Source organism: Saccharopolyspora dendranthemae, assembly GCF_007829955.1.
In the GTDB taxonomy this organism is placed as follows: domain Bacteria; phylum Actinomycetota; class Actinomycetes; order Mycobacteriales; family Pseudonocardiaceae; genus Saccharopolyspora; species Saccharopolyspora dendranthemae.
On the sequence record NZ_VIWX01000002.1, the window covers coordinates 1,194,485 to 1,309,100 of the forward strand.

The following is a 114,616-nucleotide window of genomic DNA, read 5'->3' on the forward strand; positions in this document are numbered from 1 at the left end:
GGAACGTCGCGAACTCCCGGACGTGGTTCATGTGGTCTTCGGCGTCGTGGGCGTAGGAGACGAACACCCGGGGCCCTCGGGAGCCGTGGGATTCCGATGACATCACTGGCCTTTCACCGGCGGAGCGGATCTTCCAGTCTCATCCGGGCCGCGCCCGGTGTCATGCGCCCGTGGTTGCAACCATCACCCTCTCGCGGGGCGGAAGTACGGGACCACCTCGTGCTCCGGTTCCGGTCCCGAGGGCTCGAACGCGACCTGGACGCGCATGTCGGTGAGGTCGGCCTCGCCATCGACCTCGTCGAGACGGGTCCACCACCAGGGACCTTCGTCGAGTTCGACGATCCCGACCACCAGGCGGAACGATCCGCCGTCGGGGAGCTTGTGGTGCACCGCGGACCAGGAGACGACGCGCCCGGCCCCGCTCGCCGCGACCTGCTCCACGTCGTCGTCCGGCGCGATGGGGGTGTGCGGGCTCAGGTACTCGCCGGTGTCGCGGCGTCGCGGGAGGCGGAGTTCGCCGAGGCGGGTTCCGTCGAAGAACGCCGCGCTGGCGCGGTCTCTGGCGACCGGGACGAGGGCCATCGAGCCTCCTTCAGGCGGACAGCACGAGCGTGCTGTGGTGGGAGAAGATCCCGCCGTTGCCCGACACCAGCAGCAGCTCGTGGTCGGGCACCTGGCGGTCGCCGGCGTGGCCGCGTGCCTGGATGATCGCTTCCGACAGCGGCGTCATGCCCCACATGTAGTAGGACGACAGCTGCCCGCCCCCGGTGTTGACCGGCAGTGATCCGCCGGGGCCGAGAACCCCGGGCGTCGCGACGAACTCGCCGCCCTCGCCCTTGGCGCAGAAACCGTAGTCCTCCAGCGTCAGCAGCACGGTGAAGGTGTAGCAGTCGTAGAGCTGGGCGAGGTCGATGTCGCCCAGCGACACGCCTGCCATCCGCAGCGCCTCCGGTCCCGCCTGTGCCGCACCGCTGACCAGGCCGAGGTCGTCGTCGCGCCGCATCGACCGGCCCGGGTGCGCCTGCGCCCACCCCAGCACCGACACCGGCGGCTGTGCCAGCGCGGCCGCCCGGTCTCCCCTGGTGACGATGACGGCGATCCCGCCGTTGGAGACCATGCAGCAGTCGAACAGCCGGAAGGGCTCGGCGACCAGCCGGGACTCCTGGTGGTCGGCGATGTCCATCGGCTCCCGGAAGCGCGCCAGCGGGTTCAGCGCGGCCCAGTCGCGCTGGGCGACGGCGATCTGACCGAGCTGCTTGCTGGTCGTGCCGTAGGTCTGCATGTGGCGTCGGGCGGCCAGCGCGTAGAAGGAGTTGGGGCCGGTGAAACCGCTGCTGGCGATCAGCCCGCCCCAGCCCTTCGGCGAGTAGCGGTCGGCCGCGTAGGCCGCTCCGCTGGAGGTTCCCTCGCGCAGCGGCGCGTCGGCGAACACGCAGACCACGGTGTCGGCCATGCCGTTCTCGACCGCCATCGCGGCGTGCTGGACCATCGCCCCGGCCGTGGAGCCGAACGACTGCATCTGGCTGAGCAGCCGCAGATCTTCCAGCCCGAGGTCGTCCTGCAGGCTCAGGTCCACACCGCCGTTCAGCCCGGCCGACACGAGCAGGCCGTCGACGTCGTTCAGCCGCAACCCGGCGTCGTCCACGGCCCGGCGCACCGCCTCTGCGGCGAACTGCTGCGCGGAGCGGCCGTAGACCTTGCCCATCTCGGTCATGCCGAGACCGGCGATCGCGGCCCTCCGGTGCGCAGGCAGGTCACTGCGACTGCTCATCTGCCCCCCTTACGGAACGAACTCGATCCGAAAGTAGGCGAGGGCCTCCTCTTTGTAAACGCCCGCCGGCTCAGCCGAAGTACCGGCGCGGGTTGTCCACCAGCATCGTCGTCAGCTGCTGCTCGGTCACACCCGCCTCGCGCAGCGCCGGCAGCACGGCGTCGTGGATGTGCGTGAAGTGCCAGTTCGGCAGCGACTCCTCGACCAGCCCGTGCGGGAACCAGGAGTTGTGGCAGGAGGCGTCGTGGGCCAGGACCATCCGATCCGCCAGCCCGGCGTCGGCGAGCTCGGCGATGGTGGCCACCCGCTCGTCGGTGGGCAGCAGCAGTTCCAGGCCGAACCGGTCCATCCCGAGGTAGGAACCGTTGTCGACGAGCTCCCGCAGGTAGTCGGTGTCGGTCGTGTCGCCGCTGTGGCCGATGACGACCTGCCCGAGGTCGACACCGCTGCGCCGCAACACCTCCTGGGCCACCAGGCCGGTGCGGTGCCCGGGGCTGGTGTGCACGGTGATGGGCGCACCGGTCCGCTGGTGCGCCTCGGCCACGGCGTTGAGCACCCGCTCCACCCCCGGAGTGAGCTCCTCCTCGATGGCGCACTTGAGGAACGCGGCCTTGATACCGGTGCCCGCGATGCCCTCGGTGATGTCCTTGACGAACATCCCCACCAACGGGTCCTCCCCGCCGAGCAGCGTTCCGGGACCGAGCATCCGCAGCGACAGGGGCACGGCGTCGTAGGTGTAGAGACCGGTGGCGACGATGATGTTGAGGTCGACCTCGGCGTTGATGCGCGCGACCCGCTCGACGTCGCGGCCGAGTCCGATCACCGTCGGGTCGACGATCGTGCTGACCCCGCGCGAGACCATCTCCCGGAGCCGCCGGATCGCATCGGCGACCCGCTCCTCCTCGTCCCAGAACTCGGGGTAGTTGCGGCGAATCTCCTCGTCCAGCACGAAGACGTGCTCGTGCATGAGAACCGTGCCCAGCTGATCGGCCGGGACCTGCCCGCGAACGGTGTCCACCATTGTGCTCGTCCTCCTCGACCCACGGCGGCGTGCTCGGCACCCTAGACGTCCGATCGCCTTGCGCGAACCCGTGCGCGGTGGGCATGTTGGAGCGATGACCGTGGTGAGCACGTTGGGGGAAGCGACCTTCCGCGACGCCGAATTCCCGGACGATCCCTACCCGGGCGCCCGTCCCGGTCACTCCTTCCACCACCTCGACGGCGCCGGGTGGCGCCTGTCGCCCGACGCCGCCGCACCGTCGGGCTGGCGCGCCGGTGCGGCGGATCTCGACGACGTCCTCGCCGAGGCCGGGACCGAACCGCTCTCGGCCCGGTGGCCCGTGCTCGCCTACGGGTCGAACGCCTGCCCGAGCAAGATCACCTGGTTGCGCGAGGAGCTCGGCCTGGAAGGCCCGGTCGTGGCGCTGACGGCGCGGTGCACCGGCCTGTCGGCGGTGTGGGCCTCCGGGGTGCGCGCCCGCGACGGGCAGCGACCCGCCGTGCTCGTCTCGGCGCCCGGCGTCGTCGAGCACCACGCGGTGTGGCTCGCGACAGCCGCGCAGCGGCAGGTCCTCGACGTGTGCGAGGGGCGCGGCGAGCGCTACCGGCTCGTCCGGCTGCACGGCCCTGAGCGCATCGAGCTCGAGACCGGACGCGCCGCGGATGTGCTGGCCTACGGCGCGCTGGGCGCGATCCGCAGACCTCTGCTGGTGGACGGCCGGTTCGTGCCCTGCAGCGCGCTCGGCCAGCAGGACGCTCGCGACCTCACCGGAACACCGGCTGATTCCGACGGCCTGACCTGCACCGAGATCCCAGGCGAGCCCTCTCCCCCCGCCGCTCCGCCGGTGGTCTGAGCGCCCCGGTAGGTTTGCCCAGGGGAGGAATTCACATGTTGCCGACTGCGGAACTGCACATTCACATCGAGGGAACCCTCGAACCGGAGATGCTGGTCGAGCTGGTCGGGCGCAACGGCGTCGAGCTGCCGACCAGCGACCTCGACGAACTCCGGGCGAAGTACGACTTCAGCGATTTGCAGTCGTTCCTGGACCTCTACTACGCGAACCTGCCGGTGCTGCGCACCGATCAGGACTTCTACGACCTGACCAGCGCCTACCTCGCGCGCGCCGAGCGGGCCGGGGTCCGCCGGGCGGAGATCTTCTTCGACCCGCAGGTGCACCTGGCCAACGACGTGCCGCTGGGCGCGGTGTTCGAGGGCATCACCGGCGCGCTGAGCGATTCCCAGGTGTCCACCGATCTCATCCTGTGCTTCCTGCGCGACAAGGGACCCGAGGCCGCGGCCGAGATGCTCCGGCATGCGCTGCCCTACCGGGAGCGCTTCATCGGGGTGGGCCTGGATTCCGCCGAGGTCGGGCACCCGCCCGCACCGTTCGTGGAGGTCTTCCAGCGGGCGGCCGCCGAGGGCCTGCACCGCGTCGCCCACGCGGGCGAGGAGGGCGGGCCGGACTACGTGCGCGACGCCCTCGACGTGCTGGGAGTCGAGCGCATCGACCACGGCATCCGTGCGATGGAGGACCCGGAGCTGGTGGCCCGGCTCCGCGACGAGCAGATCCCGCTGACCGTCTGCCCACTGTCCAATGTGGCCCTCCGGGCGGTGGACAAGCTCTCCGACCACGTGCTGCCGGCGATGCTCGACGCAGGCCTGCTGGTGTGCGTCAACAGCGACGACCCCGCCTACTTCGGGGGTTACGTGGACGACAACTTCGCCGCGCTGCGCAGCGATCTCGGCCTCACCGACGATCAGCTGAAAACCTTGGCACGCAACTCCTTCGACGCCAGCTTCGCCACCGATGCGCAGAAGTCGGCTTGGAAGGCCGAGATCGGCGGCTGACCCCGTCCCCAGTGGACGCGGTTTGGGACACCTCCCCCGCGGGTACCTGTGCGAGCGGATACCCGCGAGAGGAGGTTCCACCATGGCTGAGGAGCTCAGCGGCCGGAAGGTCGCCGTGCTGGCCACCCACGGCGTCGAGCAGGTCGAGCTGACCGGGCCGCGCGAGGCCATCGAACAGGCGGGCGGTCAGGTCGAGCTCGTGTCGCTGCAGGCCGGGCAGATCCAGGCGATGAACGGCGACATCGACAAGGGCGAGACGTTCCCGGTCGACCGCGAGGTCGACCAGGTCTCGGTGCGCGACTACGACGCGCTGGTGCTGCCGGGCGGCACCATCAACCCCGATCAGCTGCGCCGCAACGGCACCGCGGTCTCGTTCGTCCGCGATTTCGTCAGCGCGGGCAAACCGGTCGGGGCGGTCTGCCACGGACCCTGGACGCTGGTCGAGGCCGACGTGGTCCGGGGGCGGCAGCTGACGTCGTTCCCCAGCATCCGCACCGACATCCGCAACGCGGGCGGCGAGGTCACCGACCAGCAGGTCGTCATCGACGACAACCTGGTCACCAGCCGCAACCCGGACGACCTGCCCGCCTTCCAGGACGCGGTGATCAAGGCGATCGCCTCCAGCTGAGTCAGGCGCGCTTGCCCGCGGCGAGGCGTTCGATGAGCCCGAGCTTGAAGCGCTCGGACTCGGTCACCTCGAAGCCCGCTGCGGGGAGGCGCTGCGAAGGGCGGCGGCGGAAGTGCTCGCCGCCCTTCGGCACCGTCACCAGCTCCGCGAGACGCTGCACCACCCGCACCGGCCACGCGGTGCTCACCACGTGGTCGGCCAGCAGCAGCACGCCGTCGGGACGCAGCACCCGGTGCATCTCGGCGATCGCCTGCTCGTGGTCGGGGATCGCGCACAGCGAGAACGTGCAGACCACGGTGTCGAACGCCCCGTCGGGGAACTGCAGCGAGCGCGCGTCGCCCTCCCGCAGCTCGGCCTCGACGCCGAGCTCGGCTCGGCGCTGCTGCGCGAGCCGGAGCATGCCCGGACTCCACTCGATCGCGGTCAGGCGGGTGCCCGCCGGGTAGAGCGGCAGGTTGAGGCCCGTGCCGACCGCGACCTCGAGCACGTCGCCCCAGGCTCGGGAGCAGACCCACTGCCTACTGTCGCGCGCCAGGTAGCGGTCGAATCGCGCCATGACGCCGTCATAGGACGCCGCGGAGTTGTCCCAGTACCGTCGCAGCTTCTCGGAGCGCTGACCGTCCACGCCGGAGAACCTACCGGACCGGGCAACCGCACGACGGCCGCTTCAGCGCCGCGGCGGCCGCCGGCGACCGGGGATCATCCGCTGCCGTGCCGCGCGGTTGTCACCGACGTGCGCGGGGAAGGCACCGGTCTGCGCTGCCACCGGCGGCGGGGTGGTGCCGGTCGCGGGAGGCAGGTTCGTCCCCGTGCTCACGGGGCGCATGTTCGTGCCCGTGCCGGTCACCGGGCGCATGTTCGTCGCGGTCGCGGGCCCGGCACCAGCCGGAACCGGGCGCATGTTCGTCCCCGTGGCGGGCCCGGCACCCGCCGACACCGGACGCATGTTCGTCCCCGTCGCGGTCACCGGGCGCATGTTCGTGCCGGTGCTGCGGGTGATGTTGCGGATGCTGGAGGACACCATGACCAGGAACGCGAGAACGCCCGCTTCGTCGTACCCGGGCATGCCGGGGGCCGGCGGGTTGAACACGGCGTTGAGGACATCGTTGGGCGTGAGGTCGTCCATGCCGCGCAAGGTCGCCTGAACCCGGTCCATGAACGCGTCGACCTCGGCCTTGTCCAGCGCGGAGCTCTGCGAGGTCGCCGGCTGCAAGCCCCGGAACCGCTCGGGCGCCACCTCGCGGGGTGCGGCGGCCTCGACGATCTGCGCCGGTTCGCGGACCGGCCGCTGGGGCAGCCGCTCCCCCGCCACTTCCTCGGGCTTCTTCGCGGTCTCGCCGGAACCGCGGGCCGGTTCCTCGGCCGGACGCGACTTGCGGCGCTCGTCGGCGCGCACCTCGAGCTTCATCAGGGTCAGCGCGACCTTGTCCAGGAACTCGTCCACCTGGACCTTCTTGTAAGCGCGCCCACCTCGAGCGCGAGGACTGAACTTGGTCGTGAGCACGTCGCGAGCGGTCACCAGTTGCTTGCCGCGCAGCGTCGCCTCGACCCTCCCCAGGAAGTGGTCGACCTCCGCCTCGTCGTATCCGCGCTCTTTGCGCCAAGCCCGGCCGAAGACGACATTCCGCACGTCATCAGGGGTGAGCATTACTCGGGCCTCCACAGGGCGTCCGCATCATTCCTCTCGGACGCATACCCGGCTGTCCCGCCGAGCCCCCGACCGCCCGTTCTGCGCGCTCCAGCTTGCCCAAACCCGGCCGCCAGATCAAGGCCCGAGCCAGCCCATTCACGTTGAGCCAACCGCGGTAACCGCGGGTGCCGGGTTGTCGTCGCGTCCACGGCGAGTTCTTTCCAGTCACACCACCCGTTCACCGCCGGCTGCTTGGGTGACTGCGGTCGCCGGAGCAGGTCGATGGAGGGGACGTGGACATGGGGGCGAGCGGGGTGGCGCGGATCGGCGCGCTGGGTGCCGCGGTGGCGTTGGTCGCACTGGTCTCACCGGTCGAGGCGGCCGAGGCGCAGGACTCCGAGGTCGTGATCGGACCGGGAGCGAGCCATCGACCGCTCTCGCTGTCCACTGCGCACGGTCCCGTTCAGGGCCACCTGGTGACGGTGGACCTGACCGACCCGAGGGCGAATCTGGGCCTGCTGCAGGCGGGTTCGGTGGCGGCGAAGGACGAGATCGCCGATCAGACCAACGCCGCCGGCGCCCTGGCGGGCGTCAACGGCGACTTCTTCAACATCAGCGAGGAGCACCCGGGCGTGGTGCCGACGAGCTCCTCGGTCGGGCCGGAGATCGCCGGCGGGGATCCGCTCAAGGGCGCGGTTCCCGACGGCCAGCGCTTCGGGCCGGCACTGCCCGGGGGAACCTCCAACGCGGACGTCTTCGCGCTGGGTGCCGACCGCAAGGCGGGGATCTCGACGCTGTCGGTGGCGGGAAAGGCCTTCGGGCCGCACGGGATCGTCGACGTCGAGGGCCTCAACCAGTACGCGCTGCCGGTCGACGGCGTCGGTGCCTTCACCCATGACTGGGGCGAGGTGTCGCGCGCACGCTCGGTCTGCGGCACCGACGCGGACCGCTCCGCGCCCTGCAGCGCCGACACCGAGGAGGTCGTCATCACCGATGGCGTCGTGCGCTCCGAAGCCGACCTGCCCGGTGCGGGCCCGATCCCCGCGGACACCGTCGTGCTGACGGGTCGCGAGCGAGGCGCTGCGGAACTCGAAGCGCTCGACCCGGGTGATCTGGTGGGCGTGCGCACCACCCTGCTCCCGGCCGACGGGATGCCGCTGAGCTTCGCCGTCGGCGCCACGCCCATCATGCGCGACGGCGCCCCCGCGCCCGACCTCGACACCGCGGAGCTCGCACCCCGCACCGCGGCCGGGATCAGCGAGGACGGACGGCGCGTCTACCTCCTGGTCGCCGACGGCCGCTCCCCCGCCAGCACCGGGCTGAACCTCCGGGAGACCGCCGGTCTGCTGGCCGACCTGGGGGCCGCTGACGCGGTCAACCTCGACGGAGGCGGTTCCTCCACCATGGCCGTCCGGACGCCCGACAGCCCCCAGGCCACCGTCCGCAACGTTCCGTCGGACGGCCGGCAGCGCCAGGTTCCCAACGGGATCGGCGTGTTCACGAACTGAGGGGCTTCCGGTAGGTCTCGGCGGCCCTGCTCATCGACCACGCCGCCACCAGGGCCCCGGCCGCGACGAGAACCGCCACGCTCCAGGAGTTCCCGCCGGACCACAGGATGAGGCTGGTGGCCAGCAGCGGGGTGAACCCGCCCAGCAGCACGCTGCCCATCTGGTAGCCGATGGACAGCCCGCTGTAGCGCAGCTGCGGCTCGAACAGCTCCACGTAGAACGCGGCGATCGGTGCGAACACCGCCGCGTGCGGAACCGCCAGGGCGATCACCAGCGCCAGCGCGATCAGCACCGGCGAACGGGTGTCGACCAGCCAGAAGAACGGCCACGCGTAGAGCGCCATGAACACCGCTCCGGCGATGAACACGGGCTTGCGCCCCACCCGATCCGACAGCGCGCCCCACATCGGCAGCGCGACGATGTTGATCGCCGCTGCGAGCATCACCCCGGTCAGTCCGGCCTGCTTCGGCAGCCCGAGGTGCTCCGTCACGTACGTGAGGATGAAAACCGTGAACACGTAGTAGTTCCCGCCCTCGGCGAAGCGCACCCCCACGGCGATCAGGATCTCGCGCGGGTGCGTGCGCAGCACTTCCACCAGGGGACGCTTCGCGGGACGGCTGTCGGTGAAGGAATCGGGCTCGCTGATCCGGAATCGGATGTAGAGCCCGACCAGCGCCAGCAGGACGCTCAGCAGGAACGGGACCCGCCATCCCCACGCCATCAGCTGCTGCTCGGGGAGCAGCGAGACCACGCTGAACGCACCGGTGCCCAGCAGCAGCCCCGCCGACACCCCGGTTTGCGGCCAGGCTCCGTACCGGCCCCGGCGACCCGCCGGAGCGTGCTCGACCGCCATCAGCACCGCGCCGCCCCACTCGCCGCCGACCGCGAACCCCTGCACCAGCCGCAGCAGGACGAGCAACGCGGGCGCCGCGAGGCCGACCTGCTGGTAGGTGGGCAGCAAGCCGATCAGGGTCGTGGCGCCGCCCATCAGGGTGAGCGTCACGACCAGCGTCGACTTGCGGCCGAGCCGGTCGCCGTAGTGCCCCGCGACGAACCCGCCCAGCGGGCGGGCGATGAATCCCGCGGCGAACGTCCCGAACGCCGCCAGCGTTCCCGCCGCCGGGGAGAGCTCGGTGAAGAACAGCCGGTTGAAGATGAGCGCGGCAGCGGTTCCGTAGATGGTGAAGTCGTACCACTCGATGACGCTGCCGATGGTGCTGGAGATGAGCGTGCGCGACGCGGATCTGTTCGGAGTTCGCGTCGTAGCGTTGACCGACATCGCCGGTGTGCCTTTCGGTTTCGTTGTCAGGGCCGGGTCAGGGCGTCCGGAGCCCATGGCAGGTCGGCGGTTCCGTGCTTGGCGGCCCGCACGTCACCGGAGCGCGCGTGGCCTTCGAAGAGCTCGACTCGCGCGGCCCGTCCGCAGATCTCGCCCAGCTCGGCGCTGGCGGCCGGGTCGGTGACCTCCTGGTAGGTGACGGTCTTGAGGTACTTGCCGACCCAGAGACCACCGGTGTAGCGAGCGGCACCTCGGGTGGGCAGCACGTGGTTGGTGCCGATCACCTTGTCCCCGTACGAGACGCAGGTCCCCTCGCCCAGGAAGAGCGCGCCGTAGTTGCGCATCTTCTCCAGCGCTTCGCGGGGTCGTTCGGTCAGGATCTGCACGTGCTCGCTGGCGTAGGTGTCGGCCAGCCGGTAGGCCTCGTCGAGGTCGTCGACGACGTGGACCTCGCCGTGGTCGCGCCACGCGGGTTCGGCGTTGTCGCGGGTGGGCATCTCCGGCAGCAGCGCGTCGATGTGCTCGATCGCCTTGCGCCCCAACTCCTCCGAGGTCGTGATGAGCACGGCCGGCGAGTCGGGGCCGTGCTCGGCCTGGCTGAGCAGGTCGACCGCGACCACGAACGGGTCGGCGCTGTCGTCGGCGACGACGAGGACCTCGGTCGGGCCGGCGAACAGGTCGATGCCGATCTCGCCGAACAGCTGGCGCTTGGCCTCGGCGACGAAGGCGTTGCCGGGTCCGGCGAGCATGTCGACGGGATCGATGGTCTCGGTGCCCAGCGCCATGCTCACCACCGCCTGCACCCCGCCCAGCAGGTAGATCTCGTCGGCGCCCGCCAGGTGCATCGCGGCGACGGTGGCGTCGGGGATCTCGCCGCGGATCGGCGGCGTGCTCGCGATGACGCGTGGGACCCCGGCCGCCTTGGCGGTCAGGATGGTCATGTGCGCCGAGGCCAGCAGCGGGTAGCGCCCGCCCGGCACGTACGCGCCCGCCGCGGCGACCGGGATGTGCTTCTGGCCCAGGTGCACGCCCGGCAGCGTCTCGACCTCGATCTCCCGCATCGACTCCAGCTGCTTCTCGGCGAACCCGCGCACCTGCTGCTGGACGAATCGGATGTCGGCGATGACCTGCTCGGGAACGCGCGCCATGATCTCGTCGATCTGCGCCTGCGAGAGCCGGAACGACTCCGGCTCCCACTTGTCGAACCGGGCGGAGTGCTCCCGCACCGCCTCGTCTCCGCGCGCCCGGATGTCGGCGATGATCGCGGCGACCTTCTCCTGCACGTCGGGCAGCGACGTCGTGGTGGCAGCCGAGGTCTGCTGGGCCCGCTTCAGCGCGAACGTCATGGTTCCCTCCCGAGATGTTTACGTACACATGAACCCTAGAGGGCGCGGATGTTTACGTAAACCCCGTAGGATGGGCTTCCTCGATGCAGACGCGAAGGAGGTGCCGGGTGGTCACCAGCCGGGACGTGGCACGGCTGGCCGGCGTGTCCCAGATGACCGTGTCCCGAGTCCTGCAGGACAACGGGAAGGTCGCGCCGCAGACGCGGGAGCGCGTGCTGGCCGCGATGCGGGAGGCCGGCTACCGGCCGCACGCCGCCGCGCGCACCATGCGCACCCGCCGCACCTCGACGGTCGGCGTCGTCGTCGCCGACATCACCAACCCCTTCTACCCGCAGCTGCTCGAAGCCGTCGCCGAAGCGCTCGACGCGGCCGGGCAGCGCGTGGTGCTGTGGAACGGCCCCGACGGTTCGGGCGCGCTGGAGTCCCTCGACGAAGGAACCGTGGACGGACTGATCTTCACCACGGTCACCGAGGCGACGCCGCAGCTCACCGACGCGGTGACCCGGGCCGAGCCGATCGTGCTGCTGCACCGCGGACTCGACGAGCTCGACTGCGACCAGGTCACCACCGACAACGCCGCGGGCGGCCGCGCGGTGGCCGACTACCTGGTGGACACCGGCCACACCCGGATCGGATTCTTGCGCGGGCCCGAACTCCCGAGCACCGCGCGTCATCGCGAGGACGGGTTCCGCCGACGTCTCGCCGATCTCGGCCACCCGCTGGCCGAAGACCTCAGCGTTGCAGGCGGTTTCGCCCACGACCTCGCCCGCTCGGCGATGCGCGAGCTGCTTCAGAGGCCCGAACCGCCGACCGCGGTGTTCTGCGCCAACGACCTCACCGCCCTGGGCGCGGTCGACGGCGCGGTCTCGCTCGGGCGCGGCGTCCCGGAGGACGTGTGGGTGATCGGCTACGACGACATCGCGATGACCGCGTGGGATTCCTACGACATCACCACCGTGCGCCAGCCGATCGCCGAGATGGCCCGCGCAGCGGTCCGGCGGTTGCTGGAGCGGATCGACGACCGCGACCTGCCGGCCCGCCGGGACCGCTTCCCGAGCGAACTCGTCGTGCGCGGCTCCACCGCGCGCACCGCGCGTCCAGCGAGTTGACCCGACGTCTGCCAGACTCGGATGGCGTTGTGCGGCCGGAACATCGAGAGGCTCGCGATGGCTTCTTTCCCGACGGCGCTGGGCCTGTCAGCGGAACGGACCCGGCAGCTGATGGGCTCCGCCGGGCTCGCGCCGTCGCTGCACAACCGGCAGCCGTGGCGATTCCGGCTCACCGAACAGGTCATCGAGGTGCACGCCGACCCGCAGCGGCGGCTGCCCGCGGCCGACCCCGATGATCGCGAGCTGCGCCTGGCCTGCGGTGCGGCGATCATGAACTTGCGGCTCGCGCTGGCCGACGCGGGGGTCCGCCCGCTCGTGGACCCGCCGCCGCCCGCTGGTTCGCCGACGACACTCGCCGAGATCCGCGGCGGCGGGCGGGCTGTGCCGACGCCCGCCGAACGCGCGCTCCACGACGCGATCGCCCGCAGGCGCAGCAACCGACGCCCGTTCCGCGAGATCCCGGTACCGGTGGCCGACCGCAACGCGCTCATCGACGCCGCGCAGCAGGAGCAGGGGTGGTTGCACGTGCTCACCCGCACCGAGCTGGACCCGTTCGCGGAACTGGTGCACCGCGCCCACCGGACGCAGGTCGACGACGAGGAGTTCCGCGCGGAGTTCGACCGCTGGACCGGACGCCGTCGCGATGAGCCCGAGGGCGTGCCGACCTCGTCGTCGGGCCCTCGACCCGAACCTCAGGACCTGTGGGTGGTCCGGGACTTCTCCGCGGGCCAAGCCCCCGAGCGGGTCGCCGGCAAGGACTTCGAGCGCGAGCCCCTGCTTGCGGTGCTGTGCTCGCACCACGACAGCAGGGCCGACGAGCTCCGAGCCGGGCAGGCCATGCAACGCGTCCTGCTGACCGCCTGCGCCCACGGCCTCTCCTCGTCCGTGCTCTCGGTGGTTACCGAAGTCGCCGAGACCCGCGATCAGCTGCGCTCGATGCTGGGCGGCTCGCTGCACCCCCAGACCGTGCTGCGCTTCGGTTACGGACCGCCCGTGCCGGAAACACCCCGGCGTGACCCCGCGGATCTGCTGATGGACTAGGTGGCGCTGCCGGGCGGGTGGGCAGCTGGGTGGAGTTCGGGCAGGATGGGACTTCGGCTGCACGAGGAGGTGCGCATGGCGAAGCTGATCTACTCCGCGATCGGTTCGCTCGACGGTTATCTGAACGACTCCGAGGGGCGCTACGACTGGGCGGTTCCCAGCGACGAGGTGTTCGCCTTCATCAACGACCGCGAGCGCAGCGCGGGCACCTACCTCTACGGGCGGCGGATGTACGAGGAGATGATCGCCTGGGAGACAGGCGATTTCACCGCGGAGGGCCCGCTGATGGAGGACTTCGCGCACCTGTGGCGCAAGGCGGAGAAGGTCGTGTTCTCCCGGACGCTGGCCGGTGTCTCCACTAGCCGGACGCGGTTGATGCGGGAATTCGAGCCGGAGTCCATCCGTCGGCTCAAGGAGTCCTGCGACGACGACCTGCTCATCGGCGGAGCCGTGCTGGGCGGTCAGGCGCTGGAGGCGGGCCTGGTCGACGAGGTCCAGGTGTACTTCGCGCCGATCCTGATCGGCGGCGGCACCCGGGTCTTCCCGTCGAACGCCCGGGTGCCGCTGAACCTCGTGGAGCACAAGCGCTTCGACAACGGCATGACGTTCCACCGCTACGCTTGCGCGGGACACGGCCAGCCGTGAGCCTCCCGGGAGTGGTGGGAGTCCAGGAGGCTCACGGCTGGTTGCTCAGTAGCGGTAGTGCTCGGGCTTGTAGGGCCCGTTGACGTCGACGCCGATGTACTCGGCCTGCGCCTTGGTCAGCTTGGTCAGCTTGACCCCGAGCGCGTCCAGGTGCAGACGCGCGACCTTCTCGTCGAGGTGCTTGGGCAGCACGTACACGTCCTTGGCGTACTCACCCGGCTTCGTGAACAGCTCGATCTGCGCGATCGTCTGGTTGGTGAAGCTGTTGGACATCACGAACGACGGGTGACCCGTCGCGTTGCCCAGGTTCAGCAAACGACCCTCCGACAACACGATGATGCTGTGCCCATCGGTGAACGTGTACTCGTGAACCTGCGGCTTGATCTCCAACTTCTGGACACCCGGAGTCTTCTCCAACCCCGCCATGTCGATCTCGTTGTCGAAGTGACCGATGTTGCCCACGATCGCCTGGTGCTTCATCTTCGCCATGTGATCAGCGGTGATGATGTCGTAATTACCCGTCGTGGTGATGAAGATGTCCGCGTACTCAACAACCTCATCCAGGGTCTTGACCTCGTAACCCTCCATCGCCGCCTGCAACGCGCAGATCGGGTCGATCTCGGTCACGATCACCCGGGCACCCTGACCCCGCAACGACTCCGCGGAACCCTTACCCACATCACCGAAACCGGCCACCACAGCGACCTTGCCACCGATGAGCACATCCGTGGCACGGTTGATGCCATCCACCAACGAGTGCCGGCACCCGTACTTGTTGTCGAACTTCGACTTCGTCACCGAGTCATTCACGTTGATCGCCGGGAACAACAGCTCCCCGGACTTCACCAACTCCACCAGCTTGTGCACACCAGTGGTGGTCTCCTCGGTCACACCCTTGATCTCACCCGCCAGCTTCGTGAACCGCTTACCATCCGCGGCCACCGACTTGCGCAACGTCTCCAGAACGACCTTGAACTCATCCGGGTCATCAGCCGCCGGCTGCGGCACCGCACCCGCAGCCTCGAACTCCACACCCTTGTGCACCAGCAGCGTCGCGTCGCCACCATCATCCAGGATCATGTTGGCGACCTTGCCGTCACCGAAATCCCACAGCTGGTCGGTGCACCACCAGTAGTCCTCCAGCGTCTCGCCCTTCCAGGCGAACACCGGAACACCCGCCGGAGCCTCCGGGGTGCCCTGACCCACCGCCACCGCCGCGGCAGCCTCGTCCTGGGTGGAGAAGATGTTGCACGACACCCACCGCACGTCCGCGCCCAGAGCGACCAGCGTCTCGATCAACACCGCCGTCTGCACCGTCATGTGCAACGAACCCGCAATCCGCGCACCCTTCAACGGCTGACTAGCAGCGAACTCCTTCCGCGTAGCCATCAGACCCGGCATCTCGTGCTCGGCCAAACGGATCTGATGCCGACCAGACTCAGCCAACCCCAGGTCCTTCACGGCGAACTCCAGGCCGTTGACCTTCTGCAACTTGACGCTCATGACTTTCCTTCCAGTGCAAGATCAGTTGACATACCCGTCCTACGTGGACGGTTGCGGCGAATGCCCGGACGCGATCACGCGGAGTCGGCGGAAATCCGGCTCAACGCGGCTTTCGCTCGTGGGGCAGCGGGCCGCGATCCCCCTCGCGACATCAAAATGGGCACCTCCGTCAGGAGGCGCCCTTACCGTGCTGTCCCTTTACCCCGCCGGCCGAGCGTGGCGGACCTGATGTCCGTTGCAGCGCCTCTCAGCCAGCGGTCGCGCTCCGGATCGGAGCGCATCGAGTCGGTCGAACCCGGCGTGACCAAAATTTTGGTGACGCTCGCGCGCTTTGTCAAGCGGGTCGATCACCGCGGCCGCCGCGAGCCCAACCCCACAAAGCGTCTCCCGTCCATCACCAGAACAGGTGATATCCGGCGTCCGGACCCTCGTGGCTTCTGAGCAATCGCGCGCGATCGCGCAGACTACTGGCGTCAATCCATTTAGGTCACAGCTAAAGAATGCGGCGCTCATGACACTTGTTGGCGGATTTCGTGAAGTGGACGAGAACGCGGCGCTCCCGGCCCACCGGCAGGAGGCGCTCCGCGAGGAGGACCCCGGTACGGCCATAGCCATGCGAACGTTCTTCACTCCGCCGTTCGCCGACCTGCCCGTCGATCTCTACGCCAAGATCGAGGACGGCGCCGCCACCCGGCATCGCACGGCCGTCACGGTCCACCCGCACAGCACGCTGTCGACCTCGACCTACTTCGGGCGCTTCCCCGCCAGCTACTGGCAGCGGTGGACCGCCGTCACCCGAGTGATCATCCGCGCGACGGTCAGCGGGGCCGGGATCGTGCGCGTCATGGCTTCCGATGCCAAGGGGGCCGGCCGAACCCTGCACACCGAGCGCGTCTCGGGCACCACCGAGTCCCAGGTGCAGTGGACCGCCGACATCGGCAAGTTCGCCGACGGCGGGGCGATCTGGCTGGACCTGATCACCGAAGCGGACCCGCTGCAGGTCGCCGACGTCGAGTGGCTGGTGCCGCACCCGCCGCGCAGCCGCCCCACTTCCGCGGTCATGTGCACCCACAACCGCCCGGACGACTGCCTCAACACGCTGCGCGCGCTGGCCGCCGACCCGGCCGCGATGCGCGCGCTCTCCGCCGTCTACGTGGTCGACCAGGGGGACGACACCCTCGAGTCGCGGGAGTCCTTCGACGCCGTCCGGGGAATGCTGGGCGGTCTGCTGCAGTACCGGCGGCAGCGCAACCTCGGTGGCGCGGGCGGGTTCACCCGCGGTCTGCACGAAACGCTGGCCGACGAGGACGCCGTGGTCAACGCGCTGTTCATGGACGACGACATCCTGCTGGAACCGGACACGCTGGTGCGGATGACGACCTTCGCCGACTCGGCCGTCGAGCCGGTCGTGGTCGGCTCCCAGATGCTCCAGCTGCTGCACCCGTACCGGATCCACGTCTCGGCCGAGCACGCCCGCTTCACGACCATCGAGCCGGGTTTGGCCGTCGACGGCGGCCTGGACCGCGCCGACCTCACCGAGGACCTGCAGGACCTCCGGGTCGACGCCGATTACAACGCCTGGTGGTGCTGCCTGCTGCCGTCGGAGATCGTGCGCGACGCCGGCTACCCCATCCCGATGTTCTTCCAGTGGGACGACGTGGAGTTCGGCTACCGCATCCGGGGCCGGGGGCACGCGACGATCACGCTGCCCGGCGCGGCGGTGTGGCACGCCGACTTCGACTGGAAGGACGAGGAGAGCTGGGTCCGCTACTTCACCCTCCGCAACGCGCTGATCATCGACGCGCTGCACGGCGACTTCAACCCGACGGCGAGCGCGAAGGTCTTCCTCCGCTGGACGGCCGAGTGCCTGGTGTCGATGCGGTACGCGCAGGCGGAGGTGCTCATCGCGGCGGTGCAGGACTTCCTGCGCGGTCCGGGCGTGCTGCGCGACGGCGACGCCGGAACCCTCCGGCGGATCGCCGCGATCCGCGCTCCTCACGCCGAGACCGCCCGGTACTCGCCCTCGCAGGTGCCCGGTCTGGGCGGCTCGTCCCGGCCCCTCGCCAAGGCCGGACCGGACCCGGCCCGACGTCGGCTGGTCCTGGCCAAGCGCCTGGTGTGGCACCTGCTCGGCAAGGTCGGCGGTTCCGCCTCCATCTCCTCCGGTGACGCTCACTGGTGGCACGTCGGCCTGTTCGAGACCGCGGTCGTCACCGACGCCTCCCAGGAATCGGTCTCGATCCGCCGGGTCGATCGCGACGAACTGCGCCGAGTCGGGAGGAAGGCGCTGCGCGCGGCATTGCGGCTGCGCCGGGAAGGAGAACGGGCGCGCGGCGCGTGGCGCGACGGCCACGGCGCGCTCACCGACAGGAAGAACTGGACGCGCCTGTTCCAGCTCGACGAAACCGACTCTTCCAAGGAGTAGATCGTGAACCTGCTGTCCCGCGCCCTCAAGCCCGTGCGAGTCGCCGCCCGGGAGAAGCTGCAGCGAGCGGTGTCCGACGCCGTCGCAGGCGTCGTCCGCCCGGAGGTCGACCGCGCCATCACCGCCACCCGCGACTTCGAGATGCGGTCCCGCCGCGACCTGTTCGCCGCCGGAGAACGCGACGCCGCCATCTCCACGGCACGCCTGGTGCACCAGGAGATGGCCTCGGCGCGGATGCTGCCGGACCCCATCGCCACCCTCAAGCACGCGCTGTCGCTGGCACCCGCCGACGGGATGGCGCTGGAGTTCGGCGTGTACTCCGGCACGACGCTGACCGAGATCGCGCGGTCCCGCAAGGGCGTCGACGTCTACGGCTTCGACTCGTTCGAGGGCCTGCCCGAGCACTGGCGCGCGGGCTTCCCGGAGGGCACCTTCGGCGGCGAGATGCTGCCCGACGGCCCGCCGAGGGTGAAGGGCGCCGAGCTGGTCGTCGGGTGGTTCGACGACACGCTGCCGAAGTTCCTGGAAGCCCACCGGGGCCCGGTATCGTTCCTGCACGTCGACTGCGACATCTACTCCTCCACCAAGACCGTTCTCGAGCTCGTCGGCCCTCGCCTGCGGCCGGGTAGCGTCGTGGTGTTCGACGAGTTCTTCAACTACCCGGGCTGGCAGTTCGGCGAGTACCGGGCTTGGGGCGAGCACGTCGACGCCACCGGTTGGAAGTTCTCCTACGAAGCGTTCACCATCGACAACGAGCAGGTGGCCGTCCGGCTGACCGACGTCGGTTCCCACGTTGACATCGAGCGGTTCGCCCCGGCTCCCCGCGCCGCGGTTCAGCACCGCTGATCCGTCGCCCCGCCCGCCTGGTGCCGGGCGGGCGGGGGCCGGGATTCACGAGCACGGGACCGGAGGAGAGTGGTCGTCGGCGTCCGCCTCGGAAGCGGAGGGCAATGACTGACAGCGACCGGCTGCACCGTGCCTACGGGCTGGACGAGGAGCTCCGCGACCTGGCGTGCGAGGTCAACCGCGCTGCGGCCTGGAGCTACCGGCTGTCCGACGGCGAGCTGCGCTGGTCGACGGGCATGGACGAGCTGCTGGAGGTCGGTGACGGCGGCGAGGACGAGCTCCGCGGCCGGCTGCGGGAGCTGATCGCACCTCTGTTGCACTCCGCGGAGACGCTGCAGGCTCCCGGCTCGCAATCGCTCGAGGAACCGTTCTCGACGTCCTCGGGCGAGCTGCGCGCGATCTTCCTGCGCTGCCGCACGGCGTTCGACCGCGGCGACCGCTGCCTGGTCGGGATCGCGGTGGACGTGGCGTCCCCGCTGAACGAGGACCGCCTCGACACCGACATCGCCGATCGCTACCGGCGGCTGGTCGAGATGAACCCGGACGCGGTGTGCGTGCACCAGGACGGCACGACCGTCTACGTCAACCCGGCCGGTGTCCGGATGATGCGCGCCACCTCCCCGGACGAGATCGTCGGCCACCCCATCACCGAATTCGTCGCCAAGCACGCGCAGGCGGAGCTGTTCTCGCGGTTGTCGGTGGCCAACGACCCCGGGACGACCACCGAGCCGGCCGAAGCCGAGATGATCCGGGTCGACGGCTCGCGGATGCTGGTCGAGTCGGTGGCGGTGCGCACGAGCTGGCACGGACGACCGGCCTTCCAGGTCATCCTGCGCGACGTGACCGCCCAGCGGGCGGCCGATGCGGCGCTGCGCTACCAGGCGGCGCTGGTCGAGCACGTCAACAACGCCATCATCGCCACCACCTGGCACGGCGTGGTGACCAGCTGGAACCCGGCCGCCGAAATGATCTACGGGTTCTCCGCCGATCAGGCTCGCGGACGCCCGACCAGCGATCTCGTGGGCGCGGACATCAACCCCGCGGCTTTGCTCGCCGTCGGCGGCACCACGGAGGCCAAGCACCGCCACGCCGACGGCTCGCCGGTGATGGTGCGGATCTCGGCTGCGGAGATGAGCAACGGGTACGTGCTGGTGTGCGCCGACGAGACGGCGCGGCGCACGGCCGAGAAGCGCTACGCGACCGTGGTCAGCCTCCTCGACGAGGGCGTGCTGATCATCGATTCGAACGGCCGGATCGTGATGGCCAACCCGGCGGCGACGGCCATCCTGGGCACCGCGGAGGACGATCTGGTGGGCACGGACCCGCAGTCCTGGGTGGCCTTCGACGAGGAGGACAACCGGCTGCCGCAGGCGCCGTCCTTGCAGACGCGCTTCACCGGCGAGCCGGAGAACCGCCGGGTGGCGCGCTTCGTCCGCCCGGACGGGACCAGCGCGTGGCTGGCGATCTCGGCGCGCTCGCTGACCCCGGACGACTCCCCACCGCACCGGACGATGGTGTCGTTCACCGACATCACCGAGCCGCGCGCGTTCCGCAAGCAGCTGGAGCGGGAGGCCACCCACGATCCGCTGACCGGGCTGGCGAACCGGACGATGGTGCTGCGCCGGCTGCAGAACGCGATGCGCGAGCACGACCGCACCACGCCGACCGGCGTGATGTTCATCGACCTGGACAAGTTCAAGATCATCAACGACTCGCTCGGGCACGTCGTCGGCGACGAGGTCCTGCGGGTGGCCGGTGAGCGGTTGCGGTCGGTGATGGACTCCGACGAGCACGTCGGCAGGCACGGCGGTGACGAGTTCGTGGTGCTGGTGCACGACGAGGAGGACCCGGCGCGGTTGCACGCGCTGGCCGACCGGATCCGGCGGCGCCTGACCGAACCGATCATGGTCGAGGGCAGGCACCTGCACGTCGACGCCAGCATCGGGATCGTGCTCGTCCCTCCCGACGACTCCCGCACCGCGGAGGACGTGCTGCGCGACGCGGACGTGGCCATGTACGAGGCCAAGACGCGCGGCCGCGGGCGGGTGGCGTTCTTCGACGTCCAGCTGCGCGAGCGCCTGCAGCGCTTCCTGGAGCTGGAGCAGGACCTGCGCTCGGCGGTCGAGAACGGCGAGCTGTGGCTCGCCTACCAGCCCATCGTCAACCTGCACGCCAACCGGGTGAGCGGGGTCGAAGCGCTGCTGCGCTGGACGCACCCGGTGCACGGAACGGTCTCGCCGGAGGAGTTCATCCCGATGGCGGAGGAGAGCGACCTGATCCACCACATCGGCGCGTGGGCGCTGTCCACGGCGGTGGAGGAGATCGCCCGGTTCCGGACGCGCTACGACCTCGACCTGCAGGTGAAGGCCAACCTGTCGGTGCGGCAGCTCGAAGATCCCGCTCTTCCCGAATCCGTGGACGAGGCCCTGCGCAAGACCGGGTTGTCGGCGAAGTCGCTGTCGCTGGAGATCACCGAGAGCGCGCTCATGCACGATCCGGCCACGGCGACGCGGATGCTGCAGGAACTGCGCCGCTACGGCGTGCAACTGGCCATCGACGACTTCGGCACGGGCTACTCCTCGCTGGCGCAGCTGCTCCGGCTGCCGCTGGACTCGTTGAAGATCGACCGGTCGTTCATCGTCGGCATCGCCCACTCCCACGACGCGGCGGCGCTGGTCAACAGCATCATGGCGATGGCGCACGCGGTCGATCTCGCGGTGATCGCCGAAGGCGTGGAGACCGCCGAGCAGCTGGAGGTGCTGCGGCGGTCGGGCTGCGACCAGGCGCAGGGGTACTACATGAGCCGACCTGTACCGGTCGGCGACCTGGCCGAGGCGATCGAGCGCGCCGACCGCCGCACCAGGCGGGAATGAGGCGGGTTGCGTCACGCAACCCGTATCCTGCGAGTCATGCGGCGGACGTCTCTGGCTCACTGGCCCTGTTCGATCGCGCGCGCCCTCGACCTGCTGGGCGACCAGTGGACTCCGCTGGTGCTCCGGGAGGCGTTCTACGGCATCCGGCGCTTCGACGACTTCCAGCAATCGCTGGGCATCGCGCGCAACACGCTCGCCGAACGACTGCGCCGACTCGTCGACGAAGGGTTGTTCGACAAGAACGCCTACCAGGACGAGCCCCCGCGGTACGACTACGTGCTCACCGAGAAGGGCCTCGACTTCTACGGCGTGCTGGCCGTCATGTCCCGCTGGGGCGACCGCTGGCTCTCCGAGGACGCGGGCGCACCCGTGGTGCTGCACCACCGGACGTGCGGCCACGACACGCACGCCGAGGTGGTCTGCGCGGCCTGCGGCGAGCCGTTGCGCGCCGAGGAGACCGCGGCCCACCTCGGGCCCGGGTACCCCGCCCGGCTCGCCGAGCGGCCCGACGTGCGGGCGCGGTTCGGCTGAGCCCTCACAGCTCCCGGACCAGGTCCAGCGCCCGCCCCAGTGTGGTGAGCCGCTCGTCGAGGGTGTCTCCCGCCGGGTAGAACCGGACGGCCTTCACCCCTGCGTCCCGCCAGACGCGCAGCCGTTCCCGCACCCTCTCCTCGGTGCCGATCAGGGTCGTGCCCAGCACCATCTCGTCGGTGACCAGCTCTGCGGCACCCTCGCGGTCGCCCGCCTGCCAGCGCTCGCGCACGGCCTCGGCGACCGCGTGCCAGCCCTGCCGGGCGTAGGCGCGGTGGTAGAAGTTGGTCTTGGCCGAGCCCATGCCGCCGAGCGAGAAGGCCAGTTCCCTCTTGCGCGGCGCCAGCACGTCGCTCAGCTCGCCGGGATCGGCGACGAAGGCGACCTCGGCGCCCTGGCTGATGTCGAGCTCGTCGCGGCTGCGGCCGGCCTTGGCCAGCCCCGCGTCGAGGTGTTCGAAGTAGGCCGAGGCACCTTCCGGCACGAAGCTGGTGCCCAGCCAGCCGTCGGCGATCTCGCCGGTGAGCTCCAGCATCTTCGGCGACAGGGTGGCCAGGTGCACGGGCACGTCCACCGGCGGGATCGACACCCGCATCGGCCTGGACTCCCCTGCGCGCGGGATGGTGAAGTGCTCGCCGCTGTGCGTGATCTTCTCCCCGGCGAACACCTGCCGCACGACCTGCACGGTCTCGCGCATCCGCCCGAGCGGGCGGGCGAAGTCGACGCCGTGCAGCCCTTCGATCACCTGCGGCCCCGAGGCGCCCAGGCCGAGGTGGAACCTCCCGTCCGACAGGTGCGCGAGGGTCATCGCGGCCTGCGCGATGGCGACCGGTGTGCGCGTGCCCAGCTGCACGATGCCCGAGCCGAGGTGGAGGGTTTCGGTGCGCGCGGCCAGGTACCCGAGCGCGGAGGGCGCGTCGGAGCCCCAGGCTTCGGCCACCCAGCACATGTCCAGGCCGAGCTTCTCGGCTTCGCGGACGAACTCGACCGTCTCGCGCCAGTCACCACCGGAGGCCTCGATCGTGGTGGCGGTGCGCATCAGGCGGCCGTTTCCGCGAGCTGCTTGATGCCGGCGAGGTTGGTGGTCAGGCTCCGCTCGAAGTCGCGCAGCCGGACGAAGACGATCTTCTGCTCCTTCTCCGGCATCCGCTCGATCGCCAGGGACAGCCCTGAGGGAGCCGGGCCTATCTGCGCCCACTGGCTCAGGTGCGTGCCTCCGTCCTCGGGCCGGAGCGCGAACCTCCAGGACGCCATCGGGTTCTCGGGGTCCTTGACCGCCCACCCGAAGGCCCGCTCGGGTTCGAACACGACGACGTGCGAGGTCGTGGTCCACTCCCCCAGCGCGTCGTTGCGGTTGCGCCCGGTGAACCTGGCTCCCAGCGACGGCCCCTCGGCGCCGTCGAGCCAGTGGATCTCCTGCAGCTCCTCGCTCATCCGGGCGATCAGCTGCATGTCGGTGATCAGTTCCCACACCCGTCGCGGCGGGGAGTCGATCCAGGTCTCGACCTCGACCGAAGGCCCGTCCGCGTAGCGCGCGCCAGTCCACTCCATGCCCGTCGGCCTCCTCAACGTACGGCGTTGACCAGTAGGGTTTCGTGATGCAACCCGCATTGTCAACTACCGCACGATGAGGACGCCGTTCAGCTCAAGCGCGACGGAGAAGGCGAGACCGGTATCGGCACCGACACCTGCGGGAGCACGACCTCGCGGCCGGCCTCCAGCGCCTCCTTGACCTCGGCGACCACTTCCCGGCTGGACGTCGAACAGGCGAACGCAGCGCGTGCGTGCTCGCTGATCACGGCGTGATCGCACACCTCGATCTCCACGTGCCGGAACACGTGCGTCATGCCTTCGACCTCGGAGAAGCTGTAGGTGATGGTCACCGAGGACGCGCGATCGTCGGCCCGGGACCGGACGATCCACCGCCTCCCCGGTTCGGCCTCCAACACCGACCAGTCGTCACCTCGGACTCCCCGCCAGACCGTGCCCTCGGGCTGCCTGCCCGGCGGGACGAGTGTCCACCCTGGATCGGTCACCAGCCGGCTCTCCTCCCAATTGGCCGGATTGGTGATGTAGCTGTAGACGTCCGCGGCCGAACATTCGATGTCGGTCTCGGCCATCGTCGAATAGAAGGGCATGGCTCAAGCGTCCTTCCACTCAATTTTCGCTCCGGACGCGCCGCGACCGGATTACCCCCACCGGGACCATTGTTGGGCCCGAAAGGGAATCAGCAACTCGATCGGAGCGCGCAGTCGATGTCCCAGGCACGCCACCGGGCGGCCCCAGTGGTGCGGAACACATCTGCCGGCGCCCTCGAAAAGCGCTGGAGCGTAGCCGGTTTCAAGACGCTCCGGCCCGCACGTCCGACGGCGGCCGGACGCCGTCGCGAAGATCCGCGCGAGCCTACCGAACGAGGCGTCTCCGGCAAGACGGCGAGTTCGCTTCACATCGCCTCCGAGAAGTCCGTGACCCGCACATTCGTTGCGTCGGCAACATCAGGACTTCTCCGCGTCGACGTCACCCGGTGGGGTGTGTTTCCAGATCGATTCCGAAGTCCGCGACGGGGTCCGTCACGGACGCGCTCACGAGCCGGAACGGACGTGAAGCCCGACCGCGCGAAGGCCTGCGACCAGCACATGTACCGTGACTGGCGAACCCACCGGCCCGGCCCGCCGGGCGGTGATCCGCAGGAGCGTCCACAGGAGACTCACCACCGATGCAACCGAGTAACGAGCAGGACCGGGCGAAGTGGGCCGCGGGTACGGCCGTCATCGACGCCTACATCCGTGACGGCATGAAGCTCGGCCTGGGCTCGGGCACCACCTCGCACTGGTTCGTCCGCGCGTTGGGCGAAGCGGTGTCGAACGGCCTCACCGTGGTGGGCGTGCCCACCTCGACCGGCACCCGTGATCTGGCGCTCGAGGTCGGCGTGCCGCTGACGACGCTCGCCGAGGTCGGCAGGCTCGACCTCACGGTCGACGGCGCCGACGAGATCGACCCCGCGGGCCACATGATCAAGGGCGGCGGCGCCTGCCTCCTCTGGGAGCGCATCATCGCCGACACCTCCGAGAAGATGGTCTGCGTCGTCGACGAGGGCAAGGTCGTCGATCAGCTCGGCAAGTTCCCGCTGCCCATCGAGGTCGTGCAGTACGAGTGGCAGGCCACCGAGCGCGCCATCGGCGCGCTGCTGGAGAAGGTCGGCCAGCCCGGGGTCGAGCTGACCCGTCGCGAGAAGGACGGCGGCCCGCTGGTCACCGACAGCGGCAACTTCATCCTCGACGCGCACCTCGAGGCGATCAAGGACCCGATCGCGCTGGACTCGCAGCTCAACTGGATCCCCGGTGTGGTGGAGAACGGCCTGTTCACCGGCATCGCGGCCGAGGTCGTGATCGGCCGCGGCGACGGCAGCCACGAGATCCGCGACGTCTCCGCGACGCCGTCGGCCCGCCCGTCGACGCGCGGTCGCTGAATCGCCGACTCGTGAGAGGGGCCGTGAGCATCGCTCACGGCCCCTCTTCGCGTCTGCGTCACCTCGCGTGGCAGTAGGAGTCCGATGAGGCGTCGCCGCCCTGGAGGCGGACCTGGTGAGCGCGGCGCCCTCGGAAGTCATCGCCGCGCGGGAAGAACCCCTCGTCGACGGTCAGGCCGCCGCGCTGCGGATCGGTGACGACCTTGGCCATCCACGCCCCGACGCCGTCCGGGTAGAACTGGTCGTCCCACGACCCGTAGAGCGAGTTGGTCAGGTAGATTCGCTCGCCGTCCCGGCTGACCTCGACCATCTGCGGTCCTCCCGACAGCGGCCGGTCGGGTTCGGCCGGGTGCGCGACCCGGCCGACGATCCCCCCGAGACGGACCGACCCCGTCTCACGCGGCTGGGCGGGATCGCTGACGTCGTACTGCTTGAGCTCCCCGGTCCCCCAGCAGGAGACGTAGAGGAACCGATCGTCGACGGAGAGGTTGATGTCGGTGACCAGCGGCGGTACCGCGCCGAAGGGCTTCAGCGCGGGCGGCAGCCGATCCGCGTCGGCGGGTGCCGCGGGAACCGTGATGACCTTGTCCGCCCTCCAGCGATCGCCCTCGCGGGACCAGCGCCAGACCGAGGCCGACAGGTCGTCGGTGTTGGTCACGACGCCGGCGAAGCCCCAGGTGGCGTTCGGGTCGTGGGAGGGCCGGAGCTCCAGCACCATCTGGTTCTCGGCGCCCAGATCCACCCGCTGCACGTGCCTGCCCTCGGCCAGGTCCCAGAAGTGCAGGGCATGGCCGTACTCCTTGCCCAGCAGCAGCTCGGGAACCAGGCCGTCCTCGACCATCGACGGCGTGCCCCACTCGCTGCTGATCAACGTGTTCTGGTTGAGGTGCCACCAGGCGTCGTAGGCCAGCTGCTGCGGTCCCCGGTCGGCCTCCCAGGCGCGCACCACCTCGAAGGTGTCGTGGTCGAGCACCGCGATGCCGCCTGGGCCTCCGTCCCCGCGGGCCGTGCCGAGGCAGGAGAGGTAGATCCCGTCCGGACCGCAGTGCAGGGTGTGCGGGCGCGAGTACCCGGCCTTGTCGGCCAGCTCCTCGGCGCTGATCGTGCGCACCAGGCGGGGCTGCTTCGGGTCCGGGTGCGTGTCGAACACGTGCACCGTCGATGAGCGCAGGCCGGGCAGCAGCAGGTACCGCCGCTGCAGACCGTCGGTGTGGTGGCCGGCGTGGGCGAACGCGCTGCTGCAGGCGTTCCACCCGAAGTGGTGCAGCTCGTCGCCCTTGGTCGGCAGCTCCACCCACCCCACGACCCGGCCGTGCTCGGGAGAGTCGCGAGCCGTGTCGATGACCGCGAGCGCATCGGGCTGCTGGGCCTGGCGATCGAAGGTGACCACGTAGGCCAGCTCTTCCGGTGGCGCGGCGATCGCTTCGGCGGGACTGCGGTAGAAGGTCGGATCGACCGCGGGTGTGCTCATCTCTTCCTCCTCGGGAGATGGCGTTCGGTCGGTCCAGCATGGTCCCGCAGCCCCACCGCAGCGACCTTGCCCGCGAACAGCGGCGGCAGGGGTGGTGCTCTACAGGTGGGCGCAGCGCAGCTCCGGGCTGAGCCGGTAGGTGGTGTCCAGGACGACGTCCTGGCCGCTCAGCCACGTCAGGTCCTCCCCGGGGTGCGGGGTGTGGACGATGACGAGGTCCCAGTCCTCGGATGCCACGTCCGTCCCGGAGAGCAGCGTGGATTCACCCACCCGGACGGCGGGCACGAGCGGGTCGGCGTAGGCCACCCGGGCGCCGAGCGAGGTCAGCCCGGCCATGATCTCCAGCGCCGGGGACTCGCGGACGTCGGCGACCCCTGGCTTGTAGGCCACTCCCAGCACCAGCACGCGCGCGCCCGCGAACGCCTTGCCGCGATCGGCGAGCAGGTACCGGGCGCGGTCCACCACCCTCTGCGGGCGCGCCGCGATCGCACCCATCGCCGCGTTCATCAGCGGCGCGGGCAGGCGCTGGGCGCGCAGCTGCCAGAGCAGGTAGTGGGTGTCGCAGGGGATGCAATGCCCTCCGACCCCGGGACCGGGGTGGAACGGCATGAACCCGTAGGGCTTGGTGGCCGCCGCTTCGATGACCTCGATCGGGTCGACATCGAAGGCGTGGCAGCTGTCGGCGAATTCGTTGATCATCGCGATGTTGACCGCGCGGAAGCTGTTCTCCAGCAGCTTGGTCAGCTCGGCCGACTCCGGGGACGAGACGGTGTGCACCGCGGCGGTCGTGCCCTGCAGCGCTTCCTGCGCCCGGCGACCGCACTCGGCGGTCACCCCGCCGACGATGCGCGGTGTCGCGCGCCGGTCGTGGCGGGTGACCCCGGGGTCGATGCGTTCGGGGCTGAAGGCGACGTAGACGTCCTCGCCCGCGGTCCAGCCGTTGCGGTGCCGCAGCGGTTCGGCGATCAGGTCCCGGGTGCACCCCACGTACGTCGTGGACGTCAGCACGATCGTCTGTCCCGCGCGGGCGTTGGCGACCACCGATGCGCAGGCGGCGGTCAGCGCGCGCATGTCGGGAACCAGGTGGCTGTCCACCGGGGTCGGCACCGAGATCAGCACGAGATCGGCCTCGGCGACCGCGGCCGCGTTGGTGGTCACCACCAATTCACCGCCGGCGAGGCAGCGATCGAGCCGTTCGTGATCGGCCTCCGACAGATCGACCTGGTCCGCCTTGATCGCCAGCAGCCGTGCTTCGTCGATGTCGACACCGGTCACCGCGACACCGGAATCGGCGAGCGACAACGCCGTCGGCAGGCCGACGTACCCCAGCCCTACCACCACGGCGTTGGTGGGTTTGGGCGGGGACGGAGCCAGCAGACGCGCAGGCGTTGGTGAGTTCGGCCCTGCCCCATGAATGTTCACTGTGCTCATCACCGGGGACTCCTCGATGCGCTCGCTTCGCGTTCCACAAGAGGCGCTCCGCGCGGTCGGATTCACCGCCCGGTCGAAGCGTTTTCCGGCGTCGCCACCGGATGTCGTACCGCCGACGTGCATTTCGCGCCGACCTGAGGTGTTGACCACCGTGCACCAGCGTGGTGCGGCACCCCAGAGGAGAAAGACCCGGAACAATCAAGTTCAGGACTTATGCCTCGGCTTTCGCACGCGGGCCCGACGCACAATCGAGGCGTCACGCCGGTGGGACGCTGACGCCCGCCCGCCACGACCGGTCCCGCGCGAGGAGGTCCTCATGGACCGACAGCAGTGGGATCGTCACGACATCGCCGCATACCTCGGGATTCAGGTCGGTTCGGTCAACGCCTGGCTCTCCCGGCACGGCATCGCGCCGGTCGCGAGACGGCCCGCGGGTCGCGGTGCGCTGGCGAACCTCTACGACGCCGAGGAGATCACACGCGTCCGTGAGGCCGGTCGCGGGTGGCGGGACTGACCCCTGCCCGCCGCTTCCCGGGACGATGCCGCCACGTGGTGGTGGCGAGCGCCGGCGCGAGCAGCAGGCCGGCGACCAGCAGCACGTTGAGCACCCCCGTCAGCGCCAGCCCCACCACGGCGATCACCGGCAGCACCGCAGCGGCGTCCAGCAGCACGACCCGCCGGGTCCTCGCGTTTGAGTCCCCGGCCGGTGCGGGCTCGGGAGCGGGCCCGGCGGCCGACTCGGCACCGGGAGTCCCCTCGGAGACCGTCGCCGGGTCCGGCGAGCCGGATTCCGGCCCAGCGGCCTGGGCCAGCCGGCGGGGGCTGGTCCAGATCCCGCTCGACTGGGCGCGCCACAGCCGGTACAGCGTCCACATCGTGGCTGCGGCCTCCACCACCCGCACCAGCAGGAACCCCACGCCGTAGACGAGCAGGCTCGGGCGCCTGCGCAACGCGGCCACCACGCAGGTGATCAGGTAGTCCGGCAGGAACAGGAACAGCACCAGGTTGAACGGGGTCATCAGCGGTGCCAAGAACGAGTGGACCTCCCGGTACACCGGCCAATCGAGCACCCAGCCCGCAGTCAGCGGCACCAGCGCCATCAGCACGCCGCAGCAGGCCAGCGCGAGGATGATCAGGCTGGACGTGACGATCTCCAGCATGAAGAACGCCGTGGCGAACCAGAACCGGCCGAACCACGCGCCGTGCCTGCGCAGGGTCTGCCACAGCCCCAGAGCCCAGCGCCGCACCTGCCGGTAGTAGTCCCTGAGGTTGTCCGGATCATCCGTCGTCGCGTGCACCGCCGGCGAGAAGGCGATCTTGCCGAGCCGCTTGTGGTGCAGCTCGAAGGTCATGTTGAAGTCCTCGATGATCAGACCCGGCGGGTTGAGGTCCATGTGCGGCAGGGCCGACGTCCGGTACATGCTGGCGAATCCGGGAACGATGGGTGTCACGTTGATGTAGCGCCAGGACTGCCCGTAGCGCATCCACTGCATGATGGTCCACAACCGCGCGCGGTAGGAGATCAGCAGACGTCCGAGGAAGGTGTGCTCCTGCGGGTCCCACGGGGTGTGGACGCAGCCGGCGACGGCGGCGTAGCGCGGATCGTCCAGCAGCGGCAGCCCGTGGGTGAGGTAGTCGGAGTCGATCTCGGTGTCCGCGTCGATGATCAGCAGCGCCGCGAACCGGCCGGTGATGTCGAAGTGACCGATCGCCGCCTCGATCGCCCCCGCCTTGCCGCGGCCCGGGGTGATCTCCAGGACCCGGACCCCGTGAGCGGCGGCGACTTCCGGCGTGCGATCGCTGCACCCGTCGGCGAGGACGTGGACGTTGGCCGCTGGGACGATCCGCAGCGCCGAGGTGATGGACTTGGCGATGCCGCCCTCCTCGTCGTGGGCCGGGATGACGACCGCGACCTGATCAGGACGCATCCTCGTCGGAGGCGCTTCCGCGTCTTGGCGGGCCGACCTGCGGTTGTCGTCGAAGCGGCGGAGGAACGCGATCATCGTCCACGCCGGAACGTTGATCCCGAACACGAGGAACAGCAGGGCCCATTCCACCGCGCTCACCTCATTCCCGTTGAATTCCCACGAATCACTCCCGCCATGCGACAACGACGCGCCCCGCCTCGACAAGTGCTTTTCACCCGTTCGGGTAGTCATTCTTTTCGACCCTGATTTCAGTGCCACATCGTGGTGCACAGTTGTTTCATCGGGCCGATCGGAGACCCTCGGGAGTCGAGACTCCCGCACCGTGCGGGAACGCGGCAGGAATCGCTTCTTCGCAGTTCAACGCCATACAGGTTCACCCTGACCAGGAGGGTCAACACCTCCAGAACCCCTCGATGACGCGGGGATGCCATGCGTTTCTTGATTACCGGCGGCGCCGGATTCATCGGTTCCCATCTCACCCGTTTCCTGATTTCAGAAGGGCACAAAGTCCTGGTTCTCGACAATTTCAGCACCGGCAGTCCGGGGAATCTGAATTCGGAACCGGGAACTCCGGCACCGGAGGTCGTCGACGGTTCCGCGTGCGACCGGAAGCTGGTCGACGAGTGCACCGGACGGGTCGACGCGGTGTTCCACCTCGCCGCTGCCGTCGGGACCTTCACCATCGCCCGGCGGACCATCGAGAGCCTCCGCACCAACCTGCTGGGGACCGAAGCCGTGGTGGAAGCCGCCTGCGAGCACCGGATCCCGCTGCTGCTGTCGTCGACCAGCGAGGTCTACGGCCTCAACCCCAAGCCCGGCCTCACCGAGGAGGACGACCGGATCCTCGGCTCTCCCCCGCACAGCCGGTGGTCCTACGCCGAGGCCAAATCGGTCGACGAGACCATCGCCCGCGCCCACGCCGTCGAGCACGGCCTGGACGTGGTGATCGCACGGCTGTTCAACACGGTCGGCCCCGGCCAGAGCGGCGAGTACGGAATGGTGATCCCCCGCTTCGCTCGGCAGGCGCTGGCGGGCGAACCGCTCACGGTCTTCGGCGACGGCAGCCAGATCCGCTGCTTCTGCCACGTGCTCGACGTCGTGCCCGCGCTGGTCGCGCTGCTGCGCGACCGCGAGGCGCGCGGTCAGGTGTTCAACGTGGGCGGGTCCGAGCCCGTGCGGATCGAGCAGCTCGCCAGGCGCGTCGTCGAGATCACCGGTTCTCCGGGCGGCATCGTGCACGTGCCCTACGACGCGTTCTTCGAGCCCGGCTACCGGGACACGCCGAGCCGGATCCCGGACTGCTCGAAAGCACGAGCGCGCATCGGTTTTCGGCCCTCCCGGGATCTCGACGAGATCATCCGCTCGGTCGTCGCCGACCAGCGCGCGCACGTGGTGAGCGGGAGTTGAGCGGTGGGACGGGCGTCGGTTCTGCGCAGCGCGGGGGCCTGCGCGGTGCTGGCGCTGCTCGCGGTCGGCTGCACCGCCCCGGGGACCGCGCAGTGCGATCCGCCGCGCAGCGCGGCGATCTCGGTGCCCTACTGGAACCTCGCCCGGGGGGCCGAGACGGTGCGCGAGCACGCCTCCGTGCTGGATTCGGTCTCGCCGTGGGTCTACGGGCTCGCGCCGGACGGGCAGATCACCGCTCAGTCCTCGGGCAGGCCCGGGGAGGCCGCGAACCTCCACGACCTGCTCACCGCGGGGCCGGCGATGGTGCCCTCGATCACCAACCACTTCGACGGGGATTGGCAGCGCGAACCGCTGGCCGGGATCTTGCACGATCCCGGCCGCACCCGCGAGCACGTCGACGCGCTGGCGCAGTTCGCCCGCGACGGGGGCTATTCCGCCATCGACATCGATTACGAGGACCTCCGCGCGGTCGACGGACCGGTGTTCAGCAGGTTCGTCAGCGAGCTCGCCGAACGCCTGCACGCCGACGACCGCCGCCTGTCGGTCACCCTGGCGCCCAAGACCGACGACGAGGGCAACAGCGAAGCCACCCGCGCGCAGGACTACCGGGCTGTCGCCGAAGCGGCGGACTCGGTGCGGATCATGGCCTACGACTACCACTGGGCCACCTCCGATCCCGGCCCGGCGGCGCCCGAGACCTGGGTTCGGGACGTCCTGAGCTACACGCTCACCCGCGCCCCCGCGGACAAGGTGGTGCTGGGCGTTCCGGAATACGGATACGACTGGAGCGGCGGGTACGGCACGTCGGTGTCCTCGGCGGGTGCCCTGGACCTGGCGCGGCGGCACGGAGTCGAACCGCAGTGGGACGCCGCGGGCGGCTCCTCCTGGTTCACCTACCGCGAGAACGGCATCGACCACGCCGTCTGGTTCGAGGACGCGCGCAGCACCGCCATCAAGCTCCGCCTGGCTCGGGAGTACGGGCTCAACGCGGTGCACCTGTGGAGCTACGGGCCGGAAGCGCCCGGGCTGTGGGAAGAACTCGACACGGGCTGGAAGCAGGCCTGTCCGTGACACCGACGGGCCAAGGGAGGAGACACGACATGGACTGCCTCAACGGGGACGATTTCCTCGCCCACCAACGGGTCCTGGTGATCGCCCCGCACGCGGACGACGAAACCTACGGCTGCGCAGGCTCGATCGCCAGGATCAAATCGCTCGGCGGCGAGGTCTACGTCGTCGTCGGCTCCGTGGCCTCCATCGAGCAGTACGGCGGGGAGCAGACCTCCGGCCTGCGGACGGTCACGGCTGACACGCGCATCTCGGAGTTCCAATCCGTCGCCGAACTGCTCAAGGTCGACGACTGGGAGGTGCTCTTCAGCGGCCCGGACCAGCACATGGCGCTGGACACCGTGCCGCGCCGCGAGCTCGCCCGGCTGCTGGAGCGGGACGCCCGGCTGTCGCTCGACAACGTCCGGCCGAGCATGGTCATGATTCCCGCGATCAGCTACAACCAGGACCACGAGGCGTTGTTCCGGGCGTGCGTCACCGCCACCAGACCGTGCTCACCCGGCGACCGGCACTTCGTCCCGCACGTGCTCTGCTACGACAACACGAGCCTGTTCTGGACGCCGGAGCGCGAGCGGTTCGCCCCGTCCCTCTTCGTCGACATCAGCGAGTTCCTGCAGATCAAGCTGCAGGCCTTGGCGCTGCACACCTCGCAGGTCAAGGATCCGCTCTACCACGGCAGCCCCGAAGGGATGGAGCTGCAATCGCGGTGGCGCGGCAGGGAGATCTCGGCCGAGGCCGCCGAGGGCTACGCGGCGATGCGGGTGGTGCTGTAGATGACCGCCGTCTCGATCCACCAGCCCAACTTCCTGCCGTGGACGAAGCTGATGGCCAAGATCGCCCTGAGCGACGTCCACATCGTCTACGACACCGCCCAGTACACCCGCAGCGAGTACCACGCGCGTCAGCGGATGAAGAACCAATCCGGCGGGACCTCCTGGCTCAGCGTGCCCGTGGCGCACACGGGCGACCGCCAGTGGCTCTGCGACGTGCGCATCGACCAGCGGCAGAACTGGCGTCGCGGCCACCTCAAGCACCTCAAGGTGCACTACCGCCGCACGCCCCACTTCGACGAGCTCTACGACCTGGTTCGGGAGGTCTACCGGCGCGACCACGACCGACTCGTCGACCACAACCTGGACCTGACCACCGAGCTGTGCCGCTACCTAGGCGTCGAGACGCGGATCCTGCGGGCCAGCGAGCTCGACGTCCCGGTTCCCGAAGACCGCCAGGAGCGCCTGCTGGAACTCGTCCGCGGCGTGGGCGGTGACGCGCACCTGACCAGCAGCGGCACCACGTACTCGGTCGACTGGTCGCCGTTCCACCGCGCCGGCGTACCGGTGCTCGACCAACACTTCGAGCATCCGGTGTACGCGCAGCCGCACGGCGATTTCGTCCCCGGGCTCGGAGCGCTGGACCTGCTGTTCGTCCAAGGGCCCGCGGCCGCGAGGACGATCCGCGCCTCGTCTCGCTTCGAGCCATCGCTCGACGCCGCTCCTGTCGCCAATCCACAGAGGAGTGTTCTCTGACCCTTCCCTAACTCTGCGTGCACAGCGCGGTAGCACAGTCCCGTGACACCGGCCTTGCTCGTCAACACAACGGCTGCCCAACCGAGACGTCCGTCGGTTACCCGCGGTCAACCCGACGCCGAAACTTCCTCGGCAGGGTGTCTTCGCGGAGAACGGCGCATCTTTCGTCCGGTTGTAGGCAACCCTAGGCGAGCGTGCGACGTGAGAAGGGTGTCGCGATGCCAAGACCCGATCTCTCGGGTCGCTGGGGGGCTTCAACACCAACCCACGGGACACACCTGTGCTAGCGCACGGGTGTGCGCACTGGAAACTGGGAGGAACGATGTCGACGACGACATTCCGCAGCAAGGGCTTCAAAGCCGCCATCGCGGTGGCCGGGGGTCTGATGCTCGCCGGGTCGAGCATGGGTCTGGCCTCGGCGGAGACCGATCAGGAAGCCACGCACCGCGCCATGGCAGAAGCCTGCGGCGACGGTTACCTCTGCGTCTGGCCCGAGGCCAACGGGCACGGCGAGATGGTGAAGTACTTCGAGTGCGGTGTTGACGACACGCCCTGGCCGGTCGGGTCGTGGATCAACAACCAGTACACCGGTCAGGTCGCCGGCTTCATCGGTCCTGACCCGGCGAACCCGGAAGCTCCGTGGATCGTCCAGTACACCTCGACCGCACCCGAGTTCAGCGACAACAACAGGGGATTCGACACCCGCCAGGTGCACCCCTGCTGATGTCGAGGAATGAGAACCCGGCCACCGCTGAGAACGCGGCGGTGGCCGGACCACAAGGAAACTGGGGGAAATGATGTACGCATCGAAGATCAGCAAGATCGCCGCGGCGGGCGCGGGATCCCTGCTCCTGCTGGGAGCCGGCTCCGGCATCGCCGTCGGGGAGAACCAGGACGAGGCGGTCCAGCGCGCCAAGGCGGTGTGCGACGAGGGAACGCTCTGCGTCTGGGACGGACCGGACTTCACCGGTAACGTCAACGAATTCACGCAGTGCCCGGATGGCCCGCTGCCCTTCACCGACTTCGCGGACGGACGTGCAGGCTCGTGGCTGAACACGCAGTACGAGCCCGGCGAGGCGGTGTTCTTCGGTCCTGACCCGGCGAACCCGGAGGGACCGTGGATCGAGAAGTACCGCTCGCCCGTCAACGAGGCGATCTCCGAAGGAGAGGCCTTCGACCTCACCGGGGTTGACAACTGCTGACGTGAGAACCGTGCCCGGCCACCGCTGCCCGTCAGGGGTGGCCGGGCCCGCACCAACTGGGGGACATCATGTACGCAACGCTTCGCAAGGCCGCTGCGGTCGGCGCGGGCTGCTTCCTGATCATGGGCGCAGGAGCCGGGCTGGCATCCGGAGAAACACCCGAAGAAGCCAGCCAAAGAGCTCTCGCGGAGTGCGGAGACGGCCATCTCTGCGTGTGGGACGACGCCAACTACACCGGGAACATGGTCGCCTACTACTACTGCGACCCACCCGACCTGTTCGACGAATTCCCCGATGGCCAGGCCGGTTCATGGCTCAACCATCAAACTCCGGGCACAGCAGCCGTCTTCTTCGGTCCTGATCCGAACAATCCGCAGCCACCGTGGCCCGAGCGCTACCGGTCGATCGCGCCCGAGGACAGCCCCGACAACAAGGGTCTGGATCTCCGCTCGGTCGATCCCTGCTGATGTGAGATTGGGCGCGCCGGCCACCTCGGCTAGCGCCGCGGTGGCCGGTCCGCACTGGACTGGACTGGGGGACTGAACGATGAACGCAACACCGATTCGCAAGGCCGCTGCGGTCGGCGCGGGCTGCTTCCTGATCATGGGAGCAGGAGCCGGCCTGGCATCCGGAGAAACACCCGAGGAGGCGAACCAGCGCGCGCTGGCCGAATGCGGCGAGGGCAACCTGTGCGTCTGGGACGATCCTGGCTACCAAGGTCGGATGGTCTCGTACTACGAGTGCATTGAGGTTGATCCCTTCGACGAGTTCGTTGATGGTCAGGCCGGTTCGTTCCTGAACCACCAAACTCCTGGCACCGTGGCCGTCTTCTTCGGTCCCGATCCGAACAACCCGGAGGGCCCGTGGGTCGAGCGCTACCACTCGGCGGCACCGGAGGAGATGGGGGATGCGACTCCGCTCGACGCACGCGGTGTCGATCCCTGCTGACCGGGGGATGTCGATGGCCACGTCCGCCTCGCGCGGTCGTGGTCATCGGCTTGTCGCAGCATCGATGGCACGATGTGGGCATGACGCGATGGAGCAGCGACCAGCTACCGGACCTGGCCGGCAAGACGGCCGTCATCACCGGCGCCAACAGCGGCCTCGGACTGGAGGCCGCGCAAGCGCTCGGACGCGCGGGCGCCCACGTGGTGCTCGCCGTGCGCGACCTGGCCAAGGGTGAGCAGGCCGCGGGCAGCGTGCCCGGCTCGGCCGAGGTTCGCCGGCTCGACCTCGGTGATCTCGCCTCGGTGCGCGAGTTCGCCGGGACCTGGGACGACGACCTCGCGATCCTCATCAACAACGCCGGGGTGATGTTCCCGCCGGAGGGGCAGACCAAGGACGGCTTCGAGATCCAGTTCGGCACCAATCACCTCGGTCACTTCGCGCTGACCAACCTGCTGCTGCCGCACGTCACCGACCGCGTGGTCACGGTGTCCTCCAGCTTGCACCGGGCGGCCAAGGGCATCCGCTGGGAGGACCCGAACTTCACCGGCGCCTACGACCCGCAGAAGGCCTACGCGCAGTCGAAGCTCGCGAACCTGCTGTTCACCCTGGAACTCCAGCGACGGCTCCTCGAGTCGGGTTCGAAGGTGCGGGCCACGTCCGCGCACCCGGGGTACTCGGCGACGAACCTGCAGAGCCACGCCGGCAACTCGCTGCTGCGCCGGTTCATGGCGATCGGCAACATGGTCATCGCTCAGTCGGCCGAATCCGGTGCGCTGCCCACGCTCTTCGCCGCGACGCAGGACATCCCGGGCGCCAGCTACGTGGGCCCCGACGGTCCGATGGAGCTGCGCGGCGGTCCCACGCTGGTCGGGCGCAGCAAGGCGGCCAGCGACACCGAAGCCGCCCTGCGCCTCTGGACCCTCTCCGAACATCTGACGGGGGTCGCCTTCCCGCTGGCCGAGAAGTCCTGACCGTCCACACCGGAGTCAGGTCAGGCAATCACCCCTCTCAGGATCATCGGGTGGTGATGGTCAGCGGAACCCCGTGCGGGTCGATGAGCAGCGGTTCGGGGCCGGGGCGCAGGACCGCGCCCGCACCGGCCGCGGTCATCGCACCCACCGCGCCGGGCGCTTCGGCCACGCCGAGCCCGATCGCGCGAAGCCCGTGCCGCGACTGGCCCGCCGACCACGGGCTGGGGCTGGTCTCCCGGCGGAAGCTGAAGAGCTCCAGCACGACGTCACCGAGCCGGAGGTTGGTGATGACGAACCCGCGCGGGTCGTCGGAGCGGATCAGCTTGCCGATCACCTGCGCGCCGAGGGTGCGGACGTAGAAGTCGAGGGCTTCCTGCAGGTCCGGGACCGTGACGGCGATGTGGTCGAAGACCGGTGCGGCATCGCGTGCGCGGAGCTGGTGCGCGGCCAGGTCTTCCGCGGCGATCTCGGGCGAGTAGGTCTCGTCGTGCCGGACGGCGCCTTCGACGAATTCCAGCAGCGTTCCGTCCGGGTCGGTGAAGAAGGTGATGCGGACGTTGCCGTGCGCGTCCTTGGGCTGCTGGGTGAAGGCGACGCCGGCGTCGCCCAGCCGAGCCGCTTGGGCGTCGACATCGCCGACTTTCATCCCGAAGTGCCGCATCCCGCACTGCAGGTCGTCGGAGGTCCAGCCGCCGAGGTCGCCCTCTCCGACCTCCACGAGCTTGATCCGCGCAGGCCCGGCGTCGAGCCAGCACACTCCGGATTCCGCGGCCGTCTCGGTGAATCCCAGCAGGCCGGCGTAGAACTCCTGGGACCGCGCCAGGTTCCGGCAGCCGATCTCGACGTGCCGGAGCTTGGCGGTGGCCGCGCTCGGGTCGGCGGAATGGTTCGCGGTCATCGCCCCTCCGGCGAGTCGTTCCGGACGCTGCTGGTGGTCGCGACCCGGTGATCATGAGCGATCACGATGCTGCCACCGCGCAGGACGTGGCGGCAACGGAATGTCCAGGACACGAACCGCACTCTGTCCGGTTCGTGTCCTGCGGACGAAGAGGTGCCCGCCTCACCGAGGGGGCGGTAGTGAGACGGGCAGCCGAGAGACTACGCCGTTCGGCGCAATCTCAGAGCCCACCCGAGGCGGTCCGCGATGATCTCACCGCATCCGGTGAGGGCATTTCGTTCAGGGCGTTCACCAATCGGCGGCCCCACCGACGCACCTGATCGAATCCCGCTGCGAGAACCTTCTAAATCTCCGGGTCTTGTCCTCGATGGCGCCGGGCATTAGTTTGGCCTCCGTACTTATTGGGAGGTGCGCGTGACCGAACGCGGAACCGCCGACCCCGCGCTGCCCGGCTCGACGGCGGGTGTCGACCAGAGCGCCATCCGACGGGCCAACCTGGCGCTGGTGCTCGACGAGGTCCGGCGCGGCGAGGTCGTCTCGCGCGCCGACATCGCTGCTCGCAGCGGGCTCACCAAGGCGACCGTGTCCAGCCTCGCCGCCGAGCTCATCGCCCGCGGCCTCGTCCGCGAGACCGGCTTGCGCCGCGACGGCGCGGTCGGCCGCCCAGGACGCTCGCTGGAACTCGACGGCAAGCGCGTCACCGCCCTCGGTCTGGAGATCAACTCCCAGTACCTGGCCGCGCTCGGCACCGATCTGGCCGGACGGGTCGTCGTCGAGCGGCGGGTCGGATTCGACGCCACCCGCGCCGAACCGGCGACGACGCTCGACCGGCTGGCGGCTCTGGCCGAAGAGGCGCTGAGCGAACTGGCCGCCGCAGCGGCGTCCTCCCCGGCCGGAATCGCCGTCGCCGTGCCCGGATTGGTGGATGCCGATTCCGGCCACGTGCACTACGCGCCCAACCTCGAGTGGCGGTCCACCTCGATCACCGAGGCCCTGCGCGACCGGCTCGGCGTCGACGTCCCGATCGCGGTGGACAACGAGGCCAACCTCTCCGCGCTCGCCGAGCTGCACTCCGCACCTGAGCCCGCCGCGGACCTCATCTACCTGACCGGTGAGGTCGGCGTCGGTGCCGGGATCGTCACCGGAGGCCGGTTGCTGCGCGGCGCCGGCGGGTTCACCGGCGAGATCGGCCACGTGCCGGTCGATCTCGGCGGAACCGAATGCGGGTGCGGAAGGCGCGGTTGCCTGGAGACCAAGATCGGCCTGCCGGCCGTGCTGCGCGCCGCGGCCCCCGACCTCGCCGAGAAGGACGCGGACCCGCAGGACCAGGCCCGCGCGCTCCGGGAGCGCGCCGAAGCCGGTGGCCCGCAGGCCATGGCGGGCTTCGACGAGGTCGGCAAGTGGCTGGGCATCGGCGTGTCGATGCTGGTCAACCTGCTCAACCCGGAGGTCGTCGTCCTGGGCGGCTACCTCGGCACCGTCGCCCCCTACCTCGTTCCCGCCGCGATGCGGGAACTGCGCGACCGGTCGGTGGCCGGCGACGCCGCGGCCTGCCGCATCACCGCGTCCACCTTCGGCTTCTCGGCGGCGGTGCGCGGTGCTAGCAGCACCGTCATCGAGGAGGTCTTCCAGAACCCGCTGCGCGTCCCGGCGGTCGAGAGGGCCGCCGGCTGAACAGGATCCGGCCCGACAGCAGTCACGACGAAGTGAGGAGCACCTGATCATGACCGACTTCACCCCGAAGCGCGAGGACAAGTTCTCGTTCGGCCTGTGGACCGTGGGATGGCTCGGACGGGACCCGTTCGGCGAGGCCACTCGCAGCCCGCTGGACCCGGTCGAGGCGGTGCACAGGCTCTCCGACCTGGGGGCGCACGGCATCACCTTCCACGACGACGACCTGGTGCCGTTCGGCTCGAGCGCCGAGGAGCGCTCCGCCGTGGTGTCGCGCTTCCGGGGCGCGCTGGACCAGACCGGGCTGGCCGTGCCCATGGTGACGACCAACCTGTTCAGCCACCCGGTGTTCAAGGACGGCGGATTCACCGCCAACGACCGCGACGTGCGCCGCTTCGCGTTGCGCAAGGTGCTGCGCAACGTCGAGCTGGCCGCCGAGCTCGGCGCCCGGACGTTCGTCGCCTGGGGTGGGCGCGAAGGCGCCGAATCCGGCGCTGCCAAGGACGTTCGCGCCGCGCTCGACCGCTACCGCGAGGCCGTGGACACCGTGTGCGCGTTCATCAAGGAGCGCGGTTACGACCTCCGGCTCGCCCTGGAGCCGAAGCCCAACGAACCTCGCGGCGACATCCTGCTGCCGACCGTCGGCCACGCGCTGGCGTTCATCAACGAGCTGGAGCACGGCGACATCGTCGGCGTGAACCCCGAGGTCGGGCACGAGCAGATGGCGGGCTTGAACTTCGCGCACGGCATCGCGCAGGCGCTGTGGGCGGGCAAGCTGTTCCACATCGACCTCAACGGGCAGAACGGCATCAAGTACGACCAGGACCTGCGCTTCGGCGCCGGGGACGTGCGCAACGCGTTCTTCCTGGTCGACCTGCTGGAGAACGGCGGCTACGAGGGTCCGCGGCACTTCGACTTCAAGCCGCCGCGCACCGAGGACTACGACGGCGTCTGGGCTTCGGCGGCCGGCTGCATGCGCAACTACCTGATCCTCAAGGAGCGCGCGGCGGCCTTCCGCGCGGACCCCCAGGTCGTCGAGGCGTGGGAGGCGGCCCGCGTCGGCGAGCTGTCCACCCCGACCCTCGGAGCCGGGGAATCGGTGTCCGACCTGCTGTCGGAAGAGTTGGACGTCGATGCGGCGGCCGCTCGCGGGATGCACTTCGAACGGCTCGACCAGCTCGCGATGGACCACCTGCTCGGCGTCCGCTGACGCACCGGGTTTCCACTCGCTGGTCGAGCAGGTCCGCGCGGGGGCGCGAGGCCATCGCACCCCCGCGCACCCGTCACGCACAATTGTGCGGTCACAACCGACTCCGGCGTTCCGGCGCCGCGAGGACCGGACCGGGAGGGCGCGTCGCTTCCCGGTCCGCGCGAGCATGAAGGATGATCCGCAATGCTGGTGCTAGGCATCGACTCGTCGACCCAGTCCACCAAGGCGCTCGTGGTCGACGCCGACGACGGATCGGTCGTCACCGAGGCCAAGGCCTCGCACCCCGACGGGACCGAGGTCGACCCGGCGGCCTGGTGGGAGGCCGCCCAGAACGCCATCGGTGAGGTCGTGGCCTCCGCACCGGGCCGCATCGAGGCGGTGTCGGTCGGCGGCCAGCAGCACGGCATGGTCGCGCTGGACTCCGACGGCGAGCCCGTCCGGGATGCCCTGCTGTGGAACGACACCCGCTCCGCCCCGCAGGCCGAGCAGCTCATCGAGCGCCACGGAGCCGACTCTCTCTCCCGCCGAACCGGTTCGGTCCCGGTCGCGAGCTTCACCATCACCAAGCTCGCGTGGCTGGCGCAGAACGAGCCGGACAACGCCGACCGGGTCGCGCAGGTGCTCCTGCCGCACGACTGGGTCGGCTGGCAGCTGGCAGGACGACCCGAGCAGACGTGGACCGACCACGGCGACGCCTCGGGCACCGGCTACTACTCCCCCACCACCGGCGAGTGGCTGCCCGACCTGCTCACCGAGGCGATGGGCGGACGCACCCCGGCGTTGCCGGCACTGCTGCCGTCCCACGCCGAGGCCGCCCGCGCGACGCTGCCGGGCATCGAGGGCGCGACGATCGGCGCAGGCACCGGGGACAACATGGCTGCCGCGCTCGGACTCGGGCTCACACCGGGTGATGTGGCGGTCTCGCTGGGCACCTCGGGTGCGGTGTTCGCCCCCGCCGAGCACGCCGGCGCGGATCCGTCCGGCACCGTCGCGGGCTTCTGCGACGCGACCGGCCGCTACCTCCCGCTGGTGTGCACGCTCAACGCTGCCCGCGTGCTGAGCTCCACCGCGCACATGCTCGACACCGACCTGGAAGGCCTGTCGCGGCTGGCGCTCGCGGCCGAGCCGGGTGCGGGTGGGCTGAGCCTGCTCCCGTACCTCGAGGGCGAGCGAACGCCGAACCTCCCGGAGGCGACCGGCACTCTGGCCGGCCTGACCGGCTCGAACATGACTCCGCAGAACCTCGCCCGCGCTGCCGTCGAGGGGATGCTGTGCGGCATGGCCGACGCGATCGACGCGCTGCGCGATGCCGGCGGTGAGGTCCGCCGCGTGCTGCTCATTGGCGGCGCCGGCCGCTCCGAGGCCGTGCAGGCCATCGCTCCCGGCCTGTTCGGGGTCGACGTGGACGTCCCGGAACCGGCCGAGTACGTGGCCATCGGTGCCGCGAAGCAAGCGGCCTGGGCCCGCTCCGGCGGTGCCACTCCGCCGGACTGGGAGGTCGCGGGTACCCGCAGGACCGTCGGCGACGACACGAGCGGCGAGGCGGTGCGAGCCGCCTACGCGGCGGCCCGCAAGCAGGTCCACGGCATCTGAGCGGATCGCTCAGGCTGCGACGGCCTCACCGACCGCAGCGGTCCAGAGGTCGTTCGCCGCACGCCGCAGGAGCTCGCGAGCGCGCGGATCTGGTGCCCAGCCCTCGGTTTCGCTGAACCAGTCGTCGTAGAGGAAGGCTGCGGGCAGCACCTCTCCGCCGCCCAGTCCACCGCCCAGGCCGATGGACTGACTGCGCACGGTCCCCAAACCGAGTGGCAGGACGGGTTTCCCGGCGAGGACGTCACGCCGGAGGAGCCCCAGCAGCGCTCGCAGCGGAACGCTGCCGTGCGGTTCGTAGCGGGGGATCACGACGGCCACCGCGTCGGCGGTCGACAGCGCTCGCTGGACCGAGCGCACCTCGGGATGGCGGTCATCCCCGGCCATCAGCACCGAGTGGGGCAGCTCGCCCACCTCGATCTCGACGACGGCACCACCCGCGGCGCGCAGCTGGGCACCGACGGTCCGGATGATGGCTCCGGGCCGGGACTTCGACGAGAGGTGGCCGGTGAGCAGGGCGAACTCAGCCATCCCGCCACTCCTCGACTTGCCGGGGACGGGACGTGAGCGAACGCGGGCACACCATGCGGGACTCCTCACAAGCGGAATGGGGAGGACCGGCGCGTCAGCCGTTTCGGCGCGCGCAGCGGTCACCGGCGAAAACCGGTGGGGAAAGGGAGAGTCCGGAGCCGATCGGCGTCCGGTGGAGAGAACAGCCTCAGATCAACAGATCGCGCTGCACACGCGCAGCAGGTCGATGTGGCACCGCACCACGAGACCAACGAGGGCTGTCATGCCGGTCATCCTCGTTCCCCGGCGGTCGCGCTGTAAAGCGCGGCCGCCCGCATCCCACATCCCGGGCGCCGTCGGCCCGGAGCGCGTTCGTGCTCCGGGCCGACGGCGCTCAGGCGGGTCACCGCTTCGACACGAACGTGACCGACACCAGACCGATCACCGCGACCGCGGCGAACGCGTAGAAGCCCCACGGGTAGGCCATCCCGGCGCTGAGCAGCGCACCGCCCAGCAGCGGACCGGAGATCGCTCCGAGCCGCCCGACGCCGCTGGCGGCTCCGAGCGCAGTGGCTCGCCCGATCGCCGGGTAGTGGTGGCTGATGTAGGCGTAGACGAGCACCGTGGTGCTGAAGACGAACACCCCGGCCAGCAGCACGCTGAGGTAGATGCCGATGCCCGGCAGCGGCACGCTCAACAGGGCGAGGAACACCGCTGCCGCCGCGAACCAGATCACCGCGGAGGTCCGCACCCCGATCCGGTCCGACACCCGGCCGGCCGCCAGCAGCCCGAGCACGGCACCGACGTTGAGGGTCAGCAGCAGGGCCAGCGCCGCACCGAGCTCGTAACCGGCCTCGCGCATGATCACCGGAAGCCAGGTGTTGAGTCCGTAGACGAGCAGCAGACCCATGAACGCGGTCACCCAGAACGCGAGCGTGGAACGCAGGTAACCGCCGCGGAAGAGGATCGACGCGGGACTGCGTTCCGCCTTGCCCTCGGCCGAGTCCGGGAGCGATTCCGGCAGGTGGCGAGCGAGCAGCGGCACCAGCGCCAGCGCGGGCAGGGCCCCGATGACGAACATCGATCGCCAGGTCAGCACCGGGATCACCAGGATCCCCAGCAACGAGGTGAGTACCGCACCCACGTGGTAGCCGATCATCAGCGTGGTCGTCGCGCTGCCGCCCTTGGCCTCGGACGCCTCGTTGACCAGCGCGATCGCCACCGGCAGGACGCCGCCGAGCCCGAGACCGGCGAGGAACCGCAGGATTCCGAAGCCCAGCGGGCCGGTCGCGAACGCGCAGGCCAGGGTGAGCGCGGAGAACAGCACCACCGTGGTGATCATGAGCTTGCGCCGCCCGAAGCGGTCGGTCAGCGGGCCGACGGACAGCGCGCCGAACATCACGCCGACGAGTCCCACCGAGGAGATCAGCGAGCCGGTCGCCGGGGTGAGCTGCCAGCCCGGTTCGCGCAGCAGCTCGGGCAGCACGACGCCGAGCACGACGAGGTCGTAGCCCTCGAGCGCGACCGCCGCCCAGCACAGCGCGGCGACGCCGCGTGCGCTGACCCGTCGGGCGGCCCTCGGTTCCGGCCGGCCGCCGGACTGTCCTGACGCCGTTGTCATTCCAGTTCACCTCTTCGATGTCGGTGTCGTGCCCGGAATCATGTGGGTGCCTCCCGGAACCCGGACCAGCGTTCGTTTCCGCCCAGCGAGAGCCGTTCCGAGGTTGATACCTCCCGCGGTCCACGCTCACCACCGAATCCCCGGTCCGCCCGCGGTTGTGGGGTCCGACCTGACCGGAGGGCACGACTTCGGCCATGGGCGGGTTCGGACCGCTCGAAATGTTTCGGAACGTTCCCGGACCAGGGCGCGGCGACGATCTACTGGGACGACCTCACTCCCAAGCCGGCCTACGACGCGCTGGTGGAGACCCTCTCGGCGAGCGAGCGGAATAGCGGGAAACCCGTGAAGGAGACCATGACGACGTCCGGGTGAATCACGCCTGGTTTCGCGAGGGCACTCCTGGCACGGTGGATCGGACTGGGGTTCTTCGCGGTGCAACGGGGCGGCGTGGACGGGATCCGGACTTCTGAGATGCGCGGTGGTGGGGCGGCCTCCCGCCGCTCCACCGCGCGGCGAAAGGTGATGCGGGTCCGATGCGGTCGCAGACCGAGATCAGCACCGAGGTGTCCTACGAGCGGCTGTCGCGCCTGCGCGACACCGGGTTCCGCCGCGTCCGGCCCGGCATCGACAACCTCAGCACCCAGGTGCTGCGCCTGGCGGGCAGCCGCGCCGAGGGCTGCGGGAACGTGCGGATGCTCCGCGACGCCCGCACTGCGGAACTGTCGGTGGAGTGGACCTACCGCTACGGATTCCCCGGCGAGCAGGACCGCTCCTACGCGCGGGCGCTGGCGCAGTTCCCCGCGCTGCACCACCTGCCGCCGATGCAGGGCGCCGTCCGGTGCGGCGACGGCATCTCCGGCACCACCGAAGCGGCGCTCCTGGCCGGTGTCGCGGCATGGCAGCGGGACCACCCGCTCGGCCGGCTGGAGCTCGTCGAGGACGGCAGCACCCTCGTCGTCCTCGACGACCGGCCGGGTTTCGGCCGGCACGAGTACGTCTTCGCCGGGGAAGCGGCGGAGCTCCTGCGGTACCTGGACGCCCCTTGCCCCCTTCCGGTGCTCGCGGCCCGTTTCGGCGGGCAGGTGCACTCTCGCCTGGCGGACCTGCGCGCGTGCGGGCTCGTGTTCACCGACGCGGGCAGCTGGGTGCACGTCCTGCCCCGGCAGGCTCCCGCATATCGCGACTTGAGGGATCCACCCCGTTCGCGACCATCGGATGGCGGCGGTGCTGCGATGTTTCGCCCATCGCCGTAGACCGTCGGAAGTCGTTGCGCACCATACGAATGGAGCAACGCACGGTCACGAAGGCGCAACGAATGGGATCGTCACCGACCACTGACACCCCTGCCGGGGTAGCAATTGTGCCGGGCAGTGATGATCAACATCGTGAGCGGGGGCTGGTATGGCGGCGTTACCGACGGAGGCGGGCTCCCAGGAGCGCAGTGACGTCGAGCTGATCGAGGCGGTGCGCGAGGGCGACACCGGAGCCTACGGCGCCCTGTACGAACGGCACGTCTCGGCCGCCTACAGCATGGCGCGACAGCTCACCAAGTCCCCCGCCGAGGCTGACGACCTCGTCTCCGAGGCCTTCTCGAAGGTCCTCGACCTGCTGCGGGACCAGCGCGGGCCGACCACGGCGTTCCGCGCCTACCTGCTGACCGCGGTCAGGCACGCCGCCTACGACCGTACCCGCAAGCAGCAACGGGTCCAGTACTCCGAAGACCTGGAGACCGTGCCCAACATCGACATCTCGGAGCCGTTCAAGGACACCGCCGTCGAGGACGAGGACCGGTCGCTGGTCGCGGCCGCCTTCGCGAAGCTGCCCGAGCGCTGGCAGATGGTGCTCTGGCACGTCGAGATCGAAGGCGCTGCGCCGGCGAAGGTCGCTCCGCTGCTGGGCATGACGCCCAACGGCGTGTCGGCGCTGGCCTACCGCGCGAGGGAAGGGCTCAAGCAGGCGTTCCTGCAGGTGCACCTGGCGAACCTGGACGCCGAGCAGGACCGCTGCCGGGCCAACGTCGAGCGCCTCGGCGCCTGGACCCGCGGCGGCCTGGCCAAGCGCGAGACCGCCCAGGTCGACTCGCACCTCGACGACTGCGACCGGTGCCGGGCCCTGGCCGCGGAACTGGCCGAGATCAACGGAGCGCTCCGCCTGTTCATCGCTCCCCTGGTGCTCGGTGCCACCGCCACCGCCGGATACCTCGCCGCGGTGGGCGGCGGCGCCGTCAGCGGGATCGTGACCGCCGTGGGAGGCCCGCGGCGCGCGGCCGTCTCGGGGGCCGCGGCCGCTGCCGCGCTCGCCGTTCTCGGCCTGGCCCTGGCTTCCCAGGACGAAGAGCTCCCGCCGGTCGCCGCCGCCAAGCCGCCGCAACCGGCCGCACCGCAGGCGCCGCAGCAGCCGCCCGCACCACCGGCCGCTCCCGCACCGCCGCCTCCGTCACCGCCGGGGTCGCCGGCACCCGGAGCGCCCGTTCCACCGCCCGGGGCCCAGCAGCCGCTGCCGCCGTCTCCCCTGCCGCCCCTACCGCTACCGCCGTCACCGTCGCCCGAACCGGTCGCCGACGGCACGCTGCACGCGGGCGTGGAGCTGCTCGGCATCGACCTGGACGCCGACCCGCACCTGCTCATCCACCGCGACGGCATCGAAGCGGGTGCGGCCCTGCGCGTGCAGCAGGACGTGCCTCCGGACCGGCTGATCGGAATCGACGAGCCCACAGGAGCGCTCGACATCCTCGGTGACCCGGTGCTGGGCCGCTGAGGCCGATCACGGAACGGACGAGGAGTCCTCAGTGGACCCGGACTGCTCCGAGGGCACCGATTCCTCCGACGACGCAGGCGGTTCCTCGGACGACCCGGTCTCGGGCGCGACCGATTCCGGCGCTGGCGACTCGGGCGCGGGCGAGTCGAGTTCGCTCGACTCAGGCGCCGAGGTCTCCGGGGGCGGCGCCGTGTCCGGGCTCTCGGACGACGGCGGCGGGCTGAACGACGGTGGCGGCGAGCCCGGCACCTCGTAGGGCACAGGCACCGGCACCGGTGCGGGCACGAGCACGGGCACCCATTCCCGACCTCCGCCGCACAACCGCAGGTAGGTGCGCACGTCGTCGGAGTCGTAGAAGTTCCACCACCGGGGGTCGTCGCAGTGGCGGGCTGCGGGCTCGCGGCTCACGAGCCCGCAGCGGGCCTTGGTCTTCGCGCTCATCCTCGCCGGGTCGATTCCGCAGTCGCCGCGCGGATGTTCGACCTGCGGAGGCGGAGGTGGGGCCGGGACCTCCACGTAGACGGTCCGCGGCGGCTGCGCGCTGGTGCAACCGGTGACCAGCGCCGCGGCAGCCAGGCCTCCGAACAACGCCGCTGCGTACATCGCGCACCCCCGGACTCGAACTGGCTGGAGGGCTCACCGCCCGGGATCGACGTTACGTCGGCGCGCGAGGCGTGCCACGGGACCAAAGCCCCTGGTAGCCCTCCGGGAACTCGGAGCTCAATGACATGGGGAGAGCCCGTCGTCCACCGGCGGGCCCCGCGCTTCGAGGGGGATGCGGGCGACTTCGCGACCTCACCCCGCATCTCCCTCGTCCACCCGCCTCGCGCGGAAGGACTTCGTCATGCGCCATCACCAGATCCGCACCGCCGCCGCAGCTCTCGGGCTGCTGAGCGCCCCGGTCCTGACGGCCTGCGTGACCTACCTGCCCGCCGCTCCCCCGCCGCAGCCGATCACGGTCCCGGCACCTGCGGTCCCCTACCAGGTCCCGCCGTCGAACTCGGTCCACACCACCGGTTGCGTTGCCTCCTACGAGACCGCGCAGTCCTCCGTGGACATCTGCGGGTCCGCGGGGTCGCTCTACTACTACGGCTCCAGCGACTCCGGTTCGATCACGCTGCGCGCCTACCTCAGCGGGAACGGCTACACGACCGAGAGCAACGACGGCCACGTCTACCACGTCGATCACACCGCGCTGACCATCACGCGCGACGGCACGACCCTCTCCTCGCAGCCCGTGATCGCCTCGTCCGGGGGCTGATGCCGCCCTCGATCGCTCGTGCGCAGCGCACCAGCTCCGTCACGGGCTGTGACCGCTGGCGGCCGGACGGGTGCAATCCAGCTGAATCCGGACGCGCCGGACATCAGCGCTTAACTTCCACCGCGCTCGCTGCCAGATTGGTCCCAGCACCGAGGCGCGCGGGCAGGGCTGCTCGGTCCCGGGAGTCGACCAACCGGACCAACGTCGCTGACGCCGTTCGGGGCAGGCGGTGCGATTCCTCTGCCCGCCACGGTTTAGGATGATCGGCCGCGAGGGGGCGCTGGTTTGAGCACAGCACAGGTCCACCGGAAGGCGCGACGCAGGAAGCATGCGCGCGGCAGGCACAACACGCGCCCGACCGCCACCAGGCCCTGGGTCGGACGTCCGCTGCCGGCCAGGCCCGGTACCTCCCCGATGCGCACTCCGCTGCCGGTCACGCCGGTGGCAGCACCGCCCGAGCCTGAACCCAGTCGAGGAACCACCATGACCGCTCGCCACGCCGAAATGATCACGGCGTCACTGTCGATCGCCACCTTCATCGCCATCGGGGCGATGTGGATCGGGTACTTCTAGCGGCTGACCCGCGTCGAGTCCCGGACTACCAGTTCCGGCTGGAACACCAGCCGGCGGTGCCGGACCGCGCGCTCGCCCGAGGTCTCGGCGATGAGCAGTTCCGCCGCCGTGCGGCCGAGTTTCCGCGCGGGCTGGCGCACCGAGGTCAGCGGTACCGCCGCCGCACCGGCGAACTCGATGTCGTCGTACCCGACGATCGCCATCTCCTCCGGCACCCGGACGCCTGCCGCCACCATCGCCTGCAGCAGGCCGAGCGCGAGCAGGTCGTTGGCGCAGAACACCGCGGTCGGCCGCGGGCTCATCCCCAGCAACCGCGCACCGGCATCGCGGCCGGAAGCGACGTCCAGCGCGGCGGACTCCAGCACCGACAGGCGAACGTCAGCGCCCTCCAGCACCGACCGAGCACCCGACTCCCGATCCCGGCACTGCGCGAGCACTGCGGGACCGTTGACCATGGCGATCTCCCGGTGCCCGGTCTCGGCCAGGTGGCGAGCCGCCAGCGCTCCGCCGGTCACGTCGTCGACGGCGACCGAGCTGCCCTGCACCTCCGGCACGGTGCGGTCGACGAACACGCGGGGAATGCCGCTGCGGGCGAAGGCGTGCAGGCGCTCACCGGCGGTGTCCACCGGTGAGAGCAGCACGCCGCGCACGCGCTGCTCGGCGAGCATCGACAGGTACGAGGACTCCAGTTCGACCCGCTGGCCGCTGTTGCAGGTGATCACGTTGAGACCGGCCTCGTGCGCGGCTTCTTCGGCTCCGCGGGCGAGATCGACGAAGAACGGGTTGGCCAGGTCCAGCACGAGCAGCGCCATGATCCGGCTGCTGCCTGCTCGCAACTGCCGGGCCGACTCGTCGCGGACGTAGCCGAGCTCGTCGATCGCCGACTGCACCCGCCGCCGCGTCTCGTCCGAGACCAGCTGCGGCCGGTTGACCACATTGGACACCGTGCCGATGGAAACCCCGGCCAACCGCGCGACGTCCTTGATTCCGACCATGCTCCGACCTCATTCACCGACTGCCGCGAGCCTAGTCCGGAAGTGCCGGGCCCGGCGCGAGGCCGGGCCCGGTGGGCTCACACCTGCCGCGGCATCTCCTTGACCTCGCGGCGCAGGATCTTGCCCGTCGGCCCCTTCGGCAGCTCGGGGACCAGCCAGATCTCCCTGGGGTACTTGTAGGCGGCGATCCGCTGCTTGACGAATTCGCGCAGCTCGTCCTCGGTCGCCTCCTGGCCCGGCTTGAGCGAGACGGCCGCGCCGATCTCCTCGCCGAGGGACGCGTCCTTGACACCGATCACCGCGGCTTCGGCGACGGCGGGGTGCTCGTAGAGCACCTCCTCGACCTCCCGCGGGTACACGTTGTACCCGCCGCGGATGATCAGGTCCTTCTTGCGGTCCACGATGAAGTAGAAGCCGTCGGAGTCCTTCGTGGCGATGTCGCCGCTGTGGAACCAGCCGTCCTTGATCGCCTCGGCCGTGGCCTCCGGGCGGCCCCAGTAGCCCTTCATCACGTTCTCGCCGCGGATCACGATCTCGCCCGGCTCGTCGAGGCCGACCTCGTTGCCGTCCATGTCGACGACCTTCATCTCGCACCCGCGCACCGGCAGCCCGATGGAACCGGGTTTGCGCTCGTAGCCGGGCTGGTTGAAGGAGGCGACCGGCGAGGTCTCCGACAGCCCGTAGCCCTCGAGCACCAGGCACTCGAACTTCGCCTCGAACCCGCGCAGCACCTCCACCGGCATCGCCGAGCCGCCGGTGGCGCAGGTGCGCAGCGAGCTCATGTCGGCGCCGTCCGCGTCGGGGTGGTTGAGCATCGCGGCGTACATCGTCGGGACGCCCTCGAAGATCGTGACCTTGTCGCGCGGCACGATCTGCAGCGCCTTGGCCGGGTCGAACCGCGGCAGCAGGGTCAGGCACGCGCCGACCTTGACCGAGGTGTTGAGCGCGCAGGTCAGGCCGAAGACGTGGAACAGCGGCAGGCAGCCCATCACCACGTCGTCGGGGGTGAGCTCGAAGAGCGTCTCCACCGCCATGGTCGCGTTGGAGGCGAGGTTGTGATGGGTCAGCTCGGCGCCCTTGGGCTTGCCGGTGGTGCCGGAGGTGTAGAGCAGCACGGCGGTGTCGGAGTCGGCGCGCTCGACCATCTCGGGCGCCGGCGTCCCGGCCAGTTCCGTCGGCCCGGTCGCACCGACCACGACACCGGGGATGCCCACCGCGGCGGCGGCGTTGGGCACCGCGTCGCCGCCACCGTCCCAGCCGTAGACCAGCGACATCTGGGAATCGCGCAGGTAGTACTCGACCTCGCGGTCCTTGAGCAGCGGGTTCATCGGCACCACGGTCGCGCCTGCCAGCAGCGCACCGTAGAACAGGATCGGGAAGGCGGGCACGTTGGGCAGCACCAGACCGACCCGGTCGCCGGGTGAGATTCCGCGTTCCCTCAGGTCACCTGCCACGGCGGCGGCCGCGGCGTGGAGCTGGGAGTAGCTGAGCACGTACTCGTCGAGACGGACCGCGGGCCGGTCGCCGTGCCGCTCAGCGGACGCGACCAGGTTCGCTGCCAGGTTCGTCATGTTCCGTTCCCGTCGTCGTTGAGGTGGTTCGGAGCGGGCGAGATCATCGATCCCAGCCAAATCGTCCACGCTCCGCAGCTCGGAGGCAATCGTTCGGGTGCACATTTCGGTAACACGTAGTTGTCATACCTGCACCGATGCGCGATCACACCGTCAACACGCACCTCGAACGCCCCGACCTCACCCCCGGTGACCGCGCGGGCCGCGGTCTGCGCGCCGTGCGGTCAGAGGAGTTCTGCTGCGAGTTCGGCGATGGTTCCCGCCTTGAGGTCGAACTCGTCTTCCTCCGCCGAATCGGCTTCCTCGACGCCTTCGCGAGCGATGAGCGCGGTGGACATGCCCTGCTCAGCGGCGGCGCGCAGATCCCACGGGTGCGACGCGACCATCAGCGCCTGATCGGGTTCGACGCGCATGAGCTCCAGGGCGCGGCGGTAGACCGACGGGTCGGGCTTGTAGGCCCCGACCAGCTCCGAGGAGAGGGCCAGCGTCCAGCGCAGCCCGCCTCTGCGGGTGATCTCGGCCAGGGCGAGCGCGGTGGTGTTGGAGAGCGCGACGACGTTGAACCGGTCGGCGAGCGCGCCCACGCCGGGAGCGGCGTCGGGCCAGGGCTTCGGCCGCATCCCCTCCGCGTTGAGCGCGGTCAGCGCGTCCTCGTCGAGGGAGACGTCGGTGGCCTTGACCGCGTGCTCCAGCGCCTCGCGGCTGAGCCGGTCCATCGGGCGGTACTCACCCCCGGCCGCCTCGTCCAGCAGCTCCTCGGTCCTGGCCAGCCAGGCGGTCGCGAGCGCGTCGCACGTCTCGTCCGGCTCACCTGCTTCCTGGAGCGCGGCCCGGGTCGCGGCGCGGAACGAACCTCGTTCGTCGACGACCGTTCCCAGGACGTCGAAGATCAGCACGGACAAGCGGGAGACATCGAACGACACCGGGTGATCATGCACGTTCGGAGAGCAAGATCGCATCCCTTCGGTGGAACACGGTTCGATCTCGAGTCCGCAGCCGGGCCGGCGAGGGGAGGCAACGACTGGTCCACTCCGCCGAGAGGGCGACTCCCGGCCTGCTCGCACCGCCCTGCACCGAGGGTGCTGAGCCCGTTCTCCACCTCAGCGGGTGTTGTCGGACGACTCCTGTTCGGACCCCTCGATCGTGGTAGTTTCGCCTGGCAGCACAGGAATTCACCGATACGTGAGCGGAGACTCCCGTGAGCACCGAACTGCCCGATTTCGACGCCGTCTACCGTGGCGAGTTGCCGTTGGGCGAAGAAGCACCCGTGCCCTGGAACATCGGCGTTCCGCAGCCGGCCCTCTCCGACGTGATCGAACGGGGTGACATCGCAGGCCCGGTCCTCGACGCGGGGTGCGGCGTCGGCGTGACGACCCGGGACCTGGCGGCACGCGGCTACGAGGTGCTGGGCGTGGACATGTCGGCCACCGCGATCGCGCAGGCCGAAGCCGCGCGGGACGAGCGGCACGCCTCGGCGACGTTCCAGCTCGGGGACATCACCCAGCTCTCGGGGCACGACGGGCACTTCGGCACGATCATCGACAGCACCCTGTTCCACTCGATGCCGGTCGAGAGCCGTGCCGCCTACGTCTCCGCCATCGCCCGCGCCGCTCGCGAGGGCGCACGGCTGTACATGCTGGTCTTCGACAAGGGCGCCTTCCCCGACGGCCTCGGCCCGCACGCCGTGGACGCCGAGGAGCTGCGCGCCGCCGTCGGTGAGCACTGGACGATCGACTCGATCGAGCCGAGCACCATCGCCGGCTGGCTCCCTCCCGAGATCAGCGCCCAGCACCCCGTCGACGACGCGGGACGAACCCGCGTTCCGGCGCACTTCCTCACCGCGCACCGCTGACGCTGTCGTGACGGCTTCGGGAGCGCCGCTCCCACGCCGGTTGGGCGTCGTCGACGCGACGTCGATCGGACTGGGGTCGATGCTCGGCGCCGGCGTGTTCGCGGTGTTCGCCCCGGCCGCTGCCGCCGCCGGGAGCGGACTGCTCATCGCCCTGGCGATCGCCGGGTTCATCGCCTTCTGCAACGCGATCAGCTCCGCTCAGCTGGCGGCCGCCTACCCCGCCTCGGGCGGGACCTACCTCTACGGCCGCGAACAGCTCGGTCATTGGTGGGGTTTCACCGCGGGGTGGGGTTTCGTCGTGGGCAAGACGGCCAGCTGCGCGGCGATGGCGCTGACCTTCGCCGCCTACGCCGCACCGGGTTTCGAGAAACCGGCGGCTGCGCTGGCGGTCGCCGTCCTGGCCGCGGTGAACTGCCTCGGCATCACCCGCACCGCCGCGCTGACCCGCGTGCTGGCCGTCGTGGTCCTGCTCGTGCTGGCGGTGTCGACGGCGGTGATCTTCCCGACCGCGCGACCCGGTGGCGCGCACGACTGGCTGCCGCACGGGCCGTTCGGCCTGGTGCAGGCGGCCGGTCTGCTGTTCTTCGCCTTCGCCGGTTACGCCCGCATCGCCACGCTCGGCGAGGAGGTCCGCGACCCCGCGCGCACGATCCCGCGCGCGATCCTGCTCGCCCTGCCGATAGCAGCGCTCACCTACGCGGGCGTGGGCCTGGCGGTGCTCCAGGCGCTGGGACCGCACGCGCTGGCCTCCAGCACCGCGCCGATCACCGATGCGCTCACCGCCGCCGGACGCGCGGAGTTCGCACCGGCGGTGCGTTTCGGCGCGGCCGCCGCCAGCCTCGGCGCGTTGCTCGCGCTGATCGCGGGAATCGGCCGCACCGGGCTGGCGATGGCGCGCGAGGGCGACCTGCCGCGACGGCTGGCCGCCGTGCACCCGCGCTTCGGCGTCCCGCAGCGCGCCGAGATCACCGTGGCGGTCGTGGTGATCGCGCTGGTGCTGACCGCGGACCTGCGCGGGGCGATCGGCTTCTCCAGCTTCGGCGTGCTGGTCTACTACGCCATCGCCAACGCGGCGGCCTTCACCCAGCCGCCCGCCGACCGCCGTTGGCCGAGGGCGTTCAACGTCACCGGACTGGCCGGATGTCTGCTGCTGGCCGCGACCTTGCCGTGGACCTCGGTGCTGGCGGGACTCGCAGTGTTCGCCGCAGGCGTCGGCGGCCGCCTGCTCAGCAGGGCACGCTCGGCGTGAGCGCGGCGTTCAACCTCCTCCGCAGGTCCCCGGCCTCCGGCGCGTCGAGCTCCTCGTAGATGCCCACCGCCGTTTCCCAGTGCGCGGTCGCCGAATCGCGCCTGCCCGCTGCCTCCTCGATGTCGCCGAGACCGGTGTGCGCCCGCGCCCGCACGTAATGGCTCGATCCGCTGCTGGCCACCGCCAGAGCGTGGCGGTGGCAGCGGGTCGCCTCGTCGTCGGCGCCCATCGCCATGTGCGTTTCGGCCAGCGCCGTGAGCACCATCGCCTCCAGGCTCGCCGACCGCATCCTGCGGGCGAACACCAGCGCCGCCTGGTGGCTCTCCATCGCCCGGAGGTAGTCGCCGAGACCGCTTCGGATGGTTCCCAGCCGGTGCAGGGTCATCCCCTCCAGGAACCGGATCCTGTTGCGACGGGCGAGGACCAGCGCTCGCTCGGCGTGCTCTTCCGCCTCCGCGAAGCGACCGAGGTCCCGGTACACACCGGACAGCGCGTAGGACGCGTCGGCTTCCCCCGGCCGGTATCCGTGCGCCGCTGCCACGCGGGACGCTTCCCGCAGGCATTCCAGCGATTCGGTGTGGCGTCCCCACCTTCGGTGCAGCCGGCCGAGGCAGATCAGCGGCCGCAGGCCCAGCAACCGCAACCCGGCCTGCTGGTAGAACCTCGACGACCGCCGGAGGTGCTCCAGCGCGAGCTCGGTGCGCCCGGTGAACACGCAGAGCTCCCCCAGGCTCAGCAGCACGGTCGCGGTCGCCGCCGGATCGCAGGCCCGCTGCAGAGCTCGTTCCAGAAGGTCGCGTGCGGAGTCGAACTCGTTGCGCCGGAAGTGCGCGACGCCGAGACCGCGCAGCGCGACCCCTTCACCGACACGATCGCCGCACCGCTCTGCGATCTCCAGAGCCCTGCCGTGGATGCGTTGGGCTTCGTCGACGTGCCAGCCGAAGTCGAGCGCGGTGTCCAGCGCGGTGCCGAGTTCGACCGCGTAGTGGCCGAACTCGCCGTCCACCGTCTCCGCGATGCGCACCATGGTCTCGAGTTCCGAGTCGAGCCAGCGGGCCGCGTCCTCGTGATCGCGCATCGGTGGCACGTCGAACGCGGATTCCGCGGCGGAGAGGGCGTCGGGGGCGAGGAACCGGGAGGCCGTCGTCGCGGCCTGCAGGTAGTAGTCGTAGAGGCGCCGAAGCGATTCCCGCCGTTCGGCGCTGTTCTCGGTGATGCGGGACAACTCGGCCGCGTAGGTGCCCAGCAGATCGTGCAACCGGACCCGCTTTCCCGCGAGCTCCTCGACGAGGTGGGCGCGCACCAGCCGGGTCAGGCCGCGGCGGATCTCGCGGACGTCCACATCGGCCAGCGCGGCCAGCGAGTGGGCGTCCATCTTCCTTCCGGGGTGCAACCCGAGCAGCCGGAACAGCTTCGCCTCGGTTGCCGAGAGGTTGCGGTAGGAGGCCGCGAAGATGGTCCGCACGCACGCTTGGGGATCACCGCTGTCGAGCAGGTCCAGCCGTGCCTGCGCGCAGCCGAACTCGTCGATGGTGTGCCGCAGCCCCCGGTCGCGGTGCCTGCGCACCCGCTCGGCGGCGATCCGCAGCGCCAGCGGCAGCCGCGCGCAGCACTCGATGAGCTCGCCGACCGCGTCCTCGTCGGTGGCCAGATCGCCCAGCAGCTCCTTGAGCAGCAGCCTCGCCTCGTCATCGGTCATGCGGTCGAGCTCCACCAGGCGCGCACCGTGTCCGACGACCAGTCCGTCGAGCTGGTGGCGACTGGTGATCACGACCGCGCAGTCGGCGTTGCCCGGCAGCAGCGGGCGGACCTGGTCGGCGCTGGCCGCGTTGTCGAGCAGCAGCAGCACGCGCTTGCCGTCGAGCAGGCTGCGCAGCCGCGCGGCGCGCTCCGCCAGGTCCAGCGGCACGTCCTTGCCGTCCACCCCCAGGGCTCGGAGCCACCCGGCCAGCACATCACCGGGTTCGGCAGGGGTGCCGGTGCCGAAGCCGCGGAGGTCGGCGTGCAGCTGACCGTCCGGGAAGCGGGACTTGACCCGGTGCGCCCAGCGCAGCACCATCGCGGTCTTGCCCGCTCCGGCGGTGCCGGCCACGACCGCGATCGGGATCGTGCCGGGGTTTCCTGCGAGCATCGCGTCCAATTCGGACAGAGCGACTTCTCGCCCCACGAAATCCGGTGCGCTGTGCGGAAGTTGGGCGGGGACGCGGGTCGCGCCGGCGAGCTCGACCACCTCGCCCGCGCGGATCTGCCCGTGCAGGGCGCGCAGTTCCGGACCCGGGTCCAGCCCGAGCTCGTCGTTGAGGACCTCGCACGTGTGCTGGTAGGCCGACAACGCCTCCGCCTGCCGCCCCGCGTGGTAGAGCGCCAGCATCAGCAGTCCGTGCAACCGCTCCCGAAGCGGATTGCGGTGCACGAGGTCGAGCAGCTCGCCGGCGACGGCCTCGTGGCGGCCCGCGCGCAGCTCGCCCGCGTAGAGCTCCTCGACCGCCAGCAACCGCTGCTCGGTGAGCCGTTCGACCACGGCATCGACGTCCGGCAGGTCCACCTCCTGGTACGGCCTGCCCCGCCACATCCCCAGCGCTCGTCGCAGCAACCGGACCGCGCACCTCGGGTCCGGCTCGTCCGCCGCTTCCTCGATCAGCGCCTCGAACTCGGACGCGTCCAGCTCGTCCTTCCCGACCCGCAGGCGGTAACCGGCGGGGCCGTAGCTCAGGCGGTCGGGATCGTCGAGCTCGCGCCGCAGCCTGTGCACGTGGACCTGCAGCCGGCTCGCGCCCTGCACGACCGGGTCACCCCACATCGCTTCCAACAGCACGGTGACCGGTACCGGTTCGTTCGCGTGGGCGAGCAGCACCGCCAGGAGCGTGCGCCGCAGCGCGCCGGTCACCGGCGACGCTCTGTCCCCGTCGAACATCCGGACCGGTCCAAGAACTTCGAACCGCATCTCTCTTCCCCCAGAGAATCCACAAAGATCACTGATACCGCGATCTCCGAACCGTCGCCACCGCCCCGAAAAGCGACGAGAGAACCACGCGCGCGGCGGCCGCGCTCAGCGGCCTGCTCGACGAGCGCACTCACACGTGTGACGCCAAGCGTCTGTTCGATGCGCGCGGCTGGTGCCGGAGCACGGCACGAACACAGGGCTCTGCGCTGCTGCTCGATGACGGCATCCTGCCGACGAGCGGAGCGCCGAATTCCAGAAAGCGCGGATCGCACGAACGCCTCGATGATCGAGGGGTGAGCTGTGCGTTCCGGCTTCGTCGAAAGGCGTGGGATCGGCTACCGGCACCTGCCCCCAAGCAGGCGGCTCGGGCAGCGCTTCCTACGCGCGCGACCAGAAAGAACGATGATCCATCGCTACACCCCCCAGGTGTTCGCGTAGCTGTCTTTCCCCCAGTGCCAGGTGGTTGCACCACCGGCATCTGTTCTGATGATGAACGCTCCCCCGAACAGCGCACAAGCTTCTAGCCCGAGCAAATTTTCGCCATTTGCGGCGACTACCGCCCTGACCTGGCGCAACTCCACGCAGAACAGTTGATTTCGGTACCGGGCGAACACGCCGCGCGCGTGTCGGACTCACCGGTTCGGACCACTTCCGAACGAGAGATCGGTGGTGAGGCGGCCCCCTCGCCCGCCTCACCACCGCGCGTCGAGCCTACGACGCCGGAGACGTCGTTGCGCGGTCAAAAATCGCCGGTCACCAGCGTGGTTTCCCCCACTTGCGATCTGCTGCGGCCACCCTGCTGGGTTAATGTCAGCGGCATGAACCGCTCGCCGTCCACGCCTGCAGAAGCTTTCGCAACGCTGATGGAGGGCAACCAGCGCTTCGTCGAGAGCAGCCGCCTCCACCCCAACCAGGACGCCGACCACCGCGCTTCCCTGGCACCCGGTCAGACTCCCTTCGCGGTGCTGTTCGGCTGCTCGGACTCCCGCCTCGCCGCCGAGATCATCTTCGATCGCGGCCTCGGCGACCTGTTCGTGGTGCGCACGGCCGGACAGGTGACCGGTTCCGAGGTCCTGGGCAGCATCGAGTACGGCGTCGCCGTGCTGGGCACCCCCCTGGTCGTGGTGCTCGGCCACGACTCCTGCGGCGCTGTCGTCGCCGCGCGGAAGGCCGTCGTCGAGGGCAGCAACCCGCCCGGCTACCTGCGCGACATCGTCGAGCGGGTGACTCCGAGCGTGCTGGCCGCCAACGCCGAGGGCGAGAACGACGTCGACGACATCGTCGACGTCCACATCCGGCGCACCAGCGAACTGCTCGTCGAGCGCTCCTCGCTGCTGGCCGACGAGATCGCCGCCGGGCGCTGCGCCGTCGCAGGCCTCTCCTACCGGCTGGCGGACGGCACGGTCCGGCTCGTTTCCAGCCACGGACCGCTGCAGAGCAACGCCGCCTGAGGGCTCAGGCCACTGTGGATCGTCCGGGCGCACGTTCGCCCGGACCCCGCGACCGCTCTCGGGACGCCGATCTCCGCGCCAGGCGTTAGCCTGCGAAGGCACGCTTGGCGAAAGGAAACGGCCGCGTGAGCTTCCAGCCGCGTCGAGTGCTACTGCTCAGCGCCACCATCGGTGAGGGCCACAACGCGACCGCCCGCGCTGTCGAGGAGGCCGCGCGCGAGGTCTGGCCCGGGTGCGAGGTGGTGTGGCTGGATGCGCTCAGCATCATGGGCCGCTGGGTTCCCCCGACGTTCAACTGGATCTACGTCACCAACGTCGAGTCGACGCCGTGGCTCTACGACTTCTTCTACGACGCGCTGTGGCGCTACCGCTGGTTCGCCAACGCCTGCAGGCGTTTCGTCGGAGCCTGGTGCGGCCCGCTGCTCCGCCGCGCGATCCGCCAGGTGGATCCGGACCTCGTCGTCTCCACCTATCCGCTCGGGACCGCCGGGCTGGACTGGATGCGCAGGCACGGCGACCTGGACGTGCCCGTCGCGGCGATCGTGTCGGACTTCGCGCCCCACCCGTTCTGGGTGTACCCGGAGGCCGACCTGCACCACGTGATGAGCGAAGCGAGCCTGCGCGCGATGCGGCGATCCGAGCCCTACGCGGTCGGCGCCGTGTCCGCACCTCCGGTCCGCCGCGATTTCGCACCCCGCGACCGCGCTGCGGCCCGCTCGGAGTTCGGCTTCCCGGAATCCGGTTTCACCGCCTTGATCTCGTGCGGGGCCCTGAGCTTCGGCTCCGTGGAGCGCGCCGTGGACGCGGCGCTGCGCGTCGAGGGGATCGACAGGGTGCTGGTGGTCTGCGGGCGCAACGGGGCCCTGCGGGAACGACTGCTCGCCAGGGGCGAGCGGCGGCTGGAGCCGCTGGGCTGGGTGGAGGACATGCCCGGGCTGATGGCCTGTTCGGACGTGGTGATCACCAACGCCGGTGGCGCCACCGCGCTGGAGGCGCTGGCGTGCGGCCGGGCGGTCCTGATGTTCGAGCCGATCGCCGGCCACGGCAGGGCCAACGCCGAGCTGATGGCGGACGCGGGACTGGCCGAGCTCTGCCCGCGCGAGTCGCAGCTGATCTCGACGCTGCGCCGCTGGATCACCGAGCCGCAGGAGCTGCGCGACCGCGAGGAGCGGGCGCTCAAGCACAGCCGGTCGGCCGAGTTCACCGACCAGATCGCGGCGCTGGCCGGACTTCGGCGCCACAGCGGTCCGCGTCGGCTCCGCGCCCAGGACGCCTTCTTCGTCTACGCCACCACACCTGAGGTGCCGCAGCAGACGGGCGCGATCCTCTCGCTCGAACCGTCGCCGGATTCAGCACAGGCGTGGTGCCAACACCTCTCGCACCGCATCGAGCAGCACGCGGCGACTCTCCCCGTGCTCACGCGGACCCTGGTGAACCGGACCGGTCGACGTCCGATGTGGACCGATGCGGGCACGATCGACCCGGCCGGGCATCTCGACTGCCGGCAGTTGCGCTCCGATGAGGACGCCGACGCGATCACGAGCGAGTTCTTCTCGACGCAGGTGCCCACCGACCGGCCGCCGTGGCAGCTGCAGCTGCTGCACGACCCCGCGACCGGACGGGTGACCGTGCTGGCGAAGATGCACCACTCCCTCGGCGACGGGCTGGCGGTCACCAGCGCGCTGGTGACCTTGCTCTGCGACGGGCACAACCCGGCGTCCGCCCCCGGCTCGGGCAGGCGGTCCTGGCGGCAGCGCGTCCCCGAGGTGCTTCGCGGGCTCGTCGGCCTGGCGACCTCCGCGGGTGCCTCCAGCCGCACCTGGACGGGCCGCAGCTCTCCGGCGCGCAGCTTCGGTCACCTGGCGCTGCCCGCCGTGCGGGTTCGGGCTCGCGCCCGCGATCACGGCGTGACCAGCAGCGCCCTGCTGATCGGCCTGGCAGCCGAGGCGCTGCACCGAGCCATGGGCGAGCAGCGCGCTGATGCCCGGTTCCGGGTCATGGTGCCGCGCACCGCCCGCACCGGGCGCAACGGCGCCGGAACCGCCGCACCGGGCAACCACACCCACACCCTCTCGGTGGACCTGCCGGTCGGGCCGATGCCGCTGGTGTGGCGGATCCGGGCGGTCGCCGACGCGCTCGCCGAGCCCGACCACAGCGGACAGCCCGAGGCCGCCGGGGCCGTGCTGGCCGGTCTGGGTCTGCTCCCGGCCCCGTTGCACGCCTGGGTCGTGCGGCGCATCTACGGCAGCCGGTTCTTCAACGCGGTCGTCTCGGTGATGCCCGGACGGCGCCGCCCGGCGCACGTCAACGGAACCCTCCTCAGCCGTGTGCTGCCGGTGCTCTCCCTCGCCGACGGCGTGGGCGTGGCCATCGGCGCGATCGGCTGGGGCGAGGAGTTCGGCTTCGGCATCACCACCGACCCCGCGCTCGCGCCCGCCGCCGGAGAGCTCGCCGACCACCTGCGGGACGCGTTCGACGAGCTCCGGGAGCGAGGATGAGTTCCGGGACCGTGCTGCCGGTGGCCGTGCCCGCCGCGGTGATCGGCGCCGCGAGCTTCGGCATGGCCAGCGCGATCCAGCACCGCGTCACCAAGCAGGTCCCGCAGGTCGCCACCTTCAGCCCCAGGATGCTCTGGGACCTGGTGCGCAAACCGATCTGGGTGCTGAGCATCGGCACCGTCATCATCGGGCTGTCGCTGCAGGTGGTGGCGTTGGCGTTCGGGCCGCTGGTGCTCGTGCAGCCGCTCCTGGTGACCTCGGTGCTGTTCGGCGCGGGGTTCGCGGCCTGGCTGGCGGGCAGGCGGATGGACCTGGTGCTGGCGCTCGGCGCCCTGTCGTGCGCGGGCGGGCTGGCGGCGTTCCTGCTGCTGGCCCGTCCTTCCGGCCAGGGCAGCGAGTTCACCGGGGAACCCGTGGTCCCCCTGGCCCTGGGGATGGCGCTGCTGGTGGTCCTCTCGCTGCTGGCCGCCCGGTGGCTGCCGGGCGAGTTCGGCGTGGTGGGTCTGGCCGTGGCCACCGGTGTGTTCTACGGCGTCACGGCCGGGCTGATGCGGGTGGTGGCCGGCCAGTTCCGCGCCGGAGGGATCGTGGAGCCCTTCGGTCACTGGACGCTGTACGTGGTGTGCGTGATCGGGCCGATGGGATTCCTGCTGAGCCAGCAGACCTTCCAGCGCGGCCGGTTGATGTCCCCGTCGCTGGCGGTGATCACCACGGTGGATCCGCTGGTCTCGGCGGCGATCGGGGTGAGCTGGCTGGGCGAGCGCATCGAGTCCTCCCCCGCGATCCTGGCCGGAGAGGTGGTGGCCGCCGCGCTCATCGTGGGCGGCATCGCCGTGCTGGCCCAGCGCAGCGAGCAGATCGGCCGTGAACTCACCGAGCGGGAGGGGACCGAGTCGTGGGGGTGAGCTCCGCCCTCGTCACGGGTGCGTCTTCGGGGATCGGCGCTGCCATCGCGATCCGGCTCGCCGCCGACGGCTGGCGGGTGGTCCTGGCGGGCCGCGACCGCGCACGCCTGGACGCGCTGGCCGAGCGCACCGGCGGCTGCGCCATCTCCGCTGACCTGACCACCGCCGAAGGCCTGCAGCGGGTGGCCGACGCCGGGCGCGGGGTCGACCTGCTGGTGCACAGCGCGGGTGCCGGCTGGGCCGGGAAGTTCCGCGAGATGCGGCCGGAGCACGTCGACCAGCTGGTCGAGCTGAACCTCACCGCCCCGATCCGCCTGACCCGCGCGGTGCTGCCGCCCCGGGTCGCGTTCGTCGCCTCGGTCGCCGTGGTGGGCGTGCGCGATGAAGAGGTCTACTCAGCCACCAAAGCAGGGCTGCGCGCGTTCGCGGCGAGCCTGCGGCACAGCGGCGTCCGCACCACCGCGGTGTTCCCCGGTGCGGTGCGCACACCGTTCTTCCGCGACCGCGACTACCACCGCCGCTTCCCGCGCATGGTCGAACCGGAGCAGGTGGCCGACGCCCTCATCGACGCCGTGCTGCGCAGCCGCGCCGAGGTCTTCGTCCCGCGCTGGCTGACCATCGCCGACCGCGTGCACGGCATCTCGCCCGCGCTGTTCCACCGGCTGGCGGACAGGTTCGGCTGATCGCCCTGGTCAGCTGCGCACCGCGCGCAGCGATTCGCGCAGCGAGCCCATCGTCGCCAGCACCGAGGTCGGCTCGTAGCCGCAGTGGGCCATGCAGTTCGCGCAGCGGGGGTCGTTCCCGCGCCCGTAGGCGTCCCAGTCGGTGTCCTCCAGCAGCTCCTCGTAGGAACTCGCGTACCCGTCGCTCATCAGGTAGCAGGGCCGCTGCCAGCCGTAGAGCGAGTAGGAGGGGATGGCCCACGCGGTGCAGGCGAAGTCGACCTCTCCTTCGAGGAAGTCCAGGAACAGCGGCGAGTGGTTGAAGCGCCACCTCTTGCGCCGCCCGTCGCCGAAGACCTTCTTGAACAGCTCGCGCGTTTCGGAGACCCCGAGGAAGTGCTCCTGATCCGGTGCCTTGTCGTAGGCGTAGGCCGGGGACAGCATCATCTGGTCGACCTTCAGGTCGTTGTTGAGGTAGTCGAGCACCTCGATGACCGACTGCGGAGTGTCGGTGGTGAAGAACGTCGAGTTCGTGGTGATCCGGAAACCCCGGCGCTGCGCGTCCTTGACGTTGTCGACGGCTTGGGCGAAGACGCCCTTCTTGCACACCGAGGCGTCGTGGCGCTCCTCCAGGCCGTCGATGTGCACCGCGAAGGAGAAGTAGGGCGACGGCTCGAACTTCTCGATCTTGCGTGGCATCAGCAGCGCGTTGGTGCACAGGTAGACGAACTTCTTGCGCTTGACCAGCTCCTTGACCAGCACCTCGATCTCGGGGTGCATCAGCGGCTCGCCTCCGGCGATGGACACCACCGGGGCGCCGCACTCCTCGACCGCCGCCAGCGCCTGCTCGACCGGCATCCGCTGCTTGAGCACGCTCGCCGGGTGCTGGATCTTGCCGCACCCGGCGCAGGCGAGGTTGCAGGCGAACAGCGGCTCCAGCTCGAGGGTCAGCGCGAACTTCTCGCGCCGGGCCAGCTTCTGCTTCATCAGGTACGCACCGACGCGAACCGCCTGGCGCACTGGAATGCCCATCGCTACAACGCCTCCTCACAGGTCGTGCGAACTTCCGGCGGGATGTGACGACCCCACCGCCGCAGGCAGGAGCCCACGGCGTGCAGCCGCGCAAGCCCCGACAGGGCTCGGCGGGCCGTGCCGGGCCGCAGCAGCGGGTGCTGCCGGGTGTCGACCACGACTCGCACGACCGCCAGCGGTCGGTGCCCGGCGGCCTGGGCGAGCACGGCCGATTCCATGTCCACGGCCAGCGCCCCGGTCGCGGCGAGGTCGGCGCGGCGCTGACCGCGCACCAGTGCCTCGGTGGTCACGACGGGCCCGCAGCGCACCGGGAACCCGCTGCGCGCGAGCTCGGCGGCCAGAGACCGGGCCGTGTCGCAGCGCAGCACCTCGTGACGCCCGCGCACCTCGTCGGCGACGATCACGTCCCCGCTTCGCACCTCCGGCGCCAGCCCGCCCGCCAGTCCTGCGACCACGAGCACGTCGAAGTCGGCGGCCAGCAGCCGGACCGCGCTCTCCGCGCTGCGGCGCGGCCCGTACCCCGTGCGGCGCACGGTCACCGAATCGGCGCCGAGACCGGTGGTGCGCAGCGGTTCCTGGGCGGAGGCGACTCCCCCGGCAGCGGAACGCAGCGCACTGGCCTCCAGTCGCATCGGCGCGCAGATCAGCATCCTCGTCGACATGTCACTCCCCGTCCCGCAGGTAGCGCCCGAGCGCCGTCAGCGGGAAGATCACCCGGTACAGGTGGTAGTTGATGTAGAAGTCCCCCGGGAACCCGGTTCCGGTGAACTCCGGTTCGTCCCAGCCACCGTCGGCGCGCTGGCTGCGGGCCAGGTAGCCGACTCCGCGGCGCACCGCGTCGGTGTCGTGCTTTCCCATCGCCAGCAGCGCCATCAGCGCCCACCCGGTCTGAGAAGCCGTCGAGTTCCCGCGGCCGATCCACTGCGGATCGTCGTAGGAGCGCAGGTCCTCGCCCCAACCGCCGTCGTCGTTCTGGTGGTTCTCCAGCCAGCGCACGGCATCCCGCAGCGCCCGGTGCTGGCGATCCACTCCGGACGCGACCAGCGCGGGCACGACGGCGCCGGTGCCGTAGACGTGGTTGGCGCCCCACCGCCCGAACCACGACCCATCGCGCTCCTGGTTGGCCAGCAACCACTTCACGCCGCCGCGCAGCACCGCGTCGTCCTCGCCGAGCACGGCGAGCGCCTCGACGACGTGCGCGGTCACGTCCGCCGACGGCGGGTCGATGACCGCGCCGAAGTCGCAGAACGGCAGCTTGGTCACCAGTTGCCGCGTGTTGTCGGCGTCGAACGCGGCCCAGCCGCCGTCGGAGGAGCACATGCCGCGCAGCCACCGCAGACCGCGCTCGATGGCTCGCCGCACGGCGGCTGGGTCGGTGTGCTCGACCCGGTTGAGCGCGAGCAGCACCTCGGCGGTGTCGTCGATGTCGGGGTAGCCGTCGTTGTCGAACTCGAACGCCCAGCCTCCGCCCGCGGGCAGGGACGGGCGCTTGACCGACCAGTCGCCCTTGACCCGGATCTCCTCGGTGAGCAGGAAGTCGGTCGCGCGCCGCAGCGCCGGGTGGTCGGCGGGCACGCCCGCGTCGCGCAGCGCCTGCATCCCCAGCACCGTGTCCCACACCGGCGACTGGCAGGCCTCCAGCCTGCGGACCGTTCCCCCGTCGGTCTGCTCGCGGATCAGGAACCGCTCCAGCCCGGCGAGCCCGTGGGCGATCACCGGGTGGTCCAGGGAGTAGCCGAGCAGGTGCAGCGCGAGGATCGAGTACACCCACGGCGGCTGGATCCCGCCCCACGATCCGTCGGCTTCCTGGCGGGCGACGATCCACTCCGCGGCGCGCAGCATCGCGTGCTTGCGCAGCGATCTCACCGGACGCCGGTGGTAGCGGTGCAGGACGCGGTCGAGGGTGTGGAAGCCGTAGGCCCAGGACCACTCGCGGATCGGGCGCACCGCGGGGCGCCCGGTGCGCAGTTCGCGCACGTCGGTGCCCAGGTCGCGTTGCGGACGCAACGTGCAGACCACGGTCAGCGGCACCACGGTCTGGCGGGCCCAGGACGCCCAGTCGGAGACGTTGAGCGGGCACCACGTCGGCAGCAGCACGACTTCCGGTGGCATCGCGGGCAGGTCGTCCCAGGACCACTCGCCGAACATCGCCAGCCAGATCCGGGTGAACACCCGGGTCTCCTCGATGCCCCCGTGGGCCAGGATCCACTCGCGCGCCTCGCGCATGTGCGCGGAATCGGCGTCGTCTCCGGCGAGCTTGAGCGCGGTGTAGGCCTCGACGGTCGTCGACAGGTCCCCGGGTCCGCCGTGGAAGGTCGCCCACGTCCCGTCCTCGCGCTGCTGGGATCGGATCCAGCGCGCCGCCTGCGCGGTCTCGGAGGCGGTCCGGATGCCGAGGAACTGCCGCAGCAGCAGGTCTTCGACGTCCATGGTCACGTTGGTGGCCAGCTCGCCCTTCCACCAGCCCTCCGGGCTCTGCAACGACAGCAGGTGGTCGCGGGCGGCCAACGCCGCCGTGCGGGCGTCGGCTCGCGCCGATCCCTGAGTGGGGATCTGCGCGGCAGTGGCGGCCGGACTGGTGGACTTCTGCAGCTGTTCCGTCACAGCTTCCTCCGTACGATGAATTCGGCGAGCTCTCCCAGTGCCGCGGTGTCCCCCAGCGATCCGGCCTCGAGCTGTGCCTCCGCGAGCTCGAGCCGACGCCGGCACTCCCGGCGCGTCCAGTCCTCGGAACCGGCGCGGCGCACCATTTCCGCGGCTTCGTGCAACTGCTCCTCGGTGAGCCGGTCGGGCTGCTCGTAGAGCTCCCACAACCGCTCCCCGGCCGCGGTGCCGGAGGTCAGGGCGTGCACCACCGGGACCGACTTCTTGCGGGTGCGCAGATCCGACAGCACCGGCTTGCCGGTGACGTCCGGGTCTCCCCACAGACCCAGCAGGTCGTCGACCAGCTGGAAGGCCATGCCCAGTTCGGTGCCGTAGGCGTGCAGGGCGCGGACGTTCTCGCGCGAGGCACCCGCGCTCAGCGGACCGAGGGAGCAGGCGCAGGCCAGCAGCGCGGCCGTCTTGTCGTGCGCCATGGACAGGCACTCGGTGAGCTCGACGTCGTTGCGGTGCTCGAAGTCGAGGTCGGCGGCCTGCCCGGCGATGAGCACGCGGGTGGTGGTCAGCAGCGAACGCACGGCCACCGAGGCGTGGGGCGCCGACGACTCCAGCAGCACCTCGGGCGCCACGGCCAGCAGCGCGTCACCGGCCAGGATCGCCGCCGGGGAGCCGAAGACCGTCCAGGCGGTGGGCCGGTGCCTGCGGGAGGCATCACCGTCCATCACGTCGTCGTGCAGCAGCGAGAAGTTGTGCACCAGTTCCACGGCCGCAGCGGCGGGAACGCCGTTCTCCGCCGAGCCGCAGGCGATCTCGCTGGCTGCCAGCACCATCGCCGGGCGGACGGCCTTGCCCCCGGCGTCGGTCGGCGCCCCGGCCGGGTCGACCCAGCCGAAGTGGTACTCGCTGACCCTGCGGGTGTCGGGGTCCAGTCGTGCCACCGCGGAGCGCAACGTGGGTTCCACCAGTTCCCGCGCGGTGCGCAGCGCGGGGGGCAGCAGCGTCGTCATGCCGTCACCTCCACGCTCGCCCGAGATCGTTGCTGGGCGTCGACCACTTCCGCCGCTCGAATCCCGCTGCGGACCGCGCCTTCGGTGGTGTCCGGCCAGCCGGTGGCGGTCCAAGCGCCGGCGAGCACGAGTCCCGGCACGCTGGTGCTCGCAGCAGGCCGGTAGGCCGCGGTGCCCGGTGCCTGCCGGAACGTGGCGTGGGGTTCGCGGGTGACGAAGAAGTCCAGCAGCCGGGCGCGGGCGACCGCCGGGAACAGCTCGCGCAGCGCCGGCAGGAAGATCTCGCGCAGGTCCTCGGTGCGCATCCCGAGCTCCTGCTGCGCGGCCGACTGCGACAGCGCGAGGTACTGCCCGCGGCCCGCACCGGAGATTCGGGTGCGGTCGAAGACCCACTGCACGGGCGAGTCGAGCACTGCGGCCATCTCGAGGTCGGTGACCGCGCGATCGAAGTGCGCGTGCACGTTGACGATCGGCGAGGCCGACAGCCGGGACCACTCCCCCGCACCGCGGATCGGCAGTTCGTCGACGAGCCCCGCTGCCGCCGGGTGCGGTGTGGCGACCACGACGGAGTCCGCGGTGATCACCCCGTCACCGGTCTGCTCTTCGACGGGGACCTGGAATCCCTCCGGTGCGCGGCGAATCGCCCGCGCCTTGCACCGGACCCGGACCTCCACGCCCGCAGCCTCCAGCGCGCGCTGCCCGGCAGCCCCGTGCAGTTCGGAGAGCGGTCGCTGCGGGATCCCGATGTCGCAGGCCTCGGTCTCGTCGAGCACTCCGGTGCGGAACACCTTGGCGGCCAAGGCCATCGAGGCGTTGTCGGGTTCGGCGTTGAGCGCCGCCACCGCCAGCAGGCCCCACAGCGCGTCGACTGCGCGCGGGCTCTCCCGCCGCGCCCGCAGCCACTGGCCGAGGCTCTGCTGGTCCAGTGCGGGATCTTCCGGGTCCAGCCCGCGCAGCGCGAGCGCCGTGCGGGTGACCCGGAGCCGCTGCGCCCAGCTCAACCGCCGGTACTTCAGCAGCGCGGGTGCCAGGTGCGCGGGCGCGGGAAGGTTCCGGCGTGCCAGCGTCGCGGGTACCGCATCGGGGCTGAGCACCGGCACGCGGAAGGGCCGCAGGAGCACGCCGTCGGCCACTCCGAACCTGCGCAGCAGGTCGAGGTAGGCGGTGTAGCAGCGCAGCAGCACGTGCTGGCCGGTGTCGACCAGCAGGTCGCCGCGCGCGAACGAGTAGGTGGCGCCGCCGAGCCTGGGACGCGCCTCCAGGAGTTGCACCGCGTACCCGCGTTCGCGGCAGTCCAGCGCTGCGGTCATGCCGGCGAGCCCGCCGCCGACGACCACCACGCGCTCGCGATTCACGGTGTCATCCCGGCCAGCGAACGGGCCGCGACCCCTGCCTTGCGCCATCCCGACAGCGAAGTGCGCTGGTGCATCGCGGCGTTGGGGTTGGTGGCGATGCGCACCAGCAGCTCGTGGTAGATCCCGGCCATCGACGCGCAGCAGGCGCGCGAGCGCCGATCCAGCATGGGCAGCAGCCGGAACCCCTCGACGTACCAGCGCTCGGCGCGCGCGGCCTGGAAGCGCACCAGCCGGTTCCAGCGCGCGGTGTCCTCGACGAAGCCGCTGCCCGGTTCCAAGTGAACCCCGAAGTGCGCGAGGTCGGACGCGGGCAGGTAGACGCGCCCGTCGAGCTGGTCCTCGCGGACGTCGCGCAGGATGTTGGTCAGCTGCAACGCGACGCCGAGCGCATCGGCCCGCTCCGTGGCGGTGGCCGGGTCGTCGGTGCCGAACACGCCCAGCGACAGCCTTCCGATGGAACCGGCCACGCAGCGGCAGTAGTGCAGCAGCTCCTCGAAGCTGGTGTAGCTCGTGCCGCGCACATCGGCTTCGCAACCGTCGATGAGCTCGTCGAAAGCCCCCATCGGCAACGGCATCCGGTTCGCGGCGTCGGCCAGCGCGACCAGGACCGGGTCCGCCGAACCGGTGCTGGCCTGGTGCACGGCTTCGCGGCACTGCTTGAGCTCCCGCAGCTTCTCCTCCCGCGGCAGAGCACCGTCGCCCACGTCGTCCACTCGGCGAGCGAAGGCGTAGACCGCCGAGAGCGCGCCGCGCTTGGTCCCGGGCAGCAGCCGGATCCCGTAGGAGAAGTTGCGGGCCTGCTCGCGGGTGATCCGCTCGCACTCCTGGTAGGCATCCCGGATCGCGTTCGGTGAGCTCACCGAGTCCCTCCCATCGCCTGCAGCCGCGCCCATTCGCGGAAGGTGCGCGCCTTGCTCGGACTGACCTGCGCGGTCAGCGGATCGTGTCCGGCCGCCTCGAACGCGGCGACGGTGGCGAGCCCGCCCGCGACGTAGCCGGCGACGGCCACCCGGGCCGTTCCCGACAGGGCTCCGACCAGCACGCTGCCATCGCGCAGCATCCGGCGCGCGCGGGAGACCTCGAAGCGCACCAGTCCGCGCAGCGCCGTCGAGGCGCGCGGCGCGACGAGGTCCTGCTCGTCGCAGCCGTAGCGGGCCATGTCGTCGGCGGGAACGTAGATGCGCCCGGCCCGGTGGTCCTCGGCGAGGTCCTGCATGTGCTCCAGGATCTGCAGGGCGGTGCAGATCTTGTCCGACAGCGCGATCAGCCCCTCCTCCGCGCGGCCGAACACGTGCAGCACCGACTCCCCCACCGGGTTCGCCGACAGCGCGCAGTTCTCCAGCAGCTCGCCGAAGTCGGCGCAGCGCTTGACGTGCTGATCCCGGCGGTTGGCCTCGATCAGCTTGACCAACGTGGACATCGGGATCGCGCACTCGGTGACGGTGGGGTGCAGCGCCTGCATGGCGGGGATGCGCGCGGTGCCCAGGTAGGCGCGTGCGAGGTCGTGCTCGAGGAAGTCCAGGAGGGCGTCGCGGTTCCCGGGCGCTTCGTCACCGGCGTAGTCGACGAGCCGGAAGTAGCCGTAGAGCGCGTGCAGGTGCTCGCGGACACCACCGGGCAGGACGCGTGATGCCACCGGGAAGTTCTCCGAACGCATTCGTGCCAGCAGGGCCGCGGTGCGCGGTAGCTCGCCCGAGCGCGCCGATCCCTGCGGGTGTTCGGGATCCTCTCCGGACAGCGTCTCGTCCGGCAACGACAAGACCATCGGTCCTCCTCCTATTCACCGGCCAGGAGGCGCAATCGGCATCGTATGAGCGCCCCTGCGGCACCGCAGGACGAACGAGGAACCACATGAATCACGGTGATTCGCGCCGGTGTTCGACCACACGCCTTCTCCCCGGTTCCATATTGGACACCGGGGCCGCGCGGCCCGCGCAGACCCGCCCGCAGGTGGCCGGATCGAGTGGCCGATCCTGACCACATTGGACTAGTCGACTACCGAGTGCGACGGCGGGCAGGGGCCCGGCAGGGTCCGGAGTCACCGGGTCGGCGCAGTGCGAGACGGCGCCGCGAAGGAGTGCGGCCCACGCCCCGAGGACGGGCGTGGGCAGGAGGCCCGGTGACGACCACCGGGCGCGAGGGTCAGCCGTCCAGCTGTTCGATGGTGGCGATCGACGGCGCTTCGCTGCGCTGCAGCTCCGCCGCGACGCTCTCCGCGTCGCGCAGCACCCTGACGGCGTTGTGCCAGGTCAGCTTGCCGAGGTCGGCTTCCGACCAGCCGCGGCGCAGCAGCTCACCGATGAGGTTGGGGTAGCCGGAGACGTCGTTGAGGTCCTCCGGCAGGAAGATCGTGCCGTCGTAGTCGCCGCCGACGCCGATGTGATCGATCCCGGCGACCTCGCGCATGTGGTCGAGGTGGTCGGCCACCGTCGCCGAGGTGGCCACCGGCTGCGGGTTGGCCTCCTCGAACTCGCGCAGCACGGCCTTGGCCTCGTCCGTGCCCGACAGGTCGCTGAGCCCGCGGGCCACGAGCTCGCGCTGTGCGGCCGCGGTCCACTCCACCGACTCCTGCAGCACGAACTTGGTCACGAAGGTCGCCATCGCCACGCCGCCGTTGCCGGGCAGCTGGGCGAGGACGTCGTCGGGGATGTTGCGCGGGTGGGAGCACACCGCGCGCGAGGAGGAGTGGGAGAACACCACCGGGGCCCGGCTGGCGCGCAGGGCGTCCCGCATGGTGTCGGCGGCGACGTGCGAGAGGTCGACGAGCATGCCCATCCGGTTCATCTCGCGGACGACCTCGACGCCGAAGCGGGTCAGGCCGTGGGCCGCGGGCTCGTCGGTGGCCGCGTCCGCCCACGGGGTGTTGTCGTTGTGGGTCAGCGTCAGGTACCGGACGCCCAGCTCGTAGAAGGCGCGCAGCGTGGCCAGCGAGCAGTTGATCGAGTGCCCGCCCTCGGCGCCCATCAGCGAGGCGATCTTGCCCGCCGCCCGAGCCGCCTCGACCTCGTCGGCGGTCCGGACCAGGCGCAACCGCTCCGGGTAGCGGGCCGCGAGGGCGTTGACGCAGTCGATCTGCTCGAGGGTGGCGCTCACGGCGGCATCGCCCTGCAGCTCGGTGGGCACGTAGACCGACCAGAACTGCCCGCCGACGCCACCCGCGTCCAGCCGGGCGAGATCGGTGTGCAGGCGACCGGTCTGGTCGGTGCCGATGTCGCGCTGATCGAGGTCGTAGCGGACCTGCTCCCGCAACGCCCAGGGCAGGTCGTTGTGGCCGTCGAGCACCGGCGTCGCCTCGAGCAGCTGCCGCGCCCGGGCCACCACGTCCGCCTCGCTCATCGCGCCTCCCCAATTCACCCGGTCGGTTGCTTTCGGAGAGCATATCCGCTCGAGATCACCCGACCAGGGGCGTGTGGCACGCCGTAGATCGAATCGACGAATCGGGCATCCGGCCGCACCATCGGCATATGGAGCGAATTCCCAGGCAGCAGGACACCAGCAACCTCCCCACGGTGCTGGCCGAGTACGGGCACCTCGCAGCGCAACTCCCGGGTGCCTCGACCCAGCAGGCCGAGCGGTTGCGCGCGCGGTTGAGCGAGCTGGACGAGCAGATCGACGACTACGTGGCGCGCCTGACCGAATATCACTCCATTGTGGATAGTTGACCGGTCAGCGGTCCGGGCCGGTGCGCCGAGCACCCGAGACCGCTCGCAGCGCTCCGTCCTGCCCTGGCTCCAACGCTCCGGTGATCAACCCGACGACCTGGCTCATGTCGTGCGACCGCGGCGAGACGACGGCTGCGCGCTTGCCGAGCCGGTGCACGTGGATGCGGTCGGCGATGTCGAACACGTGCGGCATGTTGTGGCTGATCAGCACGACCGGCAGCCCCCTCGCGCGGATCCGGTCGATGAGTTCCAGGACCTTGCCCGCCTCGGCCACGCCCAGCGCCGCGGTGGGCTCGTCCATGATGACGGCCTTGCTGCCGAACGCGGCCGCACGCGCCACCGCGACGCCCTGGCGCTGACCGCCCGAGAGCGTTTCCACGGGCTGCGCGATCGACTTGACCTGGACGCCCAGCTCATCGAGCACCCGCTGCGCCTCGGCCCGCATCGCAGCCCGATCGACCGCGCGCAGCACGCTCCCCAGCGCCCCCGCACGACGGCGCTCGCGGCCGAGGAACATGTTGGCGGCGATGTCCTGCGCCGGGGCGAGCGCGAGATCCTGGTGGACGGTCTCGATGCCGCAGCGACGCGCGTCCAGCGGACTCCGGAACCGCACCGGCTCACCGTCCACGCGGATCTCACCGGCATCGGGGATGAGCGCTCCCGAGAGCGCCTTGATCAGGCTGGTCTTGCCCGCCCCGTTGTCGCCGACCACCGCCAGCACCTCCCCGGGGAAGACCTCGAAGTCCGCGCCGTCGATGGCGGTGACCCGCCCGTAGCGCTTGAGGAGTCCTGCGGCCGACAGCGTGGGCGTGGTCATCGTTGCCTCCTGGCCAGCCGGTCGAGCACGACCGCGGCGATCACCAGCGCGCCGGTCGCCACGTCCTGGTAGAGCGCGTCGACGCCGAGCTGGGTGAGCCCGGAGCGCAGCACCGCCACGATCAGCGCGCCCATCAGGGTTCCCAGCACCGATCCCCGGCCGCCGAACAGGCTCGTGCCGCCGAGCACCACGGCGGTGATGGAATCGAGGTTGCCCAGCTGGTAGGCGTTCGGATCGGCGTTGGGCACCCGCCCGAGCGCCTGCCAGGCGGCGATCCCGAAGATCACGCCGGCCACGAGGTACACCGACAGCAGCGTGCGGTTGACCTTGACGCCCGACAACCGCGCCGCCTCCGGGGCGTTGCCGACCGCGTAGACGTGCCTGCCCCACGCGGTTCGGGTCAGCGCGTACCAGACCACCAGGTACAGCAGGAGGGCGAGCGTCATCCCGTAGGTGATCTCGATGCCCCCGAACAGGTAACGGCGAGTGCCCAGGAAGGTCAGCAGCCCGTCGCCGGTGGGCACGGCTTCGCCGTCGGCGAGCAGTTTCGCGATGGCGGTGAGCATGGTCAGCGCGCCCAGCGTCACGATGAACGGCGGCAGCCTGACCTGGGTGACCAGCGCGCCGATCATCAGCCCGATCAGCGCGGTGGTGGCGATGCCGGCGGGCAGAGCGAGGATCCCGGGAACCCCGGCGAGCACCAGCAGCGCCATCACCAGGGTCGCCACCACCGCGGCCGAGGCGTTGGCGAGGTCGATGCCGCCGGTGAGGATGATCAGGGTCTGGCCCAGCGCCAGCGTGCCGATGACCAGCGATTGCTGGACCACCAGCGACAGGTTGTCGGCGTCGAGGAACGTGTCGGTGGACAGCGAGAACACCGCGATCGCCAGCAGCAGCGCCAGCGCGGGCCCGACCGCCGGTGCGCGCAGCAGGAATTCGCGTGCGCTGACGCGCTCGTCGGCCGCAGCCGTCACCGGTCGCCCCAGCAGTGCTGCTCGCCCCACGCGACGGACTGGCTGGGGATGCCGGGCATCGGCTGGTCGGTGATGACCACGGACCCGGTGTCCTGGAAGCCGCCGGGCTTGGTTCCGGTGCGGGCGTGCTCCACCGCGGCGTCCACGCCCAGCTGCGCCATCTTGGCCGGGAACTGCATGATCGTCGCGCGGATCTGCCCGGACCTGACCGCCGCGACGCCTTCGCAGCCGCCGTCGATGGAGGCCATCACGACCTGGTCCGCGAGACCGCGCGGTTGCAGCGCCGCGTGCACGCCGCGCGCGGTGGGTTCGTTCATCGTGTAGACGGTGTTGATGTCGTTGCTGCGCGCCAGGAGGTTCTCGGCTCCCTGCTGCGCGAGGTTCTGGTCGCCGTTGGCGTTGGTGGTGCCGCGGATCTCCGGCGCGCCGTCGGCCAGGCCCATCCCGGCGAGGAACCCCGCGTGCCGCAGGGTGCTCACCGAGACCCCTGCTGTGCCGTCGACCATCAGAACCTTCGGGGCCTGCCCGCCGAGCGCGGCCTTGGCGTAGGCGCCCTGCAGGCGACCTGCCTCGAAGTTGTCGGTGGCGAAGGTGGCTTCGGCGGCCTCGGCCGGTTCGGTGGGCGTGTCCAGCGCGATCACCAGGATGCCCGCTTGTTCGGCGCGGGCGAGCGCGTCGGTGACGCCGCTGGAGGAGTTGGGCGTGATGAGGATGGTGCTCACGCCCTGCTGGATGAAGTTCTCGATGGCCCGCACTTGGCCGTCGTTGTCGCCGTCGAACTGCCCGGCCAGGCTGAGGATTTCGGCGTTCTTGGCGGACGCGGCGGCTTCGGCCTCGGTCCGCAGTCCCACGAAGTAGGGGTTCGTGTCGGTCTTGGTGATCAACCCGATCTTGGCGGCACCGCCGGCCGGCGCGGCTCCCCCACCCCACTCGCGCTCCGCCGAACATCCGGTGGCGACCAGCGCCAATCCTGCCAGCACGACGCCCAAAGCCCTTGCGAACATGAGTCCTCCACACTGAGGCCGTTCGAAGACGCTCAGAGAGCATGCCCAGCCGAACGACTCCGCAACTCCCCCGTTCGGCTGCCGTCACCTCCTCCTCGCCGGGACCGGCACGTTCGGCCTCGAATTGATTTCACTCCGCACTGAACTTACCGATGTGCTTGAACGTACGCTTCGGTGCGTAGTCGCGATGTCCGCGCTGGGAGGACGCCCAAAAACGGCGCGGTCGGTGAGACTGGTGGGCATGGGTTGGTTGCGTCCTCGGGTCGGTGATGTGGGGCTGGCGCTGCTGGTGACGGCGATCGGGGTTGTCGGGACCGTCGCCGTCCACCGCTGGGCCGGGCACGGCGAGCACCGGCTGGACGGCCTCGGGATCGCCTTCGTCGTGGTCGCCGGGTTCGCGCTGGTGTGGCGGCGCAGGGTGCCGCTGGTGAGCCTCGGCGTCGTCGCCGTGGCGGTGTCCGGGTACCTGGTGGCCGGGTACCGGTACGGGCCGATACTGCTGATGCTGCTGGTCGCCGTGTACACCGCAGCCCGGCACCGACCCCCCAGGACGGCGGGCATCGCCGCCGGAGCCGCCCTGCTCCTGCTGTGGGCGCACGCGCTGGTCACCGGCAGCTGGGCCGGGTTGCTGCCCTCCTCGGCGTGGGTGCTGGTGCCGTTCGCGGCCGGGCTGGTGGCCCGGACGCAGGCGGAGGGCGTGGCGCGTCAGCGGTCGGAGGCGCTGCGGCGCAGCGTCGACGACGAACGGCTCCGCATCGCCCAGGAGGTCCACGACGTGGTGGGCCACGGGCTGGCGGCGATCAAGATGCAGGCCGACGTGGCGCTGCACGTGCTGCCGAAGAAGCCGGAGCAGGCCGAGATCGCGCTGAACGCGATCAGCCGCACCAGCAGTGATGCCCTCGACGAGCTCCGCTCCACCCTCGCGATGGTCCGCACCGGCACCGGCCGAGGACCCGAGCCCGGCCTGAGCCGGGCGCACGACCTCGTCAACCGGACCCGCGACGCCGGGGTGGACGTCTCACTGCGCGTGCGGGGCGAACGACCCGAGCTGCCGAAGTCCGTCGACCTCACCGGGTACCGGATACTGCAGGAGTCCCTGACCAACGTGCTCCGCCACAGCCACGAGCAGCGCGCCGAGGTCACGATCGACTACTCCCCGCAGGAGGTCGGCATCGAGATCACCAACCCCTCCCCCGCGTCCGCAGGTGGGGACGGCCTGGGCATTCCCGGGATGCGGCGCCGCGTCGAGGCGCTCGGCGGCGAGTTCGGCGCCGGTTCCTCCGGCGGCCGCTTCCGGGTGCGCGCCCGGCTGCCGATCGGAGAGCAGCCGTGACCACCGTGCTCATCGTCGACGACCAGGACCTCGTGCGCATCGGCCTGCGCACGCTCATCGAATCCGAGGACGACCTGGACTGCGCGGGTGAGGCCGCCGACGGCCTCGCCGCCGTCCGCGCCGCGCGCGAGCACCACCCCGACGTGGTGCTGATGGACGTCCGGATGTCCGGTGTGGACGGTCTGGAGGCGACTCGGCGCATCACCGCCGACCCGGACCTCGCCGGCACCAAGGTGCTCGTCCTGACCACCTTCGAGATCGACGAGTACGTCTTCAGCGCGCTGCGCGCCGGAGCCAGCGGATTCCTGCTCAAGGACACCAGCCCGGTGGAACTGCTGCGCGCGGTCCGCCTGGTCGCAGGCGGGGAGGCGCTGCTGGCCCCGTCGGCGACGCGGAAGCTGGTGCGCGAGTTCGTGCAGCTGGCTCCGCGCTCCCGCGAACCCCACCCGCAGCTGCACTCGCTCACCGACCGCGAGCGCGAAGTCCTGGCCCTCGTGGCGGAAGGCTTGAGCAACGAAGAGATCGCCGAACGCCTGGTGGTGAGCCCGGCGACGGCCCGAACCCACGTCAGCCGCGCGATGGTCAAGCTCGGCGCCCGCGACCGGGCCCAGCTGGTGGTGTTCGCCTACCAGTCCGGAGTGGTCGACTGACTCACTTGCCGATCGGCGTGTACTCCGACCACGGGGTGTTCGCGAGCTTCTTGTTCTCGTCCCACAGCTCCACCGCGATCCGGATCATGCCGTCCGGCTTGAGCTGGAGCTTGCACTCGACGTAGCCGCCCTCGCTGCTGCCGTCCCGGCACTCGGAGGTGTGGTGGTAGTCGGTCTGCGAGCGGATCTTGAGCCAGTACCCGTCCTTGTTGGTGTCCTTGACCGCGAGGTTGTCGCCGTCGGCGTTGAAGCACCCGTTGCCCCGTTCCTTGCCCTCGTAGCTCACCGTCTTGCACGTCCGCACCGCGTACGGCGGGCGTGAGGTGGTGGGCGCGGCCGACGTGGTCGGCTTGGGCGAGGTGGTCGGTTGACCGGAGGTGGCCGGGGTCGTGGGAGTCGACGGGGGCGCGCTCGTCGCGGGACTGCTCACCGGCGTCGAAGCGGGGATCGGGATCGGCGTCGCCTGTCCGCCAGTGGCCCCGGGCATCAGCGTCACCACGGCGGCGGTCACGCCGGCCACCGCTGCGACCGCGCCCACCGCCGCCAACGCCCACGGCCACCGCGACGTGCGCTTCTCGGGTTCAGACCCGGCACCCAGCGGCGCCGTGCCGCGGAGCGCCCGGCGAGCGGCTGCCGCGAGCTCCCCGGCGGAGGCGTAGCGATCGGCCGCGTTCTTGGCCATTCCGGTGGCCACCACCCGGTCGAACTCCGGCGGAACACCGGCCATCGCAGCCGACGGTTTCGGGGGTTCGCGGTTGAGGTGCGCGTAGATCAGCGCCTCGGTGCTGGTCACGCCGTAGGGCTTGGCACCGGTGAGGCACTGGTAGAGCACGCAGGCCAGCGAGTACACGTCGACCCGGTGATCGGACGGCGCGTCACCGAAGCGCTCGGGCGCCATGTAGGCGAGCGTGCCCATGGTGACGCTGCCCGAGGTCCGGCTGGTCGCGTCCTGGATGGACGCGGCGATGCCGAAGTCCACGAGGTAGGCGAAGCCACCGCCGCCGAGCAGCACGTTGGAGGGCTTCACGTCGCGGTGCACCACGCGCGCGGCGTGCGCGGCGTCGAGCGCCTGCGCGACCTGCTCGATCACGTGCACGACGTCGTGGGGGTGCATCGGGCCGTGGGCGTTGAGCCGCGCTCCGAGGTCCTCGCCCTCGACCAGCCGCATGTCCAGGTAGAGCCGGCCGTCGATCTCGCCGTAACCGTGGATGGGGATGACGTGCGGTTCGCTGAGGCGGCCCGCGGCGTGCGCCTCGCGCTTGAAGCGCTCGCGGAACTCCTGGTCAGCGGCCAGGTGCGGGGCCAGCAGCTTCAGCGCGACGACGCGGTCGTGGCGGGTGTCGTAGGCGCGCAGGATCTCGCCCATTCCTCCGCGGGCGATCACGCCCTCCACCCGGTACGGGCCGAACTGCGACTGCACGGTTGCTCCTCGTCCGACGTTGGCGGCCATCCTATTGGGTTACGCAGAGCGCACGGCACGCCCCACTCGCGATCTCCCGGACAGGGCTGCTCGCGGTGAAGTTTCCGCTACGAACCGACACCACCTGCTGCGCCGGGGGACGCGGTCCTGCTACCAAGATGAGGCAAGATCATGTTCTTCCACCGGCTCGGGGAAAGGACCGGTCCAGGAGATGTCGACGACCGACGACAGCGCGGACGCACGCAAGATCAAGCGCGGGGAGGACACCGGCGGATGCCCGGTGAGCCGCGATTCCGACGTGTGGCGGGTTCGCGGTCACGCCGCCGCCCGGGCGGCCCTGCGCAGCAACGACACGGTCCAGGCCGGGCTCGGCGTGGAGACCGTCGAGAAGATGCCCGGCAAGATCCGCCGGCCGGTCCTCTACCGCGACGGCCCGGAGCACCGCGAGCACCGCCGCCAGACCGCGAGGTACTTCACGCCCCGCAAGGTCGACGAGTCCTACCGCGCGATCATGGAGCGCGTCAGCGACGAGCAGCTCGCCAAGCTCACGGGCAACGGCACCGCCGTGCTCTCGGAGCTGAGCTTCGAGCTGGCGATCGGGGTGGCCTGCGCGGTCATCGGCCTGACGGAGAGCCGGCCCGGGCTGGCGGGACGGCTGGAGCGCTTCTTCCCCGAGGAGTTCGGCGAACCGGGCTTCACCAGCCTGCACGGCTGGTACTGGATCTACCGGCAGGCGGTGAACTGGGGCGGCATCTACTTCGCCGACGTGGTCCCCGCGGTGCGCGCCCGGCGCAAGAACCCGCAGGACGACCTCATCTCGCACCTGCTGGCCGACGGCTGCTCCTCGGCGGAGATCCTCGGCGAGTGCATCACGGTCGCGGCGGCGGGCATGGTCACCACCCGCGAGTTCGTGAACCTCGCCGCGTGGCACCTGTTCACCGACGACGCCCTGCGCGAGCGCTACCTCGAGGCCGAGGAGTCCGAGCGGCTGGCGCTCCTGCACGAGTTCCTGCGGCTGGAGCCGGTCGTCGCGAACTTGAAGCGCCGCACCACGGCTGACGTGGAGCTGCCCGGCGGAGACGGCGAGACGCACACCGTCCCGGCGGGCGAGGTCATCGACATCGACGTCACCAGCACGAACGCCGATGAGGCCGCGTTCGGCGGGAAGCCGTTGCAGGTGTGCCCGCACCGCGAGCTCACCGATGCCACGGCACCGGGGCTGTCGTTCAGCGACGGCCCGCACCGCTGCCCCGGCAACACCATCGCCATCCAGGAGACCGACGTGTTCCTGACCAGGCTGTTCGCCCTGCCCGGTGTCCGCTTGCAGACCCCGCCGAGGGTGTCGTTCAACGACGCCATCGGCGGCTACGAGCTCCGCGGCATGGTCGTCGCCGTCGGCGAATGACGCTGCGCGGGGGACGTTCCGGGACCAGCGGTTCTACCGGCAAGGACGAATCGCGGCCTGATGGGGCCTTCTGCGTCTCACAGGCCGAAGGCCCCGCCTTCGATCAGGATCACCAGGCCGATGCCGATCAGGACCACGGGCAGCACGATGTGCCCCCAGCGCGACAGGGAGCGGGCGATCACGGGCCGGGTGGCGAAGTACCGTCCCGCGGCACACCACACCGCCACCAGCAGCAAGAACACGACCGCGAACACGGCCAGGCCGCCTGAGCCGGCGGTGGCGAACACCGGCACGTAGACCCCGATGTTGTCCCCGCCGTTGGCGGCGGTCACCGCGGCGACCGCCCACGACGACGGGCCACCGCCCACGCTCGGAACCTCTTCGCCGTCCCCGTCATGGCGTTCGCGCCACGCCGACCAACCGGCGCGGATACCCAGCAGCAGCGGAAGCAACCCGAGGTACGGGACAGCCGCCTCGGGCAACAGACCAGCGCCAAGCGCACCGATGATCGCCGCAGCCAGGATCGCGCCGAAGCCCAGGTACTGCCCGGCCACAACCCGAACGGCACCCCCGGGATGACCAGCGGCCTGACCGAAGAACAGCGCCAGGATCACGATGTCATCGATGTTGGTCACCGCGAACATGCCCACGGCCTGCCCGACCAGCGTCAGCTCCACCGCACCCTTCCCGTCGCATTCGTCCGACGCGACGACCCTACGTGGTGGACGACGGCCGTGATCCGGTGCGAGCGCGAACTACCGCATCGAGCAGACGGAGATCGGGATTCCCCCGCCCGGCGTCAGGATCCCTGCCAGGTGAAGGTCGTGACGGCCCCGGCGGGCAGCGCGTGCTCGAAGCTCTGCCCTCCGCTGCGGACCTGGAAGGTCTGCTCGGAATCGGACGCGTTCAGCGCCAGCAGGGCGAGGGAGCCGTCGGCGTTGCGGAAGGCGACGGACTCGATGCCGTTCGGGTTGCTGGTCGATTCGATCCGCTGCGCACCAGGTTTCACGAACTTCGCGACGTGGCCGAGGACGTAGTACTCCTCGTTGCGGGTGACCTGCCCGTCGTCGGTGTTGACGGTGACCACGCCCCGGCAGTCGGAGCAGCCGCCGTTGGTCGGCCCGTGGTTCTGGTCCAGCGCCACGTTCCACAGCGCGACGCCCTTCGCCCAGTTCCGGGTTCCGCCGATGACGAGGTTCTGCGTCTGCCACTTGAGGTTCTGGGCGAAGTCCGGTGACCAGTCACCACCGGAGCACTCGGTGAGCCAGATGCCCTTGTCCGGGTGGGCCTGCTGGAACTCGCTCTGCCCGGACACGTCGCCCTCGTAGCAGTGGAAGGCCGCACCTGGCACGTACTGGCCCGCTTCCGGGTCGTCGACCACGACGCCCGGGTACTCGGGGTGCGACCAGTTGTGGTCCCACGCGAGCAGCTGGGTCTTCAGGCCGGATTCGGCGAACTTCGGGCCGATCTCGTCGCCGATCGCCGCGGCCTGCTGCTCCGGGGACATGTGCATCGACGGGTATCCGGCGGAACCGTCGCCCGATTCGGGGTGGTAGGGCTCGTTCTGGATGCTCAGGAAGTCCAGCGGCACACCGGCGTCGGAGTAGGCCTGGGCGGTCTTGACGAGGTAGTCGGCGAACACGCCGTGGTTCTCGCTCCTGAGCTCACCGCCGTCGACGTCGTCGTTGGTCTTCATCCACGGCGGCGCGCTCCAGGGCGTGCCCATCACCTTCAGATCGGGGTTGATCTGCTTGGCCTGCCGCAGGATCGGCAGGATGTAGGCCTCGTCGTGCCCGGTGGTGAAGTCGGAGAGGTCGCAGCAGGTGTCGTCGAAGGTGTAGTCGCCGGACTCGGCGGTGGCGAAGTCGCTGGCGCCCAACGGCTGCCGCACCATGCTCAGCCCGATGCCGTCGGCACCGAAGAGGTCGTTCATCAGTTCGTCGCGGGCGCCCTGGTCCAGGGCGTGGGCGACGAGGGAGGCGGAGGAGTCGGTGAAGGCGGCGCCGAACCCGTCGATGGTCTGGTAGGTCGTGGCCGGGTCCACGTCGATGATGGTCTCCGCGCTGCCACCGGACCCGAACTCCTCGTCCTCCTGGCGTTCGAGGAGCTTGCTCTTGTCGCCGGTGGTCTCCCACACCTGCACGACCGGCGCGGCACCGCCGGGCGCGGTGCCCGCCGCCGTTCCCAGCAGCAGGGTGCCGGCGAGCAGCGCGGCGCGCCTGCGCCAGGGCAGGGTTCGCTTCATCGCGAGGTCCTCTCCACGAAGGGGCGTGAACGACGGGGATTGTTCGCCGAATTCCTCGTGAGCGCACATGGGAATTCCCATTTGATCCTGCGTTCCGGCGAACGCGGCGCGGCCTTTCGGGGTAGCGTGTCGCACTTTCGCCAACATTCCCGAGATTCGCATTCCTGGTGCTATCTTCGGCAATCGCGACAAACCCGACCACACCGCGACGTCCCAGGACTGTATCGGTTCGGAGGCATTCGAGTCGCGCGGGGATTCGAAATCGTTCGGCATTCGAGCCGAACTCGCGCGAATGCCGTTCAGCACTGTGCTTTCTCAACGCGGAGGAGATGCGTTCATGGCGTTCAGCAGACGGATGCGCGTGGCGGCGATCGGCGCCGCCCTCGCGTGCACGGCGGTGATCACCCCGACGGTGGCCGCTGCCGCTCCGACCTACCGCGACGCGTCCGCCCCGGTTCCCGACCGGGTCGAGGACCTGCTGTCGCGGATGTCGTTGCAGGACAAGATCGGTCAGATGACGCAGGCAGAGCGCGTCGCCGCGGACCCGCAGACCGCGGCCTCGGCCTCGCTCGGCTCGGTGCTCAGCGGCGGCGGCTCGGCCCCCGACCCCAACACCGCCGCGTCCTGGGCGGACATGTACGACGACTACCAGCGCGCGGCCACCGCCACTCCGCTGGGCATCCCGCTGATCTACGGCGTCGACGCGGTGCACGGGCACAACAACGTGCACGGCGCGACGATCTTCCCGCACAACATCGGCCTGGGCGCGGCCGACGACCCGAAGCTGACCGAGGACGTCGGCCGGGCGACCGCCGAGGAGATCTCGGGCACCGGCATCGACTGGGACTTCGCCCCGTGCCTGTGCGTCGCCCGCAACGACCGCTGGGGGCGCACCTACGAGTCCTTCGGCGAGACCCCCGAACGACCGACGGCGCACGCCACCGCCGTCAACGGCCTGCAGGGCGAATCCCTCGACGCCCCGGGATCGGTACTGGCCACGGCCAAGCACTACATCGGCGACGGCGGCACGACCGCCGGGGACGACCAGGGCAACACCGAGATCGACGAGCAGGAGCTGCGCCGGATCCACCTGCCTCCGTTCCAGGAGGCGATCAACCGGGACGTGGGCTCGGTGATGCTCTCCTACAGCAGCTGGAACGGGCAGAAGCTGCACGCCCACTCGTACCTGGTCAACGACGTGCTCAAGGGCGAGCTCGGGTTCAAGGGCTTCGTGATCTCCGACTACGACGCGATCGACCAGATCGACGGCCAGCTGGGCTTCACCGCCGAGGAGGTCGCGACCGCGATCAACTCCGGACTGGACATGATCATGGTGCCCAACGACTGGCAGAAGTTCACGGAGCTGCTGCGCGGCGAGGTCGAGAACGGCCACGTGCCGATGTCGCGCATCGATGACGCCAACCGCCGCATCCTCACCAAGAAGTTCGAGCTCGGCCTGTTCGAGAACCCCTACACCGACCGACAGTTCACCGGCACCGTCGGCAGCCCGGAGCACCGCGCGCTGGCGCGCGACGCGGTCCGCAAGTCCCAGGTGCTGCTGAAGAACGACGGCGGCGTGCTGCCGCTGGCCAAGGACGGCGGGAAGCTGTTCGTGGCGGGCAAGAACGCCGACGACATCGGCAACCAGTCCGGGGGCTGGACGATCAGCTGGCAGGGCGAGAGCGGACCGATCACGCCCGGGACCACGATCCTGCAGGGCATCCAGGAGGCGGCCCGGGGTTCGCAGGTCACCTACGACCGCCACGGCAACGGGATCGACGACAGCTACGGTGCCGCCATCGCGGTCGTCGGCGAAACCCCCTACGCCGAGGGCAAGGGCGACCGCCCGTCCGGCATGGGCCTCGACCAGGAGGACCAGGAGACGCTGCAGAAGCTGGAGGACAGCGGCGTCCCGGTCATCGTGGTGACCGTGTCCGGCCGCCCGCTGGACATCGGCCAGGACCTGCCGGAGTGGGACGCCCTGCTCGCCTCCTGGCTGCCGGGCACCGAGGGAGCCGGCGTCGCCGACGTGCTCTTCGGCGACCACAACCCCTCCGGCACCCTGCCGATGACCTGGATGAGCTCCGCCGACCAGCAGCCGATCAACGAGGGCGACGGTCAGACTCCCCTGTTCCCCTACGGTTTCGGTCTGCGGTACTGACCGCAGCGGGCTCCCCTGGTCGCCACCCGACGACCAGGGGAGCTCCCGCCGTCAGCTGCGCGAGCGCTGCACCGAGGCCGCGTAGTCGTCGAGCACCACCGCGAGCTCGCGCAGCCCGCAGCTCAACTCACGGCAGTCCTCGCAGCTCAACCGGCCTCCCACGACGTCGAACGCCGCCTCGTCGGCCTTCCACTGCACCTGGCGCAGCAGCACGGCCAGCGCGACCTCTCGCCGGGTCACCTGCCGCGCTCGCAGTCCGAGCAGCGCGGCCGCCGCGTCGTCGGATGCCCCGGTCGAGCCCACATCACGCCCTGGCCGCACGCAGCGGCGCGCTCACCCTCCACCGCGAGATGCGTCTCCAGATCCCGCAACGACGTCGACGGCAACCACCGCCGCACGACCGCCCCCAGCACTGTTCCAGTCATGCCGGACAAGATCGCGGAACACGAGGCCGATCCGGTATGACGCCATGTACGACTGCTCGATCGGTCTACCGCACACCGATGCGGGCGGCCATGCTGCGCAGCCGGGGAGCGCGGGACGCGCGGCTGTGCAGCAGGTCCCGAGTGACGGACTTCAGCAGCGATTGGTGCCTGGCCCACGAGGGAGCCCACTGCTCCGCGGTGAGCACCAGGTTCGCGGCCTCGCCGTACTGGCCCAATCTGGTGTGAGCCTTCGCCCGGTCCGTCAAGTGCCGAGCTCGGGCGGCCAACGGCAGCGCCGAACCCATCCTGGGCATCTTCCGCGCAGCGACGAGCGCGTCTGCGAACTCTTCCGACTGAAGACCGACGTCCACGGTCTGCATCACCACCTGGGACGGGCCGAACGCGGTTCGGTAATCCTGCCTGTCCTCGCCCAGCCGGTCGGCGATCTCCGCGCTTTCGGCCACCAAGTCGCGCGCCCGGCTTGGCTTCCGCCCCCGCGACGCCGCAGTCGCCGCTGTGAGCACGAGCGAGCCGTAAGTCGACAGAGCAGGCGGAGTCGCACGTCCACGCGGCTCAACGCCTCCGGCCGCTCGCAAGGCCAGCGATTCGGCTTCCGCATGACGTCCGGACACCATCAACTGCCAAGCCAGAGTGCCGTGCAAGGTTGCCACGAGCAGCGGGTCTCCCGCCCGTTCCGCAGACTCCACCGCCTGCCGGATCGCCAAGAAGGCCGCATCGGGCTGTCGCAGCTGAACCAGGACGTACCCGGCCAGCCAATAGCCATGAACGACAGCAGCCGGACTGCTGTCGAGAGCACGCAAGGACTCCAGAACAGGCGGAAGAAGAGAAACGAGCTGTTCGTACTCGCCGTCCCAATACGCACCCCACAGATGGGAGAGCGTTCGCTCTGCTTCCCGCGCATCCAGCGGCTCGGGCTCGGAGCCGTCGAGCAGATCACCGACCCCGGCCACTGCGAATCGAAGCGCCGTCACTCCTTCGTTCGTCTCGCTCTTCGGGAAGGAGCCACGACCGAGGAGGTCAGCCAAGGAGACGTCCAACGCACGTGCCAACCGGTGCAAGCTGGCCACACTCGCAGAATTGCGACTGCCCTGCTCCAACTTGCGGACGAGATCGACGGAGACCTCGGCCCGCTCGGCGAGTTGCCGCTGGGTGTAGAGCCGACCGCGCAACTCTCGAATGCACTGGCCGATCGACCTGTCCTGCACGAGGGATCACCTCTTCGCGTAGGGAGGGATCCCCGAGCTTAGCCAGTACACGATCAGCCCACGCCGGGCGAACGGGTGGCTTCAGCGTACGAGCGTGGTGAAGAGTTGCAGCCATGCGGCCCGCAGCATCAGGCGGGTTGCTCCGTCCCGGTCGTCAGCGGTTCGCTGCCGGCGGATGTTGGGCACCAGGAAATCCTCTTCAACTCCGTCGGACCGGCCCGTGAACGGCCGACCCGGACTTTCAACGCCTGGCAAGACTCCGTTGTCCCGCCAGGCCACACCCGGCCGTAGCGCACGTGCGACCGATACCTTGGCGGTTACCTCGCGTTTACGCAAGGGACTTCTGCGGTCGAACCCCCTCGGCTGATCGAAAACGAGCGTCTGACCTGCGATGATCGAAGGCAGATGAACCGATCGAGTGGAGCAGCGGACTATGCTGCGATCGGTGGCTTGCGCACCGAGGCAACCAGGAGGGCACGAATGCACTACCGGCATCTGGGCAGCAGCGGCATGGTGATCAGCGAACTGGTGTACGGCAACTGGATCACGCACGGCTCCCAGGTCGAGGAGAACGCCGCCGTGGCCTGCGTGCGGGCCGCGCTCAACAACGGCATCACCACCTTCGACACCGCGGACGTGTACGCGGGAGGCCGTGCCGAGGAGGTGCTGGGACGCGCCCTGAGGTCCGAGCGCCGGGAGGGGCTGGAGATCTTCACGAAGGTCTTCCACCCGACCGGGGAGGGCAAGAACGACCGCGGCCTCTCGCGCAAGCACATCATGGAGTCGATCAATAGCTCGCTGCGCAGGCTGCAGACCGACTACGTCGACCTCTACCAGGCCCACCGCTACGACCCGGACACTCCGCTGGAAGAGACGATGGAGGCCTTCGCCGACGTCGTCCGCAGCGGGAAAGCGCACTACATCGGTGTTTCCGAGTGGACGGGCGAGCAGATCCGCGCTGGTCACGCGCTGGCGCGCGAGCTGCGGATCCCGCTGGTGTCCAACCAGCCGCAGTACTCGGCGCTGTGGCGGGTCATCGAGGGCGAGGTGGTCCCGGCGTCCCGCGAGCTGGGAATCGGGCAGATCGTGTTCTCCCCCATCGCCCAGGGCGTGCTCACCGGCAAGTACCTGCCGGGCGCCGAGCCGCCCGCCGGGTCCCGCGCCACCGACGAGCGCGGGTCGACGTTCGTGGCCCGCTACCTGCGCGACGAGGTGCTGGAGCGCGTCCAGCAGCTCGCACCGCTCGCCGACGAGGCGGGCCTGAGCCTCGCCCAGCTGGCGGTGGCGTGGGTGCTGCAGAACGACAACGTCTCCGGCGCGATCATCGGGGCCTCCCGGCCGGAGCAGGTCTCGGAGAACGCGGTCGCCGCAGGCGTGACGCTCGACCCCGAGCTGGTCGCGAAGATGAACGACGTCCTCGCCCCGGTCGCGATCACCGATCCGGGCAAGACCGCCGAGAACGCCCCGAAGTCCCGCCGCTGAGACCTCCCGCCGCCCTTCCGGGCACGTCGCCGAGCCCGTAATCTCCCAGGCGTTGGCCACGACCGGGAGGGCGGCGATGGGACCGAAGCGCCTGGTGGACGCGGTGCTGTTCGACACCTTCGGCACCGTCGTCGACTGGCGCAGCGGCATCTCCCGCGCGGTGGCCGAGTTCGCGGGCGATGCGGTCGACACCGACGAGTTCGCACTGGCGTGGCGATCCCGCTACCAACCGTCGATGAAACCGATCCGCGACGGGGACCGGGATTTCGTCGACCTCGACGTCCTCCACCGGGAGAACCTCGACACCACCGCCGCCGAGTTCGGCCTGCCTCTGGCCGGCGACCCCTCCGCCGCGGACCACCTCAACCGCGCCTGGCACCGGCTGCCGGCCTGGCCGGACAGCGTCGCGGGACTGACCGAGGTCAAGCGGGACTTCATCGTCGGCCCGCTGTCCAACGGGCACACCGCCCTGCTGACGAACATGGCCAAGCACGCGGGCCTTCCGTGGGACGTCATCATCGGATCCGACCTCACCCGGACCTACAAACCGGATCCGAACGCCTACCTCCGCACCGCGGAGATCCTCCGTCTCCCGCCCGAGCGCGTGATGTTGTGCGCGGCCCACAACCTCGACCTCGACGCCGCCCGGGACGCCGGGCTGCGGACCGCGTTCATCCCCCGGCCGACGGAGTACGGGCCGTCCCAACGCCACGACCTGCACGCCACGAGCGCGTGGGACGTCATCGCGCGGGACATCACCGATCTGGCCTCCCAGCTGCGCGAACACGCGTCCTGAAACCACCTGCGCTGCGGACTGTTTCGCGCGGAGGAATGGATCACCCGATCCAGCGACCTGACTTCGCTCGCTTTTCCGGCGGCGCATCGCCACAATGGGAACATGCGTTCGATGCGAACGCCTCGTTGATCTCACTTCCCCTGCACGACCCCGACGACGCCTGCCGGGCCGTTCACCGACGGTCGGCGGGTCACCACCGGAGTGACCCGCCACCCATCGACGGAGAGGAGAAACCCATTCGGTCACCACCGCAGCAGATTTCGCCACACCAACAACCTCCCCAGCCCCGCCCCTCGCGCCGCACTCGTGGCGGCACCTGTTGTTTGACAACTTCACAGTGGGAACTTCGCACGGGCCACCGGATCAGGAGCGGAACGACTCCCGAGCGACGGTCCAGGCCCGAGCCTGGTCGCTGATCGTCACGCCGAGCCCGGGACGATCCGACAGGTGCATTCGGCCGTCGGCGATCTCGAGGTGCTCGTCGAACAGCGGGTCCAGCCACTCGAAGTGCGCGCCCGACGTGCGGCACGGGAGGACCTTCGCGAGAAGACGGGAGCCTGACCGGGGCTCGCGCTCAGAGCAGGTCGAGCAGTGTTCGCAGGGCCGGGTTGTCGTTGGCGTGCCGCCACACCAGGTGCAGCTCGACCGGCTCCGGTTCGGGCAGGTGGACCTGGCGGAAGACCACTCCCTCGAAGTGCAGCCGCGCGGCGGTGGCCGGCACCAGCGCCGCGCCGAGTCCCACCTGCACCAGCGCCAGGGCGGTGTGGATCTGGCTGACGTGCTGCACGTAACTGGGCTGCACGTCGGCGTTGCTGAACGTGGTGACCAGCAGCTCGTGGAAGTACCGGGCCTCCGTCGGCGAGTACATCACCATGTCGGCGCCGTGGAACCGGTTCAACTCCAGGGGTTTCGAGCCACCCGCCAGCGGATGCCCTTCCGGAAGCGCCGCGAGCAGCGGTTCCGCGCGAAGCCGGCGCGAGGCCAGTTCGGGACGCGCGGCGGGCGGCCTCGCGAGCCCGAGGTCCAGGGAGCCGCCGGAGAGCCGTTCGATCTGGTCGCGGGTGACGAGCTCGTGCAGCACGACGTCCACGTGCGGCAGGTGTTCGCGCACGGTCGCCAGCACGCCGCCGAGCTCCCCGTACGCCGAGGTCGCGGTGAAGCCGACCCGGATCATGCCCGCCTGGCCGGCGGTGACCCGCCGCACCGACAGCGCCGCGTTCTCCGCCTCGCTGAGCAGACGCCGGGCATCGTCCAGGAAGGCGCGTCCGGCCGGGGTCAACCGCACCGTGCGGCTCGTCCGGTCGAACAGCTGGACCTTCAACTCCTTCTCCAGCTGCTGGATCTGCCGCGTCAGCGGCGGCTGGGTCATCCGGAGGCGCTGGGCTGCGCGGCCGAAGTGCTGCTCCTCGGCGACCGCGACGAAGCCGGTCAGATGGTTCAGGGTGAACATCGACGCTGCCTCAGTATCGGTGGACGCCACGATCAGCTCTGGCACGCATGGACGCTCACCCTATCGAGGATCCTCGCTCCCGGGGAGTGCGTGGATTCCCGCCTCCTCCACAACTAGCGCGGCGGCCACGGCCCTTGGTGTCCCGGTGGCGGCCCCTGTTGCCCCGGCCCCTGTTGCCCCGGCCACTGCGGACCGAGCCCGCGCGGCCCCGGCCCCTGCGGTCCCGGTGGGCGCGGTCCCGGAGGCGGTGATCCCGGTGGCGGCGGTCCAGGTGCCTGCGGACCCGGGCGCTGCGGTCCCGGAGGCGGAGGACCCGGCGCCGGCGGACCGGGAGGTTGCTGACCTGGCGGCGGGGGCCCCGGACGCTGCGGTCCCGGCGCGTGCAGTCCTTGCGCGGGGACCCGCAGCTTGTGCGTCGGCATGTCGTTGAGCTGTTGCGGCAGGACGAAGAAGCCGGACCGCTCGTGCTGCGCCCACGGAGCGGGCTGGGGTTTCGGCGTCCGGCGGAAGAACGCGTCCCGTGCGACCCGCATCAGGGCCACGATCTGATCCCTGCGGACGAAGAAGGTCTGCGGTTCGATCGTGCGCCGCTCGGCGCGGGCGTGCAGCAGCGCGAGCTCGGTGGCGGCGAGCTGGTAATCGCCCATCGCCTGAGCACCGACGTTGCCCGCCTGCGAGCGCGCCCAGTGCCGGGCCTGGCGGCGACCCGCCATCGCGCCGAGCATGTGGATGTCGTTCGGGGCCACCAACCCGCTGGGGATGTAGGCGGGCAGGTAGCGGCCGATGGAGCGCACCAAGCGCCTGCGGTCCCGGATCAGGATGATCACCAGCACCAGCAGGACACCGGCCTCGACGAGGTAGGCCAGCACCAGCCCGCCGAAGCCGAACAGCACCGAACCGCCGTTCCAGAGCGCGTGCAGGAACACCGCTGCGCACCAGCCGAAGAACACCGCGAAGACCCGGCCCGCGCCGCGATGGGTGGCGGCGTAGGCGACGCCCAGCCCCGTCATCGCCGTGTACATCGGGTGGCCCAGTGGAGCCACCACGCCGCGGATCAGGACCGTCCCCCAGATCTCGCCCGGCACCGACGCCAGGCCCTGCATGTAGTAGAGGACGTTCTCGACCAGGGCGAACCCCAGTCCGCACATGCCCGCGTACACGATGCCGTCGGTGGGTCCGTCGATTTCGTTGGGCCTGACCAGCAGCAGGAACAGCAGCAGGGCGCCCTTGAAGCTCTCCTCCACGAAGGGGGCGATCACCGAAACGGTCACCACCGATGCCGGTTCCGGACCCATCACGGCGGCCAGCACCGACTCGCCGAGGGTGTTGACGATCAGCGCACCCAGCAGCGCGACCCCGGCACCCCAGCCGAAGGCGAGCAGCAGGTTCAGCCGAGGCTCCGGTTCCAGCCGGTCCACCAGCAGGATCAGCGCCACGAGCACGATCGCGGTGGGCAGCGCCAGCAGCATGCCGATGACCACGTTGCCCGGCGCGTCCGGGGACAGCAGGAAGTAGGACGCCAGCGCCAGCAGCATGCAGACGCCGGAGACCACCAGGCCGATGATCAGCGACACCGGTGCTCGGTTGGAGTTGCGTCCTTCCAGGACCGACTGCGGGCTGAGTGCGGGCATGCCCGGCAGCGTAGGAGACGAACGGCCGTCACGTCCGGTCAGCCCCGAATTTGCCGGGACTGACCGGAGCCGTTCAGCTGCTCTGCGGGAATCCCAGGTTCACGCCGCCGTGCGACGGGTCCGGCCAGCGCGTCGTGACCACCTTGGTGCGGGTAAAGAAGCGGATGCCGTCCGGGCCGTAGGCGTGGGAATCGCCGAACAGTGAATCCTTCCAGCCGCCGAAGGAGAACTGTGCGACCGGAACCGGGATCGGCACGTTCACGCCCACCATGCCGACCTCGACCTCCTCGCTGAACCGCCGCGCCGCCCCGCCGCTCTCGGTGAAGATCGCGGTGCCGTTGCCGTAGGGGTTGCCGTTGATGACGTCCAGCGCGGCGTCGTAGTCCGGGACGCGCAGGACCGAGAGCACCGGGCCGAAGATCTCGTCGGTGTAGATCGACATCCCGGTCTCGACGCGGTCGAAGAGCGTGGGGCCGAGCCAGAAACCCTCGGCAGCACCGTCGGCCTCGACTTCGCGGCCGTCGACGACCAGCTCCGCACCGGCCTCCAGACCCGCGTCCACGTAGGACGAGACCCGGACGCGGTGGGAGGCGGTCACCAGGGGTCCCATGTCGCAGGCGCGACGACCGTCGCCGACGTTGAGCTCGCGCACCCGCTCCGCGATCTTGGCCACCAGCTCGTCACCGACCGGGTCGACCGCCACGACCGCGGAGATCGCCATGCAGCGCTCACCGGCGGACCCGAACCCGGCCGAGACGGCGGCGTCCGCGGCCAGGTCGAGGTCCGCGTCGGGAAGCACCACCATGTGGTTCTTCGCCCCGCCCAGCGCCTGGACCCGCTTGCCGTGCACGGTGCCGGTCTCGTAGACGTAGCGGGCGATCGGTGTGGAGCCGACGAACGAGATCGCCTTGACGTCGCGGTGCTCCAGCAGCGCGTCGACCGCAACCTTGTCGCCCTGGACGACGTTGAACACGCCGTCCGGCAGCCCTGCTTCCTTCCACAGCTCGGCGAGGAACAGCGCCGCCGACGGGTCCTTCTCGCTGGGCTTGAGGATCACCGCGTTGCCGCAGGCGATCGCGTTGGGCACGAACCACAGCGGCACCATGGCGGGGAAGTTGAACGGCGAGATCACCCCGACCACGCCGACCGGCTGACGCGTCGAGTGCACGTCGACGCTGGTGGAGGCGTTCTCCGAGAATCCGCCCTGCAGCAGGTTCGGGATGCCGCAGGCGTACTCGACGTTCTCCAGCCCGCGCTGCACCTCCCCCGCCGCGTCGGAGAGCACCTTGCCGTGCTCGGCGGTGATGATCTCCGCGAGCTCGTCCTTGCGCTCGTTCAACAGCTCGCGGAACGCGAACAGCACCGAGGACCGCTTGGCCAGCGAGGTGCGGCGCCACTCCCGCAACGCCTCGGCGGCCACCGCCACCGCGGTGTCCACATCGGACCCGTCGGCGTAGGCGACCGTGCCCGTCACCTCCCCGGTGGCAGGGTTGAACACCGTCCCGGTGCGCTCGGGCGGGGTGTCGGCGGGCTTGCCCGCGATCCAGTGGTGGATGAGCTCGGTCATGACGAGAACAGCTCCTGCTCGGCCAGCGAGACGGTGTCGGTCAGGATCTCCAGCGCCTGCGCGGCTTCGGACTCGGTGAGCGTCATCGGAGGCGCCAGGCGGAGGACGTTGCCGTGCAGGCCGCCCTTGCCTATCAGCAGACCTCGCTGCTTGGCCAGTTCCATGACCCGCGCGGCGGCCTGGGGCGCCGGTTGCTTCCCGCCCGGCTCGACCAGTTCGACCCCGATCATCAGGCCCTTGCCGCGCACGTCGCCGATCAGCGCGCTGCGGCAGGAGCGCAGTCCGCGCAGCAGCTGAGCTCCCAACTTCGCCGCGTTGCCCTGCAAATCGTGTTCGATCAGGTACTCCAGCGCGGCGTGCGCCCCACCAGTGGACACCGGGTTGCCGCCGAAGGTGGAGATCGAGTTCGCGCCGATGTCGTCGATCAGCTCCTTCTCCGCGACCACGCCGCCGATCGCCAGCCCGTTGCCCAAGCCCTTGGCGAACGTCATCGCGTCGGGCGTGACGCCGTGCGCCTCGATGCCCCAGAAGTGCTCACCCGTGCGACCCCACCCGGTCTGCACCTCGTCGGAGATCAGCAGGATGCCGTACTCCTGAAGCACCTCGGCGAACGCGCCCAGCAGCCCGTCGGGCGGGGTGGCGAATCCGCCGACTCCCTGGATCGGCTCGGCGATCATGCAGGCGACGTCGCCGGCCGTGGTGGTCTCGATGACCTCGCGCAGGTCGTCGACGCACGCGGCGATGTAGTCGGCGTCGGACAAACCTCCGAACGGGCTGCGGTAGGGGTAACCGCCGTGCACGTAGCTGACCTTGATCGGCGACAACGAGGTCGCCGACCAGCCGCGGTTGCCGGTCACGGCCAGCGTCGCGAAGGCCCGCCCGTGGTAGGAGTTGCGCAGCGCCAGAACCTGGTTGCTGCGCCGCTTCTGCGTCGCGAGCATCAGCGCCGTCTCGTTGGCCTCAGTGCCCGAGTTGGTGAAGAACACCTTCGGGTTCGCCAGCCCCGACAGCTCGGCGATGCGCTCGGCCAGCTCCACCTGCTGCCGGATCAGGTACAGCGTCGAGGTGTGCAGGACACCGGTGTCGACCTGCCTGCGCACGGCGTCGCTGATCTCATCGATGTCGTAGCCGATGGCGTTGGTGAGGATGCCTGCGAAGAAGTCCAGGTATGTGGTGCCGTCAGCGTCTCTGACGTGTCGCCCGGAGCCGCTGACGATCTCGATCGGCTCCTCGTAGTACAGCGACAACCAATCCGGCAGCACTGCCTTGTGGCGGGCCAGCAACGAATCCGACATGCTTCCTCCTGCTCTTGCGGCCTCGTGCGATCGGCCCAGTCTCCCGCGCCGGATGCATCTCGGCCACGACCAGGCCGCTTCGATCGGGGTGATCCAGGCCCCGACCCGCTTAGGGTGACGGCGCGCGCACCGGGTGTAGCCTGTGCCCCGCCGGTCACGCCGCGCCAGCACCTCCCCCCTGTAGCTGGCGTCGCGTGACCGGCCCTTTCACGTTTCGGTTCCCTGTCGACCGGCGCAGGCCGGATTCGCCGCCACGACGCCGCTCACCCACGGTGCGCCTGGCGTTGCGGGCAACCCCTTCGGGTGATCAATTGCGACGATCAGCGCATGCCTGCTGGGCCGAACGGGTCAAGCCGCTTAGCCTCGCGTCACGCGTCTTCGCCGGACGAGTCCCGTCCGCGGAGGTGGAAAATGATCGACCGAATCCACAACGCCCTGCCCGCCCGCGGACTGCCGGGGGACCCGGTGGACACGAGCCTGCGGCCGGGTGAGGCACGATCCACGGGGGCGGCACTATGAGCGCAGTGGTCGCAGTGCGTTTCGCCGCGGGTGTGGTCGCCGAGTCCCGTCGCCAGGCGCACCTGGCGACGCAGCCGGAAGGACCGTTCCCAGCGGCCTGGCGCACGTTGTGCGGCATCCAGATCCCCTCGTACGTGGCCGAGGTGTCCGAGCAGCCGAACGGGATGCCGTGCGTGCGCTGCATGTCGCGACTGTCCGGACAGTCCGATCCGGAGCTGCAGCAGTGACTCAGCGCGCGATCGACAGCGACAGCGCGTACTCCGACGCGTCGTCCAGCCACCAGCTCCCCAGGTCGAAACCCGCCACGGCCAGCTCGTCGGCGATGCGATTACGCCGGAACTTCGCCGAGATCTCGGTGCGGAGCTCCTCGCCCTCCGCGAAGTCGACGTCCAGCGCCAGCTCGCGCACCCTCACGTGCATCGGCCGCCGGGCGCGCAACCGCATCTCGATCCACTCCTGATCGGTGTTCCAGCGCGCCACGTGCTCGAAGGAGTCCACGTCGAAGTCCGCGCCGAGGCGCTTGTTGAGCACCGCCAGCACGTTCCGGTTGAAGTCCGCGGTCACGCCCGCCGCGTCGTCGTAGGCGCGGATCAGCCGTGACGGCTCCTTGACCAGGTCCGTTCCCAGCAGCAGCCACTCCCCCGGCCGCATCGCGGCGTGCAACGCGGCGAAGAACCCGGCGCGTTCCTCAGGGAGGAGGTTGCCGATCGTGCCACCGAGGAACGCCACCAGCCGGTCCTCGCCTCCGTCGAGCCTGCCGGTGGTGAAGTCGTCGACGACCCCGGACACGATCAGCTCCGGGTAGTCGGATTCGATCGCCGCGACAGCGCCGCGCAGGGCCGACTCGGAGACGTCCAGCGGCACGAACCGGCGCAGCGTGCCGTGCTTGCGCAGGGAGTCCAGCAGCAGCCGGGTCTTCTCCGACGAACCCGAACCCAGCTCCACCAGGGTGGCGGCGTTGGTGAGCTCCGCGATGGTCAACGCGGTGCGCCGGAGGATCTGGTGCTCGGCGCGGGTCTGGTAGTACTCGTCGAGCTCGGTGATGCGCTCGAACAGCTCGCTGCCCACCGCATCGTAGAACCACTTGGGCGAGAGCCACTTCGGGCTATCGGTCAGTCCTTCTCGGACCTCGGCGCGCAGTTCGCGGTCGGCGTCTGCCTCGGTGAAGCGCACGGTCAGGTCGGGTTGTCGCACGGCTCCTCCAGGGAAACGACCTCGGTGTGTTCGGTGTCGGCCACCACCAGGCAGCGATCGGGGATCTCCACCCACGGGGTCCGGTCGGACCGGCCGAACGGTTCGGAGGCGATGGTCACGGAATCGGGTTCCCGGCACACCCACAGCGAGTGGGTCCAGGTGGTGGCCAGGAGCCGGTCGCCGTCGCCGAGCAGCAGGTTCAGCCGCGAACCCGGGGCTGCGGCGTGCACGTCGCGCACCAGCTCCGCCATCGCGGTCGCGGGCTCATCGCCGTCGGCGAGCCGGCGCCGCAACAACGCCCACAGCACCGCCGAATCGGTGGGCTGAGCCGTGAGCAGCTCGGCGGGATCCAGCCGGCCGGCGAGCTTCGCGAGCGAATCCGGCCAGCCGCCGACCTTGCCGTTGTGGCTGAACAGCCACCGCCCGTCGGTCATCGGGGCGCACAGCTCGGGACCCACCGGCATGCCCGTGGTGGCCGACCGGACCGCCGCCACCACCGCCGACGCCCGCACCTCTTTCGCCAGCGGTGGGAACGAGCTGTCGGTCCACATCGCCGCACCGTTGCGGTAGACACCGGTGGTCCCGTCGGCGCGGACCCACCCGGCTCCGAACCCGTCGGCGTTGACCGTCCCGCCACCGCGCATGTCGTTCGGCGCCCAGGACTGCTCCAGCAGCGAGTGCGCCGGATCGAGCAGCAGCTTCGCCAGCGGCACCGGTGTCCCGAGGTAGCCCAGATGTCGGCACATGCTCAGCGCTCGTCCGGGATCGGTGTGCGGGCGCAGCGGAAACCGGCGAAGATCTGCCGCCGGATCGGGAAGTCCCAGTTGCGGAACGTGCCCCGGCACGCTGCCCGGTCGGTGCCGAACGACCCGCCGCGCAGCACCTTGTGGTCGGCGCCGAAGAAGACCTCCGAGTACTCGCGGTACGGGAACGCCGCGAACCCGGGGTACGGCAGGAAGTCGCTCGAGGTCCACTCCCACACGTCGCCGATGAGCTGCCGGGCACCGCACGGCGCCTCGCCCAGCGGGTAGGCCCCGGCCGGAGCGGGCTGCAGATGGCTTTGCCCCAGGTTCGCGTGGTCGGGGGTCGGGTCCTCGTCACCCCACGGGTAACGGCGAGATCGGCCGGTGGCGGGGTCGAACCGGGCCGCCTTCTCCCACTCCTGCTCAGTGGGCAGTCGCTTTCCGGCCCACGCGGCGTAGGCCTCGGCCTCGTAGAAGCTGACGTGCACCACGGGTTCGTCGCAGGGCACCTCCTCGACGTGCCCGAAGCGGCTGCGCATCCAGCGGCCGCCGTCGCGGATCCAGAAACGGGGGGCTTCCAGGGATGCCTTGTGCCGGTAGCGCTGTCCGGCTTCGCTCCACCAGCGCGGATCGTGGTATCCGCCGGCGTCGATGAACCGGGCGAACTCGGCGTTGGTGACGGGGGTCGTGTCGAGGTGGAACGCCTCGACGTGGACCTCGTGCGCGGGGCGCTCGTTGTCCAGCGCCCAGGCCTCGGTGGAGGTGCCCATCGTGAAGTGCCCGGCGGGCACGTACACCTCGGACGGCAGCGCGGTCTCGCCCGGAGGCGGGGGTTCGGCGTCGAGCGCGGGCGGGCCGTCGCGCAGCTGGTGGGTGGCCAGCATCGTCTCGTCGTGCTGCTGCTCGTGCTGCACGATCATGCCGAACGCGAAGGCCCTGTCGACGAGCCTGCGCCCTTCCATCGGCGTCTCGTCGAGCAGGTCGAAAACCTTGTCGCGCACCGTGGAGAGGTACTGGCGAGCTTCCGTCGGACCCAGCAGCGGGAGCTCGGGACGGTCGGCCCGGCGGTGCTGGAAGGCGTCGTAGAGGTCGTCGATGTCGGGGCGGACCGGCTCGCGCCCGCCCACGTCGCGCACCAGCCACAGCTCCTCCTGGCTGCCGACGTGCGCGAGGTCCCAGACCAGCGGCGACATCAGCGGGGAGTGCTGCTTGACGAGGTCCTCGTCGTCGACGGCGTCGGTGAGCTGCGCGCTGCGCCGCCGCGTGCGCGCCAGCTCGGCGGCGACGTGCTCGCGCAGGTCCTCGGTTCCCAGTTCCTGAAGGTCTTTCACCGTGCACCCCTCCGGTCGTGACGAGTTCAGCTCAGCCGCCGTGCGACGTGCTCGGCGAGACGCTCGGCGAGGCCCCCGCCCACACCGTCGAGCAACCGGCACGCCAGGTCGAAGATCTCCCGGGCGGATTGGGCCAGCACCGGGTCGGCGAGCCCGGAGCGGGCCGCGTGCACCCACCGCCCGGCCGCGGGCGCGGCCATCACCGCCACCTTGTCCACGGCGGACTCGTCGGCGAACAGGGCCGCGAGCGCCGCGGTGGGCAGCATCCAGTCCGAACCGGACTGGGCGTCCAGGTAGCGCACCTCCAAGTAGCCGCGCGCCCGGACGGGCGGGAAGACGGTGGTCAGGTGGTAGTCGAGGTCGTCGCGCGTGGGCGCTTCCGGGAGCCCGCCGTGGATCCACTCGGCGAAGCTGAGGCCGCTGGGCGCCGACCAGTCATCGCCGTCGCGGCGGCGGCACACGACCGACATGTCCAGCATCCGCCGCGCCCAGCCGCGGACCGGGTCGCCCCGGGTCGGGCCCGGTCGGGTGCGCGGTGGGTCGGTGTCGAGCAGCACCCGGGTCCGGGTGGAGGCCCATCCGGTCTCCACGCCGAACAACCGGGGCGAGTTGGCGAACGCCGCGATCATCACGGGCCCCAGGGCGTGCAGCGCGTTCCACCGGGCCGCGATGCGGTCCGGTTCCCCCGCGTCGAGGCACACCTGCACCCCGGCGGTGCTGCACATCATCAACCGGCCGTCCAGGCCGATGCGGTCGAAGGCGTTCTCCATCGCCTGGTATCGCGGTACTCGCAGGATCCGGTTCGGGTGGCGGTACGGGTCGAGCCCGCTCTCGCCGAGCACCAGTCCGGCCTTCTCGAGCCTGCGGCGGAGGTAGTCGGAGTCGGCTGCCACGACGCTCAGCAACGAGCGCAGCGAACTGGTGGGAAGACTGGAGATCTCGACCTGGCCACCAGGCTCAACGCTGAGCACGGAGCCGTTCGGCAGCGATTGGTGCGGGCTGTCGGGAACCAGGGAGCGGGGTGCGTGCGGGCCGAGAGCAGCGATGAGCGTCGCGGCGTCGAGGGCACGTCCCGGATCGGATCGGTGGTGCAAGGTCCATTCGAGTTCGACACCCAGCAGTCGAGGAGGGCCGTGCTTGAAGCACACCGAAGCCACGTAGGCCTCGGCCTCCGCCCTGGTGCGGACTCGTGAGGTCGGAAATTCGCCTGCTGCAGGATCGGTCGATATCGGCAAGATCATCACCGCCCGTGTTTGGCCGGTTACCGACGCTACCGCCCACCTCCGACAGTCGCGACCCTTGTTCTGCGCCCGGGCAGCTGTTAACGAGCAGTTGGGAGGCATGCTGATTCGCGTTCACCACCACCCGAACCGGCTCGAATTGCCAACAAAACGTACGTACGGATTGCGACAGCCACGACTGTACTGCGAGGATTCACGGCATGCCCCGGGTCAGCCAGGACCACTTGGACGCGCGACGCCGACAGATCCTCGACGGTTCGCGCACCTGCTTCGCGCGCTTCGGTTACGAGGGTGCCACCGTGCGGCGCCTCGAAGAAGCCACCGGCCTCTCCCGCGGAGCGATCTTCCACCACTTCAAGGACAAGGAATCACTGTTCCTGGCCCTGGCCGAGGACGACGCGGCACGGATGGCCGACGTGGTCGCGGAGCAAGGCCTGGTGCAGGTGATGCGCAACCTGCTCGACGCGCCGGCAGGGGTCGAGGCCCGCGCGCTGGGCGCCGACTGGCTGGGAACCCGGCTGGAGGTTTCCCGGAGGTTGCGCACCGACCACGAGTTCCGAGACCGCTGGGCCCAACGCTCCGAACTGCTCACCGCCGCCACCCGGGCGCGTCTGCAGTGGCAGCACCAGTCCGGAAACCTGCGCGACGACGTCGACGTCGACGTGCTGACCGCCTACCTCGAACTGGTCCTGGAAGGACTCGTCTCGCACCTGGCCATGGGCCTGCCCGCCAAGCACCTGGGTTCCGTCCTCGACGTCGTCGAGGAGAGCGTGCGCCGCCACCGGGGCCGCTGATCCCGCAGGACCGGCACCGCGAGGCGTAATGTCTCGCCCACGACGGCAGAGCTGGAGGAGTCGCGAGGCATGGGCAGCGAGTGGTGGAACCGCTTCCTCGCTTCCGATCCGTCGCTGCGGAGGCTGCGCACCGCCGTGCGGGTCACCCTCTCCGTCGTGCTGACGCTCGTCCTGGCCATCCCGCTGCTGGCGTGGTGGGGTCAGCCGCTGCCGAGCGCCATGATCGGTGCCGTCGTGGCCATCAACGGCTCGCTCGGCGTCAACGACCCGGACCGGCGCGGCCAGGCCATCACCTACGCGCTGCTGCCGCTGCCGGTGCTCGCCGCGTTGGGGCTGTCCATCGCGACCGCGTTCGCACCGCCGCTGCAGAGCGCGGTGTTCCTGCTGGTCATCTTCGTCGCCGTGTACGTGCGCAGGTTCGGTCCGCGGTACTTCCCGCTGGGCATGGTCGCGTTCATGGGCTACTTCTTCTCGATGTTCCTGCGCCCGCAGCCCGCGCAGTTCCCGGCTCTGGTGGCCGCGGTCCTCATCGGGACCATCGCCGCCGCCGGTCTTCGATTCCTCGTGCTGCGCGACGACCCCGAAGGCGTGCTGGCACGGGGCCGCCGCACGCTGCGCGCTCAGGTCCACGGTCTGCTGCACGCGGTGCGCGACGTCGCCGCGCAGCCCGAGTCGGCGTCGAAGCGGCGTCAGCTGCACAACCGCTCGGCGCGGTTGAACGAGACCTCGCTGATGCTGGAGAGCACCGTCGGCCGGATGGACGAGATCTCCGAGGACAGCCGCAACGTCCTCCGGCAGCGCATCCTGGACGTCGAGCTGGCCGCCGAGAACCTGGTGAACCGGCTGCTCCAGCTGGTCGACCACCCCAGCGGTGGTGGCGTGGTCCCGCACGCCGTCGGCGCGCTGCTCTCGGTGCTGGAGAACCGCCCGCACCACGTCCGGGACGCGACCCGGCGGGTGTCCGAGCAGATCGAGGACCGCGGCTCGGTCGATGTGGCGATGGCGATCCGCAGGCTCGGCACCGAGCTGGCGGAGCTCGCCGAAGCGGCTGGTGAACTGGGCGAGGAGCGCGACGACGCCGAGACCCGGTCCGACGACGAGACCGACGAGTCCGCCGACGAGCAGACCGGCCTGGACCGGCCGGAGCTGCGCGCCGCCATCCAGGTCACCGTGGCGACCGGGCTCGCGATCGTGTTCGGCCAGTTGGTCGCGCCGAACCGCTGGTACTGGGCGGTGATCACCGCGTTCGTGGTGTTCATCAGCGCCAACAGCCGCGGCGAGCTCCTCGTGCGCGCGTGGCAGCGCACGGCGGGCACCATCCTCGGGGTGCTGGCGGGCATCTTCGTCGCCGCGCAGGTCGGCGGGGACCTCACCGCGGAGTTGTCGGTGATCCTGGCCTGCGTGTTCCTGGCGTTCTACTTCGTCGGCTACTCCTACGCCGCGATGACCTTCTTCATCACCACGCTGCTCGGCGCGCTCTACGGAATGCTCGGCACCTTCGACGTGTCCGTGCTCGAGACGCGGCTCGCGGAGACCGCGGTCGGCGCGGCGTCCGGCGCGCTGGCGGCGGTGTTCGTCCTGCCCACCCGCACCCGCGAGGTGATCCGCAACAACACCGCCGAATTCCTGGAGGCGTTGCGGGACTTCCTGCGCAAGACCGGCACCGAGCTCAGCGAGCAGGGCACCGCATCGGGCCTGCAGGAACCCACCCGCGCCGTGGACGACGCCCTCCAGAAGGTGCTCGCCAGCGCGAACCCGCTGACGGTGTACCGCTTCCGGTCGCGGCGCAGCCAGGTGCAGCGGCTGGCCGCCAACCTCAGCGGCTGCGCCTACTACGTCCGCAACCTCTCGGTGGCCCTGAGCGACACCGCCGAGATGATCGACGCCGACACCCGCGAGCGCATCGCCGAGCAGCTGTGGGCGCTGGCCGATGCCGCCGAATCCTTCACCGACGAGGGACAGGTCCCCTTCGAGGAGGCGATCGGGGCGGCGCACCGCAGCTCCGACGAGCTGCACGACCTGGCCGAATCGCTTACCGACGGGCCGACCTCGCTGCACCGCAGCATCCGGTGGCTGGACCGCACGATGCTCGTCCTCGACGAGATCGCGCGCGAGATCGGCACCGACGCTCACCTGGCCGGGCGAAGCTGACACCCCCTTCCGGCGACACGGCACCGAGCGCCCGGCCGCCGAACGCGACCCCCCATACGCTGCGAGATCAACAGCCTCCACGCGTTTGAGGAGCCCTCCACGTGAAGCGTTCGATCGCGCTCGGCCTGGCCGCGGCGGCCGCGCTGGCCGTCGCACCTGCTGCGGCCAGCACCGCGACGGCGAGCCCGGCACCGCAGTTCGGCCCGTGCCCCGAGGACATCGCCACGCCGTACCCGCAGCTGCGCTGCGCGACCGTCGAAGTTCCGCTCGACCACGCCGATCCCGGCGGTGAGCAGGTGCAGCTGCTGGTCTCCAAGCTGCCCGCGCGCGACCCGCAGGCGCGGCGCGGTTCGCTGCTGCTCAACCCGGGCGGTCCCGGCGGGCCGGGCGCGGACTTCGCGGGAGCGATGGGCGAGATGGCCCCACCGCAGGTGCGCGACTCCTACGACCTGATCGGCTTCGACACCCGCAACACCGCGCACAGCACGCCGATCAGCTGCGTGGACCCGGCGACGCACTGGGCCAACCCGCTGCCCGACCCCGACTCCCCCGCCACCCGCGAGATCAACTGGCGCCGGTCGGAGGCCTACGCGGACGGCTGCGCGCAGCGCGCGGGCAAGTACCTGCCGCACCTGAACACGCCCACCAACGCCCGCGACATGGACCTCATCCGGTCCGCGCTCGGCGAGCAGAAGATCAGCTTCCTGGGCTACTCCTACGGCACCTACCTCGGCGCGGTCTACGGGCAGCTGTTCCCCGAGCGGGTGGACCGGATGATCCTGGACAGCTCGGTGAACCCGGACGTCTCGGAGATCTGGTACGGCAACAACCTCGCCCAGGACGTGGCCGCGCAGCAGCGCCTCGACCACTTCTTCGGCTGGGTCGCCCGGCACGACCGCGTCTTCCACCTCGGCACCGAAGCGGGCGCGGTGAAGACCGCGTGGGAGCGCACCCAGGCCGAGCTGCGCCGGGCACCGCGGGGGCCGCTGGGACCGTCGGAGCTGATCGAGATCAGCTTCAACGCGCTCTACGGCGAGTCCGACTGGCAGCCGCTGGCCCAGGGCCTAGCGGACTTCCAGCTGCGCGGCGACGACCGCGCGCTGGCCGCGATGGTGACGCCGAAGGACGCGCTCGCGGAGAACGGCAACGCCATCTACAACGCCGTGGAGTGCGCCGACGCGCCCTGGCCGGCCCGCCGTGCGGAGTGGGAGCGCGACTCCCGGCGGATGGCGGCCGAGCACCCGTTCGCGGCGTGGTTCAACAGCTGGACGGTCGCCCCCTGCCGCACCTGGCAGGCGCCCCGGCAGCAGCCCACGAAGATCACCGGCGAGGGCCTGCCCCCGGTGCTGATGTTCAACTCCGAGCACGACGTGGCCACGCCCTACGCCGGTGCCGTCGAGATGCACCACTCGCTGCCGTCCTCGGTGCTGGTGACCGAGCGCGACGCGGGCAAGCACGGGGTCTGGGCGCTGGCGGGCAATCCCGAGGCGAACCGCATCGGCACCGACTACCTGGTGCGCGGCGCCCTGCCGTCGGAGGACCTCGACATCCCGGGGCATCCCGAGCCCGACCCGTCGGCCCCCGCGAAGCGCAGCTCCCGCACCTACGACCTGCGCTGATCCCCGAACGCAGAGGAGGCCGGCCCCGTGACGGGACCGGCCTCCTCCGTTCTCAGCGGCGTCAGAGCACGCCGTGCATGTAGCGCTTGATGATGCGCGCCGACAGGAGCAGCAGCACAGAGCACGCGATCGTGGCGATGCCGACGATCGAGAAGTACAGCTGCTGGTTCTCCACCGAGTACAGCTTCACGACCTGCGCGCCCAGACCCTGCCCCATCGCAGGAGCCAGGAAGTAGAGCCCCATGGTCTGCGAGGCGAACACCTTCGGCGCGAGCTTCGTGGTCGCCGAGAGTCCGACCGGCGAGAGCATCAGCTCACCCACGGTCATGATCACGAACACCATCGCGAGCATGATCGGCAGGTGCTTGCCGTCGTCGCCGGCCACCGACTTCGACAGCACGACCCACAGGAAGGACAGTCCGACGAACAACAGCCCGCCGACGAACTTCTGCGGTGTCGACGGCTGCTTGGGCCCGAGCTTCATCCACAGCGCGGCCATCACCGGAGCGAGGATGATGATGGTCAGCGAGTTCACCGACTGGAACCACGAAGCGGGAACGGCGAAGCCCAGGACGTTGAGGTCGGTGTCGGCCTCGGCCAGGTTCGCCAGGGTGTTCGGCTGCTGCTCGAACAGCAGGAAGAACAGCGCGGTGGCCAGGAACAGCGGGATGTAGGCGATCAGCCGGTCGCGCTCGATCTTGGTGATCTGCTTGCTGGAGAGCATCACCGCGAAGTAGATGATCGGCAACACCGCCGAGATCACGCTGATCAGGTTGACCAGGCCCTCCAGGCCCATCACACCGCTGACCGACAGCAGGACCAGCACGAGCACGAAACCCACGGCGATTCCGCCCGCGCGGCCCAGCACGCGGCCCTTGTGCTCGGCGGGAAGCGGGTTCACCGGGTGCAGGCCGGCGTTCCCGAGATTCTTGCGCCCCATCGTGTACTGGATCAGGCCGAACGCCATGCCGACCGCAGCGGCGCCGAACCCGAGGTGCCAGTTGACCTTCTCCCCCAGGGTTCCGGCCACGAACGGCGCGATGAAACCACCGAGGTTGATGCCCATGTAGTAGATCGAGAAACCGGCGTCGCGCCGGTTGTCGTCCTCGCTGTAGAGGCTCCCGACCAGACCCGAGACGTTCGGCTTGAGCAGACCGGTACCGATCACCAGCAGGACCAGGCCGACCAGCACGCTGGTCATGCCGCCGGGGATGGCCAGTCCGATGTGGCCCAACATGATGATCACGCCGCCGTAGAGGACCGCGCGCTGAGCGCCGACGACGCGGTCGGCGAGCCAACCGCCGAGCACACCGGTCATGTAGACCGAGGCACCGTAGACGCCGACCACCGACAGCGCGGTCGACTCGGGGATCCCCAGGCCGCCTTCGGAGACGGCGTAGTAGAGGTAGTACGCCAGAATGGCGCGCATACCGTAGTAGGAGAACCGCTCCCACATCTCGGTGAAGAACAGCGTCAACAAACCGCGTGGGTGTCCGAAGAAACCCTTCTGCGGCACGTCCGCAACCGTGGGTGTGCTCACGATCACGTCCTCTCGTGATTGTTCGGCGGGATGGTGACCGCGACTACTTTGTCGCAGGTTACGTCCAGGTGGACTGGATCAAACCGGCGGGGCGAGAAGCAGCCATCGACCGGCCACAACGGACCTCCGGGAGGGGCAACGCCCCAGGTGGCGCGGGCGCCGCCCGCGCCGCGCGCGGACGCGCCCGCGACCGCTCAACTCCGGGAAAGCCGGGAATCGTGATCGCGCCGCTACCGATTGCATCGCTGCAGCGCCGGTATACTCGGTATGACCTTTTCTCCACCGGTCCATTTCTATTCACGGGAGTGAGCACTTCAGTGCCAGCGGCACAATCCCCAGAGGGAAGCAGTACCGAGCCGGGCAGTAGACCCGGCTATCACCGACCCACGGGCGCTATCACGAGGCGGGCCGAGGGTTGATCGAAATCGTGCTGGCCGTTGTCGGCCTCCTGTTCATCGCGATCCTCACGCTGGGCACCGCTCTCGCGGTGGCAGCCGAGTTCTCCCTGACCTCGCTGGAACGCTCCACCGTCGACGCCCACGTCAACCAGGTCGGAGACAAGCGCGCACGCGCCGTCCAGCGCGCGCACCGCACGTTGTCGTTCCAGCTCTCGGGCGCGCAGGTCGCGATCACCCTGACCACCCTGATCACCGGTTACGTGGCCGAGCCGCTCATCGGTGACCTGATCCAGCCGGTGATGACGGCCGTGGGCATGCCGCTCGGCGTGGCCGAGGGCGTGTCGCTGGCGCTGGCGATCCTGCTGGCGACCGCGCTGTCGATGGTGTTCGGCGAGATGGTGCCGAAGAACCTCGCCATCGCCCGCCCGCTGCCGACCGCCCGCGCCGTCTCCGGCTACCACGCCCGGTTCTCGCAGATCTTCAAGTGGCTCATCGACGCCATGAACAACAGCGCGAACTGGGTCGTGCGCAGGTTCGGCATCGAACCGCAGGAGGAACTGCGCTCCGCGCGCTCCCCCGACGAGCTCGGGTCGATCGTGCGTTCCAGCGCCGAGCACGGCACGCTCGACGAGACCACGGCGCGGCTGATGGACCGCTCGCTGCGCTTCGGCGACCGCACCGCCGAGGAGCTGATGACCCCGCGCGTGAAGGTCGCCTCGCTGCAGGTCGGCGAGACGGTCGTGGACCTGCTCGACCTGGCCCGGCGGACCGGCGTGTCCCGGTTCCCGGTGCACGGCGGCGATCTCGACGACATCCAGGGCGTCGTGCACGTCAAGCACGCGTTCGGCATCCCGGCCTCCCGCCGGGAGACCACCCGGATCGAGACCCTGACCCGCCCGGTGCCGACGGTTCCCGAGACGCTGGACGGCGACGCGCTGCTCAACCGGTTGCGCGGCTCCGGCCTCCAGCTGGCGGTCGTCGTCGACGAGTACGGCGGAACGGCCGGCATCGTGAGCCTCGAAGACGTGGTCGAGGAGATCATCGGCGACGTCCGCGACGAGCACGACCGGCAGGAGATCTCCGCCGTGCGCCGGCTCAGCGAGGACTCGTGGCTGATCTCGGGCCTGCTGCGCCCGGACGAGCTCTCCGAGGCGACCGGATTCACCATGCCCGAAGGCGACTACGAGACGGTCGCCGGTCTGATGCTGTGGCGGCTGGGCCGCATCCCGTCGGTGGACGACCGGCTCGACGTGGACGGGTGGCGGCTGACCGTCATGCGCATGGACAAGCACCGCATCGCGGAGCTGCGCCTCAACAAGCAGCCCGCGCTCGCGGACGCGGACGCGGATGCCGACGCGGTGGAGGCGACCCGATGAACGACTCCTTCGCACTGCTGCTCGGTGTTCTCCTGCTGATGCTCAACGCCCTGTTCGTGGGCGCGGAGTTCTCCCTGCTGTCCTCCCGCCGCGACCGGCTCGAAGCGCTGCTGGCCCAGGGTGTGGGCCGGGCGCGGACGGTCATCAAGGCGAGCCAGGAAGGGTCGCTGATGCTCACCAGCGCGCAGCTGGGCATCACGCTGTGCTCGCTGGGGCTGGGCCGCCTGGGCGAGCCCGCTGTCGCGCACACCCTGGAGGGGCCGTTCAGCGCGCTGGGCATCCCGGCGGCCGCGACGCACGCGGTGGCGTTCACGATCGCGCTGGCGATCGTGGTGGTGCTGCACGTGCTGGTCGGCGAGATGGTGCCGAAGAACCTCGCTCTCGCCGAGCCGGAGCGCATGGCGCTGTGGCTGGTACCGCCGCTGGTCGGGTTCGTGCAGTTGGCGCGCCCGTTCATCGCGCTGTTCAACATGATGGCCAACGCGGTGCTCAAGCTGCTGCGGGTCGAGCCGAAGGAGGAGCTGGAGACCGCCTACACCTCGGCCGAACTGGCGGAGCTGCTGGTGGAATCGCGGCGCGAGGGGCTGCTGGAGCACTCCGAGCACCGCAGGCTCGCCCAGACCCTGTCGTCGGTGGAGCACACGGTGGCCGACGTCCTGGTGCCGTTGCCCGAGGTCACGACCCTGCCGGGCAATCCCACGCTGGGCGATGTGGAGCGGCTGGTGGCCAACACCGGGTTCTCCCGCTTCCCGGTTCGCGGCGATGACGGCAGACTGCTCGGATACCTGCACGTCAAGGACGTGCTCGACCAGGCGGGCGAGGCTCCGGAGACGCCCATCGCCGATGCGCGCCGACGTGAGCTGCCGACCGTCCCGGTCACGGCTCGCCTCCACGAGGCGATGGCGTCGCTGCGCCGGGCGGGCGGGCACCTCGCTGCGGCGGTCGACTCCAGCGGAGCGGCCGTCGGGGTCGTCGCGCTGGAGGATCTCGTCGAGGAGTACGTGGGCACGGTCCGCGACGCCACGCACGTCCGCTGACGTTTCCGACGCACCGAGCCAACTGGGCGAGCGCCGCGGTGCTCGCCCAGTTGGACCAACTTCACGAGAAACCCCAGCCGCAGCGATTCGGACGAACAGCCTCAGGATCCCGTTTTCCCAGTTCGTTCCGGGTGTGCCCCGAATGAGGCCGAGCAACCTCGCTGGGTAGTGTCATCGCGTGCGAGATGATCAGCTCTCGCCGTCCCACGCGGACAACTCTTCTTCGGGCCGCGTGATCGGCGGCCGCTACCGGCTGGACCGCACCATCGGCAAGGGTGGGATGGGCTACGTCTGGTCCGGGACCGACGAGGTCCTGGAGCGCCCCGTCGCGGTCAAAGAACTCCACCTGCCGGCCAACGTCCCCGAAGACGAAGCCGCCGATCTGCGGGAGCGGGCCCTGCGCGAAGCGCGGGCGATGGCCACCCTCAGCCACCCGAACACGGTGATGCTCTACGACGTGGCCCGCGAGGACGACAGGCCCTTCGTGGTCATGGAACTGGTTCCGGGGCAAAGCCTCTCGACGATCCTGAAACGCCACCGGGCGCTCAACCACTACCAGCTGGCCGTGATGATGGACGGGGTGGCGGCGGCGCTGGACGCCGCGCACCAGGTCGGCATCGTCCACCGCGACGTCAAACCCGGCAACGTGCTGCTCGGTCCGCGCGGCAAGGTCAAGCTGGCCGACTTCGGCCTCTCCCGCAACACCGCCGAGAAGAGCATGACCCGCTCGGAGGTGCTGCTGGGAACTCCCGTCTACCTGCCGCCCGAGATCGCCCGCCGCGGAACGCTGGGTGCCAGCGCCGACCTGTGGAGCCTGGGCGCCACCCTCTACTCGGCCGCTGAGGGTCACCCGCCGTACGACAAGACCTCCGATCCGCTGATCACCATCAGCTCGATCGTGCACGGGCCGCTCCCCCGCCACCACCAGACGGGTCCCGTCGGCGAGGTCCTCGGCGGCCTGCTGGTGAAGGACCCGGCACGGCGGATGCCGCTGGTCGAGGTGCGGCGAAGGCTTCACGAGCTGGTCAAGGCAGCGGGCGAGGAGCCGTTCGAGCCGCTCCTGGACCCCAACGCCCCCGCGCTGACCGAGCGGATCCGTCCCCTCCCGCGTCCTCCGGCGGTGTTCCCGCAGGGGCCGACGGGCCACAACACCCACCAGCGCCAGTCGATCCCGCGGGTGACGCCGACGCCTCCCTCGAACCCGCGCCCCCTGGCCGGGGTCTCGCGGGCGCAGCCGTGGATCCCGCCGCAGCAGATGCGCTCGGCCCAGCCGCACCTTCCCGCGCGGTCCGGCTCGTGGCACGGGCAACCCGGTCCCCCGCACGCCGAGCCCGCGACGACGCGGTCCACCAAGCAGACCCGGATCGTCCTCACCGCGGGCGCGGTGACGCTGGTGCTGGTGGCAGGTGCGGCGGTGTTCGGGTTCCTCGCCGCGAAGGAACCGGGCGACGACCCCTCGACGATCGTCGGGAGCAGCCCGTTCGGCAGCGCGTACCAGGCGTTGCAGGCCGAGGCGGCCGGTTCGGTGGGGCGGAAGATCACCGAAGGCACGAGCGACGGCACCCGGTTCGCCGGTCCCCTGATGGCCGGGGACGTGCTGCGATTCGACGACGTGGACTTCGGCACCGCCTCGGCGAACGCGCTGTCCGTGCGCTTGCGCACCGCGGTCCCGGAATCGGCGCACGCCACGATGACCATGCGGATGACCAGCCCCAACGGGGAGAAGGTCGGCGAGATCGACCTGGTCGGTCTCGGCCGCGGCGGATCGTGGCAGACGGTGCGGGTCAAGCTCAGCCGAGACCTCACCGGCACGCACAGCGTCTACCTCGTGGTCAGCGCGGACATCGGCGGCGAGGCGCTACAGCTGGATTGGGTCAGGTTCCACCGCTGACCCGCCGGAAGATATCCTGACCAGCGATGTTGGTGTTGACCGAACAGGAGTGGCGGGAGCGGCGAGACGCCCACCGCGAGCGGGTGGCGGAGTGGACCTCCCCGCACCGGCAGCGGCAGCACCAGCACCGCAAGCACCCGGTGCTGGACTTCCTGTTCACCTACTACTCGTTCCGCCCGGCCCGCTTGGAGCGCTGGCAGCCCGGTGTCGACGTGGCGTTGGTCAACGGGCAGGAGTTCCTGTCCCGCAAGGGTTTCACCGAGACCCCGCACGGCGTCGCCCTGGACCCGGCGGCGCTGACCGACAAGCGGCGCGGCTCGGCGGAGTTCATCCTCGGACTGCTCAGCGCGACCGCCTCCCGCCCGGCCCGGCTGGGCTGCTTCGGGCTGCACGAGTGGGCGATGGTCTACCGCACCGAGCCCGGCGACGTGCGGCACAGCGGGTGGCCGTTGCGGCTGGGCCACGCCGGCACCGACGAGGTCGTGAAATCGATGCCGATCAGCTGCACCCACCACGACGCGTTCCGGTTCTTCACCCCGGAAGCGCGCCCGCTCAACGAGCTCCAGCCCGCGCGGGACGATCAGGTCGAGCTGGAACAACCGGGCTGCCTGCACGCGAACATGGACCTGTTCAAGTGGGCCTACAAGCTCGACCCCTTCGTCCCCGGCGAGCTGATCGCGGACTGCTTCGACCTGGCGGCCCGGGTTCGTGAACTGGACATGCGCGCCAGCCCCTACGACCTCGGGGAGCTGGGCTACGAGCCGGTGCCGATCGAGACCCCGCAGGGCCGCGCCGAGTACGTCCGCTACCAGCGCGAGTTCGCCGACGAGGCCGCAGCGTTGCGCGAGCGGCTGATCCAGACCTGCCGGGACGTCCTCAGCTGGGGCGCTCGGCAGGTCGCGTGACCTCGGGTTCGACGCGGCGGCGGGCCAGCACGGCGAACACCACGACGGCCGACACCGACAGCGCGCCCATCACCACGCCCATCGGCACCGCGGTGTTCGAGCCCGCGATGCCGACCAGCGGGGAGACCAGCCCGCCGATCATGAACTGCAGCACGCCGAGCAGCGCCGAGGCGCTCCCGGCTGTCTCGCGGTGCCCGGACAGGGCGAGGGCGGTGGCGTTCGGGAACACCAGGCCGATGCTGGCCACGGTCACGAACAGGGCGGCCAGCAGCGGGACCAGCCCCAGTCCCAGCACCGTCGAGACCGCCACGGAGATGCCGCCGAGCGCGTTGCAGCCGAGACCGATCGCCAGCAGTCGTCGCGAGTCGACCTTGCCGACCAGCAGACCGTTGACCTGACCCATCGTGACGATGCCGATCGAGTTCACGCCGAAGACGACGCTGAACATCTGCGGTGACAGGTGGTGGACGTTCTGCAGCACGAACGACGACCCGGAGATGTAGGCGAACATCGCGGCGAAGGCCAGCGACGCCGACAGCGCGAAGCCCACGAACAGGCGGTCACGCAGCAGAACGCCGAAGGTCCGCAGCGTCTGCGGGAGGTTCCCCGGTCGTCGGTACTCGCGCGGCAAGGTTTCCGGCAGCGCGAGCACGGCCGCGATCAACAGCGCGGCGCCGATCGCGCAGAGCGTGACGAACACCCCGCGCCACGAGGTGAACCGCAGCAGCTGTCCGCCCAGCACCGGAGCGAGCACCGGAACCACGCCGTTGACCAGCATCAGCAGGGAGAAGAACTTCGCCAGCGCGACTCCGGAGAACAGGTCGCGCACCACCGCTCGGGCGATGACGATGCCCGCCGCTCCGCCGAAGCCCTGCACGAACCGCAGCGCGGCCAGCGCGTAGGCCGACGGTGCCAGCGCGCAGGCCAGCGAGGCGAGCGCGAACACGACCACACCGATCAGCATCGGCCGACGACGACCGTGCGCGTCCGACAGCGGGCCCATCACCAACTGCCCCAGCGCGAGGCCGATCGTGCAGGCCATCAGCGACAGCTGCACCTGGGAGGGACCCGCGTGCAGTTCGCCGGAGATCGCCGGGAGCGCCGGCAGGTACATGTCCATCGACAGCGGCCCGAAGGCCGACATCCCACCGAGGATCAGCGCGTACTTCAGCCGCGACCGCTCAGCCATCCCACCTCGATCGTTCGCACCGCAAAGAACTCCTGCCACCGTAGCCGCAGTGCCGTTGCCGCTCCGAACCGAGGACGGTCCAGGCGCTCAGCGGCCCCAGAGAGGCCCCTGCCAGCCGGAGGTGCCGCGCAGCTCGCGCTTGAGGAGCTTCCCACCGGGGTTGCGCGGGAGCGGCTGCTCGCGCAGCTGCAGGAACTGCGGGATCTTGAAGTCAGCCAGGTGATCTTCGAGGTGCGCCAGCAGCCGCCCCGGCTCGAATGCCTCGTCGGCGACGATGACCGCGCCGACCTTCTCCCCCATGACGTCGTCCGGGACTCCGACGACCGCCGCCTCCACCACACCGGGTGCGGCCGCCAGCGCGTTCTCGACCTCGACGGAGTAGACGTTCTCGCCACCGCGGTTGATCACGTCCTTCGCGCGGTCGGCGATGTGGACCAGCCCGCTCTCGTCGACGCGGGCGAGATCGCCGGTGCGCAGCCAGCCGTCGACGAACGTCGACGCGGTGGCTTCCGGCTTGTTCCAGTAGCCGGCCACCACGTTGGGGCCCCGGATCAGCAGTTCGCCAACGCCGGTGCCGGGGTCGGGCTCGTGCACGGCGACGTCGACCACCGGCGCCGGGAAGCCGACCGAGTCGGCGTGCTCGACGGACAGCTCGTGCGGCAGGAAGGTGGAGATCGAGGAGGTCTCGGTCAATCCGAAGCTGTTGCCCACCCGCGCGTTCGGGAACGCGGCCTTGATCCGCTCGACCAGCGCCGGGGCCATCGGGGCACCGCCGTAGGAGACGTGCTCGACCGAGGACGTGTCGCACTCCTCGAAGTCCGGCTGCTTGAGCGCCAGCGCGTAGATCGCCGGGACCGTGGTGAACAGGTTGATGCGCTCGTCGGCGATGATCCGCAGGAACTCCCGCACGTCGAACTTCGGCATCACCACGGTCGCGCCGCCGTAGGAGAGCTGCAGCAGCAGCTGCGTGTTGCACCCGGTGACGTGGAACAGCGGCACGGAGACGAGATTGCGCGTCCGCCAGCCCGTTCCGGCGTCGATGCCCTTGACCCGGCACACGTTCTCCACGTTGGACAGGAAGTTCTCGTGGGTGGTCATCGCGCCCTTGGGGCGACCCGTGGTGCCGCTGGTGTAGAAGATGGCGGCGACCTCGTCGGGCCTGAGGTCGTCGACGGCCAGCGGTTCGCCGTCCGGGAGCGGCCGGCTCGGGCGGAAGGTGAACGACGCGCCGGAGTCGGCGAGCACGTAATCCACCTCGGGCTGCGCGAAGCGGGTGTTCACCGGGACTGCGATCGCCCCAGCCAGCTGCGTGCCCAGGAACGCCAGCACCCAGTCGACCCCGGCGGGCAGCAGGTTGGCGACCCGGTCACCGCGGGAGATCCCGGCTTCCCGCAGACCACCGGCGACGCGGGCTGAACGCCGCCACAGCTCGCGGTAGGTCAGCCGGTCGCCGCCCACCTCCACCAGCGCCTCGCGATCGCCGAAGCGCTCGACCGACTCCCGCAGCATCTGCACCAGCGAGTCGGCC

The 114,616-nt window shown here is 70.4% G+C and carries 100 protein-coding genes (2 of these 100 cut by a window edge); 49 read left to right on the forward strand and 51 right to left on the reverse strand.

From position 1 onward, the window contains the following. From FHU35_RS14295 to FHU35_RS14310, 4 genes are all read right to left on the reverse strand, one after another. Positions 1-103, reverse strand: the beginning of a protein-coding gene (locus FHU35_RS14295; RefSeq protein WP_145739485.1) for an effector-associated domain 2-containing protein. It extends 734 nt beyond the left edge of the window; the window shows 103 of its 837 coding nt (coding positions 1-103); the start codon lies at positions 101-103; its stop codon lies beyond the left edge, outside the window. An 80-nt stretch (positions 104-183) separates the two neighbouring features. After that, positions 184-582 (reverse strand): Zn-ribbon domain-containing OB-fold protein, encoded by a 399-nt coding sequence (locus tag FHU35_RS14300; RefSeq protein ID WP_145739487.1) that lies wholly within the window; start codon positions 580-582, stop codon positions 184-186. A 10-nt stretch (positions 583-592) separates the two neighbouring features. Next, positions 593-1,771, reverse strand: a complete 1,179-nt coding sequence (locus tag FHU35_RS14305; RefSeq protein WP_145739489.1) for a thiolase family protein — start codon at positions 1,769-1,771, stop codon at positions 593-595. 70 nt (positions 1,772-1,841) lie between these two features. Continuing rightward, positions 1,842-2,792, reverse strand: a complete 951-nt coding sequence (locus FHU35_RS14310; protein ID WP_145739491.1) for a phosphotriesterase family protein — start codon at positions 2,790-2,792, stop codon at positions 1,842-1,844. A gap of 94 nt (positions 2,793-2,886) precedes the next feature. Between FHU35_RS14310 and FHU35_RS14315 the strand changes: the two genes are divergently transcribed. The 3 genes from FHU35_RS14315 (at position 2,887) to FHU35_RS14325 (ending at position 5,247) form a co-directional block, all read left to right on the forward strand. Beyond that, positions 2,887-3,624: a hypothetical protein gene (locus tag FHU35_RS14315; protein WP_145739492.1), complete on the forward strand. Its 738-nt coding sequence runs from the start codon at positions 2,887-2,889 to the stop codon at positions 3,622-3,624. A gap of 35 nt (positions 3,625-3,659) precedes the next feature. After that, positions 3,660-4,619, forward strand: coding sequence for an adenosine deaminase (locus FHU35_RS14320; RefSeq protein WP_145739494.1), 960 nt, complete (start codon positions 3,660-3,662; stop codon positions 4,617-4,619). An 82-nt stretch (positions 4,620-4,701) separates the two neighbouring features. Continuing rightward, complete coding sequence (locus FHU35_RS14325; RefSeq protein ID WP_145739496.1) at positions 4,702-5,247, forward strand: type 1 glutamine amidotransferase domain-containing protein; 546 nt, start codon at positions 4,702-4,704, stop codon at positions 5,245-5,247. A 1-nt stretch (position 5,248) separates the two neighbouring features. On the opposite strand, the gene FHU35_RS14330 is transcribed toward FHU35_RS14325, so the two are convergent. Both FHU35_RS14330 and FHU35_RS14335 read right to left on the reverse strand, forming a co-directional pair. Beyond that, a complete protein-coding gene (locus FHU35_RS14330; protein WP_246110294.1) occupies positions 5,249-5,872 on the reverse strand; it encodes a class I SAM-dependent methyltransferase in 624 nt (207 codons plus the stop codon). Positions 5,873-5,914: 42 nt separating this feature from the next. Next, positions 5,915-6,895 carry a DivIVA domain-containing protein gene (locus FHU35_RS14335; protein ID WP_145739498.1) on the reverse strand — a complete coding sequence of 327 codons (981 nt, stop codon included), beginning with the start codon at positions 6,893-6,895 and terminating at the stop codon, positions 5,915-5,917. Between the two features lie 281 nt (positions 6,896-7,176). On the opposite strand from FHU35_RS14335, the gene FHU35_RS30195 reads away from it, so the two are divergent. After that, positions 7,177-8,385, forward strand: coding sequence for a phosphodiester glycosidase family protein (locus FHU35_RS30195; RefSeq protein WP_145740058.1), 1,209 nt, complete (start codon positions 7,177-7,179; stop codon positions 8,383-8,385). Here the strand turns inward: FHU35_RS30195 and FHU35_RS14345 are convergent. Both FHU35_RS14345 and hisD read right to left on the reverse strand, forming a co-directional pair. Next, positions 8,375-9,664: an MFS transporter gene (locus FHU35_RS14345; RefSeq protein WP_145739500.1), complete on the reverse strand. Its 1,290-nt coding sequence runs from the start codon at positions 9,662-9,664 to the stop codon at positions 8,375-8,377. The genes FHU35_RS30195 and FHU35_RS14345 overlap by 11 nt on opposite strands. A gap of 26 nt (positions 9,665-9,690) precedes the next feature. After that, positions 9,691-11,010, reverse strand: coding sequence for a histidinol dehydrogenase (gene hisD, locus FHU35_RS14350; RefSeq protein ID WP_145739502.1), 1,320 nt, complete (start codon positions 11,008-11,010; stop codon positions 9,691-9,693). Between the two features lie 107 nt (positions 11,011-11,117). Between hisD and FHU35_RS14355 the strand changes: the two genes are divergently transcribed. From FHU35_RS14355 to FHU35_RS14365, 3 genes are all read left to right on the forward strand, one after another. Further along, positions 11,118-12,119 (forward strand): LacI family DNA-binding transcriptional regulator, encoded by a 1,002-nt coding sequence (locus FHU35_RS14355; protein ID WP_145739504.1) that lies wholly within the window; start codon positions 11,118-11,120, stop codon positions 12,117-12,119. Positions 12,120-12,176: 57 nt separating this feature from the next. Then, entirely contained in the window at positions 12,177-13,160 is a 984-nt protein-coding gene (locus FHU35_RS14360; protein WP_145739506.1) for an Acg family FMN-binding oxidoreductase, read from the forward strand. A 75-nt stretch (positions 13,161-13,235) separates the two neighbouring features. Next, positions 13,236-13,805: a dihydrofolate reductase family protein gene (locus FHU35_RS14365; protein ID WP_145739508.1), complete on the forward strand. Its 570-nt coding sequence runs from the start codon at positions 13,236-13,238 to the stop codon at positions 13,803-13,805. A gap of 45 nt (positions 13,806-13,850) precedes the next feature. Here FHU35_RS14365 and ahcY read toward each other — a convergent pair whose 3' ends face one another. Further along, positions 13,851-15,308, reverse strand: a complete 1,458-nt coding sequence (gene ahcY, locus FHU35_RS14370; protein ID WP_145739510.1) for an adenosylhomocysteinase — start codon at positions 15,306-15,308, stop codon at positions 13,851-13,853. 538 nt (positions 15,309-15,846) lie between these two features. Here ahcY and FHU35_RS14375 point away from each other — a divergent pair. The 4 genes from FHU35_RS14375 (at position 15,847) to FHU35_RS14390 (ending at position 21,983) form a co-directional block, all read left to right on the forward strand. Then, complete coding sequence (locus FHU35_RS14375) at positions 15,847-17,733, forward strand: glycosyltransferase (RefSeq protein WP_186459416.1); 1,887 nt, start codon at positions 15,847-15,849, stop codon at positions 17,731-17,733. A 3-nt stretch (positions 17,734-17,736) separates the two neighbouring features. Beyond that, on the forward strand, positions 17,737-18,579 hold the full coding sequence (locus FHU35_RS14380; protein WP_342788506.1) for a class I SAM-dependent methyltransferase: 843 nt from the start codon (positions 17,737-17,739) through the stop codon (positions 18,577-18,579). 104 nt (positions 18,580-18,683) lie between these two features. Beyond that, a complete protein-coding gene (locus FHU35_RS14385; RefSeq protein ID WP_145739516.1) occupies positions 18,684-21,452 on the forward strand; it encodes a sensor domain-containing protein in 2,769 nt (922 codons plus the stop codon). Between the two features lie 36 nt (positions 21,453-21,488). Continuing rightward, a complete protein-coding gene (locus FHU35_RS14390; RefSeq protein WP_145739518.1) occupies positions 21,489-21,983 on the forward strand; it encodes a winged helix-turn-helix transcriptional regulator in 495 nt (164 codons plus the stop codon). A gap of 4 nt (positions 21,984-21,987) precedes the next feature. Here FHU35_RS14390 and FHU35_RS14395 read toward each other — a convergent pair whose 3' ends face one another. The 3 genes from FHU35_RS14395 to FHU35_RS14405 form a co-directional block, all read right to left on the reverse strand. Further along, positions 21,988-23,022: an LLM class flavin-dependent oxidoreductase gene (locus FHU35_RS14395; RefSeq protein WP_145739520.1), complete on the reverse strand. Its 1,035-nt coding sequence runs from the start codon at positions 23,020-23,022 to the stop codon at positions 21,988-21,990. After that, entirely contained in the window at positions 23,022-23,534 is a 513-nt protein-coding gene (locus FHU35_RS14400; RefSeq protein WP_145739521.1) for an SRPBCC family protein, read from the reverse strand. The genes FHU35_RS14395 and FHU35_RS14400 overlap by 1 nt, the downstream gene beginning before the upstream one ends. Positions 23,535-23,623: 89 nt before the next feature. Beyond that, on the reverse strand, positions 23,624-24,121 hold the full coding sequence (locus tag FHU35_RS14405; protein ID WP_145739523.1) for an SRPBCC family protein: 498 nt from the start codon (positions 24,119-24,121) through the stop codon (positions 23,624-23,626). 578 nt (positions 24,122-24,699) lie between these two features. On the opposite strand from FHU35_RS14405, the gene rpiA reads away from it, so the two are divergent. Then, entirely contained in the window at positions 24,700-25,452 is a 753-nt protein-coding gene (gene rpiA, locus FHU35_RS14410) for a ribose-5-phosphate isomerase RpiA (RefSeq protein WP_145739525.1), read from the forward strand. Between the two features lie 58 nt (positions 25,453-25,510). Here the strand turns inward: rpiA and FHU35_RS14415 are convergent, their stop codons facing one another. After that, a complete protein-coding gene (locus FHU35_RS14415; RefSeq protein ID WP_145739528.1) occupies positions 25,511-26,923 on the reverse strand; it encodes a selenium-binding protein SBP56-related protein in 1,413 nt (470 codons plus the stop codon). A 99-nt stretch (positions 26,924-27,022) separates the two neighbouring features. Then, a complete protein-coding gene (locus tag FHU35_RS14420; RefSeq protein WP_246110295.1) occupies positions 27,023-28,261 on the reverse strand; it encodes a nucleotide sugar dehydrogenase in 1,239 nt (412 codons plus the stop codon). Positions 28,262-28,670: 409 nt separating this feature from the next. Here FHU35_RS14420 and FHU35_RS14425 point away from each other — a divergent pair, with 409 nt between their 5' ends. Next, positions 28,671-28,868, forward strand: coding sequence for a hypothetical protein (locus tag FHU35_RS14425; protein WP_145739532.1), 198 nt, complete (start codon positions 28,671-28,673; stop codon positions 28,866-28,868). Here the strand turns inward: FHU35_RS14425 and FHU35_RS14430 are convergent. Then, positions 28,828-30,411, reverse strand: coding sequence for a glycosyltransferase family 2 protein (locus FHU35_RS14430; protein WP_186459417.1), 1,584 nt, complete (start codon positions 30,409-30,411; stop codon positions 28,828-28,830). The two genes, FHU35_RS14425 and FHU35_RS14430, sit on opposite strands and share 41 nt — an antisense overlap. A gap of 300 nt (positions 30,412-30,711) precedes the next feature. On the opposite strand from FHU35_RS14430, the gene FHU35_RS14435 reads away from it, so the two are divergent. From FHU35_RS14435 to FHU35_RS14475, 9 genes are all read left to right on the forward strand, one after another. Beyond that, positions 30,712-31,689: an NAD-dependent epimerase/dehydratase family protein gene (locus FHU35_RS14435; protein ID WP_145739536.1), complete on the forward strand. Its 978-nt coding sequence runs from the start codon at positions 30,712-30,714 to the stop codon at positions 31,687-31,689. Positions 31,690-31,692: 3 nt separating this feature from the next. Then, on the forward strand, positions 31,693-32,760 hold the full coding sequence (locus tag FHU35_RS14440) for a glycosyl hydrolase family 18 protein (protein WP_145739538.1): 1,068 nt from the start codon (positions 31,693-31,695) through the stop codon (positions 32,758-32,760). 29 nt (positions 32,761-32,789) lie between these two features. Further along, positions 32,790-33,530, forward strand: a complete 741-nt coding sequence (locus tag FHU35_RS14445) for a PIG-L deacetylase family protein (protein ID WP_145739540.1) — start codon at positions 32,790-32,792, stop codon at positions 33,528-33,530. Beyond that, positions 33,531-34,283: a WbqC family protein gene (locus FHU35_RS14450; protein WP_145739542.1), complete on the forward strand. Its 753-nt coding sequence runs from the start codon at positions 33,531-33,533 to the stop codon at positions 34,281-34,283. A 322-nt stretch (positions 34,284-34,605) separates the two neighbouring features. Then, entirely contained in the window at positions 34,606-35,007 is a 402-nt protein-coding gene (locus FHU35_RS14455; protein ID WP_145739545.1) for a peptidase inhibitor family I36 protein, read from the forward strand. Between the two features lie 70 nt (positions 35,008-35,077). Then, positions 35,078-35,485 (forward strand): peptidase inhibitor family I36 protein, encoded by a 408-nt coding sequence (locus FHU35_RS14460; RefSeq protein WP_145739547.1) that lies wholly within the window; start codon positions 35,078-35,080, stop codon positions 35,483-35,485. Between the two features lie 68 nt (positions 35,486-35,553). After that, positions 35,554-35,952, forward strand: a complete 399-nt coding sequence (locus FHU35_RS14465) for a peptidase inhibitor family I36 protein (protein WP_145739549.1) — start codon at positions 35,554-35,556, stop codon at positions 35,950-35,952. A gap of 79 nt (positions 35,953-36,031) precedes the next feature. Further along, positions 36,032-36,433, forward strand: coding sequence for a peptidase inhibitor family I36 protein (locus tag FHU35_RS14470; RefSeq protein ID WP_145739551.1), 402 nt, complete (start codon positions 36,032-36,034; stop codon positions 36,431-36,433). Between the two features lie 80 nt (positions 36,434-36,513). Further along, positions 36,514-37,404, forward strand: a complete 891-nt coding sequence (locus FHU35_RS14475; RefSeq protein WP_145739553.1) for an oxidoreductase — start codon at positions 36,514-36,516, stop codon at positions 37,402-37,404. Positions 37,405-37,447: 43 nt separating this feature from the next. Here FHU35_RS14475 and FHU35_RS14480 read toward each other — a convergent pair whose 3' ends face one another. Continuing rightward, entirely contained in the window at positions 37,448-38,302 is an 855-nt protein-coding gene (locus FHU35_RS14480; protein WP_145739555.1) for a VOC family protein, read from the reverse strand. A 414-nt stretch (positions 38,303-38,716) separates the two neighbouring features. On the opposite strand from FHU35_RS14480, the gene FHU35_RS14485 reads away from it, so the two are divergent. The 3 genes from FHU35_RS14485 (at position 38,717) to xylB (ending at position 42,776) form a co-directional block, all read left to right on the forward strand. Further along, entirely contained in the window at positions 38,717-39,976 is a 1,260-nt protein-coding gene (locus FHU35_RS14485) for an ROK family transcriptional regulator (protein ID WP_222429367.1), read from the forward strand. A gap of 49 nt (positions 39,977-40,025) precedes the next feature. Next, a complete protein-coding gene (gene xylA / locus FHU35_RS14490) occupies positions 40,026-41,183 on the forward strand; it encodes a xylose isomerase (protein ID WP_145739557.1) in 1,158 nt (385 codons plus the stop codon). Positions 41,184-41,366: 183 nt separating this feature from the next. Then, on the forward strand, positions 41,367-42,776 hold the full coding sequence (gene xylB / locus FHU35_RS14495; protein ID WP_145739560.1) for a xylulokinase: 1,410 nt from the start codon (positions 41,367-41,369) through the stop codon (positions 42,774-42,776). Positions 42,777-42,785: 9 nt separating this feature from the next. On the opposite strand, the gene FHU35_RS14500 is transcribed toward xylB, so the two are convergent. Next, positions 42,786-43,304, reverse strand: a complete 519-nt coding sequence (locus FHU35_RS14500) for an NAD(P)H-dependent oxidoreductase (protein ID WP_145739562.1) — start codon at positions 43,302-43,304, stop codon at positions 42,786-42,788. 382 nt (positions 43,305-43,686) lie between these two features. Continuing rightward, the gene (locus FHU35_RS14505; protein WP_145739564.1) at positions 43,687-44,904 is read right to left on the reverse strand and encodes an MFS transporter; all 1,218 of its coding nucleotides are present in this window, start codon (positions 44,902-44,904) and stop codon (positions 43,687-43,689) included. A gap of 533 nt (positions 44,905-45,437) precedes the next feature. Here FHU35_RS14505 and FHU35_RS14515 point away from each other — a divergent pair. Together FHU35_RS14515 and FHU35_RS14520 are read left to right on the forward strand one after the other, a co-directional pair. Beyond that, a complete protein-coding gene (locus FHU35_RS14515; protein WP_145739566.1) occupies positions 45,438-46,157 on the forward strand; it encodes a RiPP maturation radical SAM C-methyltransferase in 720 nt (239 codons plus the stop codon). 148 nt (positions 46,158-46,305) lie between these two features. After that, complete coding sequence (locus FHU35_RS14520; protein ID WP_145739568.1) at positions 46,306-47,661, forward strand: sigma-70 family RNA polymerase sigma factor; 1,356 nt, start codon at positions 46,306-46,308, stop codon at positions 47,659-47,661. A gap of 6 nt (positions 47,662-47,667) precedes the next feature. On the opposite strand, the gene FHU35_RS14525 is transcribed toward FHU35_RS14520, so the two are convergent. After that, positions 47,668-48,264 carry a hypothetical protein gene (locus tag FHU35_RS14525; protein WP_145739570.1) on the reverse strand — a complete coding sequence of 199 codons (597 nt, stop codon included), beginning with the start codon at positions 48,262-48,264 and terminating at the stop codon, positions 47,668-47,670. A 241-nt stretch (positions 48,265-48,505) separates the two neighbouring features. Between FHU35_RS14525 and FHU35_RS14530 the strand changes: the two genes are divergently transcribed. Further along, positions 48,506-48,922, forward strand: coding sequence for a hypothetical protein (locus FHU35_RS14530; RefSeq protein ID WP_145739572.1), 417 nt, complete (start codon positions 48,506-48,508; stop codon positions 48,920-48,922). 569 nt (positions 48,923-49,491) lie between these two features. Here FHU35_RS14530 and FHU35_RS14535 read toward each other — a convergent pair. The 3 genes from FHU35_RS14535 to FHU35_RS14545 all read right to left on the reverse strand — a co-directional run bounded on the left by FHU35_RS14535 (position 49,492) and on the right by FHU35_RS14545 (position 52,984). After that, positions 49,492-50,490 (reverse strand): LacI family DNA-binding transcriptional regulator, encoded by a 999-nt coding sequence (locus FHU35_RS14535; protein ID WP_145739574.1) that lies wholly within the window; start codon positions 50,488-50,490, stop codon positions 49,492-49,494. Between the two features lie 77 nt (positions 50,491-50,567). After that, positions 50,568-52,061, reverse strand: a complete 1,494-nt coding sequence (locus tag FHU35_RS14540) for a long-chain-fatty-acid--CoA ligase (RefSeq protein ID WP_145739577.1) — start codon at positions 52,059-52,061, stop codon at positions 50,568-50,570. A 224-nt stretch (positions 52,062-52,285) separates the two neighbouring features. Further along, positions 52,286-52,984 carry a haloacid dehalogenase type II gene (locus FHU35_RS14545; RefSeq protein WP_186459418.1) on the reverse strand — a complete coding sequence of 233 codons (699 nt, stop codon included), beginning with the start codon at positions 52,982-52,984 and terminating at the stop codon, positions 52,286-52,288. Between the two features lie 275 nt (positions 52,985-53,259). On the opposite strand from FHU35_RS14545, the gene FHU35_RS14550 reads away from it, so the two are divergent. Together FHU35_RS14550 and FHU35_RS14555 are read left to right on the forward strand one after the other, a co-directional pair. Continuing rightward, entirely contained in the window at positions 53,260-53,913 is a 654-nt protein-coding gene (locus FHU35_RS14550; RefSeq protein WP_145739581.1) for a class I SAM-dependent methyltransferase, read from the forward strand. Positions 53,914-53,920: 7 nt separating this feature from the next. Continuing rightward, on the forward strand, positions 53,921-55,162 hold the full coding sequence (locus FHU35_RS14555) for an APC family permease (protein WP_222429368.1): 1,242 nt from the start codon (positions 53,921-53,923) through the stop codon (positions 55,160-55,162). Here the strand turns inward: FHU35_RS14555 and FHU35_RS14560 are convergent. Beyond that, the gene (locus FHU35_RS14560) at positions 55,140-58,106 is read right to left on the reverse strand and encodes an AfsR/SARP family transcriptional regulator (protein ID WP_145739583.1); all 2,967 of its coding nucleotides are present in this window, start codon (positions 58,104-58,106) and stop codon (positions 55,140-55,142) included. The two genes, FHU35_RS14555 and FHU35_RS14560, sit on opposite strands and share 23 nt — an antisense overlap. A gap of 818 nt (positions 58,107-58,924) precedes the next feature. On the opposite strand from FHU35_RS14560, the gene FHU35_RS14565 reads away from it, so the two are divergent. From FHU35_RS14565 to FHU35_RS14580, 4 genes are all read left to right on the forward strand, one after another. Further along, entirely contained in the window at positions 58,925-59,557 is a 633-nt protein-coding gene (locus FHU35_RS14565) for a carbonic anhydrase (protein ID WP_145739586.1), read from the forward strand. A 125-nt stretch (positions 59,558-59,682) separates the two neighbouring features. Continuing rightward, positions 59,683-62,055 carry a wax ester/triacylglycerol synthase domain-containing protein gene (locus tag FHU35_RS14570; protein WP_145739588.1) on the forward strand — a complete coding sequence of 791 codons (2,373 nt, stop codon included), beginning with the start codon at positions 59,683-59,685 and terminating at the stop codon, positions 62,053-62,055. Then, positions 62,052-62,960, forward strand: coding sequence for a DMT family transporter (locus FHU35_RS14575; protein WP_145739590.1), 909 nt, complete (start codon positions 62,052-62,054; stop codon positions 62,958-62,960). Before FHU35_RS14570 ends, FHU35_RS14575 begins: the two co-directional genes overlap by 4 nt. Beyond that, positions 62,957-63,643 (forward strand): SDR family NAD(P)-dependent oxidoreductase, encoded by a 687-nt coding sequence (locus tag FHU35_RS14580; RefSeq protein WP_342788507.1) that lies wholly within the window; start codon positions 62,957-62,959, stop codon positions 63,641-63,643. Before FHU35_RS14575 ends, FHU35_RS14580 begins: the two co-directional genes overlap by 4 nt. A gap of 9 nt (positions 63,644-63,652) precedes the next feature. On the opposite strand, the gene hpnH is transcribed toward FHU35_RS14580, so the two are convergent. From hpnH to FHU35_RS14620, 8 genes are all read right to left on the reverse strand, one after another. Continuing rightward, positions 63,653-64,654, reverse strand: a complete 1,002-nt coding sequence (gene hpnH / locus FHU35_RS14585; protein WP_145739593.1) for an adenosyl-hopene transferase HpnH — start codon at positions 64,652-64,654, stop codon at positions 63,653-63,655. A gap of 2 nt (positions 64,655-64,656) precedes the next feature. Next, positions 64,657-65,316, reverse strand: a complete 660-nt coding sequence (locus FHU35_RS14590) for a phosphorylase family protein (protein WP_145739595.1) — start codon at positions 65,314-65,316, stop codon at positions 64,657-64,659. A gap of 1 nt (position 65,317) precedes the next feature. Next, positions 65,318-67,207: a squalene--hopene cyclase gene (shc, locus tag FHU35_RS14595; RefSeq protein WP_222429398.1), complete on the reverse strand. Its 1,890-nt coding sequence runs from the start codon at positions 67,205-67,207 to the stop codon at positions 65,318-65,320. A gap of 47 nt (positions 67,208-67,254) precedes the next feature. Further along, complete coding sequence (locus tag FHU35_RS14600; protein ID WP_145739600.1) at positions 67,255-68,262, reverse strand: polyprenyl synthetase family protein; 1,008 nt, start codon at positions 68,260-68,262, stop codon at positions 67,255-67,257. Next, positions 68,259-69,617: a hydroxysqualene dehydroxylase HpnE gene (gene hpnE / locus FHU35_RS14605; RefSeq protein WP_281290239.1), complete on the reverse strand. Its 1,359-nt coding sequence runs from the start codon at positions 69,615-69,617 to the stop codon at positions 68,259-68,261. Before hpnE ends, FHU35_RS14600 begins: the two co-directional genes overlap by 4 nt. Next, the gene (gene hpnD / locus FHU35_RS14610) at positions 69,614-70,510 is read right to left on the reverse strand and encodes a presqualene diphosphate synthase HpnD (RefSeq protein WP_145739604.1); all 897 of its coding nucleotides are present in this window, start codon (positions 70,508-70,510) and stop codon (positions 69,614-69,616) included. The genes hpnE and hpnD overlap by 4 nt, the downstream gene beginning before the upstream one ends. Further along, on the reverse strand, positions 70,474-71,382 hold the full coding sequence (gene hpnC / locus FHU35_RS14615; RefSeq protein WP_145739606.1) for a squalene synthase HpnC: 909 nt from the start codon (positions 71,380-71,382) through the stop codon (positions 70,474-70,476). The genes hpnD and hpnC overlap by 37 nt, the downstream gene beginning before the upstream one ends. A gap of 377 nt (positions 71,383-71,759) precedes the next feature. Continuing rightward, positions 71,760-72,953 carry a dipeptidase gene (locus FHU35_RS14620; protein ID WP_145739608.1) on the reverse strand — a complete coding sequence of 398 codons (1,194 nt, stop codon included), beginning with the start codon at positions 72,951-72,953 and terminating at the stop codon, positions 71,760-71,762. 128 nt (positions 72,954-73,081) lie between these two features. Between FHU35_RS14620 and FHU35_RS14625 the strand changes: the two genes are divergently transcribed. Further along, the gene (locus tag FHU35_RS14625) at positions 73,082-73,279 is read left to right on the forward strand and encodes a hypothetical protein (protein ID WP_145739611.1); all 198 of its coding nucleotides are present in this window, start codon (positions 73,082-73,084) and stop codon (positions 73,277-73,279) included. A gap of 4 nt (positions 73,280-73,283) precedes the next feature. Here the strand turns inward: FHU35_RS14625 and FHU35_RS14630 are convergent, their stop codons facing one another. The 3 genes from FHU35_RS14630 to FHU35_RS14640 are packed head-to-tail and all read right to left on the reverse strand — an operon-like array spanning position 73,284 to position 76,074. Next, complete coding sequence (locus FHU35_RS14630) at positions 73,284-74,096, reverse strand: ATP-binding cassette domain-containing protein (RefSeq protein ID WP_145739613.1); 813 nt, start codon at positions 74,094-74,096, stop codon at positions 73,284-73,286. After that, positions 74,093-75,100: an ABC transporter permease gene (locus FHU35_RS14635; RefSeq protein ID WP_425474131.1), complete on the reverse strand. Its 1,008-nt coding sequence runs from the start codon at positions 75,098-75,100 to the stop codon at positions 74,093-74,095. Before FHU35_RS14635 ends, FHU35_RS14630 begins: the two co-directional genes overlap by 4 nt. Continuing rightward, positions 75,067-76,074 carry a substrate-binding domain-containing protein gene (locus FHU35_RS14640; protein ID WP_145739615.1) on the reverse strand — a complete coding sequence of 336 codons (1,008 nt, stop codon included), beginning with the start codon at positions 76,072-76,074 and terminating at the stop codon, positions 75,067-75,069. Before FHU35_RS14640 ends, FHU35_RS14635 begins: the two co-directional genes overlap by 34 nt. A gap of 241 nt (positions 76,075-76,315) precedes the next feature. Here FHU35_RS14640 and FHU35_RS14645 point away from each other — a divergent pair, with 241 nt between their 5' ends. Next, positions 76,316-77,407: a sensor histidine kinase gene (locus tag FHU35_RS14645; protein WP_145739617.1), complete on the forward strand. Its 1,092-nt coding sequence runs from the start codon at positions 76,316-76,318 to the stop codon at positions 77,405-77,407. After that, positions 77,404-78,057: a response regulator gene (locus tag FHU35_RS14650; RefSeq protein WP_145739619.1), complete on the forward strand. Its 654-nt coding sequence runs from the start codon at positions 77,404-77,406 to the stop codon at positions 78,055-78,057. Before FHU35_RS14645 ends, FHU35_RS14650 begins: the two co-directional genes overlap by 4 nt. A gap of 1 nt (position 78,058) precedes the next feature. On the opposite strand, the gene FHU35_RS14655 is transcribed toward FHU35_RS14650, so the two are convergent. Beyond that, the gene (locus FHU35_RS14655; protein ID WP_246110297.1) at positions 78,059-79,477 is read right to left on the reverse strand and encodes a serine/threonine-protein kinase; all 1,419 of its coding nucleotides are present in this window, start codon (positions 79,475-79,477) and stop codon (positions 78,059-78,061) included. 211 nt (positions 79,478-79,688) lie between these two features. Here FHU35_RS14655 and FHU35_RS14660 point away from each other — a divergent pair, with 211 nt between their 5' ends. Further along, on the forward strand, positions 79,689-80,882 hold the full coding sequence (locus FHU35_RS14660) for a cytochrome P450 (RefSeq protein ID WP_145739623.1): 1,194 nt from the start codon (positions 79,689-79,691) through the stop codon (positions 80,880-80,882). A gap of 77 nt (positions 80,883-80,959) precedes the next feature. On the opposite strand, the gene FHU35_RS14665 is transcribed toward FHU35_RS14660, so the two are convergent. Together FHU35_RS14665 and FHU35_RS14670 are read right to left on the reverse strand one after the other, a co-directional pair. Beyond that, complete coding sequence (locus FHU35_RS14665) at positions 80,960-81,559, reverse strand: cadmium resistance transporter (RefSeq protein WP_145739625.1); 600 nt, start codon at positions 81,557-81,559, stop codon at positions 80,960-80,962. Between the two features lie 122 nt (positions 81,560-81,681). Beyond that, complete coding sequence (locus FHU35_RS14670; protein ID WP_186459419.1) at positions 81,682-83,127, reverse strand: glycoside hydrolase family 30 protein; 1,446 nt, start codon at positions 83,125-83,127, stop codon at positions 81,682-81,684. 337 nt (positions 83,128-83,464) lie between these two features. On the opposite strand from FHU35_RS14670, the gene FHU35_RS14675 reads away from it, so the two are divergent. Continuing rightward, positions 83,465-85,288, forward strand: a complete 1,824-nt coding sequence (locus tag FHU35_RS14675; protein WP_145739630.1) for a glycoside hydrolase family 3 protein — start codon at positions 83,465-83,467, stop codon at positions 85,286-85,288. Positions 85,289-85,339: 51 nt separating this feature from the next. Here the strand turns inward: FHU35_RS14675 and FHU35_RS14680 are convergent, their stop codons facing one another. The 3 genes from FHU35_RS14680 to FHU35_RS14690 form a co-directional block, all read right to left on the reverse strand. After that, positions 85,340-85,528, reverse strand: a complete 189-nt coding sequence (locus FHU35_RS14680) for a hypothetical protein (RefSeq protein WP_145739632.1) — start codon at positions 85,526-85,528, stop codon at positions 85,340-85,342. After that, entirely contained in the window at positions 85,525-85,713 is a 189-nt protein-coding gene (locus tag FHU35_RS14685; protein WP_145739635.1) for a hypothetical protein, read from the reverse strand. The genes FHU35_RS14680 and FHU35_RS14685 overlap by 4 nt, the downstream gene beginning before the upstream one ends. Positions 85,714-85,778: 65 nt before the next feature. Further along, the gene (locus tag FHU35_RS14690; RefSeq protein WP_145739637.1) at positions 85,779-86,939 is read right to left on the reverse strand and encodes a helix-turn-helix domain-containing protein; all 1,161 of its coding nucleotides are present in this window, start codon (positions 86,937-86,939) and stop codon (positions 85,779-85,781) included. Between the two features lie 480 nt (positions 86,940-87,419). Here FHU35_RS14690 and FHU35_RS14695 point away from each other — a divergent pair, with 480 nt between their 5' ends. Together FHU35_RS14695 and FHU35_RS14700 are read left to right on the forward strand one after the other, a co-directional pair. Further along, positions 87,420-88,421, forward strand: coding sequence for an aldo/keto reductase family protein (locus FHU35_RS14695; protein WP_145739639.1), 1,002 nt, complete (start codon positions 87,420-87,422; stop codon positions 88,419-88,421). A 76-nt stretch (positions 88,422-88,497) separates the two neighbouring features. Next, positions 88,498-89,217 carry a haloacid dehalogenase type II gene (locus FHU35_RS14700; protein WP_145739642.1) on the forward strand — a complete coding sequence of 240 codons (720 nt, stop codon included), beginning with the start codon at positions 88,498-88,500 and terminating at the stop codon, positions 89,215-89,217. A gap of 574 nt (positions 89,218-89,791) precedes the next feature. On the opposite strand, the gene FHU35_RS14710 is transcribed toward FHU35_RS14700, so the two are convergent. The 4 genes from FHU35_RS14710 to FHU35_RS14725 form a co-directional block, all read right to left on the reverse strand. Next, a complete protein-coding gene (locus FHU35_RS14710) occupies positions 89,792-90,667 on the reverse strand; it encodes a LysR family transcriptional regulator (protein ID WP_145740066.1) in 876 nt (291 codons plus the stop codon). Positions 90,668-90,780: 113 nt separating this feature from the next. Beyond that, on the reverse strand, positions 90,781-92,298 hold the full coding sequence (locus tag FHU35_RS14715) for a PrsW family intramembrane metalloprotease (RefSeq protein ID WP_145739644.1): 1,518 nt from the start codon (positions 92,296-92,298) through the stop codon (positions 90,781-90,783). A gap of 73 nt (positions 92,299-92,371) precedes the next feature. Further along, positions 92,372-93,865, reverse strand: coding sequence for a CoA-acylating methylmalonate-semialdehyde dehydrogenase (locus FHU35_RS14720; protein WP_145739646.1), 1,494 nt, complete (start codon positions 93,863-93,865; stop codon positions 92,372-92,374). Continuing rightward, positions 93,862-95,160 (reverse strand): aspartate aminotransferase family protein, encoded by a 1,299-nt coding sequence (locus FHU35_RS14725; protein ID WP_145739648.1) that lies wholly within the window; start codon positions 95,158-95,160, stop codon positions 93,862-93,864. Before FHU35_RS14725 ends, FHU35_RS14720 begins: the two co-directional genes overlap by 4 nt. 524 nt (positions 95,161-95,684) lie before the next feature. Here FHU35_RS14725 and FHU35_RS14730 point away from each other — a divergent pair. Further along, the gene (locus tag FHU35_RS14730; RefSeq protein WP_425474132.1) at positions 95,685-95,906 is read left to right on the forward strand and encodes a hypothetical protein; all 222 of its coding nucleotides are present in this window, start codon (positions 95,685-95,687) and stop codon (positions 95,904-95,906) included. Position 95,907: 1 nt separating this feature from the next. On the opposite strand, the gene egtD is transcribed toward FHU35_RS14730, so the two are convergent. Genes egtD through egtA form a run of 4 tightly spaced genes read right to left on the reverse strand, consistent with a single transcriptional unit; the run spans position 95,908 to position 100,104 of the window. Then, positions 95,908-96,873, reverse strand: coding sequence for an L-histidine N(alpha)-methyltransferase (egtD, locus tag FHU35_RS14735; protein WP_145739652.1), 966 nt, complete (start codon positions 96,871-96,873; stop codon positions 95,908-95,910). Then, positions 96,855-97,619, reverse strand: coding sequence for an ergothioneine biosynthesis protein EgtC (gene egtC / locus FHU35_RS14740; protein WP_145739654.1), 765 nt, complete (start codon positions 97,617-97,619; stop codon positions 96,855-96,857). The genes egtD and egtC overlap by 19 nt, the downstream gene beginning before the upstream one ends. 2 nt (positions 97,620-97,621) lie before the next feature. Beyond that, positions 97,622-98,947: an ergothioneine biosynthesis protein EgtB gene (gene egtB, locus FHU35_RS14745; protein ID WP_145739657.1), complete on the reverse strand. Its 1,326-nt coding sequence runs from the start codon at positions 98,945-98,947 to the stop codon at positions 97,622-97,624. A 26-nt stretch (positions 98,948-98,973) separates the two neighbouring features. Further along, the gene (gene egtA / locus FHU35_RS14750) at positions 98,974-100,104 is read right to left on the reverse strand and encodes an ergothioneine biosynthesis glutamate--cysteine ligase EgtA (protein ID WP_246110298.1); all 1,131 of its coding nucleotides are present in this window, start codon (positions 100,102-100,104) and stop codon (positions 98,974-98,976) included. Positions 100,105-100,388: 284 nt separating this feature from the next. Here egtA and FHU35_RS14755 point away from each other — a divergent pair, with 284 nt between their 5' ends. The 3 genes from FHU35_RS14755 (at position 100,389) to FHU35_RS14765 (ending at position 104,752) form a co-directional block, all read left to right on the forward strand. Further along, positions 100,389-100,982 carry a TetR/AcrR family transcriptional regulator gene (locus FHU35_RS14755; protein ID WP_145739662.1) on the forward strand — a complete coding sequence of 198 codons (594 nt, stop codon included), beginning with the start codon at positions 100,389-100,391 and terminating at the stop codon, positions 100,980-100,982. A gap of 69 nt (positions 100,983-101,051) precedes the next feature. Continuing rightward, a complete protein-coding gene (locus tag FHU35_RS14760) occupies positions 101,052-103,133 on the forward strand; it encodes an FUSC family protein (protein WP_145739665.1) in 2,082 nt (693 codons plus the stop codon). A 101-nt stretch (positions 103,134-103,234) separates the two neighbouring features. Then, on the forward strand, positions 103,235-104,752 hold the full coding sequence (locus FHU35_RS14765; protein ID WP_145739667.1) for an alpha/beta hydrolase: 1,518 nt from the start codon (positions 103,235-103,237) through the stop codon (positions 104,750-104,752). 61 nt (positions 104,753-104,813) lie between these two features. On the opposite strand, the gene FHU35_RS14770 is transcribed toward FHU35_RS14765, so the two are convergent. Continuing rightward, entirely contained in the window at positions 104,814-106,292 is a 1,479-nt protein-coding gene (locus FHU35_RS14770) for a peptide MFS transporter (protein ID WP_342788508.1), read from the reverse strand. A 418-nt stretch (positions 106,293-106,710) separates the two neighbouring features. On the opposite strand from FHU35_RS14770, the gene FHU35_RS14775 reads away from it, so the two are divergent. The 4 genes from FHU35_RS14775 to FHU35_RS14790 all read left to right on the forward strand — a co-directional run bounded on the left by FHU35_RS14775 (position 106,711) and on the right by FHU35_RS14790 (position 111,899). Continuing rightward, positions 106,711-108,066 carry a hemolysin family protein gene (locus tag FHU35_RS14775; RefSeq protein WP_145740070.1) on the forward strand — a complete coding sequence of 452 codons (1,356 nt, stop codon included), beginning with the start codon at positions 106,711-106,713 and terminating at the stop codon, positions 108,064-108,066. After that, positions 108,063-109,103 carry a hemolysin family protein gene (locus tag FHU35_RS14780; protein ID WP_145739669.1) on the forward strand — a complete coding sequence of 347 codons (1,041 nt, stop codon included), beginning with the start codon at positions 108,063-108,065 and terminating at the stop codon, positions 109,101-109,103. Before FHU35_RS14775 ends, FHU35_RS14780 begins: the two co-directional genes overlap by 4 nt. A gap of 178 nt (positions 109,104-109,281) precedes the next feature. Beyond that, the gene (locus tag FHU35_RS14785; RefSeq protein WP_246110299.1) at positions 109,282-110,994 is read left to right on the forward strand and encodes a protein kinase domain-containing protein; all 1,713 of its coding nucleotides are present in this window, start codon (positions 109,282-109,284) and stop codon (positions 110,992-110,994) included. Positions 110,995-111,020: 26 nt separating this feature from the next. Next, a complete protein-coding gene (locus tag FHU35_RS14790; RefSeq protein ID WP_145739671.1) occupies positions 111,021-111,899 on the forward strand; it encodes a 3-methyladenine DNA glycosylase in 879 nt (292 codons plus the stop codon). Here FHU35_RS14790 and FHU35_RS14795 read toward each other — a convergent pair. Then, entirely contained in the window at positions 111,871-113,088 is a 1,218-nt protein-coding gene (locus FHU35_RS14795; protein ID WP_145739673.1) for a Bcr/CflA family multidrug efflux MFS transporter, read from the reverse strand. The genes FHU35_RS14790 and FHU35_RS14795 overlap by 29 nt on opposite strands. A gap of 87 nt (positions 113,089-113,175) precedes the next feature. Next, positions 113,176-114,616: the 3' portion of a class I adenylate-forming enzyme family protein gene (locus tag FHU35_RS14800; RefSeq protein WP_145739675.1), read on the reverse strand. 59 nt of this gene lie beyond the right edge of the window; only the last 1,441 of its 1,500 coding nucleotides appear in the window; its start codon lies off the right edge, out of view; its stop codon occupies positions 113,176-113,178.

Excerpts from the sequence above, each read along its gene's own strand:
- FHU35_RS14335 (WP_145739498.1), bottom strand. The coding sequence starts at position 6,895 with ATGCTCACCCCTGATGACGTGCGGAATGTCGTCTTCGGCCGGGCTTGG.
- FHU35_RS14535 (WP_145739574.1), bottom strand. The coding sequence starts at position 50,490 with ATGGTCGGAATCAAGGACGTCGCGCGGTTGGCCGGGGTTTCCATCGGC.
- egtC (WP_145739654.1), bottom strand. The coding sequence starts at position 97,619 with ATGTGCCGACATCTGGGCTACCTCGGGACACCGGTGCCGCTGGCGAAG.
- FHU35_RS14565 (WP_145739586.1), top strand. The coding sequence starts at position 58,925 with ATGAACCGCTCGCCGTCCACGCCTGCAGAAGCTTTCGCAACGCTGATG.
- FHU35_RS14695 (WP_145739639.1), top strand. The coding sequence starts at position 87,420 with ATGCACTACCGGCATCTGGGCAGCAGCGGCATGGTGATCAGCGAACTG.
- FHU35_RS14530 (WP_145739572.1), top strand. The coding sequence starts at position 48,506 with ATGCGCCATCACCAGATCCGCACCGCCGCCGCAGCTCTCGGGCTGCTG.
- FHU35_RS14470 (WP_145739551.1), top strand. The coding sequence starts at position 36,032 with ATGAACGCAACACCGATTCGCAAGGCCGCTGCGGTCGGCGCGGGCTGC.
- FHU35_RS14725 (WP_145739648.1), bottom strand. The coding sequence starts at position 95,160 with ATGTCGGATTCGTTGCTGGCCCGCCACAAGGCAGTGCTGCCGGATTGG.
- FHU35_RS14560 (WP_145739583.1), bottom strand. The coding sequence starts at position 58,106 with ATGCGGTTCGAAGTTCTTGGACCGGTCCGGATGTTCGACGGGGACAGA.
- FHU35_RS14670 (WP_186459419.1), bottom strand. The coding sequence starts at position 83,127 with ATGAAGCGAACCCTGCCCTGGCGCAGGCGCGCCGCGCTGCTCGCCGGC.
- hpnH (WP_145739593.1), bottom strand. The coding sequence starts at position 64,654 with ATGGGCATTCCAGTGCGCCAGGCGGTTCGCGTCGGTGCGTACCTGATG.
- rpiA (WP_145739525.1), top strand. The coding sequence starts at position 24,700 with ATGCAACCGAGTAACGAGCAGGACCGGGCGAAGTGGGCCGCGGGTACG.
- FHU35_RS14630 (WP_145739613.1), bottom strand. The coding sequence starts at position 74,096 with ATGACCACGCCCACGCTGTCGGCCGCAGGACTCCTCAAGCGCTACGGG.
- FHU35_RS14675 (WP_145739630.1), top strand. The coding sequence starts at position 83,465 with ATGGCGTTCAGCAGACGGATGCGCGTGGCGGCGATCGGCGCCGCCCTC.
- FHU35_RS14305 (WP_145739489.1), bottom strand. The coding sequence starts at position 1,771 with ATGAGCAGTCGCAGTGACCTGCCTGCGCACCGGAGGGCCGCGATCGCC.
- FHU35_RS14525 (WP_145739570.1), bottom strand. The coding sequence starts at position 48,264 with ATGTACGCAGCGGCGTTGTTCGGAGGCCTGGCTGCCGCGGCGCTGGTC.
- FHU35_RS14445 (WP_145739540.1), top strand. The coding sequence starts at position 32,790 with ATGGACTGCCTCAACGGGGACGATTTCCTCGCCCACCAACGGGTCCTG.
- hpnD (WP_145739604.1), bottom strand. The coding sequence starts at position 70,510 with ATGGGCGCGGCTGCAGGCGATGGGAGGGACTCGGTGAGCTCACCGAAC.
- FHU35_RS14435 (WP_145739536.1), top strand. The coding sequence starts at position 30,712 with ATGCGTTTCTTGATTACCGGCGGCGCCGGATTCATCGGTTCCCATCTC.
- FHU35_RS14480 (WP_145739555.1), bottom strand. The coding sequence starts at position 38,302 with ATGACCGCGAACCATTCCGCCGACCCGAGCGCGGCCACCGCCAAGCTC.
- FHU35_RS14475 (WP_145739553.1), top strand. The coding sequence starts at position 36,514 with ATGACGCGATGGAGCAGCGACCAGCTACCGGACCTGGCCGGCAAGACG.
- FHU35_RS14790 (WP_145739671.1), top strand. The coding sequence starts at position 111,021 with ATGTTGGTGTTGACCGAACAGGAGTGGCGGGAGCGGCGAGACGCCCAC.
- FHU35_RS14575 (WP_145739590.1), top strand. The coding sequence starts at position 62,052 with ATGAGTTCCGGGACCGTGCTGCCGGTGGCCGTGCCCGCCGCGGTGATC.
- hisD (WP_145739502.1), bottom strand. The coding sequence starts at position 11,010 with ATGACGTTCGCGCTGAAGCGGGCCCAGCAGACCTCGGCTGCCACCACG.
- FHU35_RS14625 (WP_145739611.1), top strand. The coding sequence starts at position 73,082 with ATGGAGCGAATTCCCAGGCAGCAGGACACCAGCAACCTCCCCACGGTG.
- FHU35_RS30195 (WP_145740058.1), top strand. The coding sequence starts at position 7,177 with ATGGGGGCGAGCGGGGTGGCGCGGATCGGCGCGCTGGGTGCCGCGGTG.
- FHU35_RS14755 (WP_145739662.1), top strand. The coding sequence starts at position 100,389 with ATGCCCCGGGTCAGCCAGGACCACTTGGACGCGCGACGCCGACAGATC.
- FHU35_RS14600 (WP_145739600.1), bottom strand. The coding sequence starts at position 68,262 with ATGACGACGCTGCTGCCCCCCGCGCTGCGCACCGCGCGGGAACTGGTG.
- FHU35_RS14465 (WP_145739549.1), top strand. The coding sequence starts at position 35,554 with ATGTACGCAACGCTTCGCAAGGCCGCTGCGGTCGGCGCGGGCTGCTTC.
- FHU35_RS14660 (WP_145739623.1), top strand. The coding sequence starts at position 79,689 with ATGTCGACGACCGACGACAGCGCGGACGCACGCAAGATCAAGCGCGGG.
- FHU35_RS14450 (WP_145739542.1), top strand. The coding sequence starts at position 33,531 with ATGACCGCCGTCTCGATCCACCAGCCCAACTTCCTGCCGTGGACGAAG.
- FHU35_RS14540 (WP_145739577.1), bottom strand. The coding sequence starts at position 52,061 with ATGACGAACCTGGCAGCGAACCTGGTCGCGTCCGCTGAGCGGCACGGC.
- FHU35_RS14310 (WP_145739491.1), bottom strand. The coding sequence starts at position 2,792 with ATGGTGGACACCGTTCGCGGGCAGGTCCCGGCCGATCAGCTGGGCACG.
- FHU35_RS14620 (WP_145739608.1), bottom strand. The coding sequence starts at position 72,953 with ATGAGCGAGGCGGACGTGGTGGCCCGGGCGCGGCAGCTGCTCGAGGCG.
- FHU35_RS14390 (WP_145739518.1), top strand. The coding sequence starts at position 21,489 with ATGCGGCGGACGTCTCTGGCTCACTGGCCCTGTTCGATCGCGCGCGCC.
- FHU35_RS14515 (WP_145739566.1), top strand. The coding sequence starts at position 45,438 with ATGCGGTCGCAGACCGAGATCAGCACCGAGGTGTCCTACGAGCGGCTG.
- xylB (WP_145739560.1), top strand. The coding sequence starts at position 41,367 with ATGCTGGTGCTAGGCATCGACTCGTCGACCCAGTCCACCAAGGCGCTC.
- FHU35_RS14395 (WP_145739520.1), bottom strand. The coding sequence starts at position 23,022 with ATGCGCACCGCCACCACGATCGAGGCCTCCGGTGGTGACTGGCGCGAG.
- FHU35_RS14710 (WP_145740066.1), bottom strand. The coding sequence starts at position 90,667 with ATGTTCACCCTGAACCATCTGACCGGCTTCGTCGCGGTCGCCGAGGAG.
- FHU35_RS14385 (WP_145739516.1), top strand. The coding sequence starts at position 18,684 with ATGACTGACAGCGACCGGCTGCACCGTGCCTACGGGCTGGACGAGGAG.
- FHU35_RS14590 (WP_145739595.1), bottom strand. The coding sequence starts at position 65,316 with ATGTCGACGAGGATGCTGATCTGCGCGCCGATGCGACTGGAGGCCAGT.
- FHU35_RS14325 (WP_145739496.1), top strand. The coding sequence starts at position 4,702 with ATGGCTGAGGAGCTCAGCGGCCGGAAGGTCGCCGTGCTGGCCACCCAC.
- FHU35_RS14400 (WP_145739521.1), bottom strand. The coding sequence starts at position 23,534 with ATGGAGTGGACTGGCGCGCGCTACGCGGACGGGCCTTCGGTCGAGGTC.
- FHU35_RS14640 (WP_145739615.1), bottom strand. The coding sequence starts at position 76,074 with ATGTTCGCAAGGGCTTTGGGCGTCGTGCTGGCAGGATTGGCGCTGGTC.
- FHU35_RS14315 (WP_145739492.1), top strand. The coding sequence starts at position 2,887 with ATGACCGTGGTGAGCACGTTGGGGGAAGCGACCTTCCGCGACGCCGAA.
- FHU35_RS14780 (WP_145739669.1), top strand. The coding sequence starts at position 108,063 with ATGAACGACTCCTTCGCACTGCTGCTCGGTGTTCTCCTGCTGATGCTC.
- FHU35_RS14455 (WP_145739545.1), top strand. The coding sequence starts at position 34,606 with ATGTCGACGACGACATTCCGCAGCAAGGGCTTCAAAGCCGCCATCGCG.
- FHU35_RS14520 (WP_145739568.1), top strand. The coding sequence starts at position 46,306 with ATGGCGGCGTTACCGACGGAGGCGGGCTCCCAGGAGCGCAGTGACGTC.
- FHU35_RS14720 (WP_145739646.1), bottom strand. The coding sequence starts at position 93,865 with ATGACCGAGCTCATCCACCACTGGATCGCGGGCAAGCCCGCCGACACC.
- FHU35_RS14320 (WP_145739494.1), top strand. The coding sequence starts at position 3,660 with ATGTTGCCGACTGCGGAACTGCACATTCACATCGAGGGAACCCTCGAA.
- FHU35_RS14345 (WP_145739500.1), bottom strand. The coding sequence starts at position 9,664 with ATGTCGGTCAACGCTACGACGCGAACTCCGAACAGATCCGCGTCGCGC.
- FHU35_RS14365 (WP_145739508.1), top strand. The coding sequence starts at position 13,236 with ATGGCGAAGCTGATCTACTCCGCGATCGGTTCGCTCGACGGTTATCTG.
- FHU35_RS14760 (WP_145739665.1), top strand. The coding sequence starts at position 101,052 with ATGGGCAGCGAGTGGTGGAACCGCTTCCTCGCTTCCGATCCGTCGCTG.
- FHU35_RS14460 (WP_145739547.1), top strand. The coding sequence starts at position 35,078 with ATGATGTACGCATCGAAGATCAGCAAGATCGCCGCGGCGGGCGCGGGA.
- hpnC (WP_145739606.1), bottom strand. The coding sequence starts at position 71,382 with ATGGTCTTGTCGTTGCCGGACGAGACGCTGTCCGGAGAGGATCCCGAA.
- FHU35_RS14500 (WP_145739562.1), bottom strand. The coding sequence starts at position 43,304 with ATGGCTGAGTTCGCCCTGCTCACCGGCCACCTCTCGTCGAAGTCCCGG.
- FHU35_RS14415 (WP_145739528.1), bottom strand. The coding sequence starts at position 26,923 with ATGAGCACACCCGCGGTCGATCCGACCTTCTACCGCAGTCCCGCCGAA.
- FHU35_RS14700 (WP_145739642.1), top strand. The coding sequence starts at position 88,498 with ATGGGACCGAAGCGCCTGGTGGACGCGGTGCTGTTCGACACCTTCGGC.
- FHU35_RS14425 (WP_145739532.1), top strand. The coding sequence starts at position 28,671 with ATGGACCGACAGCAGTGGGATCGTCACGACATCGCCGCATACCTCGGG.
- FHU35_RS14505 (WP_145739564.1), bottom strand. The coding sequence starts at position 44,904 with ATGACAACGGCGTCAGGACAGTCCGGCGGCCGGCCGGAACCGAGGGCC.
- FHU35_RS14715 (WP_145739644.1), bottom strand. The coding sequence starts at position 92,298 with ATGCCCGCACTCAGCCCGCAGTCGGTCCTGGAAGGACGCAACTCCAAC.
- FHU35_RS14645 (WP_145739617.1), top strand. The coding sequence starts at position 76,316 with ATGGGTTGGTTGCGTCCTCGGGTCGGTGATGTGGGGCTGGCGCTGCTG.
- ahcY (WP_145739510.1), bottom strand. The coding sequence starts at position 15,308 with ATGAGCGTCAAGTTGCAGAAGGTCAACGGCCTGGAGTTCGCCGTGAAG.
- FHU35_RS14300 (WP_145739487.1), bottom strand. The coding sequence starts at position 582 with ATGGCCCTCGTCCCGGTCGCCAGAGACCGCGCCAGCGCGGCGTTCTTC.
- FHU35_RS14360 (WP_145739506.1), top strand. The coding sequence starts at position 12,177 with ATGGCTTCTTTCCCGACGGCGCTGGGCCTGTCAGCGGAACGGACCCGG.
- xylA (WP_145739557.1), top strand. The coding sequence starts at position 40,026 with ATGACCGACTTCACCCCGAAGCGCGAGGACAAGTTCTCGTTCGGCCTG.
- FHU35_RS14685 (WP_145739635.1), bottom strand. The coding sequence starts at position 85,713 with ATGACTGGAACAGTGCTGGGGGCGGTCGTGCGGCGGTGGTTGCCGTCG.
- FHU35_RS14405 (WP_145739523.1), bottom strand. The coding sequence starts at position 24,121 with ATGCCCTTCTATTCGACGATGGCCGAGACCGACATCGAATGTTCGGCC.
- FHU35_RS14795 (WP_145739673.1), bottom strand. The coding sequence starts at position 113,088 with ATGGCTGAGCGGTCGCGGCTGAAGTACGCGCTGATCCTCGGTGGGATG.